At 70.3% G+C, this 112596-nt stretch carries 111 protein-coding genes and 1 tRNA gene (1 of these 112 only partly in view); 74 read left to right on the forward strand and 38 right to left on the reverse strand.

From position 1 onward, the window contains the following. Window positions 1–269 precede the first annotated feature (269 nt). The 3 genes from ABT294_RS40160 to ABT294_RS40170 all read left to right on the forward strand — a co-directional run bounded on the left by ABT294_RS40160 (window position 270) and on the right by ABT294_RS40170 (window position 3070). Window positions 270–449 (forward strand): hypothetical protein, encoded by a 180-nt coding sequence (locus tag ABT294_RS40160; RefSeq protein WP_350811693.1) that lies wholly within the window; start codon window positions 270–272, stop codon window positions 447–449. Window positions 450–732: 283 nt separating this feature from the next. Beyond that, on the forward strand, window positions 733–2199 hold the full coding sequence (locus tag ABT294_RS40165) for a hypothetical protein (RefSeq protein ID WP_350811694.1): 1467 nt from the start codon (window positions 733–735) through the stop codon (window positions 2197–2199). A gap of 4 nt (window positions 2200–2203) precedes the next feature. Continuing rightward, on the forward strand, window positions 2204–3070 hold the full coding sequence (locus ABT294_RS40170; RefSeq protein WP_350811695.1) for a DNA adenine methylase: 867 nt from the start codon (window positions 2204–2206) through the stop codon (window positions 3068–3070). A gap of 82 nt (window positions 3071–3152) precedes the next feature. Here the strand turns inward: ABT294_RS40170 and ABT294_RS40175 are convergent, their stop codons facing one another. Continuing rightward, window positions 3153–3281 (reverse strand): hypothetical protein, encoded by a 129-nt coding sequence (locus ABT294_RS40175; protein WP_350811696.1) that lies wholly within the window; start codon window positions 3279–3281, stop codon window positions 3153–3155. Between the two features lie 523 nt (window positions 3282–3804). On the opposite strand from ABT294_RS40175, the gene ABT294_RS40180 reads away from it, so the two are divergent. The 4 genes from ABT294_RS40180 to ABT294_RS40195 all read left to right on the forward strand — a co-directional run bounded on the left by ABT294_RS40180 (window position 3805) and on the right by ABT294_RS40195 (window position 7238). Continuing rightward, window positions 3805–4647 (forward strand): helix-turn-helix domain-containing protein, encoded by an 843-nt coding sequence (locus ABT294_RS40180; RefSeq protein ID WP_350811697.1) that lies wholly within the window; start codon window positions 3805–3807, stop codon window positions 4645–4647. Window positions 4648–4741: 94 nt separating this feature from the next. Further along, window positions 4742–5149 carry an ATP-binding protein gene (locus ABT294_RS40185; RefSeq protein ID WP_350811698.1) on the forward strand — a complete coding sequence of 136 codons (408 nt, stop codon included), beginning with the start codon at window positions 4742–4744 and terminating at the stop codon, window positions 5147–5149. Between the two features lie 415 nt (window positions 5150–5564). Beyond that, window positions 5565–6404: a sigma factor-like helix-turn-helix DNA-binding protein gene (locus ABT294_RS40190; protein WP_350811699.1), complete on the forward strand. Its 840-nt coding sequence runs from the start codon at window positions 5565–5567 to the stop codon at window positions 6402–6404. Window positions 6405–6407: 3 nt separating this feature from the next. After that, complete coding sequence (locus ABT294_RS40195; protein ID WP_350811700.1) at window positions 6408–7238, forward strand: protein phosphatase 2C domain-containing protein; 831 nt, start codon at window positions 6408–6410, stop codon at window positions 7236–7238. On the opposite strand, the gene ABT294_RS40200 is transcribed toward ABT294_RS40195, so the two are convergent. After that, entirely contained in the window at window positions 7218–7487 is a 270-nt protein-coding gene (locus ABT294_RS40200; RefSeq protein ID WP_350811701.1) for a hypothetical protein, read from the reverse strand. The genes ABT294_RS40195 and ABT294_RS40200 overlap by 21 nt on opposite strands. A gap of 282 nt (window positions 7488–7769) precedes the next feature. Between ABT294_RS40200 and ABT294_RS40205 the strand changes: the two genes are divergently transcribed. The 8 genes from ABT294_RS40205 (at window position 7770) to ABT294_RS40240 (ending at window position 13415) form a co-directional block, all read left to right on the forward strand. Continuing rightward, window positions 7770–8180: a plasmid replication, integration and excision activator gene (locus ABT294_RS40205; RefSeq protein ID WP_350811702.1), complete on the forward strand. Its 411-nt coding sequence runs from the start codon at window positions 7770–7772 to the stop codon at window positions 8178–8180. 26 nt (window positions 8181–8206) lie between these two features. Next, on the forward strand, window positions 8207–8443 hold the full coding sequence (locus ABT294_RS40210; RefSeq protein ID WP_350811703.1) for a hypothetical protein: 237 nt from the start codon (window positions 8207–8209) through the stop codon (window positions 8441–8443). Continuing rightward, complete coding sequence (locus ABT294_RS40215) at window positions 8440–8751, forward strand: hypothetical protein (protein ID WP_350811704.1); 312 nt, start codon at window positions 8440–8442, stop codon at window positions 8749–8751. The genes ABT294_RS40210 and ABT294_RS40215 overlap by 4 nt, the downstream gene beginning before the upstream one ends. 87 nt (window positions 8752–8838) lie before the next feature. Beyond that, window positions 8839–10260 carry an FtsK/SpoIIIE domain-containing protein gene (locus ABT294_RS40220; RefSeq protein WP_350811705.1) on the forward strand — a complete coding sequence of 474 codons (1422 nt, stop codon included), beginning with the start codon at window positions 8839–8841 and terminating at the stop codon, window positions 10258–10260. Then, complete coding sequence (locus ABT294_RS40225; RefSeq protein WP_350811706.1) at window positions 10257–10409, forward strand: hypothetical protein; 153 nt, start codon at window positions 10257–10259, stop codon at window positions 10407–10409. The genes ABT294_RS40220 and ABT294_RS40225 overlap by 4 nt, the downstream gene beginning before the upstream one ends. A 62-nt stretch (window positions 10410–10471) precedes the next feature. After that, window positions 10472–12040, forward strand: a complete 1569-nt coding sequence (locus tag ABT294_RS40230) for a replication initiator (protein WP_350811707.1) — start codon at window positions 10472–10474, stop codon at window positions 12038–12040. Further along, a complete protein-coding gene (locus ABT294_RS40235) occupies window positions 12040–12255 on the forward strand; it encodes a helix-turn-helix domain-containing protein (protein WP_350811708.1) in 216 nt (71 codons plus the stop codon). Before ABT294_RS40230 ends, ABT294_RS40235 begins: the two co-directional genes overlap by 1 nt. Next, entirely contained in the window at window positions 12255–13415 is a 1161-nt protein-coding gene (locus tag ABT294_RS40240) for a tyrosine-type recombinase/integrase (RefSeq protein WP_350811709.1), read from the forward strand. Before ABT294_RS40235 ends, ABT294_RS40240 begins: the two co-directional genes overlap by 1 nt. A gap of 56 nt (window positions 13416–13471) precedes the next feature. On the opposite strand, the gene ABT294_RS40245 is transcribed toward ABT294_RS40240, so the two are convergent. The 3 genes from ABT294_RS40245 to ABT294_RS40255 all read right to left on the reverse strand — a co-directional run bounded on the left by ABT294_RS40245 (window position 13472) and on the right by ABT294_RS40255 (window position 14504). Beyond that, window positions 13472–13547, reverse strand: a tRNA-Ala gene (locus tag ABT294_RS40245). Window positions 13548–13642: 95 nt separating this feature from the next. Next, on the reverse strand, window positions 13643–14368 hold the full coding sequence (locus tag ABT294_RS40250) for an HAD-IA family hydrolase (protein ID WP_350811710.1): 726 nt from the start codon (window positions 14366–14368) through the stop codon (window positions 13643–13645). A gap of 16 nt (window positions 14369–14384) precedes the next feature. Beyond that, a complete protein-coding gene (locus ABT294_RS40255) occupies window positions 14385–14504 on the reverse strand; it encodes a DLW-39 family protein (RefSeq protein ID WP_020542320.1) in 120 nt (39 codons plus the stop codon). Window positions 14505–14732: 228 nt separating this feature from the next. Between ABT294_RS40255 and ABT294_RS40260 the strand changes: the two genes are divergently transcribed. From ABT294_RS40260 to ABT294_RS40275, 4 genes are all read left to right on the forward strand, one after another. Next, window positions 14733–16097 carry an MFS transporter gene (locus tag ABT294_RS40260; RefSeq protein ID WP_350811711.1) on the forward strand — a complete coding sequence of 455 codons (1365 nt, stop codon included), beginning with the start codon at window positions 14733–14735 and terminating at the stop codon, window positions 16095–16097. A gap of 118 nt (window positions 16098–16215) precedes the next feature. Further along, window positions 16216–16428, forward strand: coding sequence for a heavy-metal-associated domain-containing protein (locus ABT294_RS40265; RefSeq protein ID WP_350811712.1), 213 nt, complete (start codon window positions 16216–16218; stop codon window positions 16426–16428). Then, entirely contained in the window at window positions 16425–17318 is an 894-nt protein-coding gene (locus ABT294_RS40270) for a DUF8832 domain-containing protein (RefSeq protein ID WP_350811713.1), read from the forward strand. Before ABT294_RS40265 ends, ABT294_RS40270 begins: the two co-directional genes overlap by 4 nt. A 19-nt stretch (window positions 17319–17337) precedes the next feature. After that, window positions 17338–19548: a heavy metal translocating P-type ATPase gene (locus ABT294_RS40275; protein WP_350811714.1), complete on the forward strand. Its 2211-nt coding sequence runs from the start codon at window positions 17338–17340 to the stop codon at window positions 19546–19548. Window positions 19549–19609: 61 nt separating this feature from the next. On the opposite strand, the gene ABT294_RS40280 is transcribed toward ABT294_RS40275, so the two are convergent. Next, on the reverse strand, window positions 19610–20059 hold the full coding sequence (locus ABT294_RS40280) for a carboxymuconolactone decarboxylase family protein (protein ID WP_350811715.1): 450 nt from the start codon (window positions 20057–20059) through the stop codon (window positions 19610–19612). A 68-nt stretch (window positions 20060–20127) separates the two neighbouring features. On the opposite strand from ABT294_RS40280, the gene pdxR reads away from it, so the two are divergent. Beyond that, window positions 20128–21561, forward strand: coding sequence for a MocR-like pyridoxine biosynthesis transcription factor PdxR (pdxR, locus tag ABT294_RS40285; protein ID WP_350811716.1), 1434 nt, complete (start codon window positions 20128–20130; stop codon window positions 21559–21561). On the opposite strand, the gene ABT294_RS40290 is transcribed toward pdxR, so the two are convergent. Beyond that, a complete protein-coding gene (locus tag ABT294_RS40290) occupies window positions 21517–22065 on the reverse strand; it encodes a universal stress protein (protein ID WP_350811717.1) in 549 nt (182 codons plus the stop codon). The genes pdxR and ABT294_RS40290 overlap by 45 nt on opposite strands. A gap of 148 nt (window positions 22066–22213) precedes the next feature. On the opposite strand from ABT294_RS40290, the gene ABT294_RS40295 reads away from it, so the two are divergent. The 3 genes from ABT294_RS40295 to ABT294_RS40305 all read left to right on the forward strand — a co-directional run bounded on the left by ABT294_RS40295 (window position 22214) and on the right by ABT294_RS40305 (window position 24829). After that, window positions 22214–23287, forward strand: a complete 1074-nt coding sequence (locus tag ABT294_RS40295) for a hypothetical protein (RefSeq protein ID WP_350811718.1) — start codon at window positions 22214–22216, stop codon at window positions 23285–23287. Further along, window positions 23263–23493: a response regulator transcription factor gene (locus tag ABT294_RS40300; protein ID WP_350811719.1), complete on the forward strand. Its 231-nt coding sequence runs from the start codon at window positions 23263–23265 to the stop codon at window positions 23491–23493. The genes ABT294_RS40295 and ABT294_RS40300 overlap by 25 nt, the downstream gene beginning before the upstream one ends. A gap of 94 nt (window positions 23494–23587) precedes the next feature. After that, window positions 23588–24829, forward strand: coding sequence for a serine hydrolase domain-containing protein (locus ABT294_RS40305; protein WP_350811720.1), 1242 nt, complete (start codon window positions 23588–23590; stop codon window positions 24827–24829). Here ABT294_RS40305 and ABT294_RS40310 read toward each other — a convergent pair. After that, complete coding sequence (locus ABT294_RS40310) at window positions 24826–25545, reverse strand: hypothetical protein (protein ID WP_350811721.1); 720 nt, start codon at window positions 25543–25545, stop codon at window positions 24826–24828. The two genes, ABT294_RS40305 and ABT294_RS40310, sit on opposite strands and share 4 nt — an antisense overlap. Window positions 25546–25677: 132 nt before the next feature. On the opposite strand from ABT294_RS40310, the gene ABT294_RS40315 reads away from it, so the two are divergent. Further along, window positions 25678–27591, forward strand: coding sequence for an MFS transporter (locus tag ABT294_RS40315; RefSeq protein WP_350811722.1), 1914 nt, complete (start codon window positions 25678–25680; stop codon window positions 27589–27591). A 284-nt stretch (window positions 27592–27875) separates the two neighbouring features. On the opposite strand, the gene ABT294_RS40320 is transcribed toward ABT294_RS40315, so the two are convergent. Then, window positions 27876–29279: a hypothetical protein gene (locus tag ABT294_RS40320; RefSeq protein ID WP_350811723.1), complete on the reverse strand. Its 1404-nt coding sequence runs from the start codon at window positions 29277–29279 to the stop codon at window positions 27876–27878. A gap of 195 nt (window positions 29280–29474) precedes the next feature. Here ABT294_RS40320 and ABT294_RS40325 point away from each other — a divergent pair, with 195 nt between their 5' ends. From ABT294_RS40325 to ABT294_RS40340, 4 genes are all read left to right on the forward strand, one after another. Then, window positions 29475–30143, forward strand: a complete 669-nt coding sequence (locus ABT294_RS40325; protein WP_350811724.1) for a TetR/AcrR family transcriptional regulator — start codon at window positions 29475–29477, stop codon at window positions 30141–30143. Between the two features lie 367 nt (window positions 30144–30510). Then, complete coding sequence (locus tag ABT294_RS40330) at window positions 30511–31467, forward strand: hypothetical protein (protein WP_350811725.1); 957 nt, start codon at window positions 30511–30513, stop codon at window positions 31465–31467. Window positions 31468–31603: 136 nt separating this feature from the next. Then, window positions 31604–33754, forward strand: a complete 2151-nt coding sequence (locus ABT294_RS40335; RefSeq protein ID WP_350811726.1) for a transglycosylase domain-containing protein — start codon at window positions 31604–31606, stop codon at window positions 33752–33754. 15 nt (window positions 33755–33769) lie between these two features. Then, entirely contained in the window at window positions 33770–36061 is a 2292-nt protein-coding gene (locus ABT294_RS40340; RefSeq protein WP_350811727.1) for a xanthine dehydrogenase family protein molybdopterin-binding subunit, read from the forward strand. Between the two features lie 4 nt (window positions 36062–36065). Here the strand turns inward: ABT294_RS40340 and ABT294_RS40345 are convergent, their stop codons facing one another. Both ABT294_RS40345 and ABT294_RS40350 read right to left on the reverse strand, forming a co-directional pair. Then, window positions 36066–37244, reverse strand: a complete 1179-nt coding sequence (locus ABT294_RS40345) for a glycosyltransferase family 4 protein (RefSeq protein ID WP_350811728.1) — start codon at window positions 37242–37244, stop codon at window positions 36066–36068. Further along, a complete protein-coding gene (locus tag ABT294_RS40350) occupies window positions 37241–38083 on the reverse strand; it encodes a sulfotransferase family protein (RefSeq protein WP_350811729.1) in 843 nt (280 codons plus the stop codon). Before ABT294_RS40350 ends, ABT294_RS40345 begins: the two co-directional genes overlap by 4 nt. Window positions 38084–38187: 104 nt before the next feature. Between ABT294_RS40350 and ABT294_RS40355 the strand changes: the two genes are divergently transcribed. Next, entirely contained in the window at window positions 38188–39762 is a 1575-nt protein-coding gene (locus tag ABT294_RS40355; RefSeq protein ID WP_350811730.1) for a glycosyltransferase 87 family protein, read from the forward strand. Here ABT294_RS40355 and ABT294_RS40360 read toward each other — a convergent pair. The 8 genes from ABT294_RS40360 to ABT294_RS40395 all read right to left on the reverse strand — a co-directional run bounded on the left by ABT294_RS40360 (window position 39695) and on the right by ABT294_RS40395 (window position 48710). Then, a complete protein-coding gene (locus tag ABT294_RS40360; RefSeq protein ID WP_350811731.1) occupies window positions 39695–40108 on the reverse strand; it encodes a DUF7144 family membrane protein in 414 nt (137 codons plus the stop codon). The genes ABT294_RS40355 and ABT294_RS40360 overlap by 68 nt on opposite strands. 265 nt (window positions 40109–40373) lie before the next feature. After that, the gene (locus tag ABT294_RS40365) at window positions 40374–43139 is read right to left on the reverse strand and encodes a DUF5682 family protein (RefSeq protein ID WP_350811732.1); all 2766 of its coding nucleotides are present in this window, start codon (window positions 43137–43139) and stop codon (window positions 40374–40376) included. Continuing rightward, on the reverse strand, window positions 43136–44251 hold the full coding sequence (locus tag ABT294_RS40370) for an ATP-binding protein (RefSeq protein ID WP_350811733.1): 1116 nt from the start codon (window positions 44249–44251) through the stop codon (window positions 43136–43138). The genes ABT294_RS40365 and ABT294_RS40370 overlap by 4 nt, the downstream gene beginning before the upstream one ends. 13 nt (window positions 44252–44264) lie before the next feature. After that, complete coding sequence (locus tag ABT294_RS40375; RefSeq protein WP_350811734.1) at window positions 44265–45575, reverse strand: vWA domain-containing protein; 1311 nt, start codon at window positions 45573–45575, stop codon at window positions 44265–44267. Beyond that, entirely contained in the window at window positions 45572–46960 is a 1389-nt protein-coding gene (locus tag ABT294_RS40380) for a hypothetical protein (RefSeq protein WP_350811735.1), read from the reverse strand. The genes ABT294_RS40375 and ABT294_RS40380 overlap by 4 nt, the downstream gene beginning before the upstream one ends. Further along, window positions 46960–47451, reverse strand: coding sequence for a hypothetical protein (locus ABT294_RS40385; RefSeq protein WP_350811736.1), 492 nt, complete (start codon window positions 47449–47451; stop codon window positions 46960–46962). Before ABT294_RS40385 ends, ABT294_RS40380 begins: the two co-directional genes overlap by 1 nt. 141 nt (window positions 47452–47592) lie before the next feature. Beyond that, entirely contained in the window at window positions 47593–48501 is a 909-nt protein-coding gene (locus tag ABT294_RS40390) for a DUF8832 domain-containing protein (protein WP_350811737.1), read from the reverse strand. Then, on the reverse strand, window positions 48501–48710 hold the full coding sequence (locus ABT294_RS40395) for a heavy-metal-associated domain-containing protein (RefSeq protein WP_350811738.1): 210 nt from the start codon (window positions 48708–48710) through the stop codon (window positions 48501–48503). Before ABT294_RS40395 ends, ABT294_RS40390 begins: the two co-directional genes overlap by 1 nt. 246 nt (window positions 48711–48956) lie before the next feature. Between ABT294_RS40395 and ABT294_RS40400 the strand changes: the two genes are divergently transcribed. The 6 genes from ABT294_RS40400 (at window position 48957) to ABT294_RS40425 (ending at window position 55275) form a co-directional block, all read left to right on the forward strand. Next, a complete protein-coding gene (locus ABT294_RS40400; RefSeq protein ID WP_350811739.1) occupies window positions 48957–49328 on the forward strand; it encodes a BlaI/MecI/CopY family transcriptional regulator in 372 nt (123 codons plus the stop codon). A gap of 144 nt (window positions 49329–49472) precedes the next feature. Then, window positions 49473–51179: a VanW family protein gene (locus ABT294_RS40405; protein ID WP_350811740.1), complete on the forward strand. Its 1707-nt coding sequence runs from the start codon at window positions 49473–49475 to the stop codon at window positions 51177–51179. A 25-nt stretch (window positions 51180–51204) separates the two neighbouring features. Next, complete coding sequence (locus ABT294_RS40410) at window positions 51205–52437, forward strand: bifunctional alpha/beta hydrolase/OsmC family protein (protein ID WP_350811741.1); 1233 nt, start codon at window positions 51205–51207, stop codon at window positions 52435–52437. 49 nt (window positions 52438–52486) lie between these two features. Further along, window positions 52487–52861, forward strand: a complete 375-nt coding sequence (locus tag ABT294_RS40415) for a hypothetical protein (RefSeq protein ID WP_350811742.1) — start codon at window positions 52487–52489, stop codon at window positions 52859–52861. Window positions 52862–52936: 75 nt separating this feature from the next. Continuing rightward, window positions 52937–54031, forward strand: coding sequence for a PLP-dependent cysteine synthase family protein (locus tag ABT294_RS40420; protein WP_350811743.1), 1095 nt, complete (start codon window positions 52937–52939; stop codon window positions 54029–54031). Next, window positions 54028–55275, forward strand: coding sequence for an MDR family MFS transporter (locus tag ABT294_RS40425; RefSeq protein ID WP_350811744.1), 1248 nt, complete (start codon window positions 54028–54030; stop codon window positions 55273–55275). Before ABT294_RS40420 ends, ABT294_RS40425 begins: the two co-directional genes overlap by 4 nt. 174 nt (window positions 55276–55449) lie before the next feature. Here the strand turns inward: ABT294_RS40425 and ABT294_RS40430 are convergent, their stop codons facing one another. The 3 genes from ABT294_RS40430 to ABT294_RS40440 form a co-directional block, all read right to left on the reverse strand. Further along, window positions 55450–56052, reverse strand: coding sequence for a DUF305 domain-containing protein (locus ABT294_RS40430; RefSeq protein ID WP_350811745.1), 603 nt, complete (start codon window positions 56050–56052; stop codon window positions 55450–55452). A 72-nt stretch (window positions 56053–56124) separates the two neighbouring features. Further along, on the reverse strand, window positions 56125–56493 hold the full coding sequence (locus ABT294_RS40435) for a DUF6153 family protein (protein WP_350811746.1): 369 nt from the start codon (window positions 56491–56493) through the stop codon (window positions 56125–56127). Between the two features lie 100 nt (window positions 56494–56593). Continuing rightward, a complete protein-coding gene (locus ABT294_RS40440; RefSeq protein WP_350811747.1) occupies window positions 56594–57136 on the reverse strand; it encodes a carboxymuconolactone decarboxylase family protein in 543 nt (180 codons plus the stop codon). Window positions 57137–57282: 146 nt separating this feature from the next. Here ABT294_RS40440 and ABT294_RS40445 point away from each other — a divergent pair, with 146 nt between their 5' ends. From ABT294_RS40445 to ABT294_RS40455, 3 genes are all read left to right on the forward strand, one after another. Beyond that, on the forward strand, window positions 57283–58077 hold the full coding sequence (locus ABT294_RS40445; RefSeq protein WP_350811748.1) for a cupin domain-containing protein: 795 nt from the start codon (window positions 57283–57285) through the stop codon (window positions 58075–58077). A 117-nt stretch (window positions 58078–58194) separates the two neighbouring features. Beyond that, complete coding sequence (locus tag ABT294_RS40450) at window positions 58195–58512, forward strand: STAS domain-containing protein (protein WP_350811825.1); 318 nt, start codon at window positions 58195–58197, stop codon at window positions 58510–58512. Window positions 58513–58534: 22 nt separating this feature from the next. Beyond that, window positions 58535–59641, forward strand: coding sequence for a carboxylate-amine ligase (locus ABT294_RS40455; protein ID WP_350811749.1), 1107 nt, complete (start codon window positions 58535–58537; stop codon window positions 59639–59641). A gap of 80 nt (window positions 59642–59721) precedes the next feature. Here the strand turns inward: ABT294_RS40455 and ABT294_RS40460 are convergent, their stop codons facing one another. Then, on the reverse strand, window positions 59722–60141 hold the full coding sequence (locus ABT294_RS40460) for a CBS domain-containing protein (RefSeq protein ID WP_350811750.1): 420 nt from the start codon (window positions 60139–60141) through the stop codon (window positions 59722–59724). Between the two features lie 251 nt (window positions 60142–60392). Here ABT294_RS40460 and ABT294_RS40465 point away from each other — a divergent pair, with 251 nt between their 5' ends. The 3 genes from ABT294_RS40465 to ABT294_RS40475 all read left to right on the forward strand — a co-directional run bounded on the left by ABT294_RS40465 (window position 60393) and on the right by ABT294_RS40475 (window position 64618). Next, window positions 60393–61412: an NADP-dependent oxidoreductase gene (locus ABT294_RS40465; RefSeq protein WP_350811751.1), complete on the forward strand. Its 1020-nt coding sequence runs from the start codon at window positions 60393–60395 to the stop codon at window positions 61410–61412. A 108-nt stretch (window positions 61413–61520) separates the two neighbouring features. Then, on the forward strand, window positions 61521–61769 hold the full coding sequence (locus ABT294_RS40470; RefSeq protein ID WP_350811752.1) for a cell division protein SepF: 249 nt from the start codon (window positions 61521–61523) through the stop codon (window positions 61767–61769). Between the two features lie 356 nt (window positions 61770–62125). Continuing rightward, entirely contained in the window at window positions 62126–64618 is a 2493-nt protein-coding gene (locus tag ABT294_RS40475; RefSeq protein WP_350811753.1) for a winged helix-turn-helix domain-containing protein, read from the forward strand. 13 nt (window positions 64619–64631) lie between these two features. Here the strand turns inward: ABT294_RS40475 and ABT294_RS40480 are convergent, their stop codons facing one another. Beyond that, complete coding sequence (locus tag ABT294_RS40480) at window positions 64632–64889, reverse strand: DUF8691 family protein (protein WP_350811754.1); 258 nt, start codon at window positions 64887–64889, stop codon at window positions 64632–64634. A 182-nt stretch (window positions 64890–65071) separates the two neighbouring features. Between ABT294_RS40480 and ABT294_RS40485 the strand changes: the two genes are divergently transcribed. The 3 genes from ABT294_RS40485 (at window position 65072) to ABT294_RS40495 (ending at window position 67048) form a co-directional block, all read left to right on the forward strand. Then, window positions 65072–65455 carry an SHOCT domain-containing protein gene (locus tag ABT294_RS40485; RefSeq protein WP_350811755.1) on the forward strand — a complete coding sequence of 128 codons (384 nt, stop codon included), beginning with the start codon at window positions 65072–65074 and terminating at the stop codon, window positions 65453–65455. Window positions 65456–65597: 142 nt separating this feature from the next. Then, complete coding sequence (locus tag ABT294_RS40490) at window positions 65598–66194, forward strand: hypothetical protein (protein WP_350811756.1); 597 nt, start codon at window positions 65598–65600, stop codon at window positions 66192–66194. A gap of 254 nt (window positions 66195–66448) precedes the next feature. Further along, entirely contained in the window at window positions 66449–67048 is a 600-nt protein-coding gene (locus ABT294_RS40495) for a copper resistance CopC family protein (protein ID WP_350811757.1), read from the forward strand. Window positions 67049–67503: 455 nt separating this feature from the next. Here the strand turns inward: ABT294_RS40495 and ABT294_RS40500 are convergent, their stop codons facing one another. The 4 genes from ABT294_RS40500 to ABT294_RS40515 all read right to left on the reverse strand — a co-directional run bounded on the left by ABT294_RS40500 (window position 67504) and on the right by ABT294_RS40515 (window position 71310). Further along, window positions 67504–68283: an AfsR/SARP family transcriptional regulator gene (locus tag ABT294_RS40500; protein WP_350811758.1), complete on the reverse strand. Its 780-nt coding sequence runs from the start codon at window positions 68281–68283 to the stop codon at window positions 67504–67506. A 155-nt stretch (window positions 68284–68438) separates the two neighbouring features. Beyond that, window positions 68439–69641, reverse strand: a complete 1203-nt coding sequence (locus tag ABT294_RS40505; RefSeq protein WP_350811759.1) for a ketosynthase chain-length factor — start codon at window positions 69639–69641, stop codon at window positions 68439–68441. Beyond that, window positions 69638–70900, reverse strand: coding sequence for a beta-ketoacyl-[acyl-carrier-protein] synthase family protein (locus ABT294_RS40510; RefSeq protein WP_350811760.1), 1263 nt, complete (start codon window positions 70898–70900; stop codon window positions 69638–69640). The genes ABT294_RS40505 and ABT294_RS40510 overlap by 4 nt, the downstream gene beginning before the upstream one ends. Continuing rightward, a complete protein-coding gene (locus tag ABT294_RS40515) occupies window positions 70897–71310 on the reverse strand; it encodes a cupin domain-containing protein (protein ID WP_350811761.1) in 414 nt (137 codons plus the stop codon). The genes ABT294_RS40510 and ABT294_RS40515 overlap by 4 nt, the downstream gene beginning before the upstream one ends. An 80-nt stretch (window positions 71311–71390) precedes the next feature. Here ABT294_RS40515 and ABT294_RS40520 point away from each other — a divergent pair, with 80 nt between their 5' ends. Beyond that, on the forward strand, window positions 71391–72539 hold the full coding sequence (locus ABT294_RS40520) for a sensor histidine kinase (protein ID WP_350811762.1): 1149 nt from the start codon (window positions 71391–71393) through the stop codon (window positions 72537–72539). Further along, entirely contained in the window at window positions 72536–73201 is a 666-nt protein-coding gene (locus ABT294_RS40525; RefSeq protein WP_350811763.1) for a response regulator, read from the forward strand. The genes ABT294_RS40520 and ABT294_RS40525 overlap by 4 nt, the downstream gene beginning before the upstream one ends. 3 nt (window positions 73202–73204) lie before the next feature. On the opposite strand, the gene ABT294_RS40530 is transcribed toward ABT294_RS40525, so the two are convergent. After that, entirely contained in the window at window positions 73205–74386 is a 1182-nt protein-coding gene (locus ABT294_RS40530; protein ID WP_350811764.1) for a cytochrome P450, read from the reverse strand. 147 nt (window positions 74387–74533) lie between these two features. Between ABT294_RS40530 and ABT294_RS40535 the strand changes: the two genes are divergently transcribed. The 7 genes from ABT294_RS40535 to ABT294_RS40565 all read left to right on the forward strand — a co-directional run bounded on the left by ABT294_RS40535 (window position 74534) and on the right by ABT294_RS40565 (window position 82650). Then, window positions 74534–76042, forward strand: coding sequence for a peptide MFS transporter (locus ABT294_RS40535; protein WP_350811765.1), 1509 nt, complete (start codon window positions 74534–74536; stop codon window positions 76040–76042). Further along, window positions 76039–77055, forward strand: coding sequence for a methyltransferase (locus ABT294_RS40540; RefSeq protein WP_350811766.1), 1017 nt, complete (start codon window positions 76039–76041; stop codon window positions 77053–77055). Before ABT294_RS40535 ends, ABT294_RS40540 begins: the two co-directional genes overlap by 4 nt. Beyond that, window positions 77052–78527 (forward strand): FAD-dependent monooxygenase, encoded by a 1476-nt coding sequence (locus ABT294_RS40545; RefSeq protein WP_350811767.1) that lies wholly within the window; start codon window positions 77052–77054, stop codon window positions 78525–78527. The genes ABT294_RS40540 and ABT294_RS40545 overlap by 4 nt, the downstream gene beginning before the upstream one ends. Before the next feature lie 82 nt (window positions 78528–78609). Continuing rightward, window positions 78610–80133 (forward strand): MFS transporter, encoded by a 1524-nt coding sequence (locus tag ABT294_RS40550; protein ID WP_350811768.1) that lies wholly within the window; start codon window positions 78610–78612, stop codon window positions 80131–80133. Beyond that, window positions 80078–80335, forward strand: a complete 258-nt coding sequence (locus tag ABT294_RS40555) for an acyl carrier protein (protein WP_350811769.1) — start codon at window positions 80078–80080, stop codon at window positions 80333–80335. Before ABT294_RS40550 ends, ABT294_RS40555 begins: the two co-directional genes overlap by 56 nt. Window positions 80336–80425: 90 nt before the next feature. Then, window positions 80426–81688: a cytochrome ubiquinol oxidase subunit I gene (locus ABT294_RS40560; RefSeq protein WP_350811770.1), complete on the forward strand. Its 1263-nt coding sequence runs from the start codon at window positions 80426–80428 to the stop codon at window positions 81686–81688. 11 nt (window positions 81689–81699) lie between these two features. Beyond that, window positions 81700–82650: a cytochrome d ubiquinol oxidase subunit II gene (locus ABT294_RS40565; protein WP_350811771.1), complete on the forward strand. Its 951-nt coding sequence runs from the start codon at window positions 81700–81702 to the stop codon at window positions 82648–82650. A gap of 107 nt (window positions 82651–82757) precedes the next feature. On the opposite strand, the gene mppR is transcribed toward ABT294_RS40565, so the two are convergent. Further along, window positions 82758–83534: an enduracididine biosynthesis enzyme MppR gene (gene mppR / locus ABT294_RS40570; RefSeq protein ID WP_350811772.1), complete on the reverse strand. Its 777-nt coding sequence runs from the start codon at window positions 83532–83534 to the stop codon at window positions 82758–82760. Between the two features lie 101 nt (window positions 83535–83635). Between mppR and ABT294_RS40575 the strand changes: the two genes are divergently transcribed. Beyond that, window positions 83636–84895 carry a sensor histidine kinase gene (locus ABT294_RS40575; protein ID WP_350811773.1) on the forward strand — a complete coding sequence of 420 codons (1260 nt, stop codon included), beginning with the start codon at window positions 83636–83638 and terminating at the stop codon, window positions 84893–84895. Further along, window positions 84883–85530: a response regulator transcription factor gene (locus tag ABT294_RS40580; RefSeq protein ID WP_350811774.1), complete on the forward strand. Its 648-nt coding sequence runs from the start codon at window positions 84883–84885 to the stop codon at window positions 85528–85530. The genes ABT294_RS40575 and ABT294_RS40580 overlap by 13 nt, the downstream gene beginning before the upstream one ends. Here the strand turns inward: ABT294_RS40580 and ABT294_RS40585 are convergent. Continuing rightward, complete coding sequence (locus ABT294_RS40585; RefSeq protein ID WP_350811775.1) at window positions 85527–87509, reverse strand: FtsX-like permease family protein; 1983 nt, start codon at window positions 87507–87509, stop codon at window positions 85527–85529. The two genes, ABT294_RS40580 and ABT294_RS40585, sit on opposite strands and share 4 nt — an antisense overlap. Next, window positions 87506–88255 (reverse strand): ABC transporter ATP-binding protein, encoded by a 750-nt coding sequence (locus tag ABT294_RS40590; RefSeq protein ID WP_350811776.1) that lies wholly within the window; start codon window positions 88253–88255, stop codon window positions 87506–87508. The genes ABT294_RS40585 and ABT294_RS40590 overlap by 4 nt, the downstream gene beginning before the upstream one ends. 189 nt (window positions 88256–88444) lie before the next feature. Here ABT294_RS40590 and asnB point away from each other — a divergent pair, with 189 nt between their 5' ends. From asnB to ABT294_RS40650, 12 genes are read left to right on the forward strand one after another with little or no spacing between them, the layout of a single operon-like run. After that, window positions 88445–90286 (forward strand): asparagine synthase (glutamine-hydrolyzing), encoded by a 1842-nt coding sequence (gene asnB, locus ABT294_RS40595; RefSeq protein ID WP_350811777.1) that lies wholly within the window; start codon window positions 88445–88447, stop codon window positions 90284–90286. 19 nt (window positions 90287–90305) lie between these two features. Further along, window positions 90306–91430 carry an enduracididine biosynthesis enzyme MppP gene (mppP, locus tag ABT294_RS40600; protein ID WP_350811778.1) on the forward strand — a complete coding sequence of 375 codons (1125 nt, stop codon included), beginning with the start codon at window positions 90306–90308 and terminating at the stop codon, window positions 91428–91430. After that, window positions 91427–92548: an aminotransferase class I/II-fold pyridoxal phosphate-dependent enzyme gene (locus ABT294_RS40605; RefSeq protein WP_350811779.1), complete on the forward strand. Its 1122-nt coding sequence runs from the start codon at window positions 91427–91429 to the stop codon at window positions 92546–92548. Before mppP ends, ABT294_RS40605 begins: the two co-directional genes overlap by 4 nt. Window positions 92549–92550: 2 nt before the next feature. Then, the gene (locus tag ABT294_RS40610) at window positions 92551–92868 is read left to right on the forward strand and encodes a TcmI family type II polyketide cyclase (RefSeq protein WP_350811780.1); all 318 of its coding nucleotides are present in this window, start codon (window positions 92551–92553) and stop codon (window positions 92866–92868) included. Window positions 92869–92871: 3 nt separating this feature from the next. Then, window positions 92872–93324 carry an SRPBCC family protein gene (locus ABT294_RS40615; RefSeq protein WP_350811781.1) on the forward strand — a complete coding sequence of 151 codons (453 nt, stop codon included), beginning with the start codon at window positions 92872–92874 and terminating at the stop codon, window positions 93322–93324. Window positions 93325–93328: 4 nt separating this feature from the next. Further along, window positions 93329–93787: an anthrone oxygenase family protein gene (locus tag ABT294_RS40620; protein WP_350811782.1), complete on the forward strand. Its 459-nt coding sequence runs from the start codon at window positions 93329–93331 to the stop codon at window positions 93785–93787. Beyond that, window positions 93784–94359 carry an antibiotic biosynthesis monooxygenase family protein gene (locus tag ABT294_RS40625; protein ID WP_350811783.1) on the forward strand — a complete coding sequence of 192 codons (576 nt, stop codon included), beginning with the start codon at window positions 93784–93786 and terminating at the stop codon, window positions 94357–94359. Before ABT294_RS40620 ends, ABT294_RS40625 begins: the two co-directional genes overlap by 4 nt. Window positions 94360–94409: 50 nt before the next feature. Then, on the forward strand, window positions 94410–96161 hold the full coding sequence (locus ABT294_RS40630; protein ID WP_350811784.1) for an acetyl-CoA carboxylase carboxyltransferase subunit alpha: 1752 nt from the start codon (window positions 94410–94412) through the stop codon (window positions 96159–96161). 37 nt (window positions 96162–96198) lie between these two features. Further along, window positions 96199–96705, forward strand: a complete 507-nt coding sequence (locus ABT294_RS40635) for an acetyl-CoA carboxylase biotin carboxyl carrier protein (RefSeq protein WP_350811785.1) — start codon at window positions 96199–96201, stop codon at window positions 96703–96705. Then, window positions 96705–98051, forward strand: coding sequence for an acetyl-CoA carboxylase biotin carboxylase subunit (locus ABT294_RS40640; RefSeq protein ID WP_350811786.1), 1347 nt, complete (start codon window positions 96705–96707; stop codon window positions 98049–98051). The genes ABT294_RS40635 and ABT294_RS40640 overlap by 1 nt, the downstream gene beginning before the upstream one ends. Continuing rightward, window positions 98048–98707 carry a class I SAM-dependent methyltransferase gene (locus tag ABT294_RS40645; RefSeq protein WP_350811787.1) on the forward strand — a complete coding sequence of 220 codons (660 nt, stop codon included), beginning with the start codon at window positions 98048–98050 and terminating at the stop codon, window positions 98705–98707. Before ABT294_RS40640 ends, ABT294_RS40645 begins: the two co-directional genes overlap by 4 nt. 10 nt (window positions 98708–98717) lie before the next feature. Next, window positions 98718–99737: a methyltransferase gene (locus ABT294_RS40650; RefSeq protein WP_350811788.1), complete on the forward strand. Its 1020-nt coding sequence runs from the start codon at window positions 98718–98720 to the stop codon at window positions 99735–99737. A gap of 158 nt (window positions 99738–99895) precedes the next feature. Here ABT294_RS40650 and ABT294_RS40655 read toward each other — a convergent pair whose 3' ends face one another. Genes ABT294_RS40655 through ABT294_RS40665 form a run of 3 tightly spaced genes read right to left on the reverse strand, consistent with a single transcriptional unit; the run spans window position 99896 to window position 102239 of the window. Beyond that, a complete protein-coding gene (locus tag ABT294_RS40655; RefSeq protein WP_350811789.1) occupies window positions 99896–100345 on the reverse strand; it encodes a GNAT family N-acetyltransferase in 450 nt (149 codons plus the stop codon). A gap of 35 nt (window positions 100346–100380) precedes the next feature. Further along, window positions 100381–101031: a response regulator transcription factor gene (locus tag ABT294_RS40660; protein ID WP_350811826.1), complete on the reverse strand. Its 651-nt coding sequence runs from the start codon at window positions 101029–101031 to the stop codon at window positions 100381–100383. Window positions 101032–101033: 2 nt separating this feature from the next. Continuing rightward, window positions 101034–102239, reverse strand: coding sequence for a sensor histidine kinase (locus tag ABT294_RS40665; protein WP_350811790.1), 1206 nt, complete (start codon window positions 102237–102239; stop codon window positions 101034–101036). A gap of 160 nt (window positions 102240–102399) precedes the next feature. Between ABT294_RS40665 and ABT294_RS40670 the strand changes: the two genes are divergently transcribed. The 7 genes from ABT294_RS40670 (at window position 102400) to ABT294_RS40700 (ending at window position 108217) form a co-directional block, all read left to right on the forward strand. Next, entirely contained in the window at window positions 102400–102897 is a 498-nt protein-coding gene (locus ABT294_RS40670) for a YceI family protein (RefSeq protein ID WP_350811791.1), read from the forward strand. Continuing rightward, window positions 102882–103817, forward strand: coding sequence for an ABC transporter ATP-binding protein (locus ABT294_RS40675; RefSeq protein ID WP_350811792.1), 936 nt, complete (start codon window positions 102882–102884; stop codon window positions 103815–103817). Before ABT294_RS40670 ends, ABT294_RS40675 begins: the two co-directional genes overlap by 16 nt. Then, window positions 103814–104578 carry an ABC transporter permease gene (locus ABT294_RS40680; protein ID WP_350811793.1) on the forward strand — a complete coding sequence of 255 codons (765 nt, stop codon included), beginning with the start codon at window positions 103814–103816 and terminating at the stop codon, window positions 104576–104578. Before ABT294_RS40675 ends, ABT294_RS40680 begins: the two co-directional genes overlap by 4 nt. Window positions 104579–104589: 11 nt before the next feature. Beyond that, complete coding sequence (locus ABT294_RS40685) at window positions 104590–105600, forward strand: AF_0692 family protein (RefSeq protein WP_350811794.1); 1011 nt, start codon at window positions 104590–104592, stop codon at window positions 105598–105600. Further along, a complete protein-coding gene (locus ABT294_RS40690; protein ID WP_350811795.1) occupies window positions 105597–106409 on the forward strand; it encodes an aminoglycoside 3'-phosphotransferase in 813 nt (270 codons plus the stop codon). The genes ABT294_RS40685 and ABT294_RS40690 overlap by 4 nt, the downstream gene beginning before the upstream one ends. An 87-nt stretch (window positions 106410–106496) precedes the next feature. Then, complete coding sequence (locus ABT294_RS40695) at window positions 106497–106937, forward strand: CBS domain-containing protein (protein WP_350811796.1); 441 nt, start codon at window positions 106497–106499, stop codon at window positions 106935–106937. Further along, the gene (locus ABT294_RS40700) at window positions 106934–108217 is read left to right on the forward strand and encodes an ArsB/NhaD family transporter (protein WP_350811797.1); all 1284 of its coding nucleotides are present in this window, start codon (window positions 106934–106936) and stop codon (window positions 108215–108217) included. Before ABT294_RS40695 ends, ABT294_RS40700 begins: the two co-directional genes overlap by 4 nt. A 6-nt stretch (window positions 108218–108223) precedes the next feature. Here the strand turns inward: ABT294_RS40700 and ABT294_RS40705 are convergent, their stop codons facing one another. The 3 genes from ABT294_RS40705 to ABT294_RS40715 form a co-directional block, all read right to left on the reverse strand. Beyond that, window positions 108224–109846 carry an alkaline phosphatase D family protein gene (locus ABT294_RS40705; protein ID WP_350811798.1) on the reverse strand — a complete coding sequence of 541 codons (1623 nt, stop codon included), beginning with the start codon at window positions 109844–109846 and terminating at the stop codon, window positions 108224–108226. A 208-nt stretch (window positions 109847–110054) separates the two neighbouring features. Then, complete coding sequence (locus ABT294_RS40710; protein WP_350811799.1) at window positions 110055–112343, reverse strand: ATP-binding protein; 2289 nt, start codon at window positions 112341–112343, stop codon at window positions 110055–110057. Window positions 112344–112568: 225 nt separating this feature from the next. Beyond that, on the reverse strand, window positions 112569–112596 hold the end of the coding sequence (locus ABT294_RS40715; protein WP_350811800.1) for an FtsX-like permease family protein. It continues 1286 nt past the right edge of the window; 28 of the gene's 1314 nt are visible here — the last part of the coding sequence; the start codon falls outside the window, past its right edge — the gene reads right to left on this strand; its stop codon occupies window positions 112569–112571.

The raw sequence follows: 112596 nt of genomic DNA on the forward strand, positions 1-112596 counted from the left end.
TTCGATCTGCGGGCGGGCGGAGGGCCGGGGTGCGGCGGCGCGCCGCGCCGCCGCCTTGATCTCCTACAAGAACAATTCGGCAATGCTCGTCCCCCGTTGCTGTCAGCCCTGCTGCCACCTCAGCCATAACACTTGGTGCCGGTCCCGACGAAGAAGGGACCCGACGTCGGTCACCCTAGCCGCGGTCGGCGAGCGGCAAAGCGCGCGATCGCCACGGCCCTGACCACTTCGATGCGAACTGCAGGCAGGTGCATGGTGGCATCGTTCAGGTGCAGATTGAACGGATGGCGGTAGGCGGCAAAGGTCGGCCCTATGCGGCGGCGTTGCTGTACAGCACTCCGTCCTGCGCCATCAACTGGGCGGTCACCACACTCGGTGGCTGGCTGGAGCATATGCTCGCCAGCACCGGGATCAAAGGGCTCGGAGAAGGTCGTCATCTCTCCGCATGAAGCCTACCGTTGATCGTTTGCCTTGACTTGGGGAGCTGTGGTTCTTCCCTGGGGATCGCACCTTGACACCTCGAATATATGGCGGCATATCAGCACAAACCACACAAATCACGCAAACCACCGAGCATGATGGCCAAGCAAGTCCTGCCTAGCTAACGATATGGATATATCCCGCCTTCGCGAATGGTGCGCGGCTTTACCTTACTGTGGCCTTAGGTGATAATCACTTGGCGTGCGCTGATGTTGGGCGCCCATCGAAGTCCCTCGGTCGAAGGGGAGCTTGGTGCAGTATCGGAGCCTCCGCCCATCGCAGGTCAAGCTTGACCCACAGAACCCGCGCCTGCCTGACGGAACAACCAGCGATCGCGAGGCGATCAACCGGCTATTGGATGATGGAGCAGAAGCGCTGGTTAATTTGGCCCGAGACCTCGCCAAGACGGGCGAAAGCAATCCTTCCGAGCTACCAATTGTGATTCGATCTGGATCTAAGTATCTGGTTGTCGAGGGAAACAGGCGCTTTGCTGCTCTAAAGTTGCTGAAGGATCCGGCTTTGGCCGATAGGGAGATCCACCAGAAAGCGTTCAAGCGCGCGGCTGGGCTTGGGCCGCCCCCATCGACAATTTATGTCGTTGTGGCCCCCAGTCGGGAAGTCGCAGACCGTTGGATCGTACTGCGACACACGGGAGAGAACAACGGCGTCGGAACAAAACGATGGAATGCAGAAAACACAGCGAACCATCGGCGTCGCAATAATGCGGCGATAGATTCGGGCACCTTGCGTGCGCTGGCAATTGCGGACGAGTTGCTAGACGCGTATCCAAGCGATTCGGAAATTGTCGAGCTTGTTCTTAAGGTTAGAAGAGAAAAGCTAACCAACATAGGGCGCTTCTTTGCGCTCGATGTCATGGCGTTGCTGCATCTCACCCTTGAAACTGACGAGACAAACGCCGCCCATGGACGCGCTCTTTGGGCTCAGCATGATGCAGCCCAATTGCGTGAGTTCTTCCTTTGGGCACTGACCTATATCGACATGAATTCTGTCGACGCATACAAGAATCCAGGTAAGCGCAAGGAAGCCATAAAGAGTGTGGCGCACCTTGTACCCGGACTTGCGGATGCGATGGACGAACCTCGAAGGCTGGCAGACTCTAAGCGGGAACGGGACCATGATTCTCGGGAGGTTCCCGTAGACCCAGCGACAGAACAGACGGGTGATGATGAAACCCCCCAGCCTTCACAGGGCACAGAGACTGAGGGCGGGAAAGGCGAAGCAGGCAGCAATGAACGGCAAGATATTCTCCCAAAGCCGAAGCCTTCTACAAATAGGCCAGAACAGTACCTTCTGCAAGGCTTGAAATTGCCAAATCATCCGGAACGGATCCGGCAGTTACTGAGGGAATGCCAGAATCTAGAAATAGAAAAGGCGCCCGGCATTGCATGTGTCGTGATCAGGGTTCTCGTTGAGTTGTCGGTTACTACACCTGGGGCTCTAGCCCTTACGAGTGCTGAAGAGAGAGACAGTCTCAAAGATAAGATAATGCGCGCGCTCGAACACCTGGACCCATACATCACCCGCCAAGGCAAGCGAGATCTGGAGCTAGCGGCGGCGTATTTGGAGGCGTCGGATCTAGGGTTGGAGTACCTCAACGGATTTGTGCATAATCCAAGCCTGACTCCGGACCCCCATCTAGCTAGGCGATTCAGTAAGGCGTTTAGGCCCCTGCTCGAGCGAATGGACGCGAAACTCTAGCGACATGTACTACATTTCACCGCTTAGATACCCTGGCGGCAAAGGAAAGCTGGGGCCGTATTTTGCAAGAATTTTAGCAGATCAGCCGGCAGCTATTGAAGCTTATGCGGAGCCCTACGCTGGCGGGGCCGGAGCCGGTCTTTATCTACTTTCGGAAGGCTATATAGATCGACTCTTGATCAACGATTTAAATCCCGGCATTGCTGCCTTCTGGCGATCTGTCGTTGAGCGGCCAGAAAGCCTTGTGGAGCTCATACAGTCCGAGGTCGTCAATATGGACTCCTGGCATCGACATAGAGATATATACCTCAATCCCGAGGAACGGGATGATCTCGAGCTGGGTTTCGCGACGTTCTTCTTGAACAGATGTAATCGTTCAGGCATTTTGACTGCGCGGCCTATCGGTGGCATGAATCAGACTGGAAAGTGGAAGATCGACGCCCGATTTAATCGCGCAAATCTCATCGAACGTGTCCAGTTCATTGCAAAGATGGGTTCTCGAATTAAGGTCTCTCAAAAACCTGCACTCGACTTCCTGGCGGTTGTGGGGCGCCGGAAGCTTCCCATTCTCCTTTATGTCGATCCTCCATACCTGGTTAAGGGCGAAGAGCTCTATATGAGCTCGCACTCGTGGCGCGACCACGAGGAGTTGGCCAGGATGCTCCTAAAGATCCGTCACCCCTGGATCCTTACCTACGATTACGATCAGCGGATTCGTGAGCTTTATCCGTCGAGTCGATGCTTGAGATATAGCATCTCCCATACTGCCCATGACCAAAAGGTTGGATATGAGTTCATGCTCTTTAGTGAAGATCTTAGGGTGAATGACGTCACTGTGGCTTCAAATCGAAAGGGTGCCTGGACAAGATGAGTTGTCCACATTGGTGACCTTGATTAGCCGGTAATGCGTGAATAGACGGAGCCTCTTGCCAACCAGCAAGAGGCTCCGTCTGCTAGCGGATGATGTGATCGCGAAACACCTCATAAGCGAACCTGCCGATAGAGGCAAGCGCCGCCAAGGTACCGGGCAACCACCAAAATTTGCTGCCCTTGATCTCGTGGTTCTTCCGCTTCTCTGCCATGTTCTCCTCCAGTCCGCCACCTGCGTGGCCCCCCACTCAAGGTGCGGACGGAGAACACGTTGGTCACGATACTACATCAGTCGGGTCATGTATGGGTATGTCGGCTATGCCGACCGCAATACAAACGTGGATCCTTGATCGTAAGGTGGTAGATCATCGAGCGCTCTATGGGTCCGGTTGATGTGATCGACTTGCTGGTATGCGAAACAGGGATAGTCGCAGACGGCTATGTGTGAGGCGGATCCGCCGTTAACTGATTTACGGGCGGCCGATTTGGAGATCCATCTGACGTGAGCCGTAAGAGTGATCGATCGATAGGCTGGACTGCAATCGCATCGGCCAGCGTACGGCGGCGCTGGCCGTGACCGGCCGGAGAGCCGCATCGTGGCCAGGGGCCGTCCGACGCCGTGGGGCCGCCGCAAGGGGACTGCCTCAAGCCTGTGGGGATATTTAACCTGTGGGGATATTTCTTATCCGTTGATGTAGCGTCGCGTCGACCTGCACGGATGGTAGAACCCTCGGTGTGGATGAGCGGCGAGATCGGTTGCAGGCGCTGGGTGAGCTGCTGCGGAGGCTACGCAGAGATGTGGGGCTGACTGGTAAAGATCTCGCCCGGCGAGCGCAGATAGCGCAGCCTACGATCTCTCGCATCGAAACTGGGCAATTGCTTCCCACGCCTGGCACGGTGGAGCGGTTAGTCGCTGCGCTCGGCTTGGACGGTGCTGGGCGTGCCGAGCTGGACGCTCTTCTTGTACGGCTTCGCGAGGAGGTCTCTCGGCTGAAGGGGGGACTCGCTGGTCGCGAGGCAGCGAATGCTGCACGGCTGAGGGCGGGGCATCGGGTCGTGTGCTTCCAGTCAGCCATGATTCCGCCCATTCTGCAGACGGCTGAGTACGCGCGGTTGGCGCTCGCCGTCGGACGCGACGTTGAGGCCGGCGATGTAGCGAAGGCGGCGGTTGTGCGGGTGGAGGCACAGACCGTGCTTTTCGACGGCGCTCGCGAGTTCTCGTTCCTTCTGACCGAGGGTGCCGTACGGACGTGGCCGGGGCCTCCGTCGTTGATGCTGGCGCAGCTCGATCGGTTGGGCCAGGTGGCCACGCTCTCCCACGTGAAGTTGGGCGTGGTGCCGTGGGGTGTGAAGGTGCCGGCGTTTCCATTGCATGGGTTCACGATCTACGACGACACCGTGAGCGTGGTCGAGAGCTTGACGGGTGATCTCACGTTGACCGGCCCCGATGAGTTGGCCGCTCACGTCGAGACCTTCGAGGCGTTCGCTGGTGTGGCCGTGTACGGGGACGAGTTGCGCAAACTGCTGGAATCCATCGCCGATGACTATCGCCAACTGGTCGAGCGCCTAGAGAAGTGACGTATTTATGCGTCGAATAGCTTGAGCTACTTCTAGGGTCACTCATACGCTGGCGCCATCCGATGTATAGCCCCCTAGACGACGGAGCTTGCCCATGTCGGCCTGGCGCTTCTCCCGCTACTTCCTCGGCTCCGCTCTCTCCATCACCGAGGCGCGACGCTTCGTGACCGCACTCCTGCGAGGCTGGCCCGCAGTCGACGAGGTCGAGCTCATCGTCAGCGAGCTGGCCACCAACGCGATACGCCACTCCGCCAGCGGGCGCTTCGGAGGACGATTCCTGGTGAGCATCCAGGCCCATACGGACCGCCTCTGGGTCGGCGTGCTCGATGAGGGCGGCCCTTCCTCCCCCAAGGCCTTCCGCTCGTGGACGGAGGGCGAAGGAGGGCGCGGCCTGCTGGTCGTTGCCAGCCTGGCTATCGACTGGGGCGTCTGGGGTGACGAGCACGGTCGGACGGTATGGGCCGTGCTGTACACAGGACCGCAGACGGCGTCATGCCGATGACCTCCTGCCTGTCACCGCATCTTCCTTCGCCGCAGGCGTCTTGTGTGACGCTCGACTGGTGCCCCGCTCGCACGGACGAGCGGCGTCGGGTGATTGCCTGGACGTGCGACTGCCGGAGCGTCTACTACGAACTGTGCGAGTCTGGCGGTCTGGCCTTCATCCGGCGCGTCACCAAGGGAGGCCAGCAGGTCGCCGTCGAGACTCCCCGCGTACGGGCTGGTGAGGCTCGCGCCACGTGGACTGCGCTACTTTCGGGCACGATGCGATGAGCCCGCGCGGTGTCCCCAATCGGCGGTCAGCGATTCGTGCGGTTAGCTCAAAAACCGGCGAACTGGTCAAAAACGTACTGTCAAGGGGGATAGACGGCAAACCGTCTAGGGGCCTAGACTCGCCCTTAGTGATCAGAGGGGGATCGATGCCGCCGAGCGACGTTGAGCGTATTGCCGCGATAGAAGACCCGTTCCAACTACTCCGGGTCGCTACGGAGCGTCTCAACGCTGCTCAGCAGGAGGTCGCGGAGCTATCACGGCTACGTCGGCGGGTGATCCAAGAGCTACATGCCCAAGGGCTCTCATACGCACAGATCGCCAAGGAAGCCGGCCTTACCAGGGGCCGGATTCACCAGATCCGGCACACCGGTCCAGCTCCCGAAGGGGCCTTCCTCGGCACGGGCACGATCACCCTGATCACACCGCTCAAGCGCGAAGCCACCAACGCCCGGCCGGTGGTCGCGATGGAGGATGTCACGGCAGCCAAGCGGTTGGAGGACCTTGCCCGCGGCTTCGACCTGCCGGTGGAGTTGGAGCACGTCCCGCTCGGCGGAGAGATCGACGTCAACCGGCCGAACCTCATTGTGGTCTGCGGACCCAGGCTCTCGACCGTCATGGGCGCGCTGTACGAGTCCGATCCGGTTCTGGAGTGGGTCAAGGACGACGTCTGGACCCTGCGTGACAGCCGTACCGGCACCGTTTACCGCTCCGGCTCGGACTGCGAGCCTGCTCGGGCCGTGGATTACGCCTACCTCGGACGCCTCGGGCGGCCAGACGGCAAGGGCAACCTCCTGGTGTTCACCGGCATCCACCCTCAAGGCACGCTCGGCGTGGTGCAGCTCCTCCAGACCGAGATCGCGACCCTCTGGGGCCAGGTAGGCGACAAGCGCTTCTCCACTGTCGTGGGCGTCGAGTACGACCCGGCGACCGGGGAACCGGTCAAGGCGGAGCTAGCCAGTCCGCTGTACCGGCACGAGGAGGACTGAGACGTGCGGGTCACCTTCGCCACCGAAGCGGCACCCGGCCGGCCGAACGAGGACTTCGTCGCTGCAACTCCTGAGGCGGCCGTCCTCCTCGACGGCGCGGGCACTCCGCGCGGCTCCGACTCCGGTTGCTCACACGGTGTGGCCTGGTACTCCCGCACCCTCGGCTCCACCCTCTTGGCCTCAATGACTCCGGGCGCCAGCACCCTGGCCGAACTGCTGGCCGAAGGGATCAAGACGGTCTCATCACTCCATGACGGAACATGCGACCTGGCTCACCCCGGCTCGCCCTCAGCTACGGTGATCATGCTTCGGCGTACGAACGAGGCTCTGGAATGGCTCGTCCTGGCCGACTCCGTCCTCCTCTTGGACCTCGTGGACGCTGCGGAGCCCATGGCCATCTGCGACGATCGCGAGGCCCAGGTAGGTGTGCTCTATCGGGCAGATATGGATGCACTCGACTCCGGCACTGACGAACATGTCGCGGCCCACCGACGCTACGTCGAGACCCTGCGCTCCTACCGGAACCGCGACGGCGGTTTCTGGGTTGCTGCCACCGATCCCCTTGCGGCCTACCAAGCGCTGACCGGCAGCATGCCCACCGGCCAAGTCCGCGCCGCCGCGCTCCTGAGTGACGGCGCCTCTCGCCTCGTCGACCGCTTCAACCTGGCCACCTGGCGCGAAGCTCTGGAGATACTCGGCCAACGTGGGCCGGCGGACCTCATCTCCAGAGTCCGGGCCGCGGAGCGATCCGACCCGCGCGGCGAACGCTGGCCTCGGGGCAAGACTTACGACGACGCCACCGCTGCACACGTTTCACTCGGTACGGCGGAATAAGCATGTGATGTTGTCGTACCGGTTGAAGCTATTCAACATAACGCTGGTGGCCATCTGGTCCAGGCGCCAGCCGTGCGCCTCGATCGCCTCAACGAGATTGGCGATCTCAGGCAGGCTCCTGCCGTGCGATGCCTTGTCTGTAGAAGCGCTGAGCCGGGCGACGAAGACGCGTCGCCCCTCCGCATGGGCCTGACTGGCATCTTCGATGATCTGATGCCGACCAGAACCACTGCCACCAAAAAGCACCATAAAGGACGCACCTTTCCTTCATCTCCCGCATTCAGGGAGAGTTTCCTCGCAGTAGAACATAACGGGCATAATCCCAGCACAAGCGAGGTAGACATCGAGGACATCTCGCTCATTTCGCTCCAGCAAAACGACGGGCGCTCCTGAAATTGAGCGATCAGTGTTTACCCCCCTAGACAGTTGGGGCACACTCTGGCTATCGTCCTCTGCATAGCCCCCTAGACAGATCTTCGAAGCGACGCGGTCGCAACCGTCTAGGGGGATAGACGAAGGAGGTGGTGGACGATGGCGCTTCAGGGACCGATCCCTGTGACGTTCGAGATGGTCTTCCCGCACGGCTGCTACATCGTCGGGGAAGTCGAGCCGGTCAAGGACTTCGACGCCTCGACCAACGGGCGGTTCGTGCAGGCACGAGACAAGCAGGCCCGAGAGCTGGTCTGGCAGGTCTCGGTCATGGACGCGGACCCAACGGTCAAGGCCGCTCAGAAGACAGTCGGTGTGAAGATCCTCTCCCCCGTGCAGCCGGTTCCGCCGGCGCCCATGCCGGGGCTGCCGTTCACACCGGTCGAGTTCGACCACATGACGGCTACTCCGTACGTGAACGGCAACGGCAGGCTCGCGTACTCGATCCGGGTTCGCGAGATGCGGGCTCCCCGGCCGGTCGGCAAGCCCAACTCCACAAAGGACGCGGCGTGATGGGGCGACGGAGGCAGGCTCGGCCGATGGGCGTGATCACTCTCAACACCAGTTCCGGTGCGGTCGCCGAGAACCACGCCTACCAGCTCCGTACGCCGATCCTGGCGCTGGCGTTCGGGCTGGTCCAGGTACAGGTCACCACGGCTGCGTCGGACCGGGTCACGGCGGCTGAGGTGGAGTTCGCGCGGCAGCTCGCCAAGCAGGCGCAGGACTTCGCTCGGTGCGTAGAGCGGATCCATCGGCACGGGGTGGCGGCGGCATGAGGAGTCTCGGCCCCTACACCTACGTGACGCTGACGATGACGCCGGACGCCGCGCCGCGCCTCGGTGTTTCCTTCCACACGGCTGACCTGTGCATCCGCGCCGGTGTGCTCGACAAGCCACGGCCGTACCTGGAGATCTCGTCTACCGAGGCGGACGTGGCGATCTCGACCACTGGGGCCGACCACGTCACCGAAGCCGATCTGTGCACCGCTCGTCAGCTCTTCAACGCCGCTGCTCGCTACCTGGCCGACTGCGAGCGGCTGCACTTCGAACAATCGGCCAAGGGCGCCCCCGGCACGGCGGCCTGAGACGCAAGCGGGGCCGCAGGAAGCGGCAACTTCCGGCGGCCCCTCGGTCTTCCACACACTCCACATGCTTGGAAGGACTCCAGCCTAATGTTCAAGAAGATGCCCGGCGAAGAGCCGCTTCGCATCGTCTCAACCACACCCGACACGGCGGTCGTGTTCAAACCGACCGTTCTCAAGACGCCCGCGATCATCACACTCATCATCTTCGGCTGGCGGGCCGTCGCGAGTCTGGTCCGCACCGTGTGGCGGCATCCGGTCGCCGTGCTGGTCTCGGCCGTTCCTTGCGCACTGTTCGTTCTGTACGGGTGGCGCGTCGCGCTGCTCCTCGTCACGCCCGTGCTCGTGGGGCTGGTCTCCTGGGCCATGCTCGACCGGTCCAGCTTCGCCCGATGGATGGGCTGGCGGTTGCTGGCCTGGTGGCGGCTGGTCTCGGTGTACCGGCGGCACTGGCAACCGGTGATGGTCATCTCCGGTCTCGGCAGGCACGTCCAAGGGCGCGACTACCTGCCCAAACTGGGCAAGGCCACCTGCACCTCGTGGGCCGACCTGGTCACCGTCCGCATGCTCAACGGGCAGGCGGTCAAGGACTGGGCGGACCGCACCGACAACCTCGCCCGAGCATTCGGCGCGAGTTCCTGCCGCGTCTCGGTCGTCCAGGGAGGGCGGTTGCGTCTCACCTTTCCTCGGTGCGATCCACTCGCCGTTCCACTACCTGCCATACCGGTCCCCGAGACTCCCACGGTCGGCCCCATCGAGGTCGGCAAGCAGGAGGACGGGCGGCCGTGGCTCCTCAAGATGCTCGGCACTCATGTCCTGGTCGCGGGCGCCACCGGGGCCGGCAAGGGCTCGATCATCTGGTCCACGATCCGCGGGCTCCTCCCTGCCGTTCAAGCAGGACTTGTCGAGATCTGGGCACTCGATCCGAAGTTGATGGAGCTGTCCTTCGGCCGTGCTCTCTTCGGCTCTCGCTACGCCGCCGATCCCGCTGACTGTGCCGACCTGCTGGACGACGCCGTCAAGGTCATGCAGGCTCGCGCCGCCCGCTTCGCCGGCCACCAGCGGGCCCACACGCCGACCGTCGAGGACCCCTTCGTCCTGGTTCTCGTCGACGAAGTGGCCTTCCTCACCGCCTACCAATCCGACAAGGAACTGCGGCGGCGCATCTCCGCTGCCTTGGCGACGCTCACGACCCAGGGCCGCGCGGTCGGGGTCGGCGTCATGGCGGCGCTCCAGGACCCACGCAAGGAGGTCATGAACATCCGCAACTTGTTCCCCGACAAGATCGCGCTCCGGCTCGACGAGTCCGAACAGGTGGACATGGTCCTCGGCGACGGCGCGCGAGACCGTGGAGCGCTGGCAGACCAGATCTCTCCCCGGCCGGATGTAGGCGCTGGCGTCGGTTACGTCCGGCTGGAGACCTCGCCCGACCCGATCCGCGTCCGCGCCGCCTACGTCTCCGACGACGACATCCGCGACATGGTCGCCGAGTTCACTGGTGAGGTCGCATGACGCTCATCCACTTCCTCGACGGCCTGCGCTGCGCCGACTGCGGCGTCCTCAATGTCCTGTGGCTCGATCCGGTCCGCGCCCTGGTCGAGTGCGCCGAGTGCGGAACCTCCGCGCTCGTCGTCCCCGAGATCGGAAAGGAGGTCCGTTGAACAGTCCACACCAGCCAACGGAGATCCGGATCTCTCACCGCTCCACTCCTCGGGCACTCCGCATGGCTCAACCACTCGCCCGTGAAGTCGCCGAAGAGGTCGCCAAGCTCAACGGCGTCTGCGTCCGACCGGTCGCGCTTCGGCGGCTGGACCTGGTCACAGGCAAGGAAGAGATCATCGATGTGCCGTGCGGCGCGACGCTGGAGAGCAAGTGTCCTTCCTGCGCCAAGCGCAACAGACAGCTCCGGATGGCGCAGTGCCGGGAAGGCTGGCATCTCGCCGAAGAGCCTGCCGTCAGTCCTGAGGCGGCCACCGAGGAACAGCGCTGGCTCGTGGAGTTCCGCGCGGACATGCAGGCTCGACGGGATGCGGCGGCGAGTGCCGAAGAGGACACCTCCGACTGGGACGCGGTCCTCGTCGGCCTCGACGAGGAGATCAACGCTGCGGGGATGCGGGGCCACGTGCTCGGCCGGACGGCACCCAAGCGGGTGCGCTCGACCAGGCGGCGGCAGGACGCCCCGGACCTCCCCAGGCGGAAGATGGCCAGCACGACACTCGGGCGTACCTTCGAGTCCTCGGATGGGAAGGTCTTCCGGCCGTCGCTCTTCGTGACGCTCACCCTTCCGTCGTATGGCAGGGTGCGTGACAGCGTGCCGGTCGATCCCGAGAGCTACGACTACGGGCGGGCCGCCCGCGACGCGCTGCACTTCTCCAAGCTGGTCGATCGGTTCGTGCAGAACCTTCGCCGGGTGGCCGGCTATGACGTGCAGTACTTCGCCAGCGTGGAACCTCAGAAACGGCTCGCGCCCCATCTGCACATGGCGATCAGGGGCACCTTGCCGCGTGCGGAGGTCAAGCAGATCGCGGCGGCGACCTATCACCAGGTGTGGTGGCCGTCCTGCGATCAAGTCCGCTTCGAGGGCGAGCACCTGCCCGTCTGGCAAGACGGCATCGGCTACCTCGATCCCGACACGGGTGAGGTGCTGCCCACCTGGGACCAGGCCCTCGACGAGCTGGACCAGGACGACGCGGCCGAACCGCTGCACGTGGTTCGCTTCGGCGACCAAGTGGACGTCAAAGGCGTGCTCGCCGGGACCCCGGACGCCGACCAGTGCATCCGCTACCTGTCCAAGTACCTGACCAAGAGCCTCGGCGAAAACCTCGACGGCCGTGCTCAGCGCGAGCATGCGGCCCGCTTCGTCGAGGCCCTGCGCTACGAGCCCTGCTCGCCGACCTGCCCGAACTGGCTGCGGTACGGCGTGCAACCCAAGGGTGCCAAGGCTGGCATGGCTCCCGGCCGGTGCCGCTCCAAGGCTCACAAGCCTGAACATCTCGGGTACGCGGGCCGTCGCGTCCTCGTGTCGCGGAAGTGGTCGAACAAGACGCTGGCCGAGCACAAGCAGGACCGCCGTACCTGGGTCCTGGAAGCGCTCGGGCAGGCCGACGAGCCGACCGACCCACACCGCTATGTCTGGCGGCCGGCGAAGCCTGGCGATCCGGATCTCGCTCCGATCGGCGTACGGCTGCTGCGGAGCGTCGCCGAACGTCAGCGCTGGCGAGCCCACCTGCGGGAGCTGGAAGCCAGAGCCACCGGCCAAGATCTTTCGGCAACTGGAGAGGAGGCAGCGTAGTGGACAAGCTTCTGAACGTGGAGGAGGCGGCGGAACTCCTCAACACCTCCCCTCGCTTCGTCCGGCGGCTGATCGCCGAACGACGGATCGAGTTCGTCAAGCTCGGCCGACCCGTACGCATCCGCGAGTCGGCGCTGATCGCCTACGTCGTCGAAGGAACCGTCACGCCCATGCGGACGGCCGACACCCTCCCGGCACCGAGGAGGGCTGCCTGATGGCGAACAAGGACGGCCACCGGCGTTTCGGCAACATCCGCAAGCTTCCTTCCGGAAGATTCCAGATCCGCTATCCCGGACCGGACGGCCGGATGCACACCGGCTCAACGACCTACGCGACCAGGACGGATGCTGACCGGGCGCTCACGCTCATCGAAGCTCAGATGATCTCGGGAGACTGGACCGACCCGGATCGCGGCAAGGTCGAGCTCGGCGAGTACACCCGCGCATGGATCAAAGAGCGTCCGGGTCTGCGTCCCAAGACGGTCGAGCTCTACACCTGGCTTCTTGAGCGCCACATCATCCCCACCTTGGGCGGGGTCGCGGTCGGGAAGCTCACGACGCCGCTGATCCGCTCCTGGCGCACCAGCCTCCTCGAAAAGGGCGTCTCCATCTCGACGGCCGCAAAGGCCTACCGCCTACTGCGGGCTGTGCTGATGACGGCGGTCGAAGAAGACAAGATGATCGCTCGCAACCCGTGCCGCATCAAGGGCGCCGACAACGAGCAGACTCCCGAACGCCCCGTCCTCACCGTCGCTCAGGTCTTCGAGCTGGCCGATCGGATGGCCGACAGGCGTTTCAGGGCCCTGGTGCTCCTGACGACCTTCGCGAGCCTCCGCTGGGGTGAGGTGATCGCGCTCCGCCGTACCAACATCGACCTCCAGGCGCGGACGGTCCAGGTACGCGAACAACTCCTCGAACTCGACGGCGGGGAGATGCCCCTCGGCCCGCTCAAGTCCCGTGCCGGCCGACGAACGGTCAGCATTCCCGAGGCCATCGTCCCGGCCCTGGCGGAACACCTGGTCACGTTCGTCGACCAGGCCGACGACGCCTTCGTCTTCCTCGGCAAGCGCGGGGCCTTCCTGCGGGGCGGCAACTTCCGGCGCGAGGCCAGGTGGGCGGAAGCCCTCAAGGAGATGGGTCTCCGGGGCTTCCACTTCCACGATCTACGGCACACGGGCAACACGCTTGCCGCCCAGTCAGGCGCGAGCCTCGCCGACCTGAAGGCGCGGATGGGACACGACAGCGACCGGGCCGCGCTCATCTACCAGCACGCCACCCGCGAGGCAGACCAGAAGATCGCGGACGCGCTCAACGCGCGAGTGAAGGCCGAGCAGGAGACCGGAGGTGACAACGGCGGCTCGCCCGCGAAAGGCTAATGGCACGTTAATGGCACGAACACCCCGTCACAAGATCAGTGGCGGGGTGTTTTGGCTGGTGGAGCCTAGGAGATTCGAACTCCTGACATCCTGCTTGCAAAGCAGGCGCTCTGCCAACTGAGCTAAGGCCCCGGGAGGTGATCGGTAGCTGTGCGTGCTCCGGTCGTACACGGTAGCAACAGCATAGTCGCCGCCGCCACCTGGTTGATCCGTGGCGACGGTGCGGGTCAGCGGGGTGTGGAGGCCGAGCAGGTGCCCAGGTCGTCGGTGAGGATCAGGTCGGGGAACTCGGCGATCGAGTCGAGGATGTGGGTGGCGCCGCCCTTGAGGAGGCGTTCGCGGCTGTGGACGCCGGTCATGACGCCCGCCACCAGGGACGCTCCCGCCCGCCGCCCGCAGAGCATGTCGCTTTCCGAGTCGCCTGCGACGGCTACCTGCCGGACGTCGTCGATGCCGAGGCGGAGTACCGCGTGCAAGACCATGTCGGGCCAGGGGCGGCCGCGGCCGCCTGCGTCTTCGGGGCAGATGGCCAGGTCGATGTGGTCGTCCCAGTTCAGGAAGCTCAGGATGCGGCCGAGGGTGGCGCGGCTGAAGCCGGTGATGATGGCCAGTTTCACCCCGGAGCCGTGGAGCTTGTCGAGAACCTCCTGGACTCCGGGCATGGGAACGAGGCCCGCGCGGTCGAGCGCACCCTCGTACGAGCGCTCGAAGGTCAGGTTGGCCGCCTGGGCCTGTGCTTCGTTGCCGGGGAAGATGCCCCGGAACACGTCGATCTTGGGGCAGCCCCGGGACCGGTGCACGTGGACCATGGCACGCGCGTACGCACCTGTCCCGGGGACTATGCCCTGAGTCGCGATCGCCTCGGCGAAGGCGCGTTCGACCATGGCGATGTCACCGACTGTTGTGCCGGCCAGGTCCAGGCACGCCAGCTTGATGGGGACGACGTCACTCATCGCCTCGCCAGGTCGGTTAGTTCTCGCTGCCGGTGGCCTCGGTCCAGAGATCGAGCTCGGCTCGGTCGGCCTGCACCTTGCGCCAGATCAGCAGCCCCCCAAGAGCGATCAGCGCCAGAACGAGCAGCTTCTTCACGGTGTGACCCCACTTCTTCGACGGCCTCACCTGCCGGGGTGAGGCCCAACGGTTGACTTGCAGCCTAGCAAGGGATGGCTGCGCTCCCTGTGTTGCGCACGAACCAGATGTACCGAATGCGCAAAGAACCAGCATAGCCGGACGCGATAGACATACCCCCCATGGGTATGCTACCTTCTCGCTCGCCAGATACCCCCGGTAGGTATCAGCAAGGCTGAGGAGGATGTCATGGAGACGGCCAATCCGCGCAGGTGGTGGGCGCTTGTCGTGCTCGCCGCCGCGCAGTTCATGGTGATCATGGATACGTCGATCATCGGGGTGGCACTGCCCGACATGCAGCGGGAGCTCGGGTTCTCTCAGAGCGGACTGCAGTGGGTGTTCAACGCCTACGTGGTCGCGTTCGGCGGGTTGCTGCTGCTCGGCGGGCGGCTGTCCGACCTGCTCGGAGCCAGGAAGGTGTTCACGTCCGGCTGGGTGATTCTGATCGCGGGGTCCGTCGTGGCCGCGGCGGCGGGAAGCGCCTGGGTCGAGATCGTCGGACGGGCCGTGCAGGGAGTCGGCGGAGCGCTCATCGCCCCCGCGTCGATGACGCTGCTGATGATGCTGTTCGGTGCCGATCAGAAGGAACTGGGCAAGGCCATGGCGCTGTACGGGGCCGCGGCGCCGGCCGGCGGCACAGCGGGCGTGTTCCTCGGCGGAGTGATCATTGAGTACCTGAGCTGGCCCTGGGTGTTCATCGTGTACGTGCCGATCGGGCTGGCCACACTGGCCGCCACCGGGCTGCTGCCCGCGGTGCGGGGCAGGCGGGGCTCCGTGGACGTGGTCGGGGCCGTGTCCGTGACCGCCGGCATCGCGCTGGTCGTCTACGCCATCGTGAGCGCGAACTGGATCGCGGGCGCGGGCGGGGCGGCCCTGCTGGCCCTCTTCCTGATCGTCCAGCGGACGGTCAGGGAGCCACTGATGCCGCTGTCCATCTGGCGGACGCCGGGGCTCGCCCCGTCCAACCTGGCGATGGGCCTGCTCGGCGGCGCCTGGATCCCGATGTGGTACTTCCTGAACCTGTACCTCCAGCAGGGGCTCGGCTACGGCGCGTTCGCCAGCGGGGCGGCGCTGCTGCCGATGACCGTCGCCGTCATGATCTTCATGGTCGGCATCACGGCCAGGCTGCTGCAGAGGTTCGGGGCCAAGCCGCTCATCGTGATCGGGCTGGCCGTGCTGGCGGCGGGCGTGGCGGGGCTGTCGTTCGCCAGGCCCGACGGGACGTTCACCGTGGACGTGCTGCCCGCCAGTCTGGTCGCGGCGGTCGGTATGTCGCTGGCCTACATCCCGGCGATGATGTCGGCCATGTCCGGCGCCCGTCCGGAGGAGGCGGGGCTGGCCTCGGGGATCGTCAACACGACCTACCAGGTCGGCTCGGCGCTCGGCCTGGCGGTGATGACCGCCGTCGCCACGAGCCGGGACATCGAGAGCGCTTTCATGGGAGCGGCCGTCGTGGCCGCGCTCGGCGCGGTGCTGACGGTGGCGTTGATGCGGACGCGGCGAGCCACCGCAGCCCAGGACGCACCTCAGAAGGCAGCCCAGGAAGCCGCCTGACAAGTAGCAGGAAGCGGTCCAGGAATCGGCAAGTGCGACCTGGCTCGCACAGCCCTCCGAAATACCCTAGGGGGGTACGGTGTTAGTATCGTCAGAGCGAACGAAAAGGGAGAGAGTCATGAGCACCGCCACCTTCACCGTCAAGGGCATGACCTGCGGCCACTGCGTGAGCTCGGTCAAGGAAGAGGTGAGCGAGGTCGCCGGTGTCACCTCCGTGGAGGTCGACCTGGCCAGCGGCCTGCTGACCGTCGGCAGCGAGGGCCCGGTCGACGCGGCGAGCATCAGCACCGCCGTCAAGGAGGCGGGCTACGAGCTGGTGGCCGGCTCATGAACACGGCATCGAAGCTCGGCCTCTACACGGCGGGGCTGGCGGTGGTCTTCGCCGCGGCGCTGGGAGCCGGCAGCGCCGTCGGCGAGGTCGCCCCCGTCGAGCAGGCAACCCACCACGAAGCAGCAGCACAACCAGGCAAGAGCGATACCCCCGGGGGGCTCCAAGTGTCGCAGGACGGCTACACCCTCAACCCGCTGACCACCGACGAGAACTTCCGGTTCACGGTGACAGGTCCCGACGGGAGGCCGGTCACCGAGTACGAGGTCCAGCACGACAAGAAGCTCCACTTCATCGTGGTGCCGCGCGATCTGTCCTCCTTCCAGCACGTCCACCCGGAGATGGGCCCTGACGGCGTCTGGTCGGTCAAGCTGTCCTTCCCGCAGGCGGGCGACTACCGCGCCTTCGCCGACTTCGCCCCCAAGGGCGGCAGCGGGCTGACGCTCGGCGCGGACGTCCAGGTGGCGGGCGACTTCCGGCCGAAGCCGCTGCCCCAGGTCAGCCGGACGGCCGAGGTCGACGGCTACACTGTCACCCTCGACGGCGACCTCGTCCCCGGGCGGTCGAGCAAGCTGACGCTGAAGGTGAGCAAGGACGGCAGGCCGGTCACCGACCTGCAGCCGTACCTGGGCGCGTACGGGCACCTGGTCGCGCTGCGCGCCGGCGACCTGGCGTACCTGCACGTCCACCCCGAGGCCGGCGACACGCCCGGCCCGGACATCACGTTCTACGCCGAGGCGCCCAGCGCGGGCGACTACCGCCTGTTCCTCGACTTCAAGCATGACGGCAAGGTTCGCACGGCCGCCTTCACGGCGAAGGCCACGGGCGGGTCGGCTGTCACCGCTGAACCCACCACTGAACCCACCACTGAACACAGCGACCACACGCACTGATCGCGGGAAAGGAGAGGTGATGTCTTCGCTCACTGACGACAAAGCTGTCGAACTCTCGATCGGTGGCATGACGTGCGCGTCCTGCGCCAACCGGATCGAGCGCAAACTGAACAAGCTCGAGGGCGTGACCGCGACGGTCAACTACGCGACGGAGAAGGCGAAGGTCACCTTTCCCGACGGCCTCGACCCTCAGGAGCTGATCGCCACGGTCGAGTCGGCCGGCTACACGGCCGCGCTGCCGAAGCCGCCCGAGGCTCGGGACGAGCAGGCCGCGGAGCCCGACGACGAGCTGCGCCCGCTCCGCCAGCGGTTGGTGACCTCTGTCGCGTTGAGCGTCCCGGTGGTGGCGATGGCGATGGTCCCCGCGTTGCAGTTCACGAACTGGCAGTGGCTGTCGCTGACGCTGGCCGCGCCGGTGGTGTTCTACGCGGGGTGGCCCTTCCACAAGGCGGCTTGGACGAACCTGCGGCACGGCGCGGCCACCATGGACACACTGATCTCGATCGGCACGCTGGCCGCGTTCCTCTGGTCGGTGTGGGCGCTGTTCTTCGGGTCGGCGGGCACGCCGGGCATGACGCACCCGTTCGAGTTCACGATCGAGCGGACCGACGGCTCGGGCAACATCTACCTGGAGACCGCGGCGGCCGTCACGGCGTTCATCCTGGCGGGGCGCTACTTCGAATCGCGCTCGAAGCGCCGGGCGGGCGCGGCCCTGCGGGCGCTGCTGGAGCTGGGCGCGAAGGACGTGGAGCTGGTCGACGGCCGGCGCGTCCCCGCCGACCAGCTCTCGGTGGGCGACAGGTTCGTCGTCCGGCCCGGCGAGAAGATCGCCACGGACGGCGTGATCGAGGAGGGTACCTCGGCGGTCGACGCCTCGATGCTGACGGGTGAGTCCGTGCCGGTGGAGGTGGCTCCCGGCGACCAGGTCACGGGCGCCACGGTGAACGCGGGCGGCAGGCTGATCGTCAGGGCCACCAGGGTCGGCGCCGACACGCAGCTGTCCCAGATGGCCAAGCTGGTGGAGGAGGCGCAGACCGGCAAGGCGGCCGTACAGCGGCTGGCCGACAGGATCTCGGGGGTGTTCGTCCCGATCGTGATCGCGCTGGCGCTCGGCACGCTGGGCTTCTGGCTCGGGACGGGAACCGGCACGGGGGCCGCGTTCACGGCGGCCGTGGCGGTGCTGATCATCGCCTGCCCGTGCGCGCTCGGCCTGGCCACGCCCACGGCGCTGCTGGTCGGCACCGGGCGGGGAGCCCAGCTCGGCATCCTGATCAAGGGTCCTGAGGTGCTGGAGTCGACGCGCAGGATCGACACGATCGTCCTGGACAAGACCGGCACGGTCACCGAGGGGCGGATGACGCTCACCGGCGTCCACCTGGCTGAGGGGGAGGATCGCGAGGAGGTGCTGCGGCTCGCGGGCGCGCTGGAGCACGCCTCCGAGCACCCGATCGCCCAGGCCGTCGCCAAGGCGGCCCGGTCCAGCGCCACCGTCGAGGACTTCGCCAACGTCGAGGGCCTCGGGGTCCAGGGCATCGTCGACGGGCACGCGGTGCTGGTCGGCCGTCCGAGGCTGCTGGAGGAGTGGTCGCAGCACCTGCCGGTGGAGCTGGCGCGCAAGCTGGCCGAGGAGCAGGCCGCCGGTCGCACGGCGGTGGCGGTCGGCTGGGACGGCAGGGCCCGCGCGGTGCTCGTGGTCGCCGACGTGGTCAAGCCCACCAGCCGGGAGGCCATCGAGCAGCTGCGCGCGCTCGGCCTCACCCCGGTGCTGCTGACCGGCGACAACGAGGCGGTCGCGCGGACGGTCGCCAAGGAGGTCGGCATCGACGAGGTGATCGCCGAGGTGCTGCCCGCCGACAAGGTCGACGCGGTCAAGGAACTGCAGGCCAAGGGCAGGGTCGTGGCCATGGTGGGTGACGGTGTCAACGACGCCGCCGCGCTCGCCCAGGCCGACCTGGGGCTGGCCATGGGCACCGGCACCGACGCGGCGATCGAGGCGGCCGACCTCACGCTGGTGCGGGGCGACCTGCGGGTGACGGCCGACGCCCTGCGCCTGTCACGCAGGACGCTCGGCACGATCAAGGGCAACCTGTTCTGGGCGTTCGCCTACAACGTGGCCGCCCTGCCGCTGGCCGCGCTCGGCCTGCTCAACCCGATGATCGCCGGTGCGGCGATGGCGTTCTCCAGCGTCTTCGTGGTGAGCAACAGCCTGCGGCTGCGCAGGTTCACATAGCCGGGGCCGATCCGACGGCCGGTGCCTTCGCGGCACCGGCCGTCCTGGCGTGCGGGGCATGTCAGGACTTGTACGACTCGGGCGTCATGCGGGTGGGCACGGCGATCCGGTTCCAGGCGTTGATCGTGGCGACGGCCACGATGAGCGCGGCCAGCTCCTCCTCGGTGAAGTGGCGGGACGCCTGCTCCCAGATCTCGTCCGTGACGTCGTCGGTGGAGAGCCTGGTCGCGGCCTCGGTGAAGGCCAGGGCGGCGCGTTCCTGGTCGGTGAAGAAGGGCGCCTCCTGCCAGACGGCGACCGCGTGCAGCCTGGTGTCGCTCTCGCCCGCCTGCTTGGCGTCGGAGCTGTGCATGTCCACGCAGTAGACGCAGCCGTTGATCTGGCTGGCGCGCAGCCGGACGAGTTCGAGGAGCGGCTTGGGGAGGGTGCTGCCCGACACGAAGGCGTCCAGGCCGGCCATGGCCTTGTAGGCGGGACCTGCGAGCTTCCCGACGTTCATTCTCTGGGTCATGGGGGCCAATCTAGGAGGGTCTTGTCCCAGGGATAAGCTCCAATTTCCGGCTAAACGATTGGGCCAAGATGGACGTCCACATAACCCTGCGGGGGCAGGGTGACCTGGCCGCTCAGGTGTACCGGCAGTTGCTGGACGCCGTCCTCGACGGGCGGCTCAGGTCGGGCGAGCGGCTGCCGCCGACGCGGGAGCTGGCGCGGCGGCTGGAGATCTCCAGGAACACGGTCGCCGTGGCCTACGACCGGCTGGTGGCCGACGGCTTCCTCGTCGGACGCGCAGGGGCGGGGACGTTCGTGGCCGCCCAGCCGGTGCGCGGGCGGGCCGCGCCGAAGGGCGTGGTGCAGCCGAGGGCGGTGTGGCGGTCGATCCCGGCGCCGTCGTGGACGGGGCCCGCGGGGTTCAGGTCGACCACCGGTCCCGCCGCGTACGACTTCCGCGTGGGGGTGCCGGATCCGCGGCTCTTTCCGATCGAGGCCTGGCGCAGGCTGGTGGCCCGCGAGCTGCGGGTCGGCTCGGCCGGATACGGCGACCCGTCCGGGCATTCCGGGCTCAGGGAGGCCATCTCCCGGCACATCGGCATCAGCCGCTCGGTGCGCGCGGGCGCCGACGACGTCCTGATCACCCACGGAGCCCAGCAGGCGCTGGACCTCATCGGCCGCGTGCTGATCGAGCCGGGGACGTGCGTGGCGGTCGAGGAGCCCGGCTACCCGCCCGCCCGGCTGCTGTTCCGCTCGCTGGGCGCGCGCGTCGTCGGGGTCCCCGTGGACGAGGAGGGCCTCGACGTGTCGGCCATCCCCGACTCGGCCCGGCTGGTGTACGTCACCCCCTCGCACCAGTTCCCGCTGGGCACGCCGATGTCACCGGCCCGCAGGAACGCCCTGCTCTGGTGGGCGGAGCGCCGCCACGCGGTCGTCATCGAGGACGACTACGACAGCGAGTTCCGCTTCGGCGACCGGCCGCTGGAGCCGCTGCAGAGCCTCGACCGCGCGGGCCGGGTCGTCTACGTCGGCTCGTTCTCCAAGACGCTGCTGCCGATGCTCCGCCTCGGCTTCCTGGTGGCCCCGGCCTCGCTCGGCCCGGCGCTGCGCACCGCCAAGCAGCTCACCGACTGGCACGGCGAACTTCCCACTCAGGCCGCGCTGGCCCGCTTCATCGACGAGGGCCTGCTGTCGAGGCACATCAGGAAGGCGACCCGCGAGTACGCCGCCAGGCACGCGATGATCGCCGAGGCGCTGGCAGGCGACGACCGCCTGGAGCCCGTCCCGTCGGCGGCGGGACTGCACCTGTGCGCCCGGCTCGCGCCGGGCGTGACGCTGCGGCCCGTGCCGGGCCTGGCGCTGGAGAGCCTGGAGCAGTACTTCGGCAGCGCGCCCGCGCAGCCCGGCCTGGTGCTCGGCTACGGCGCGATCACCCGCGACGCCATCCCCGAGGGCCTGCGCCTGCTCGACACCGCGCTGTCAGGGGTGCCTGCGGGACCAGAACCGGCGGGCCCGCACGCCTGACAGCTCCGGCTCGTCGGGCGGCGACGGCTGCTGCACGATGACGACCGTCGCCCTCGCGTGCCGCGCGCAGTACATGCTGGTGGACGGCAGCAGGAACCGGCTGATCATGCCCCTCCTGCTCCGGCCGAGCACGAGCAGGTCGCCCTCCCTGGCCAGGTCCACCAGGTGGTAGCCGGGGTCGCCGACCTTGCCGACCACGGCCATGGTCAGGTCTTCGGGGACGCCTCCCGCGACGTCCTCGAACACGCCCGCCACCACCTCGGCGCAGCGTGCCTCCTCCCCCGCCCTGACCGTGTGCTGCACGGGCAGCGCCTCGGGGAAGGGATGGACAGGCGCCCGGCTCACGTGCACCGCGAGCAGCGCCATGCGATGCAGCCTGGCCGCACCGATGGCCCAGGCGAGTGCCCACCGTGAGGCGGGAGATTCATCCAGCCCCACGATCAGTCTCGCTCCGACGGGCAGTTCATGGTCCACGGCGCCCTCCTCGACGAGGTACTCGACCATAGTGCTCCACTCGCCCGGTTACCGGGAGGTGGCACTTTCCGAACTATGGAGTCATCCGTGAACCCGGGGAGTGGAACGCGGGTGGGTGCAGCCACGTCCCGCTCTCGACCGGCGGCTCGACGGTGCTCTTACACACAGGCTCACTACTTTGGTGGCCGCCACGGGGTACGGCAAGTCCATCGCGCTCGCGGGCTGGTGCGAGGCCGTCGGCGGCGTGCTCCACCGGCTCGGTCCCGCCGACCGCGACCTGCCGACGCTCGCCGGGGCGCTGGTCGGCGCGCTCTCCGCTGCCGTCCCCGGCCTGCGACTGGGCCTGGCACCGGCTCGGGGAGGCGGGGACGTCGGTGGCGGCCGGGCCGACCCGGCCTGGCGGCAGGAGGTGCACGTCTACCGGGGCGTGGCCGACTTCTTCGCGGGACGGCTGACGGACGCGTCCGGGTCGCTGGCGCGAGCGCTGTGGTGCGGGCCGATGACGGTCAGGGCCGCGGCGCACGCGCTGCCCACGCTCCTGGACGCCCGGTGCGCCGCCCATGCCTTCGCCGGCGAGCTGAACGCGGCCGAACGTACCGCAGCGGAGGGCATGGCGTTGCCCGCGGCCGAGCTGTCGGTGTCGGGTTTCGCTGCCCACCGCGCGCTGGCGAGCAGGTTACGGGGCGACGCGGTGGCCGCGACGCGCTGGTGCGAGGAGGACGCGTCCCGGCTGCCCGCACGCTCGCCGTACCAGGGCCGCTGCCTGGCGGAGCTGGCACACGCGTCGGCGCTGCTCGGCAGGACGGCCCAGGCCCGCGCGGCGCTCGCCGAGGCCGAGGCCGCCGCCTCCAGGTGGGCGTTCACCCGGCAGCACGTCCTCCAGGCGGCGGTCTGGGTGGCGGCGGCGAGCGGCGACCTGGACGAGGCGGTGCGGGCCTGCCTGACGGCGGCGGAGCTGGCGGAGAGACAGGAGCACCTGGGGTTCCTCATGTTCGCGCTGCACGACCTGGTGCGGCTCGGCGTGCCCGCGCGGGCCGCGACCCGGCCGAGCTGCGGGCCGTCGCGGGCGGGTTCGAGCAGCTCGGCCTGGTGCTGTACGCCGCCGAGGCGAGCGCCCAGGACTCGGCCGCGTACCGGTCGGCGGGCAGGGGGAGCCTCGCCAGGGGCGCGCAGACCAGGGCGTGGGCGCTGGCCGGCCGCTGCCCGGGGGTGTCCACGCCCGCCCTGGTGGAGCTGGCGACGCCGGAGCTGACGCCGCGCCAGCGGGAGATCGTCCAGCTCGCGGCGGCCGGGCTGACCAACCGGCAGATCGCCGCCCGGCTCACCGTCTCCACCCGCACGGCCGCCAACCATCTGCAGGCGGTCTACGACAAGCTCGGCGTCAACGACCACGTGGAGGTGGGGCGGCTGCTCAGGTCGCTCCCGTCCGCCGAGCCGCTGACACGGGCGCGCGGCTAGCCAGAAACAGCCCCAAGCGAGTGTGTTGCGCCAAATGTCCGTAAGATACGGCCCCAGCTTTGCTACGGACGTTATCTGGGAGTCAGAAGTGACGATGGTTAGTCGTAGGAGCCTGCTCAAGGCGGGTGCCGTGGCGGTGCCCGCCGCAACCTTGACCGCGCGGCCCGCGCTGGCCGCGCCCGTCCCTGTGGTGCAGACGTCCGGCGTCGCCCCGGCGTCGCTGGCCGGGTTCGACAACGTCATCAAGACGTACGTCAAGGAGCGGAAGATCTCCTGCGCCCAGCTCGCCGTCATGAAGAGCGGCAAGATCGTGCTCGCCCGCGGCTACCGCTACTCCGACGGCTCGCACGCCGTGCCCACGGTCAGCCCGACGTCGCTGTTCCGCATCGCCAGCCTGAGCAAGAACATCACCTCGGCGGCGATCATGCGCCTGGTGCAGGACGGCAAGCTGAGCCTGTCGGCCAAGGTCACCACGTTGCTCGGCCTCAACCCGGCCGACGCCCGGATGAACCAGGTGACCGTGCTCCGGCTGATGCAGCACCTCGGCGGCTGGGACAGGGACGCCAGCAAGCAGGACCAGCTCTGGCTGGACCACACGATCTCCGCCGCGCTCGACGTGCCGCTCCCGATCGGGCACGCCGAGATCATCAAGTACGCGACGGGCAGGCAGCTCGACTTCGCGCCCGGCTCGAAGATGGCCTACAGCAACTACGGCTACATGCTGCTCGGCCGGATCATCGCGAAGGTGTCGGGCATGCCGTACGAGACGTACGTGCAGACCAAGCTGCTCAGGCCGCTCGGCATCACCCGGATGCGGCTCGGCAGGAGCCTGCGGACCGAGGCCTTCCCCGGCGAGGTCGTCTACGAGTCGCAGTACACCAACAAGAGCGTCGTCGACGACTCGGGCACCACCGTGCCCTACCCGTACGGCGGGTTCAACATGCCCAACCAGGACGCCAACGGCGGCTGGCTGGCCTCGGCCGTGGACCTGGTGCGCTGGACGCTCGCCTTCGACAAGCCCGGCCTCGTGCTCAGCTCATCGTCGATCGCGAAGCTGTTCGCCAAGCCGGAGATCGGGGTCAACTCGTCCGGCGCGTGGTACGGCGGCGGCTGGTGGGTCCGGCAGGTGCCCGGGCACCTCAACACCTGGCACAACGGCTCGATGCCCGGCACGTTCACCTACCTCGCCCGGCTGCAGAACGGCTGGAGCTACGCGGCGACGTTCAACCACCGCGAGGAGGCCGGGACCCCCGACTACGACGTGATCGACGGCCAGATGAACAACACGCGCGTGACGTCCTGGCCGACGACCGACCTCACCTCGAAGTACTTCTAGACCAGCGCGAGCAGGCCGTCGTGCAGCGCCTCCCTGTCGTCCGCTGAGAGGGCCAGGTACGGCCGGGAGGCGCGGCGGTTGGTGTCCGCCTCGACGGCCTCGCGCAGGAGACCGTCCCTCAGCGCGACGATCTCCCGGCTCGACAGGCCCGCGGCCCGCCAGGCGGCGGCGTGGGCGTCGGCCCGGTGGTAGCGGAGCGCGGCGAGGCGGTTGAACAGCAGGAGCCCCGCCGGGGAGCCGTCGGGCTCGTACGGCGGGGCCATCACCTCCAGCGCGCCGCCCGGCTCGCGTGCGGCCTGGTCCAGGACCCTTCCCACCAGGTCCGCCAGGGTGGTGAGATCGCGGCCGTTCCAGATGCGGCCGATGGCCTCGGCGTGCAGGGCGTAGAGGGCGTCGAGGAACGCCAGCGTACGGGGGGTCGCGCGGAGCACGCCGTCCGCGTCCTCCTCCAGGGTGCCCTGCGCCAGGTGGGCCTGGATCTCCGGCTCCAGGCCGGACGGGTCGGCGTAGCGGTAGAGCGTGGCCAGGCCGTGGCGGGTGATCGGGCGCAGCGGGAGCGTGAAGCGCAGGTCGATCAGGACTCCTGGCTCCAGGCCGGAGGCCGTGGCGAGGTCGGCGCCCGCCCGGCGGGCCGAGGCGTGCACGTTGACGTGTACCGCGTCGATGACCGGGGCGATCGAGGCCGCAAATAGCGACGCGTCCTGAAATTTCGGCATTGCGGGGCATTATGCCCGCGTCCGTAGGCGATCCGCAGCGAATCGTAAGCGTCCGGTTTCAGGGTGGGCTCAACCGTTTCCTCCCCTCCGGTGTTCTCTCACCGAACCACCCCCTCGCCCAGGAGCCCTCTCATGCCCGTCACTGCCTCGCACCGCTGGTGGGCGCTGCCTGTGGTGCTGGTCGCGGTCTTCATGACCACCCTCGACTTCTTCATCGTGCACGTGGCCGTCCCGTCGATCCGCGCCGACCTGCGCGCCGGGGGCGCGGCCGTCCAGCTCACGATCGCCGGGTACGGGCTCGCCTACGCCGCCGGGCTGATCGTCTCGGGCAGGCTCGGCGACCTGTACGGGCCGCGCCGCGTCTTCGCGTCCGGGCTGGCGCTGTTCACCGTGGCGTCCGCCGCCTGCGGCGTGGCCCCGTCCGTCGAGGCGCTGGTGCCCGCCAGGGTGGCGCAGGGGGTCGCGGCGGCGCTGCTCGCGCCGCAGGTCCTCACCCTGCTCGGCGTCCTCTACCAGGGCGAGGACCGCGCCCGGGCGTTCCGCTGGTACGGCACCGCGGTCGGCCTGGCGGGGACGAGCGGCCAGGTGCTCGGCGGCCTGCTCGTCAGCGCGGCCCCGGTGGAGCTGGGCTGGCGGGCCTGCTTCCTGATCAACGTCCCCATCGGCGCGGTGGCGCTCTGCCTGACCACCCGCCTCCTCCCCGCACCAGGCGGCGACACGACCCATCCGACGTACGGCCGGGACAGGGGGCGCCCCAGCCCGTCAACACACGGCCGGAACGCGGGACGCCTCGACCCTGCGGCGCGCGGTCGGGGGGTGGGGCGCTTCGGCTGGGCCGAGCGTGGGCGGGGGTTGGATGTGGTGGGAGCGGTGCTGGTGGCTGCCGGGCTGGTGGCTGTGGTGCTGCCCCTGGCGCAGGGGCGCGAGGCGGGGTGGCCCTGGTGGGCGTGGGCATCTCTGGCGGCGTCCACGCCGATCCTGGCAGGGTTCGCGCGACGCCAGCGGCGCCTCGCCGCCAGCGGGCGGGAGCCGCTGCTCGACCTGCGGCTGTTGCGGGAGCCGCGGTTCGCGGCGGGGCTGGTGGCGGTGGCGTTGCTGTTCGGCTGCTCGGCGGGGCTGTCGTTCGTGCTCGCGCTCTACCTGCAGGACGGGCTGGGGCTGGCGCCGCTCGCCGCCGGAAGCCTGTGCACGGCGCTGAACGCGGGGTTCTTCGTGGCCTCCCTGCGTGCGGGGAGGCGGCCGCCGGTGGTGGGCGCGGTGACGCTGGTGATCGGGCTCGCGCTGCTCTACCTCGCCTTCACCGCGTCGCCGTACTGGCTGGTCGTGGGATTGCTGGTGGCCGGGGCGGGGATGGGGCTGGTCATGTCGCCGCTGGTGTCGGGCGCGCTGGCCGGGGTGCGTCCCGAGCTGGCCGGGGCGGCGGCGGGCGTGCTGGGCACGGTGCAGGAGGCCGGCGGGGTGCTCGGCGCGACCGTGACCGGGGCGGTCTTCTTCGCGGCGCTCGACGGCGGCTGGCAGACGGCGGCGCAGGCCGGGACGGCGGTGACGCTCGCATGCGCCCTGGGCGTGGCCGCGCTGACCCGCGCCGGCTCGCCCAGGCGAGCACTGAACAGGACAGCGACCACCCGCGCCCACAGGCAGACACCGAACGGAACCGCGACCACCCGCGCCCGTAGGCAAACACCGAACGGGACCGCTATGGCCCGCGTCGGCTCGCTCGGTCGCGGCCTGGGCGTGAGCGCGACGGCCCGCGCCCGCAGGCTGGCGCTGGACGTGGCCGCGACGACGCGCTTCGGCCTCTGGTGGGTGCTGGGAGTGGTCGGGATGATCCGTGGCGGTTCGCCAGGACGCGCCCGATCCTTGGGGGATGGACCTGTCCGAGCATCTTCGCCACGACGGCGTCGGGCTGCGCGCACTGATCGGCTCGGGGGAGGTCTCCGCCTCGGAGGTCGAGAGTGTGGCCAGGCGGGCGCTCGCAGCGGCCGACGAGAAGGTCAATGGGCTGACGCTGCCGTTGTTCACCCCCGCGTTGGCACATGCCGATGACGGGCCGCTCGCCGGGGTGCCGTTCCTGATCAAGGACCTCGGGCCGGTGGCCGAGTGGGCGGTGATCGAGTGCCTGCTGACCGAGGCGGTCGCGGTGGCGTCGACCTTGCTGCTGGCGCCGCGCCAGCCGGCCCCGGACGCGCTGGAAGCCGTCAGCAGGCAGGCCCTGAACGCGGCGCGGCAGGCCACCGCCCTCGACCTGATCACCGGCTGCCGGCTGGTGGCAGCTCTTCGGGCTGCCCACCTCCGTGGTCACTCGTCGATACTCGGGGCGAACAACCGCTTCATCGGCGGACAGTCGCCTGCTCGTCGAGTAGCAGTTGTTCAAGGCGCACGTTCTCGATGTGGAGCGCGTCCAGCATCTGGCGGTCAAAGTCGGCACGCGCGTCTGGGTCGGACGGTGGCAGGCCGATCTTGGCGTTCAACCGTGCTTTCGACAGCCATTCCAGCAGGCCGGGTTCCGTGGCCCAGCGCGCTAGCTGGGCGTTGGTCTCCAACAGCGAGCGCAGCAGATCGCGATCCGTGTTGGGATGGGTAACGGCGTGGCACAGACCGTTCTTGACCGTGTCGTCGGCGTATGTCGCCTCGACGTGCGCGATGAGGGCCGCGCTGAACACCTGCTGACACACGCGTACCGACTGCAGCGTGATCAGCGAGCCGTCGAAGACCGGGATGGCCGGGCGTTGTTCCAGGCCGTCGGCCGTACAGTCGATGTGCAGGGTCTCGGTATTGGTGGGGATGGTCCCGTGGTCGAGTTCGATGGTGTCGGCACCGATTCGCTGGACTCGCCCCAAACGTATGATGTTGTCGATCCGGCGTAGTTGGGCGAGTTCGGTTCTCGTCACCGTCGCACACCGATACATGGTCGGGCGCACGCTGTCCGATATCCGCAGCAGGGCGCCGCAGGTCTCCAGTCGGTCGAACAGGTCGTCAACAGATTCCGCCGTGTTGATCGCCTCGTGCCGGGCGGCGTGGTTCGCGATGACGGCGTTGGCGAACAGCGGGCCCGGTTGCACATTCTGCCTGTCAAGCAACCAGGAGTCGCGCGGCATGATCCAGGTGAGCTGCCTCGGGTCGACTCCCTGACGGAGCAGCCACAAGCAGGCGTCGATGCCGGTCTTGCCTGCACCGACCACCGTATAGTGGCCGGCCCGGTCTCGCACAGCCGGCAGTTCGTTCGGTGTGACGCAGCGTACGCCTGCCTCGACCGCATACTTCGGCGGCCGCATGGATGGCACGGTGACACGCATGTAGGTCGAGTCGACGACACGTCGGCGGATCTTCACCTCGAACTCGTCACCGGAGACGGTCGAGTGAAAACGTCCGTCACCGTCGTACTCCGACATGGGGAAATACTCAACCCGCCCGGACGGCAACAACTGCTGCCGCATCACCTGGTCGAAGTAGGCGCAGACTTCGGCGGCCGAGGCCAGTTCGTGCAAACCTTCATTCCAGCCGCCGCGGTCGATCGAGTCACCGCCGAGCGGTCGTGAGTTCACTCCGTAGTACGCCGATGGCTGGTGCAGCCGGACATAGGGATAGGCGACGGTCCAGTGGCCGCCCGGCTGATGGTATCTGTCGACGACGACCACGGTCGCGTCGGTTTCTGTGACCAAGGTGTCGACGAAGGCCATTCCCATGGCTCCTGCACCGACGACCAGGTAGTCGGCTTCGATTGCGGTTGTCACCGTGTGACACGCATTCCCTTCTTGGACGGTGGCGATGTCGGTACACACTGCTTCTGGCGCGATCCGGCTCCTCGCGATGCCGTCGCGTGGATCGAACCGGAGGACGTAACCGAAGGGTTTTCCTCCAGTTAGTGCTTGAGGGTAAGCTAACACAACTGGAGGTTGATCCTCCAGATGATTGGAGGAAGTGAGCACGTGGCCACCAACTCACGGCCGTTGCGGGCAGACGCTCACCGCAACCGTGAGCAGATCATCGCCGCAGCCCGGCAGGTCTTCACCGAGCAGGGAGCCGAGGCGCCGCTGGAGGTGATCGCGCGACGTGCCGGTGTCGGCATCGCCACCCTCTACCGGCGATTCCCCGACCGGGGCGCACTGGCTCGGGCGGTTGCCCAGGACAACATGGCGGTGATCATTCAAGAGCTCGACAGCGCCGAGGCCGCCGAGCCCGACGCTTGGAGCGTGCTCGTACGCCTCCTGCGCGCCCTCGTACGGCGGCGCATCGGTGCCCTGGTACCGCTTCTGGGCCCGCTCGTGCTGCCGGACCTACGCCAGGACCCGCGCAGCCTCCAGGAGATTCGCTCGACACGGGAGCAGATCGTCAACCGGCTGCAGCCATTGATATGGGCCGCACAGCGGGAGGGGAGGTTGCGCGGCGACATCGAAATCACCGACTTGACGCTCGGACTGATCAGGCTGTCCCGTCCGATTCCCCTGATCGACGCCGAAGTGAACGACGCGGCGACCGAGCGCCAGCTCGAACTGTTCATCGACGGGTTGAAGGCTGTCGCGGCCGAAGACACCGGATTGCGCAGAGAAGCGGTGACGGCAGCCGAGCTCGACCGCTGCCTCGGGCTGCCGCCGTGATATCAGCGCCTTCGGCGGGCGGCGGTGCTCCCACCGCGTCGCAGGACCGGGAGGCGGCCTCTCGTACGGGCCGTTCGGCGCGCTGTTCAACGTCACGGGCGAGCCGGCGGTCAGCCTGCCGCTCGGGCAGAGCGCGGGCGGGCTGCCGATCGGGGTGCAGTTCGTGGCACCCTTCGGGCGCGAGGACGTGCTGTTCAGGGTCGCGCAGGCGCTGGAGGGGGCGCTGCCGTGGCGGGTCGGCGTCCTTCCTCGATATTTAGAGGATTTTTCAACCAAGCATCGGAACCTCGGCCACCGATTACCGTCATTTCCCACCTTTTCCGTTTTTGCCGACGCCGAGTGCGTCCTGCGCATCGAAACATTGGTTATGACTAGTCAACATTTCTCACCAGGTCACCCCTTACCTAACGACTGGGCACCGCAGCCGCAGGCTGCGCATCAGGAGAGTGCTACCCCCGCCGAAGAGGAGGGGGAGAGCAAGAGCGGCGTCCTCGACGTCCTCGAGAAGGTCGGCTCGGTGGTGGTGCCGGCCGGTGTCACCCTCTACGCGCTGCTGTACATGGGTTTCAAGGAGATGTACGGCGTCTTCGGCATCACTCCCGAGCAGGCGGGCATCGACCAGGCCGTGCTGTTCGGACGGCTCCTCGGCACCCTGCTTCCCCTCCTGCTGACCGCCGCGCTGGGCATCGGCCTCCTCGTCGGGCTCGGCTGGCTGGTCAACCTGGTCACCCGCGGCTGGGCCGGCCGGGCCTTCCAGTACCTCAGGGAACGGCCGTGGATCGTCGCGATCGTCGCCGGGGTCTGGGCCGGCCTGTCGTACCTGGGCTTCCTCTATTACCTGTACACCGCGGCGGGCGAGACGGTGGAGGGCGAGGACGTCGTCATCGTGATCCTGCTCGGCATGCTGGCCTACGTGGTGCCCTTCCGGCTGCTGCGCCGCAGGTCGATGGGCCGCGCGGGGATGAAGGTGCTGATCGGCGCGCTCACCGGCGTCGGGCTCGGCTATCTCCTCATCATCCAGATGGTCTACGGCGCGGTGCAGGTGCAGGAGACCGGCCAGGCGAACGTGCTCCTCGGCAGCCTCGGCTTCCAGGACCAGTGGGCCAAGCTCCAGGACAGCAGCGGCAAGCCGCTCTACGGCAGCCGCTGGATGATGCTGCTGGGCGAGTTCGAGGGCGGCTACGCCTTCTACGACTGCGACAAGATGCAGACCTTCCGCAAGTTCTCCGAGAGCACGATCCTGACGGAGATCCAGCTCGACCCCGAGCGGGAAGAGGGGTTCACCTGTGGTGACCTCGCCGAGAAGGAGAAGCAGGGCGGGTAGCCGGCGGCGACATGCCCCCTATCTGCGGCAATATCGGTTTTGATATCAATCATGGCTTCATATTGTCTTGGACATAATTGGGGGGTTGTGGTCTGCTCTCTTCCGTATGTGTGACTGATTCCCGGGGGGGGACACATTGGCGCGGGAACGCGGTATCAGCCCGAATCTGGCACGGCTCGCAGCGGCCGCGGTGGCGGCGGGGGTGCTCGCCGCAGCAGTCGCACTGCCGGCCGTGGGCGGCACGGGGGCCGCGATCGTCTCCGCCACGGAAGTCCTCGACCTCAAACCGGAGGACCTCCCCGAGCCGCCGCTCGCGGCGGAGACCGTCATCCAGGACGCCGACGGTAAGAAGATCGCCCAGTTCTACGAGCAGTACCGCAAGGTCGTCCCGCTCGACAAGGTCGCGCCCGTGATGAAGGACGCGATCATCTCGATCGAGGACGACCGCTTCTACCAGCACGGCGCGATCGACATCGAGGGCACGGCGCGGGCTCTCGTCAAGAACCTGACCTCGGGCGGGGTGGCCCAGGGCGGTTCCAGCATCACCCAGCAGTACGTCAAGCAGGTGCTGTTCAACACGGCCGCGACCGACGCCGACAAGAACAAGGCGCTGGAGGCCAGTTACGCGCGCAAGCTCAAGGAGCTGCGCTACGCGATGGCGGTGGAGGAGAAGTACTCCAAGGACCAGATCCTGGAGAAGTACCTGAACATCGCCTACTTCGGGGCGTCCGCCAACGGCGTCGAGGCGGCGTCCCAGCGGTTCTTCGGCCGGTCGGCCGAGAAGCTCACGCTGTGGCAGGCCGCCACCCTCGCCGCGGCCGTGCAGTCGCCGAACAACACCGACCCGTCGGTGGGGCCGGCGCAGCGCAAGCGGCTCCTGGACCGGCGCAACCTGGTGCTGAAGCGGATGGTCGAGCTGGGCAAGATCACGCCCGCCCAGGCGGCCGAGGCCCAGGCCAAGAAGCTCGGCTACAAGAACACCCCGCTGCCTCCCGGCGGATGCGAAGCCAGCAAATATCCGTACTTCTGCCTGTATGTGCGCTTCGAGATCCTGAACAACCCCGCCTTCGGCAAGAACAGGGCGACCCGCGCCCAACTCCTCAGCCGCGGCGGACTGACCATCAGAACGACGCTCGACCTCGACATGCAGAAGGCCGCGGAGGAGGCGATCAAGAAGCGGGTGTTCGCGTCCGACAACCCGGCGGCGGCGCAGGCGCTGGTCCAGCCCGGCACCGGGATGATCAAGGCGATGGCGGCGAGCCGTACGTACGGCGGCAACGCCAAGAAGAAGCAGATCTCCTACAACCTGGTGGCCGACAGCGCCCACGGCGGCGGCATCGGCTTCCAGGCAGGCTCCACGTTCAAGACCTTCACCCTGCTCACCGCGCTCAAGTCGGGCATGAAGGTCAGCGACGGGCTGACCGTGGGCTCCTCCTACCGCGCCGCCGGCTACGGCTCGTTCAAGGACTGCAAGGGCGGCCGGGTCGGCTCCCCCGAGCACACCGTCACCAACGACGAGGGCGGGGGCGGCTTCAAGTCGCTGCAGACGGGCACCTGGGGCTCGGTCAACACCTTCTTCGTCGCCCTGGAGGAGCGGGTCGGCCTGTGTGAGACCGTGAAGACCGCCAAGTCCCTGGGGATCAAGCGGGGCGACGGCAAGCCGCTACAGGAGGTCGAGACGTTCACGCTCGGGGTCAACGAGATGGACCCCGTCACCGTGGCCAACGCCTACGCGGCGATCGCGGCGCGCGGGAAGTACTGCCGGCCGATGGCCATCACGCAGATCACCGACCCCACCGGCAAGGTGAAGAAGTTCGAGCCCAAGTGCAACCAGGCGCTGGACGCGGAGGTGGCCGACGCCGCGGCGGACGTCCTGTCGGGCGTGTTCACCAAGGGCACCATGAGCGGCGTCGGCGGCATCGGACGGGACGCCGCCGGCAAGACCGGCACGACGGACCAGTACGCCACCGCCTGGTTCGCCGGTTTCACCCCCGACCTGGCCAGCGCCGTCAGCCTCGGCGACCCCCGCGGCTCGGTGAATTACAAGCTCACCAATGTCTCCATCGGCGGCCAGTCCTACGGTCGCGTCCACGGAGCCGACATCTCCGGCCGGATCTGGAAGGACACCATGATCGCGGCGCTGAAGGACGTCCCGCCCACGACCTTCCACCCGATCAACTCCGCCCGCTTCGGCGGCTGCGGCCAGAGCTGCCAGCCCCAGCAGCCGACCCGCGACGAGAACAGGGAGCCGGACGTGCTGTTCGAACTGGATCCGCAGACCCGCTGAGCACACAATGAGCCCATGAGCGACGCGAGGCACGTGGGCTCCAGGACACCCCGCCGCGAGGACGCCCGGCTGCTGGCCGGGCAGGGCCGATACGTCGGCAACATCCGGCTCCCCGGCATGGCGCACGCGGTCGTGGTCCGCAGCCCCGTCGCCCATGGGCGGCTCACGGGCTGCGACACCAAGGCCGCCCGGGCAGCCGAGGGCGTGCTCGACGTCATCACGGTGAGCGACGCGGCCGCGATCCGGCTGCCCTGCGTCATGCTGGCGCCGGGGCAGCAGGAGACGTCCTATCCGGTGCTGGAGGAGACGGTCAGGTACGTCGGCCAGCCGGTGGCCGTCGTGGTCGCCACCACCCCGGAAGCCGCCAGGGACGCGGCCGACCTGCTCGACCTGGAGTTCGACGAGCTCCCCGCCGTCATCGGGGTGGAACAGGCGCTCGACGGCCACGTGCTGCACCCCGACTGGGGCACCAACCTGGTCACCGACTTCGTCCTCGGCGACGCCGACTGCGACCGGGTGATCGCCGAGGCGGCCCAGGTCGTCGAGCTGACGTCCAGCTTCGGCAGGGCCTCGCCGTACCCGATCGAACCGCGCGGCGTCGTCGCGTCCTGGTTCGACGGCGAGCTGACGGTCCGGATCTCCACGCAGGCGCCGCACCACGTCCGCGACCACGCCGCCGACGCGCTCGGACTGCCTCACGACCGGGTGCGGGTCATCGGGGGCGACGCGGGCGGCGGGTTCGGCGGCAAGGAGCACCTGTACCCGGACGAGCTGCTCGCCTGCCTGGCCGCGATCCGCCTGGGCCGCCCGGTGAGCTGGACGGAGTCGCCAGGCGATCGCCTGGTCGCCACGCTGCCCGCGCGGGCCGCCGTGCACCGTGCCAGGCTCGCGCTCGACGCCGACGGGCGCTTCCTGGCGTTACACGCCGACATCCTGGCCGACCTCGGCGCGCGCCCGTCCAACGTGGGCATGTCGCCGTTCATCGTGACCGCCATGATGCTGCCGGGCCCGTACCGGTTCGACCGGGCAGGGGCACGGCTGCGCGGGGTCGTCACCACGACCACGCCGACCGGCTCCTACCGCGGCTTCGGGCAGCCGGAGGCCGCCTGGACGAGAGAGCGGCTGATCGACGAGGCGGCCCGGCGGCTCGGGCTCGACCCGGTCGAGCTGCGGCTGCGCAACATGTACGGCCCCGACGAGCTGCCCTGTTCGACGCGGACCTGGCAGCCGTACGACTCCGGCGACTACCCGCGCGCCCTGCGGACCCTGCGCGACCTGGTCGCGCCCCCCGCAGCCGACGGCGACGGCCGCAGGCGCGGGGTCGGGTTCTCCTGCCACGTGGAGGCCACCGGGATGGGCGCGTCGATGGAGATGAAGGCGGCCGGGATCCAGGCGGGCGGCTTCGAGACCGCGGTGCTGCGGATGGAGCCCGACGCCTCGCTCGTGGTGTCGTCCGGAGTGGCCGTCATGGGGCAGGGCATCGAGACGGCCCTCGCGCAGATCGCCGCGGACCGGGTGGGGGTGCCGCTCGACCAGGTACGGGTGGTGCTGGGCGACACGGCCGTCGCGCCGTACTCGTCGATCGGGTCCATCGCCAGCCGCTCGCTCGCGGTCGGCGGCGGGGCGCTCACCCAGGCCGCGGCGCGGCTGCGCGACAGGATCGTGGCCATCGCCGCCCACCAGCTGGAGGCCGCGCCGGACGACCTGGAGATCGTCGGCTCGGCCGTCCGCGTGAAGGGCGACCCGCAGTCGGCCAGGACGCTGCGCGACCTCGCCACGTCGGCGTGGCGCGGCTGGGACCTGCCCGAGGGGGTCTCGCCGGGGCTGGAGGAACGCGTCTCCTACGACCCGACCGCCTACACCTACTCCTACGGCGCGCACGCCGCGGCCGTCGCCGTCGATCCGGAGACCGGGGCCGTCGAGGTCGAGGGGTACTGGGTCGTCAGCGACTCGGGGGTGCTGGTGAACCCCGCGATCGTGGAGGGCCAGCTCCGCGGCGCGATCGCGCAGGGGATCGGGATGGCGCTGACCGAGGAGATCGTCTACACCGGCGACGGGCAGCCGATCGTCGAGTACCTGCTGCCGACGACCCGCGAGGTGCCCGACATCCAGGTGGTGCTGATGGAGACGCCGTCGCCGATCACGCCGGGAGGCATGAAGGGCGCGGGCGAGGCCGGGACGATCGGGCCGCCCGCCGCCATCGGCAACGCCGTCGCCGCCGCCCTGCCGGAGATCGCCGACCGGGTCGTCAGCACCCCGCTGACGCCGTCCCTCCTGTGGAACTGCCTTCGCGACCGCCCAGCCTGAAAGCTCAGCGGGCCGTCCAGTAGCTGTCGGAGACGCTCTCCCCGCTCAGCAGGTCGGCGAACAGGTCTTCCCAGAGCGGCATCACGATCTCGGGGGCGTAGTCGTGCGCCGTCTCCGCGGCCGCGGCGCCCATCCGGAGCCGCAACCGGCGGTCGCCCATGAGCCGGTCCAGGGCGGCGGCCAGGCCGTCGACGTCCCTCGGCGGGACCAGCAGGCCGTCGGTGCCGGAGGTGAGGACGTCCGCGGGGCCCGTCGGGCAGTCGAAGGCGACGACCGGCAGCGCGTAGCTCATCGCCTCGATCATCGCCATCGGCAGCCCCTCGAAGCGGGAGCTGAGGGCGTAGACCGACGCCTCGGCCAGCTCCTTGTCGATCTGGTCGGTGCGTCCCGGCAGGTGGACGCGCCCGCCGAGGCCGTGCTGGGCCACCAGCCCGCGCAGCCGGTCGCCCGCCGGGCCCGAGCCGAGGATGCGCAGGGTCCACTCGGGATGCCCGCGCACGGCCTGCGCGAAGGCGGGGATGAGCAGGTCGAACCCCTTCTGCGGGACCAGCCTGCCCACCGCGACGACGACCGGGTTCTCCTGGAGGGACGGCTGCCGGTTCGGCACGCGGATCGCGTTCGGGATCCGCACGACCGGTGTGTGCGGCACGAGCTGCCGGTACTCGGCCCGGTTCGTCTCTGTCAGCACCACGACGGCGTCGAAGCGTCCGTAGTGCCGGGCGATCTCGTTCTTGATGGTGTCGGGGTAGGCCGCCAGGTTCATGTGCTCCTGCGCCACCCGGACGACGCCCTGGCCGGCGCGGCGCGCGGAGATCAGGTTCAGCGCAGGGCGGGTCGTGACCAGGACGCCGTCCCGCAGCGAGGACACGTAGCCCATCACGGCCCGCTCCACCCGTTCCGTGAAGTACCCGGCGGCGAACTCCCCGTACGGGACGATCTTGCCTCGGGCCCTGCGCCACACCTTGCGGACCAGCGAGTCGGCCGGGACGCCGTCGCGCTGGTCCACCAGCGTGCTCAGGCGCACCCGGGGGTCGATGCCGAACTGCGGGTCGTCCCGCCGCCGGACCACGCTGACGATCTCCACCTGGTGACCGGCCCCCCCCATCGCGTTGGCCTGGTTGACGACCGTGCGGATGGTGCCGCCCATGCCGTACGCGTGCAGCAGCAGATAGCGGATGATCATTCCAGGTACCCCCACGCCCGGCACATCGGTTTCAGCGTCTCGGGGACCAGGTCCGGGTCTGGAAGCTCGCGTCCCGGTTGCACGCGTCCCGAGCGGATCTTCTCCGTCCAGTCGCCGAGGCCCTTGCGCACCACGTCCGGCTCGCCGTACGTCAGCATGTCCGGCGCCCAGGGCACGCCGACGAACGCGCAGAGCTCGCGCGTGACCCGCTCGGGGTCGGCGGTGAGGTCCTCGTAGCGGACGGTCAGTCCGGGCAGCGCCTTTCTCGCGCGCTGCACGGCCTTCATGTAGCGCAGCGCGTCGACCGCGGCGTCCTCCGGAGTGCGCCTGTCGGGGCTGGCCTCGGCCCACGACGCGGCGATCGAGGCCGGGTGGCGCAGCAGGAAGACGAAACGGGCGTCCGGCCAGCAGGCGGCGATCCGCTCGTGGGCGAACGCGTTGGCCGGGGTCTTGTCCACCACGAACCGCTTGCCGCTACGGACCAGCTCGCGGTGGAGCACCCGGTCCCACAGCAGGTGCTCCAGGTCGGACCTGGTGTGGCCCAGCTCCGCCATCGCCTTCTCGGCCAGCGAGGTCCCGAATCCCACGGTCAGCCGGCGGACGTGCAGCTCATGCGGGGCGTGCAGGTCGGGATGCGCGTTCAGCATCGCCCGCAGCAGGGTGGACCCCGACCGCACCGGCGACATCAGGAACACCGGCGCCGTCAGCAGCCGGTCGATCGCCGGCTCGACGGGCGGCCGGAACGGAACCTCTTCCGTCGCCTCTGCTTTTCCTAGCTGTTTGACCTGGTACTTCGTGTACCTGGCCAGCGCTCTGTTGAGGGTGCGCTGCCATGTCATGCTCCGGCAGAGTACCCAGCGTTCCTGGGCATTCCCTGGCAGCACTTCTTACGGGGTGCGAACGGCACCGGGGCATCCGGCCTGTCCGGTGCCACGCTGGACAGGTGAATCGCACCACCGCCCGCGCCCCCACCGCCGTCGCCGACCCGCCACCCTCGCGCGTCGCCCGGGTTGCGGCACCGGTGGTCGCGCTCGTGCTCGCCGCACAGGCGGGCGCGCTGGCGATCGCCGTGGTCACCGGCGGACGCTGGTGGTACGCCGCCGCGTGGGTGCTGTTCGCGGCGGCCGTCGTGATGCTGCGCCGGGTGGCCGCGCGGCACGTGGCGGGGCTGGTCGTCGCCGGTGGCATCGCGGTGGTCGCCACGGGGTTGCTCGCTCCGCCGAGCACCAGCACCGACTCCTACCGTTACGCCTGGGACGGACGGGTGCAAGCCGCCGGCTTCTCCCCCTACGACCACGCCCCCTCGGACCCCGCCCTGGCCCCGCTGCGCGACGGCTGGCTCTTCCCCGGCTGCGCGCAGGGCCGCCTCTACCCGCTGCCCGGCGGCGGCTGCACGAGGATCAACCGGCCGACCGTGCACACCATCTACCCGCCACTGGCGGAGGTGTACTTCCTCGCGGTCCACCACCTCTCGCCTGACGGCGCGCGGCACCAACCGCTCCAGGTGGGGGGCGCGCTGCTGGCGCTGGCGACCACCGGCGCGCTGCTGTTCGCGCTGCGCGGCAACGCCTGGCAGGCCGCGTACTGGGCCTGGTGCCCAGCCGTGCCGATGGAGGCCGTGAACAACGCCCACGTGGACGTCCTCGGCGCGCTCTTCGTGGTGCTCGCGCTCGGCACCACCCGCTACCGGGGCGCGCTGCTGGGCGCGGCGATCGCCACCAAGCTGCTGCCGGCCGTCGCCCTGCCGGGACTGCTGTCGGGCACGCTCGCCCGCCCAGGACACGCGGTGCCCTCGCGGTCGGGAGCGTTGACGCAGTCGCGTTCGCCCGCCCAGCCAGAGGCGCCCGCGCGGCCGGATGCGCCCGCCCAGCCGGATGCGCCCGCGCGGCCGGGGGCGCTTGCGCGGCAGGAGGCGCTTGCGCGGCCGTGGCGGCGGGGGTTCGCTGTGGCGGCGTCGGCTGGGCTGCTCGTGGCCGTGGCCTACCTGCCGTACGTCCTCGCTTCGCACGCGTCCGTGCTGGGGTACCTGTCGGGGTACGTGGCGGAGGAGGGGTACGACGACGCGGGCGGCAACAGCCGTTACGCGCTGCTGCGTCTGCTGCTGCCCGACTCGTGGGCGCTGCCGGCCGCCCTCACCGTCCTGGCGGCGGCGCTGTTCCACGTCCTGCGGCACGGGGACGCGGACCGGCCGTGGCGCGGCGCCCTGCTGCTCACCGGCCTGGCGTTCCTGCTGCTCACCCCCGGCTACTCGTGGTACGCGCTGCTGCTCGTCGCCCTCGTCGCGCTCGACGGCCGGTGGGAATGGCTGGGCGTCGCCGCGGCGGGCGCGGCCTCGTACCTGAGCGGCGCGGGCACGCTCGCCTACGCGGGCGCGGCAGCAGCGGTGATCATCGGAGCGTGGCTGCGCCACCGGGCCGGGCGCCCCGACGCGTACCGGCCCGGATCGGCCGCTACAGCGCCGCAGCCTCTCGCCCGTGGACGATCAGGGCGTACAGGACGAGTACGTCCACCGCGATGACCGCCAGCGACCACCACGGGTTGACGTCGATCCACAGGAGCTGGGTCATGGCGTTGATCGCGGCCAGCACGATCGCCACGATGCGCGCCCAGAGCTGCCCGGCGGTCAGCGCCACACCCGCGATCACGAGCAGGATGCCGAAGATCAGGTGCACCCAGCCCCACCCGGTGAGGTTGAGGATCATCAGCTCCCCGGCTCCGGTGACGTACATGTGGTTGTTGAAGATGGCGTAGAGGCCGGTGATGGCGTTGAAGACACCACTCATGATCATCATGAGCCCGGCGAACCACACCCAACCGACCCAGCCCGTTACGTGGCGGGCTCCGTGGGACGCGTCATAGGTCATCGCTAGCCTCCCCTAGTGGCTTGCAGGGAGTCTGAGGCGAATCCAAGGTGGACAAACGCCACATTGCGCAATCATTCACACGCTTTGGGACGTACTGATACAGCCGATATGCAGTTAATACTCAGATTTAACGCCATTGTCCTCTGATGTCGGGTCGCCGACGAGCCGCCAGAGACGCGCCGGCGACACCTACAGCGCGGCGCGTGGAGCGCGTCGAGGACCGTGCCGTTCCCCGGGCGGCACGGTCCTCGCTGAGCCGCGTGTTCTAGGCCCCGGACAGCAGCAGGGTCGCGACCGCGTCGGCGGTGTCCGGGTGGCGGGTCAGGAGGTCCGCCGCCGGGCCGCCGCCGGGTGGCGACGAGGGTTGCCGCCATTCGCCCTCGCAGCCCAGCAGCGCCGCCACGGCGTCCAGGGTCGCCGGGTGGCCTGCCAGGAGTTCCGCCACCGGGCCCGACGGGGCGAGAGCCGGCGCGGACGGCTGCGCGGCCTGGCCCGACCACGGCGGCACCCACGCGTCCACCGCCGCCAGGCCGGCCGGGAAGGTGCGGCCGGCCTCGCGGACGAGCACCGGCACCAGCTCCGCCGCATCCTTCCGCAGCATCGTGATCAGCTTGGGCAGCCACGGGAGCAGCACGTTGTCGGGCAGCCGGGCGAACGCCTTCGACAGCACCTCCACCACGAAGGGCGTCAGCGACGGAACCGACTCGAGCGACTGCACGAACCCCGTGATGTAGAGGGGGAACGACGGGACGACGAGCGGGTTGTCCAGCAGTTCCTCGCACCGCGCCCGCAGGTCCGCCTTCGACACGAGCCCGAGTTGCGACTGCGCGCCCCACAGCAGCGCGACCTTGGCGGGTGTCTCCGGGTGCGACTGCTGCACGGCGATCTCGAGCTGGGCGCGGTCGCAGCCGAGCGACAGCGCCAGGCTCTCCAGGCTGAACAGGAACCCGAGCATCGCGCCCACCTGGCGGACGCCCGCCTCCTCGTCCAGGAAGGCGGTCGGCAGCATGGTGCAGTAGTGCGCGTACCCCTGCTTGACGAACGCTTCGCACCACGCGGGCAGCACCGGCTCGGTGGCGCGGTAGTGGGCCAGCAGCCGGCGGATGCGGCGCAGCACCTCGGGCGCGTCGTCCACGGTGCGCTCGGCGGCCAGCAGGTCCACGGCCCGCGCGCCGAGCTCGTCGGTGAAGCGGCGGCTGCCCAGGTAGAGGATGGCGTTCTCGACCGCGTCGAGCGCGACGGACGCGGTGGCCTTGGGGTCCCACACGATCTTGCGCAGGCGCTGCTCCAGCACCTGTTCGACGGTGACGCCCTCGTAGCCGAGCTCGATGAGCGCCCGCTGGTCGCGGCCGAGCCACAGGTCCCAGCTCTCCTGGATGGCCCGCTCCCCCAGGCTGCGCGAGCCCATGATGGGTCGGACGGTGCCGTCCGGCAGCAGGAAGCGCAGCATCCACAGCAGCTGCGAGCAGGGCACCAGGTCCGGGTTGGCCTGGAGGTCGATCAGGGCCCGCTGGAGGGTCCGCTTCTGCAGGTCGAGCCCCAGCGGCTCCAGCCGGTCGTAGACGTCGCGGGCCAGCGGCGGCATGGCATCGTAGCCGACCTGGCCGATCCGGTCGCCGCCGAGGAGGATCTCGCACAGGCGGCGCACGTCACGGCGTCCCGGGACGGCGTCCTTCTCGATGCAGGTGACGGCGGCGTCCTGGAAGTCGTACGGCGTCGGACGGGCCCGGCCGCGCATCCCCGCGAGCAGGATGGACGTCTCGAACACGGCGATGGCGTCGGCCGTGGAGGACAGGTAGCCGTTCTTGCGGGCCAGCCTGACGATGTCGACGCACCAGCCGAGCAGCTCGGCCTCGTCCAGGCCGTCCAGCGTGGGCGGTTTCGACAGGAAGCCGGTCAGCTTGTCGGTGACCTCGGCCTGCGGGACGGGCGCGGGCAGCCGCGCGGGCTTGGCCGACTTCTTCTGGCCGGCGAGCTCGAAGGGCTTGACGCGGCTGCGCGATAGCGCCTTCGTCCAGGTGGCCGCGGCGATCGACACCGAGCCGGACGCCAGCCCGAACTGGGCCTCGATCGCCGACTGGCTGGACGGGATGAGCCCGTACAGCCAGCGCGTACCCGTCCGGGGGGTGATCTCGAAGGGGGCCTCCGAGGCCAGCCCGAACTGCTCGACGCGGCTGGCCGCGTGGAACGCGCCGCACACGTACAGGCACTGCGACGGGTCCGCACCGGACGCGGCGAGGTGCTCGCGCATCCGGGCCCACATGTAGCGCTCGCGGTCCTCGTCCCTGTCGAGCTGGGCGCCGTCGGGACGCAGCCGCCTGAACAGGCTGCCGATCAGCACCATGACCTGCCGGTACGTCTCGTAGTCCGCACCGGCGAGCGGCTGCTCCACGTACTGGTCCCACCATTCGGACCAGTGCCTGACCTTGCCGTGGTGCAGCAGGTGCTCTTCCAGCTCGGCGAAGCGGGGCCGCAGGTCGCCGATCTCGACGCCCACGGAGTCGCCGTGCAGGGCGGCGTCCTCGCGCTGCTCCTCCTCGGACTCCCCCTGCTCGGACGCCCCCTGCGGCAGCCACTGGAAGACGTGGTCGGCCGAGCGGTCCACCAGCACCAGCTCGACGTCCGGCCGGTCGAGGGCGTAGGCGATGGCCTGGTACTCGGCCGACGCCTCGGTGATCGGCGCCACCACGCTGAGCGGCCCGGACTCCGGCGGGAAGCCGTCGAGGTCGGTCGCGAACGCCTGCAACGCCACGGGCAGACGGCAGTTGCGCAGCTCGGTCAGCAGAGGTTGCAGGTCCTCGCACAGCTCCAGGTAGATGACCTTGGGCTGCTTCTCCCGCAGCCTGCGCACCATGGCCAGCGCGGACGCCGGCGAATGGTGGCAGACCGGGAAGATCTCCATGTCCTCGCGCAGTGCCCGGTCGACGTCGTCCACCAGGCCCGACAGGATGCCGGACAGCGCGTCGGGACCGTCGGCGAAGGCGGCTGCGGCGTCGAGGAGCTGCTCGCGGAGGGCGCCGAACGGGCTCATGAGAGCGTGGCGATCGCCTGGCGGCCACCCTCGAGGAAGTCCTGCCACGGGCCGCCGTCCTTCTTGCTGCGCGGCTCGACCACACCGTGCCAGTACTTGTTCAGGATGGCCAGGTCCTCAGGGGTGCGGCGGGCGAGCGAGCCGACGAGCGAGCTGCCGAGCGTCTCGGCGCGCAGGGTCCGGTCGCCGAAGAACTGGCTGTGCAGGATGGCGTCCTCCAGGACGCCGATCTGCTCCGCCGTGGACAGCGCAGACTCCAGCTTGTCGTCGTCGCTGGTGGCCGACGCGGCGGCGGCGCGCAGGTCGGCGAAGCTCTGCAGCAGGATGTCCAGCAGCGTGGGCGGCAGGTCCAGCTCGACCTGGTGCCTGCGCAGCAGCTCCGTGGTACGGAACCGGACGATCTCCGCCTCGCTCTTCTTGTTCGTCACCACCGGGATGCGGACGAAGTTGAACCGCCGCTTCAGCGCCGAGGAGAGGTCGTTCACACCGCGGTCACGGCTGTTGGCCGTGGCGATGATCGAGAACCCGGGCTGGGCGAAGACGATGTTGTCGTCGTCCAGTTCGGGGATGGACACGTACTTCTCGGACAGGATGGAGATCAGCGCGTCCTGCACGTCGCTGGTCGAGCGGGTCAGCTCCTCGAAGCGGCCGATCACGCCCTTCTCCATCGCCGTCATGATCGGCGAGGGGATCATCGACTCGCGCGACTGCCCCTTGGCGATCACCATGGAGACGTTCCACGAGTACTTGATGTGGTCCTCGGTGGTGCCCGCAGTGCCCTGGACGACCAGGGTCGAGTTGCGGCAGATGGCGGCGGCGAGCAGCTCGGCGAGCCAGCTCTTGCCCGTGCCCGGGTCGCCGATCAGCAGCAGGCCCCGGTCCGAGGCCAGGGTGACGATGGCGCGCTCGACGAAGCTGCGGTCACCGAACCACTTCTGCGGGATCTCGCGGTCGAGCCCGTCGGAACGCTCGGAGCCGAGGATGAAGAGCCGCACCATCCGAGGGCTGAGCCGCCACGCGAACGGCTTGGGGCCCTCGTCGATCGACTCCAGCCAGTCGAGCTCTTCGGCGTACTTGACCTCGGCGGGCGCACGCAGCATCTCGTCGGACATTCTCGGGGTTCTCCTAGGTGAGGAAGTTCTTGAGCTCGAACACGAGTTTGCGGATGTGGCCCGACAGCACGGGGGTGCCCAGGTCCTTGAGCTTCTGACGGAACCACGGGTCCACGCTCTGCTGCCCGGAGCTGTTCACCGAGCCGACCGGGATGAACTTCACCCCGGACTTGTGCAGCGACTCGAAGTCGGTGATCAGCGACCGGTCGTCGTAGAAGTCGGAGATCCACACCATGACGGTGTTGCGTGGTTCGGCGATCTTGGGCCGGGCCATGGCCATCGCGACGGGGCCGTGGGTGCCGCCGCCGAGCGTCGTGCGCAGCAGCACCTCGAACGGGTCGTGCACCCAGGGCGTCAGGTCGAGCGCGCGGGTGTCGTACGCGACCAGGTGGACGTCCACCTTGGGCAGGCCCGCGAAGATCGACGCCAGGATGGTGCAGTTCACCATCGCGTCCACCATCGAGCCCGACTGGTCGACCACCACGATGAGCCGCTGTGGCGTGGTCTTGCGCGCGGTCTGCTTGTAGAACAGCTTGTCCACGTAGAGCCGCTGGTCTTCGGGGCTCCAGTTGGTGAGGTTCTTCCAGATCGTGCGGTCGAGGTCGAGGTTGCGGTACACCCGCTTCGGCGGCACCGACCTGTCGATGGCGCCCACCGTGGTCTTCTCGACCTGGGTGCGCAGGACCTCCGCGACCTGGTCCACGTACTTGCGGATCAGCGCCTTGGCGTTGGCCAGCGCGACGCCCGAGAGGTTGGACTTGTCGCGCAGCAGCTGCTCGATGAGCGACATGCTCGGCGTGAGCTGCCTGGCCAGCGCCGGGTCGGCGAGCACCTCGCGCAGGCGCATGCGCTTGACGAGGTCGCCCTCCAGGCCCGACAGGACGCCCGCCACCTCGCCCATGCCCGGCTCGGACCCGATCTGGCCGGGCTGGCAGCCGAGCGCCTGCTCGAACCAGCCCGCGTCCTGCTTCCAGCGCGCCAGGTCGGTGGCGGTGACGTTGCCCGTCCCGGTCGAGAAGACGTTGAGCAGCAGCTTCGACACCAGGGCCGCCCGGCGGACCCGCTCGCGCGGGTCCTCGTCCTCGTCGTCCTTGGGGACCATCAGGTCGCGCAGCTCGGGGCCCAGGTCGGGGAAGCGCTGGACCAGGTTGTCCACCGACACCGACGGGTCGAGCAGCGCGGGCGGCAGCCCGAGGTCGTCGACGATGGCCACGCTGGACGCCTCCAGCGAAGGCTGCTCGTCGCCCTCGAACAGCCGCGACAGCAGGCGCCAGTAGAGCACCTGGCGCCGGTTCTCGTCGGCGCCGATCGGGGAGTCGCTCATTTCCGCAGCAGCCGTCCCGCTCGCTCGCGCAGCACGGCCACCGGGTCGCCGACCCGCGCGCCCGCCTTGAGCACCTTCTGGTCGGTGGGGCCGAGCGCCCAGTCGCCGGTGTGCGCCACGACCGGCTTCTTCTTGACCGTGGCCTGCACCGCGAGCGGCCGTACCGACCACCGGCCGGCGTCCCAGCGCATCAGCCCGAGGCAGGCCGTGGACGCGGCCACCAGTTCCGGCGTGAGCGGGCCGCAGGACGGGAGGCGGTCCACCTCGACGGCGAGCGCGTTCCCGTCGAGCACGAACGCGTCGCCGGTCACCGTGTAGCCCTCCAGCAGGACGGGTTCCGCGATGCGTACCGGATGACGATCCAGGGGCGGCACCGCGGGAGCCGACGCCCCGGCGAGCTGGACCCTGGCCGTCGCGAACGGGTCGGCCGGCTCGCCCAACCTGGCCCGATCGTCGTGCCACACCAGGTCGCCGCTGCCGAGCAGCGGCATGTCGGTGATGTCCAGGCTGAGGTGCTCCGCGAGCGCCTTCCGTAGGCCGCGGACCCCGCTCAGCAGCTGCCACAGGAACGGGCCCGAAATCGTGTCGACCTTGGTGGCCGCGACGCTCGTCCGCACCAGCCGGGACGGCTCGCCGCCCGCGGGTTCCAGGACGGCGTGGACCTGCGCCTGCATCGCGGTGGGGTGCTCGTGGACGTCCACGCCGAGGATCAGCAGCCGCCCCGACACCGTACGGGTGGCCTCGCCGGGCCAGCTGCCCGCCTGCGACAGCAGCAGGGCGCGCGCCCACAGGTCCGCCCAGCGGCGGGCGGGCAGCCGGTCCACGGTCGCGACCGGCGCCGACGCCCGCAGCTCGGCCGCCAGGCCGTCGAGCAGCACCGCCAGCCGGCGCAGGCCCGGCTCGGCCAGCAGCGCCTCCACCGTCTGGCTGGACGCGGAGACCAGGTCGTGGTCGACGCCGCGCCATCCGGCGATGGCCAGCTCGGTCAGCCAGGACCTGCTGCCGACGAGCAGGTTCTCCGGCACGGTCGCCAGGGAACCCGGCTCCTCCCAGGCGGCCCTGGAACGTCCGAGCGCGGCGTCGAGGCGGGCGAGCAGGGCGTCGTGCACCGCGCCGAACAGGGCGGTACGCGCTCCGGCCAGCGCCGTCAGGTGCTCGTCGGCGATCGAGCCGGCGGCGACCTTGCCTGCCGCCTCGGCCACCCGCGCGGCGAGCGGCGTGGCCCCCACCGAGCCGGCCAGCGCCGCCACCGCGGCGGCCCGCTCCTCGCTGAGCCGGGCGAGCCCGTTCGCGAGGGCGTCGTCGAAGCCCGTCACCAGGTCAAGCGCGTCCTCGACTCCCGGAGGGGCGCCGTCGAGCAGTTCCGCGAGCTGTACGCCGAGCATCAACGGACCGCCCCCATGGCCGGGAACCAGTGCATCTCCGCCAGGGGCGCGGCCGTGTCGGGCAGCTCCAGATAGGCCAGGTGGCGCAGGAACCGGCTGAACACGACGGCCGCCGGGGCGGGCTCGTGCTGCCCGTCCAGGTTGTACAGCAGGTCACTGCCCTCCTCCACCTCGACGCGCAGGTAGCGGGCCACGCGCTCCAGGCCGTACTGGACGACGGCCTCGTCCACGAGCGCCCGCAGGTGCTTGCAGGGCGAGCCGTACAGCCCGCCGCACGGCCTGTTGTTGTTCGTGCTGCAGTTGAAGCCGTGGGTTCCGGCGGTGATCGACGAGACGTAGACGCGACTGATGTCCGACCCGCTCGACACGACGCCCTGCAACCGCCCGTCAGCAAGCTCGACGAAGGGAACCTTCGCCAGCTTGCGCGGCTGCACGGGGGAGACCACCCGTACCACGCTGCTCTGCTCCCACGCGGCTGTGTCCGCGTTCACGCCTTTCGACCTCCAGCCCCACGGCTCGCGGACGCCGGTGGCATCAACGCGAACGGCCGATACATGATCCGGCAATGTACCCCATGTGATCCCGAATCGTGGCCTTTTCAAGATCAGGGCTACACCTGCATCTCCACCGCCTCAGTGGCCGTGGTCGACCTCGGCCGGAGCCTCGCCCGAGGGCGCCTGAACGGTGCGCGCGGTGAACGCGGCGGTCCGGACGGTTCCGCCGTGCTGGAAGTCCAGGAAGAGCCGGTAGTCGCCGCCGCTCGGCACCTCGGCGTAGAAGGTGATCTCCGGGCCGGAGGGGGTCTTGCCGTCGCCGGGCTCGCCGTCGGGGTGGACGTGCAGGTAGGCCAGGTCGCCGTTCCTGAGCGCGACCAGGTGCCCGTACGCCGCCAGGTAGGGCTGCAGGTCGGTGACCGGCCTGCCGTCCTTGCTCACCTTCAGCGTCAGCTTGCTCGTCCGCCCTGGAACCAGGTCGCCGTCGAGGGTGACGGTGTAGCCGTCGACCTCGGCCGTGCGGCTGACCGCCGGGAGCGGCTTGGGCCGGAAGCCGCCTCCGGCGTACACGTCGGCGCCGAGCGTCAGCCCGGTGCCGCCTTCGGGACGGAAGTCCGCGAAGACCCGGTACGCGCCCGCCTCCGGCAGCGTGAGCGGGATCGACCAGAGGCCGTCAGAGCCCATCTGCGGGTGGAGGTGCTGGAAGGACGTCAGATCGCGCGAGACCACGATGAAGTGCAGCTTCTTCTCGTGCTCGACCTGGTACGCGGTGACCGGCCTGCCGTCGGGGCCCGTCACCGAGAACCGGAAGTCCGTCTGCTTGCCCGGCTCGACCGCGGTGGTCACGGGGACGAGCGTGTACCCGTCGTCCGAGACCTGGAGCCCTGCGGGCACCACCTGCGCGGCCGGGGCGCTCTCGTGGGTGGCGTGCCCGCCCGGCGACGGCGGCGAGCCCACCACCCCCACCGCCTTGCCGGCCCCGAAGGTGGCGCCGAAGAGCACGGCGAGCCCGAGGACGTACGATCCGAGTTTCGCCGGGGTGTTCATCAGGCAGTCACGACCTCGTAGCCCGCCTCCTCGACGGCCGCCGCGATCGCGGCGTCGTCCAGGACGCCCTCGCCGGTCACCGTGACCAGGCCGGTCGCGAGGTCGACCTCGACGCCGGCGACGCCGGGAACCTGGCCGACCTCCTCGGTGACCGAGCTGACGCAGTGGCCGCAGGTCATGCCCTTGACGGTGTAGGTGCTGGTGGTCATATCGGATTCTCCTTGTACATACGAGCCTGGACGACCCCCTTGGGAGCGGGCCACCTCGAAACACTATACCCCCCCACCGTATTTGCGCGTGCCGGTATCCCGTGGAGACACGCCGGCGGGCCGCCACGCAACGCGGCCCCATAGTCGGCGACGACCCCCTCCTCGCTCGGACGTCCCGCGTCTTGGCCCGGCACCTACGAGCGCGAGTAGCATGAAGGCAGGTCACAGGAGGGAGGCACGCGGACGATGCGCACGTTGGGCGACCTGGAATCGGCGATCATGGACAGGATGTGGTCCTACCACCAGCCGGCCTCCGTCAGGGACGTGCTGGAAGATCTGCGCAAGGAGCGCCAGATCGCCTACACCACCGTGATGACCGTGATGGACAAGCTCTACAAGAAGGGCCTGCTGAAGCGGCAACCGGCCGGCAAGGCCTACGTGTACGAGTCGGTGGGGAGCAGGGAGTCCTACACCGCCCAGCTGATGCGCGAGACGCTCGCGAGCGGCGGCAACCAGGCGGCCACGCTGGTGCACTTCCTGGAGCGGCTGACACCCGACGAGGCCGCCGCGCTCGAATCCGCCCTCCGGGTGTACCCGCCGGGCAGCCGCAGGTCATGACGGTCGCCCTCGTCCTCGCCGGCCTGGCGTGACCTCCTATCGCGCATAGTTGACGGCCAGTTCCGTTCGCCGCACACAGGCGGGCGGATACTCTCTACCCGTACGACAGCCACTCAGATAACCGCTGATCAGGGGCAGAGCTGGATGCCGCACACACAGGAACAACCGACCGCCGGCTCCCGGCGCCCCCCACGCTCCCGGCGGGCCCGGGTGGCCGTCCTCCTCTCCGCCGTCCTCGTCGTCGCCGGGGCGGCGTACGCCGTGCCCGCCGTCGCCCTCGCCGGCGACGTTCCCCCGGGCACCCGCGTCGACGGGTCCGACATCGGCGGCCTGGCACCGTCCGAGGCCCGGTCGCGGCTGGAACGCGACCTCGGCAAGCGGGCGGCCACCCCGCTCGCGCTCGTCGCGGCGGGCCGGACGGTCCGGCTGAAACCCGCCGAGCTGGGGCTGGCCTTCGACGCGAAGGCGACCGTCGACGCCGCACTCGACGGCGCCACGACCCCGGCCGGGATCGTCCGCTCGTTCTTCGGCAGCCGCGACCTCCAGCCGAAGGTCACCGTGGACGAGCAGCGCCTCACCGCCAGGCTCGCCGACCTGGCCCGCGACATCGACACCAAGCCGCGCGAGGGCGGCGTCCGCTTCCGCGGGCTCGAACCGCAGGCGGTGCAGCCCAGGCCGGGCCGTACCCTCGACCGCGACGGCGCGGCCAGAGCCGTGCGCGACGCCTTCGCGGGAAAGCGCGGGAAAGTCGCCCTGACAGTGCGCCCGCTGCCACCCACGGTCTCCGCCGCCGAGGTCCGGCGGGTGGCCACGACGGCCCGGGCGGCGGTCGCCTCGCCGCTGACCCTGACCAGCGGCGGCAGGAAGACCGTGCTGTCCAGAGACCAGCTCGCCGCCGGGCTCCGCTTCACCGCCGACGGCCAGGGCGGGCTGCGGCCGTCCTACGACGCCTCGCAGGTCGCGTCCACCCTGGAGAAGGCGCTGGTCGACGCCGGTCAGCGTCCGAAGGACGCGTCCTTCAAGATCGTCAACGGCAGGCCGCGGGTCGTCGCCGCCCGAGCGGGGCGCGGGATCGACGTCAAGGCCCTCGGCGAGGCGATCGCCGCCGCCGTCGCGGCGGGAACCCGCAGCGTGGACGCGCCGACGACCCGGACCCAGCCCCGCGTGACCACCCAGGCGGCCACCAAGCTCGGCGTCAAGGAGAAGGTCAGCTCGTTCACCACCCGCTACCCCTGCTGCGCCCCCAGGGTGACCAACATCCACACCATCGCCGACCTCGTCGACGGCTACGTGGTCAGGCCCGGCGAGACGTTCTCGCTCAACGGCGTCGTGGGCAAACGCGACAAGGCGCGCGGCTTCGTCGAGGCGCCGATGATCCTGAACAACCGGTTCGTCGACGACGTCGGCGGAGGCGTCTCGCAGTTCACCACCACCCTGTTCAACGCGGTGTTCTTCGGCGGCTTCCAGGACGTGCAGCACACGCCGCACCAGTACTACATCTCCCGGTACCCGGCCGGGCGGGAGTCGACGGTGTCCTACCCGCAGCCGGACTTCCGCTGGCGCAACGACTCCCCCTACGGCGTGCTGATCAAGACCTCGTACACGGACACCTCGGTCACCGTCGACTTCTGGAGCACCAAGCGCTACGACGTCGAGTCGCAGAGCTCGCCCCGCTACCAGGTCAAACCCATCGAGACCATCACCGAGACCGGCAAGGAGTGCATCCCGATGGCCGGCGCCGAAGGGTTCACCATCGACGTCTGGCGCATCTTCAAACAGGACGGCAAGGTTCTGCGCAAGCAGCAGTTCCACACCGTCTACGCCCCCGAACCCCGCCTCACCTGCACATGACGTCGGCGACGTAGGCTCTTCCGTCGTGAACGACAGTCAGCGAGTGACGTTCCCCGGTTCCACAGGCGCTCCCCTGGCGGGCAGGCTGGAGCTGCCCGACGGGCCGCCCAGGGCGGTCGCGCTCTTCGCGCACTGCTTCTCGTGCGGCAAGGACGTCCAAGCCGCCTCCCACATCGCCCGCGAGCTGGCCAGACTCGGCATCGCCGTGCTCCGCTTCGACTTCACCGGGCTCGGCCAGTCCGGCGGCGACTTCGGCAACACCGACTTCACGTCCAACGTCGAGGACCTGGTGCACGCGGCCGGCTACCTGCGCGACACCCTCGCCGCGCCGACGCTGCTCGTGGGGCACTCGTTCGGTGGCGCCGCCGTCCTGGCCGCCGCCCAGCGGATCCCCGAGTCGCGGGCAGTCGTCACCATCGGCGCCCCCGCCGACCCCTCGCACGTGGCCGGGCTGCTGGCGAGCGCGCGCGAGGAGATCGAGACGGCGGGAGAGGCGGAGGTGACCCTCGCGGGCCGGACGTTCCGGGTCGCCCGCGCCTTCCTCGCCGACATCGCCTTCCAGCCGCAGCAGGAACGCATCGCCGCCCTCGGGCGGGCGCTGCTCGTCATGCACGCCCCGGCCGACGCCGTCGTCGGCATCGACAACGCCAGGAGCATCTTCGACGCGGCCCGCCATCCGAAGTCGTTCGTCGCCTTGGACGGCGCCGACCACCTGCTCACCGACGACGGGCAGTCGGTGTACGCCGCCGGGGTGATCGCGGCCTGGGCGAGCCGCTACCTCGACACGCCACCCCTCCCTGTCACGGAGGACGGAAGCGTCGAGGTGCGCGAGACCGGCCGTTACACCCAGCGGATCACCGCCGGCAGGCACGGGCTGACCGCGGACGAACCGGCCGACGTCGGCGGCGCCGACAAGGGCCCCACCCCGTACGATCTCCTCCTCTCGGCCCTAGGCGCCTGCACCTCGATGACCATCCGCATGTACGCCGACCGCAAGCAGTGGCCGCTGCGGAACGTGTCCGTCAGGCTGCGTCACAGCAGGATCCACGCCCGCGACTGCGCCGACTGCGAGACCAAGGTCGGGCTGCTCGACCGCATCACCCGGGAGGTCCACCTCGACGGCCCGCTGACGGACGACCAGCGCCGGCGTCTCATGGAGATCGCCGACAAGTGCCCCGTGCACCGCACCCTCACCTCGGAGGTCGTCATCGAGACCACGGAGGCGGCGGGTCAGCCACACGACCATTCGATCGTCTGATTACCCACCGCTGACATGAGATGCACGGACAGTGAGGTAACGTGCTGTCGTGCTCGCTCGCCCGTCCCGCTCTCCGCGTCGTGTGCGGGGGCGGTTGTGGCTGGGCGTGCTCACGATCGTCGCAGCGTTCCACCTGCTGCTGTGCGGTTTCGGGCCGCACGCTCACGACTCCGTCCCGTCCGTGCCGCACGCGCACTCCGCCGCGCAGGGCCCCGCTGATCACGGGACGCACGGCCACCAGCACTCGACGTCGTGCGAGAAGCCCTTCACCCAGCCCCCGTCGCAGCCGCTCCAGGATCTGCCCGGCAGCGGCCGGCGAGCCGCGGCGGCTCCGGGAGGCGCCGAGGGCGGCGCGCCGCCTTCGCGAACCGGTTCTCTCCCGGGCGGGCCCCTGCTCGCCGTGCTCTGCGTGTCACGGGTGTAGTCGCGCCCGGCGTGTGCCGATCCGGCCGCGCCTGCCGCTCATCCATGCGCAGTCGACCGTGCGAGGACCACCATCATGAACACCAGCCATCGGCGCCGGCCTGCCCGGGTTTGGGCCGCGACCCACCGCACCGGCCTTGCCGGACTTGTCGGCAACACGCCCGTGCTGCGAATCCCGGAGCTGTGGGGCGACAGCGAGCGCGGCTTCTGGGCCAAACTCGAGGGCCGCAACCCCGGAGGCATCAAGGACCGGCCCGGCCTCTACATGATCCGCCAGGCCCGGTGCCGCGGCGAGCTGCGTCCGGGTGAGCCGATCATCGAATCCACCAGCGGCACGCTCGGCCTCGGGATCGCCCTGGCCGGGATCGTCTACCGGCATCCGGTCATCCTGGTCAGCGATCCGGGCATGGAGCCGCTGATGCACCGCCTGCTCAGCGCGTACGGGGCCCGCGTGGAAACCGTGACGCGGCCGCACCCGGACGGGGGCTGGCAGGAGGCGCGGCGGGAGCGGGTCCGCCGGCTCAGGCAGGAGCATCCGAACGCGTACTGCCCCGACCAGTACCACAACCCCGACAACGTCAGCGCCTACGACCCGCTGGCCCGAGAGCTGGCCGGGCAGCTCGGCCACGTCGACGTCCTGGTCTGCAGCGTGGGCACCGGCGGGCACAGCGCGGGCGTCTACCGGACGCTCAGGCGGCTCTGCCCGGGAGTGCGCCTGGTGGGGGTGGACACGATCGGGTCCACGATCTTCGGTCAGCCCGCCCGGTCGCGCCTGATGCGCGGGCTGGGCAGCAGCATCTACCCGGGCAACGTCGCCTACGACAGCTTCAGCGAGGTCCACTGGGTGGCCCCGGCCGAGGCGGTGTGGGCCTGCCGCCGCCTCGCCGCGCGACGGTACGCGACCGGCGGGTGGAGCGTGGGGGCCGTCGCGCTCGTCGCCTCCTGGCTGGCCAGGACGGAGCCCGCGGGCACCGGCATCGCGGCGATCTTCCCCGACGGGCCGCAGCGATACTTCGACACGGTCTTCAGCGACGTCTACTGCGCCGAGCGTGACCTGCTCGGCCGCGAACCGGAGCCGGAACCCGACGTCATCGGCCATCCGGCAGAGGCCGAGGCGCTGCGCTGGACCCGCTGCGCCAAGGTCGCCGCCCCGGCGGGAGCGGGACGGTGAAGGGCACGGCCGCGCAGATGCGGTCGTTCAACCGGCCGGTACGGCTGCTCCTGGTCAACCAGCTCACCATCAACGTCGGCTTCTACATGCTGATGCCGTACCTGGCCACGTACCTGACCGGGGACCTCGGTCTGGCGACGTGGCTGGCGGGGCTGGTCCTCGGCGTGCGGAACCTCAGCCAGCAGGGCATGTTCCTGCTCGGTGGCAGTCTGGCCGACAGGATCGGCTACAAGCCGATGATCCTGGCCGGGCTGCTCCTGCGGACGGTGGGGTTCGCCCTGCTCGGGCTGGTCCAGGCGGTGCCCGCGCTGATCGTCGCGTCCGTGCTGACCGGGCTGGCCGGGGCGCTGTTCAACCCGGCGGCCCGCGCCTACCTCGCTCGGGAGGCCGGGGAGCGCAAGATCGAGGCGTTCGCCGTCTTCAACGTCTTCTACCAGAGCGGCATCCTCGTCGGCCCGCTCATCGGCCTGCTGTTGCAGGCCGCGGCATTCCAGATCACCTGTCTCGTCGCGGCCGGGCTGTTCGCCGTGCTGGCGCTCGCCCAGGCCCGGGCGCTGCCCGCGCGCCCCGGCGGACGAGCGGGCGCGCCGGGCGGCATCCTCCGCGACTGGCGGCAGGTGCTGGCCGACCGCCCTTTCCTGCTGTTCTCCCTGGCAATGATCGGCTCCTACGTCCTCAACTTCCAGGTCTACCTCGGCCTGCCGATCGAGGTGCGCCGGGCGAGCGGCGGAGAGCTCGGCGTCGCGCTGCTGTTCGCGCTGTCAGGGTCCATGGCGGCCTTCGGCCAGGTGCGCGTCACCGCGTGGGTGAAGGAACGCTGGAGCCCCGGGCAGGCCATGGTGCGCGGACTGGCGCTGATGGGGGCCGCCTTCCTGCCTCTGGCCGTCCCGCTCTCGCCGGCGGGCGCGCTGGCCGCCGTGCTGGTCACCACCGCCCTGCTGACCCTGGGCACGATGATCGTCTACCCGTTCGAGATGGCCACGATCGCCCGCTTCAGCGGCGACGAGCTCGTCGGCACCTACTACGGCTTCTACAACACCGTGTCGGGGATCGGCATCGCGGCGGGGAACCTCGCCACCGGCGCCGCTCTCGACGCCGGTCGCTCGCTCGGGCTGCCCGGCCTGCCGTGGTGGATCCTGGCGGGCCTGGGCTGGGTGTGCGCGGCGGCGGTCCGCGCGCTGAACCGCACCCGGCCCGCTCCTACCGGGTGTGGGAGTCGAGGTGGTGGCCGAGCCGGCGGGTGACCGGCGCCCGGGCTGTGCGCCCGGGCACCGGCTGGCGTCAGGAGCCGCTCGCCGCTGCTCGCCGCGCGGTGCGGCGGAGGGGGGCTACGCCCGCGCACCGCTCGCCGCTGCTCGGCGCGCGGTGCGGCGGAGGGGGGCTACGCCCGCAGAGGCGGCCGACTCCTGTGAGGCGTGTCAGAGGCGCTTGAGCAGGTCCTGCATCTGCTGGACCTCGGCTTGCTGGCCCGTCTCGATGGCCTTGGCCAGGTCCTTGGCCTCGGCGTTGGAGCCCTGCGCCTGCTCGGTCCTGGCCATGTCGATCGCGCCGTTGTGGTGGGCGATCATCAGCTGGGCGAACTGCTTGTCGAACGCGGCGCCCTTGGCCGCTTCGAGCTTCTTCATCTCCTCCTCTGACATGATCCCGGGCATGCTGTGGCCCATCCCGCCGGACGGCTCCTCCTTGCCCCAGGACTTCAGCCAGCCTCGCATGGTCTGGATCTCCGGGTCCTGCGCCGCCTTGATCTTCGCGGCGAGGTCCTTGATCTCCTTGTCGGACGCCCGTGTCGCGGCCAGGTCGGCCATCTCGACCGCCTGCTGGTGATGCGGGATCATCATCTGCGCGAACACCACGTCCGCGTCGTTGAACGTGGCGCTGCTCGGCTGGGAGCTGCTCGACTTGGTGGTGGACATGTCGTGCCCGCTGGTGGAGTCGGCGCTGCCACCGCAGGCCGTCAGGAGTGCCAGCGCGCCCGTGGCGAGGCCGGCGAGCGCGAGCTTGCGGAGTCGGGTCGTACCCATCGTGGTCGGTCTCTCTTTCGATGCTGCGTTTCAGGTCACCGTCCGCGGACGCGTGGTCCGCGAGGTGGCGGCCTATATGCGCAGCAGCGACAGGCGGGCCAGCCGTACGGAGGTCGGCGGCGGCCTGGCGACCCTGCCCAGGCCCGCGATCGTGGCGGACGCCCCCGACGACGCCCTCCGCACGAGTGCCGCGCTCGCGATCAGCGCGAGGATCAGCAGCGGCACGAGCACGGCGAGGCAGACCGAGGTCGGGTCGAACCCGGGCATCTCATCGTTGAAGGCGTGCGCGCCGGCTTGCTGCGGGGATGCGACGTGGGTGCGAGGCCCGGGTGGGGGCGCGTGGGCCGTGTTCGAGGGTGGCTCGTGCATCGCCGCGGAGGCCGAGTGGGCCGAGGAGACATGCCCGAGGGTGTGCATGCCGCACACGCCGAGTACGAGCATGACGAGTAGGACGAGGCGCCCGGCACTCAGCTCACGAGTGCGACTGGACCTGCCCATTCTCTCCAGAACCCCGACGATGTGTGCCCGTACCGGAAGTATCTTACGAGGAAGCATCGTAGGCCGTTGAGTCGGCCGCTCGCAGCCCGGCCAGCAGGTTGAAGGCGCCGGTCAGCAGGTTGAGCGTGACGAGGCCGACGAGTTCGGCGATGACCCGGTCGCTCCAGCCGTGCGCCCGGAGGCCCGCGACGTCCTCATCGGTGATCGAGGACGGCTCGGCGAGCACGCGCACGGCCACGGCGATGAGCGCCGCTTCCCGCGCGTCGGCGGAGGTTCCCTGCCGGGCGAGGGCGATGTCGGTCTCGCTGAGCCCTGCCGCGCGCCCCGCTTCGGTGTGTGCCTGGAGGCAGCGACCGCAACCGATCCACTCCTGCGCGGCGAGCGAGATCTTCTCGCTGAGCGCGCGGGGGAGCTTGATCCGTTTCATGGCCCGCGAGAGGTCGAGGTAGCCCTGGAGCAGCGCGGGCGAGTGGGCCATGGTGGAGACCATCTCGCCCACGCCGCCGCTCCTGCCGATGATGTCGTTCAGCAGTTCGCGGGACTTCTCGGGCGCGTCAGCGGGGTCGAGTGCGGTCAGGCGCGGCATGTGTCCTCCCTTGATTCCCCGCATACCCTACCCCCCTACAGCATGAAGCGGGTTCGGGCCAGGTGGGCGTGGAGGAAGTCGTCGGGTCCGACGACGCGCCCCTGTGCGAGATGATGTCGCCACCTCTCATCGTTAGGGGAAGCACGATGCGCGAACTGAACGAGGTCCCGGCCTTCCCAGGAGGCACTTCCGTCACCCGGCTGTCCGTCTACGCGGGCGCGTGCTCCGACGGGCTGGAGGGCGGCACGCCGCACATGCACACCGCCTCCACCGAGGCGTACGTCGTCATCGGCGGCCGGGGGGCGCTCCAGACCCTCGACCTGAACGGCCTGCGCGAGACGGAGCTGGCCGCCGGATCGACGGTCTGGTTCACCCCCGGCACCATCCATCGCGCGATCAACCGCGGCGGGCTGGAGGTGGTCGTGGTGATGCAGAACGCCGGGCTGCCCGAGGCCGGCGACGCGGTCATGACGTTCCCTCCGGAGGTCGTCGGCGACGCCGCGCGCTACCGCGAGGCCGCGCTCCTGCCGTCGGGCGGGTCCGACGAGGTGCTGGACGCGGCGGCCCGCCGGCGGCGTGACCTGGCAGTCGAGGGGTTCCTTGAACTCGCCGGTAGCGCTGGCGAGGGCGATCTCGGCCCGCTCCAGCGCTTCTACGACAGCGCGGTCTCGCTGGTGCGTCCCGCCGTCGCGGGCTGGCGTCAGACGTGGGAGAGGACGGTCGCCCAGGAGACCCACCACACCGCCGCCGTGCTCGACGCGCTGGAGCGCGGCGACGGGCAGCACCTGCGGCGTAGCGCGCTCCTGGAGTCGCCGCAGAGCGCCGAGGCCCGCTGGGGCATGTGCGGCCGCCTGCGGACGCACGACGTCGCCCATCCCGTGGTGCACTCGTCGCTCGACGTGAGGGAATCGACACCAGATGTTGGTATTCGCCCCACATAATCACGCTTATGGCAATTGACTGGAAATTGACGATTTTTGTGTCGATCCTTCCTTGCCGCTAGCTCAGACCGCGGTACATGCTGAAGCGAACCTTGTGCTGCGATCGGAGTGACGCCAGTGGACTTTGGTTTGCACACAAAAACGGTGAGCCACGATGTCACGATCGCTGTTCGCGGCGAGGTCGACATCGCCAGCGAGCCGGAGCTGTGCGCCTGTTTGACGTCGGTCCTGGCCAGGCCAGGCACGTCGCTCGTCCTCGACCTCGGCGGGGTCACCTTCATGGACGCTCGCGGCCTGTCTGCGCTGGTCAGCGCCCGCTCCCTGGCCGAGCGGTCGTCCGGAACGGTGTGCCTGGCGAACGTCCCGCCCGCCGTTATCCGATTGCTGAAGATGACCGACCTCGACTCGGCCTTCACCATGATTGTGCAGCGATGAATTCTCGGGATTAAGTGACCCGATGTCCGCTTCGCCGTCCGCCGAGGCGTCGGCTCGCTCCCACGGTGAACTGCTCACCCTGGGGGTAGAAGAGGAGTTTCTCCTGCTGGACGCGGCCACCGGCGAAGTAGCCCCCGTAGCCCCCCAAGTGCTGACCCTCCTCGGCGGCGAACCCGGCATCAAGCTTGAGTTCATGCGCTACCAGCTGGAGACCACCACCGGCATCTGCACCACCCTGGACGAGGTCTACCGCGACATCACCCGGCTGCGCGAGATCACCGCGGACGCCACGGCGCAGCTCGGCTACCTCCTGGTGGCGTCCGGGGTCGTCCCGCTGAGCGTGCCCGGCCTGTCGGCGCTCACCGACGACCCGCGCTACGGCGAGCTGGCCCGGCGCTACCCGCTCCAGGCGGCGGGCTGCGGCACGTGCGCGTGCCACGTGCACATCGGCATCCCCTCGCGTGAACTCGGCGTGCAGGTGCTGGCCCGGCTCCGGCCCTGGCTGGCCACCCTGCTGGCGCTCACCGCCAACTCCCCCATCGCGGACGGCCGCGACACCTCATGGTCGAGCTGGCGCTACCGGCGCTGGTGCCAATGGCCGTCGGCGATTCCGCCGCGCGCCTGGCGCGACGTCCGCGCCTACGACGCCGCCGTGCACAATCTCATCCGCGGCGGCCGGGCCCTGGACGAACGCGGTATCTACTTCCACGCCCGCCTGTCTCCCCGCTACCCCACGGTGGAGGTGCGGATCATGGACGCCTGCCTCACCTCAGAGGACACGCTGCTGGCCGTCGCCCTCGTCCGGGGGCTCGTCGCCGCCGCGCTGGACGAGGCGCGCAGGGGCCTGCCCGTCGAGCACTGCGGCCGGATCGCGGCCGGGCTCGCGTCCGCCGCCCGCCACGGCCTCGACGGCCAGGTCACGGACCCGCACACCGGATGCGCGCTGCGCCAGCGCGACCTGACGAACGCCCTGCTGAACCGCATCACCGACGCCGAGCCGGTGGCCCAGCTACTGGACCGGCTGCACACGCACGGCACCGGAGCCGCGCGGCAGCGCGCCATGTGGTCCAAGGCGGCGGAGTTGCGGGAGTTCACCCGGCTACTGGCCGAGGCCACCCGAGCACACTGACTCCCCCCACCCGAGCACGTCGGCTGCGGCCGACGCCCTCGAGCAGGTTGGCGCGGCTCCCCCCGCTCGGGTTCGACGGATCACGGGCTGGCGCAGATCATCTCCACGAAGTGGCCCACCGTCGCCTCGGGCAGATGCCTGGCCAGGTCGGCCTCGCTGATCAGGCCGACGAGCCGGTGGTTCTCTATGACCGGCAGGCGGCGGATCTTGTGCTCCTCCATCGCGACGAGCACCTGCTGGATGTCCGCGTTCCCGTCGACGGTGACCGGCTTGCCCTGGGCCAGGTCGGCCGCGGTCATCAACGCGGGATCGCCTCCGGCGGCGACGCACTTGAGCACGATGTCCCGATCGGTGATGATGCCGTGCAGCCGGTCGTCGTCGCCGCAGATCGGCAGCGCGCCCACGTCCAGCTCGCGCATGCGCTGAGCGGCGAACATGAGGCTCTGGTGCTCACTGATGCACTCGACTCCCGGGTGCATGATTTCCCGTGCCGTGGTCACGATGATCTCCCCCTTCGAGCGAACTCGTCCCCCTTCCACGCTGCCCCGGGGCGCGACGGCGAGCTAGGGCCGAAGGTCCTCACCCTCACCAGCCGCCAGACACGACCACCCCTGTCAGAGACACCCCACCTCCCAGGCCCCGGCAGGCATGCCAGTTCCCGCACCCTTCCACAACTTGACCGGGCGGTCCGGTTTGCTGCTAAGGTCTCGCAACATGACCAGTCGGTCCGTTTTTTAGCGAGGGAGCGACGATGAGCATGACGATGCGAGCGGTCGTGGCCGAGGACTACGGCCCGCCCGAGAACCTGACCGTCCAGAGGATTCCCGTGCCCGTGCCGGGTCGCGGCCAGATCCAGGTGCGGGTGCGGGCGGCGGCGCTCAACCCCGCCGACCTCCGCCTGCTCACCGGGACGATGCGCGAGCAGGCTCCCCTGACGTTCCCGTACGTGCTGGGCAGCGACTTCGCCGGCACGGTGACCGAGGTCGGCGACGGCGTGTCCCGGTTCGCCGTCGGCGACGAGGTGTTCGGGCTGGGCCTGCCCAGGGCCGCGTCCGCGATGGCGGCGATCGTCTCCGACCCGCCCTCGCTGACGACCGGCACGATGGCCGAGTACGCCGTCTTCGACGCGGACACCCCGGCCATCGCACGGCGTCCGGCGGACCTCGCCGCCGAGCACGCCGCGAGCCTGCCGATGGTCGCCCTGACCGCGCTGCCGCTGCTGCGCGCGAGCCGCTTCCAACCGGCAGACCCCGTGCTGGTCATCGGCGCGACCGGTGGCGTCGGCAGCGCGACGGTCCCCCTCCTGGCCGCGGCGAAGGCGTACGTGATCGCCACCGCGACCGAGGCCGACCAGCCGTACGTCCGCAACCTGGGCGCCGCCGACGTGATCGACCACCACACCCACGACGTGGCCGCCGAGACGCTCCGGCGGCACTCCGACGGCGTCGCGGCCGTGATCAACCTGGCCCTGCCGGGCGAGCGCCTGGTCGAGTTCGGACGGCTGGTCCGCCCAGGGGGACAGGTGCTGAACGTCGCCTTCCCCAAACCGGATCCGGCTGCGTTCGGTCGCGACGACCTGACCGTCGAGACCGTGTACGCCTCGGCCCGTCCCGGTGATGTGGCCGACGTCGCGGCCCGAGCCGTGGACGGGTCGCTGCCCGCCGCGATCGGCCGCCGCTACCGGCTCGACGACGCCGCCCGCGCCTACCGCGAACTGATCGCGGAACACACCCGCGGCAAGCTGGTCGTCGTCATGGACGACCAGCCTTGACCGGGCCGAGCGACCCCTGATCCGGGCGGTCCTGTCCGACCTGCCAAGGAGAGTGACGGCCTGCGGATAACGGCTTGACGTTCATCGGGAGCTGTGGAGACTGATGCCATGATCAAGACCCTGTGCCCCGAGAACTACAACGAGGCGATCTACGTGGGGCACTTCTTCCGTACGGGCACCCCTGTGGTCATGGACCTCACCAAGCTGCCCGACAGTGAGGCCAAGCAGTTCGTGGACTTCGCCGCGGGCCTGGTGTTCGGCAGGCGCGGGAACATGGACCGCCTGTCGCCGAAGGTGTTCTTGCTGATGCCGTCCGGGATGTCCGCCCCGTCACCGGACGCCGACGAGGTGCGGTAGGAGACGGCGCTCAGCCGCGACCCGTCGTTCGTGCCAGATGTCCGATTAGGGCCGTTCTCCTGCGGGCATGGGGAGGGGACACGGGCTGTCGGACAGCACGTTAGGGGGGAGCAGGGCCGTGGACGGTTCCGGCGGCGACGCGCCGGATCGGCCGCCCGTCACCGGACACTGGTCCGCGCGGGAGGCCGCTCGGCCTTGCGGAACGCGTGTTCGGTCATGGAGTCGCCCAACCGGGTGAGCCGTTCCGGCGCGGCTCCGCGCCGAACGGCACGGTTCCGCCTCTGCCGGACTGGGCCATCCTGCGCCCGCGGCTGCTCGGACGTCTCCGCGAGGGCGCCCGTGGCCCCCTTACGGTGGTGACCGGCCCCCCTGGCTCGGGGAAGACCGTTACGGTCAACGCGTGGGCGGTCACCGAGACGCGCCCGTGCGTCCCCATCGTCTGGATGTCCGGCGACCGGACGCCGAGCACGTCGGACGGGCTGTGCGCCGGCCTGGCGGAGTGCCTGCCGCGTGCCGGCGTCGAGACCGGCACGGCGGAGCCGCGACCGGCGGACCTCGCCTCGCTCCTGTCCGCGCTCGACACCCCCGTGGTCCTGGTGCTGGACGACTTCCGCCCGGAACCGGCCGCCGCGCTCGGCGACTTCGTCACCTACCTGCTGAAGCACGCCGGGCCCGGGCTCCGCATCGTCATCACCGGCCGCAGCGACCCCCCGATACCGCTGCGCCGTTACGCGCTGGCCGGTCAGCTCACCGAGGTCCGGGCCGGTGACCTGGCGTTCAGCGAGCACGAGATCGCCGCGGTGCTGGCCCAGCACGGCGTCCGGCTCGGCTCGGCGTCGCTGCGGGCCCTCAGCGAGCGGACCGAAGGGTGGGCGGCCGGGGTGCGCCTCGCCGCGATGTCGATGGAGTCCCATCCCGACCCCGACGCGTTCGTCGAGCAGTTCGCCGGCGACGACCACGCGGTCGTCGGCTACCTCGTGGAGGAGGTGCTCGACGCCCAGCCGGCCGGGGTCCGGCGCCTTCTGCTGTCGACCAGCGTCGCCGACCGCGTCAACGCCGAGCTGGCCGCGGAGCTGGCCGGCGACGAGGCCGGCCGTCACTTCACCGCGCTGGTCAGGCAGAACGCCTTCGTCGTGCCGCTGGGGCACGGCTGGTACCGCTACCACACGATGATCCGCGAGGCGTTCCGGCTCGTCCTCCGTCACGAGTCGCCCGCGGAGGCGTCCGAGCTGAACCGGCGGGCCGCGGCCTGGTTCGCCCGCGCGGGTCACCTGGTCGAGGCGGTGCGGCAGGCCGCGGGCGGCGGGGACTGGCGGTACGCGTCCCGGCTGGTCGTCGACCGGCTCGCGATCGGACGGGTGCTCGGCCTGCGACCCGCGGACCCACTGGCCGACCTGTTCCGCGACCTGCCGTCCGACCTGGTGTTCGGCACGCGCGAGCCGGACCCGGCCATCGTCGCCGCCGCCGCGAGCCTGGCCAGAGGCGACGACCGGGCAGCCGCGACCGCGCTCCAGCACGCCGAGAGGGTCCTTGAGCACACCCCGGGCGAGCAGGCGCACGCGCGGCTGTGCGTCGCGCTCGTCCGCCTGGCCCGGCGCCGGTCCGCGGACTGCGCCGGGAACGGCGACCGGGCGGTGCCCGCGCTCCTGCTCGGCTTCCCGGAGCGGCTGCTGCACGACCGTCCGGAGCTGCACGCGCTGCTGCTGTCGTCGCGGGCCGCCGCCACCCTGCGCGATGGACGGCTGCGGGAGGCCGCGCGGCTCTTCGACGCGGCCCTCGCCGCGGCCACGGAGGCGGGCGGCGACTTCCAGCGCAGGTCCTGCCTGGGCCATCTGGCGCTCGTCGAGGCGTTGCTCGGCAGGTTCGCGCCGGCCGCCGAGCTCACCGGCCGCGCCGCGCAGCTCCCCGAGGTGTCGACGTCCCCCGCCGGGAGACGGGTCGCGGCGGCCCATCTGGCGGACGCCTGGGTGCGGCTCGAACGCTACGAGCTCAAGGCGGCCCGCGGCGAGCTGGACAGGGCCGCACAGGCGCTGCGGGAGTGCCCTGACACGTTGATGTCCATGGCGTACCAGCTGGTCGGCGCACGCGTGGAGATCGCGCGGGGCCGTCCGGGGCGGGCCCTGGAACTGCTCGACATGACCGGTGCCGCCGTGCCGCGGGTGCCGTGGCTCGAACGCAGGTTGAGGCTCGTGGTCGCGGAAGCCCACCTGGCCCGGGGCGCCGCGGACGCCGCACGGATCGCCGCCGAACGCGCCGGAGGAGCCGGGACGCCCGGCTCGGCGGTGGCGCTGGCACGCGCCGAACTGTGCCGCGGCCGAACCGCCACCGCCGCGGGCATGGTGCGCCACGCCCTGGCCGAGTCGGTGGACGCGCCGGTCGACGTGCGCGTCGAAGCCTGGCTGTTCAACGCCTTCCTGTCCTATTCCGGTGCCGAGGAGAGCACGTCGAACGGCCGCCGGTCCCTCGGACGGGCGCTGCGCCTCGCCGAGCGCGAGCAGATCCGGCTGCCGTTCGCGCTGTCCGGGGAGTGGCTGCGCGCGGTGCTGCGGCACGACCCGGAGCTGGCACGTCCGTACCACAGGCTCCTCGACCCGCTGCACCTCGGCGACGGACCGGCAGGCGCCGACAGGACGGAGACGGCCGCCGCCGTCGAGAGGCTCAGCTCGCGGGAGCTGGACGTGCTGCGGCTGCTCGCCCGGACGATGAGCACCGAGGAGATCGCCGACGACCTGTGCCTGTCGGTCAACACGATCAAGACCCACCTCAGGAGCATCTACCAGAAGCTGGGAGTGACCCGCAGGTCCGAGGCCGTGCGGCGGGCCCGGCACCTGTCGCTCCTCGGAGACTGAGGCCCACTCCCGGTCAACGCGGCAGGTTGCGCGGGAACCGGCGCACCTCGACGAGCTCCAGGCCGAGGGCCTGAATCCGCTCGAGGACGCTGTACAGGGCCGCCTGGTCGAGATCCGCGCCCCAGACGACCGTCTCGACCGGGTTCACGGTGATGGCGAGCCCCCCGAATGCGTCGCGGAACGACTCGCTGACGCGGCCCCGGATTCTGATCTCGTAGCCGTGGCACTGCGGGGGGTGGGTCGTCGACCTGCGCCCTGGCGCTGAGGTCATCTGTCCTCCCTGGATCGAGTCACCGGCTCCCTCACCGGCGACAGTACGGGGATCCGGGCGGGGAAAACTCGCCCGCCGCGGGTGATCCCCCGCTGCTCGCGCGGCCGGACGATGAAGCTCCAGAACGCGGGGTCGCGGCCGTGCCGACCGGCACGACCCGACACACGACGACAGGAGCGACCATGGACTATCCGCTGCTGAACGTCCTCCTGACCATGATGTGGTTCTTCCTCTGGGTGGTCTGGTTCATGCTGCTCTTCCGCGTCATCGCCGACATCTTCCACGACGACTCGATGGGCGGCTGGGCCAAGGCCGGCTGGACGATCTTCGCCATCATCCTGCCGTTCCTCGGCGTCCTCATATACCTGATCGTGCGAGGCAAGCAGATGGGCGAGCGGGAGATCGCCTGGGCGCGCGGGAGCGAGGCCCGCTACTACGCCGCCGCGGGTGGGGTCACCCAGCCCACCGATCAGGCCGACCAGCTCACCCGGCTCGCCGAGCTCAAGAACCACGGCGACCTCACCCAGGAGGAGTACGAGCGCGCCAAGGCCAAGGTCCTCGTCTAGCCGGACGGAGCACCCCTCGGCACCGGCACGCCGCCGCTGCTCGCAGGCGCGCGTGCCGTGCAGGGCACGTCGCCGGAGCTGCTCGCAGGCTCGTGTGTGCCGTCTTCGTGAGGGCGGTGGCGGGCTCTGGCACGATGGAGGGGTGCACGTTGGCCGGCCTGCCGTACGCGCGCTGCGCGCCGCAGCGTTCACGGCCATCTGCGTCCTGGCCTCGGCGACGCTGCACGTGCTGGTCGGCGGCACCGCGATCCGGCCTGGCACGCTGGCTGCGGCGGTGGCGGCGACCTGGGCCGGCGCGTACTGCCTGGGTGGTCGCCAGCGCGGCTGGCCGGAGCTGCTGGCCCTGTGCGGGCTGTCACAGTACGGCCTGCACCAGCTGTTCGGTGCCCAGGAGTATCCCGCTGCCGCCCTGATGATCCCCGTGTCGAGCGAGCCGGTCGGTCACCAGCACGGCATCGGGCCGGGCATGGTGCTGATCCATCTGGTGGTGGCGCTCTGTTCGAGCTGGTGGCTGGCGCGCGGCGAGGTGGCGCTGGCGGCGCTGCTGCACCTGAGCGCCGCGCGGGTGGCCGGCGTCCGGGCCCTGCTGTCGGCCATGCTGGCCGTGCCGGCCGCCCTGTCCGCCGTCGAGCGTCCCCGCCTGCCGCTGGTCCGGACGGGGACCGCGCGCCGCGTCCCCACCCTCCTGACTCCGGTCATCTCACGCCGAGGGCCGCCCCCACGCCTCGCCCGCGGCTGAGACAGTGCGCGGGCCCCGCAAGGCCTCTTACTCCTGCGCCTGCTCCCACCACGTGAACGCGCCCCCGATCGCCGCACCAACCGGCAGCCCGCGGCGGGGCCGCGCTGACCACAGCCGCCCGCCTCAGTGCCGGGCGCGAACAACGTCAAGAGCGGCCCTGCGCTGACGACGCACCGCGCGGCCGACGGCGTGGCGGACAGGCATCTCCTCATCACCCGGCATGCCGCCGGGCCCGACAATCTTCGGAGTCCCCATTGACTCGCTTGCCCACCTTCATCCGCCGAGCCGCCGCGTCGGCCGTCGGCGCCGCCCTCGTGGTGCTGATGACCGCCCCCGCCGCGCTGGCGCACGACCGTCTCAAGGACAGCTCGCCCGCCAACAACGCCAAACTGGCGCATCTGGAGACGATCGAGCTCGAGTTCACGTCCCGCATGACCCTGCCCACCGTCGTCCTCGACGGTCCGAACGGTAAGCAGGTCCCGCTCGACAAGCCGCGCAGCGAGGGCAGCAAGGTGTTCGCCAGGCCGTCCGAGGCCCTGGGGCCGGGCCGTTACCGGATCGCCTGGCGGGTGGTCTCGTCCGACGGTCATCCCATCGACGGCGAGATCTCCTTCACCATCACCGCCCCGGCCCCCTCACCGTCCACCAGCCCCAGCACGACGGCCACGGCACCGGCCACCGCCGCCAGCACCGCTGACGCGGAACCCGCGTCGCAACCCGCCTCATCGGCCGCGGCCACCCGGAGCACCGACAGTTCCGGCGTGCCCGGATGGCTGTGGATCGCCCTGGCGGTGCTTGTCGCCGCCGGAGCAGCCGTGCTGCTGGCAGCCCGCCGCAAGCGCGACTCCAGCTGAAAGACCGCGCCGCAGCGCACAACCCGGCCGGACGGGCTGCTGAGGCGCGAGTCCGAACGCCGGCCAGGCCGGACGGTCCCGCAGCGCACAGCCCCGCCGGACGGGCTGCCGAGGCGCGAGTCCGGCCGACCGGCCGGGCCGGAGCGGATCATCGCCTGGAATCCCGCCTCGACGAGCCGCTCCCGGCGCTCCTTCGACCAGGTCGCCGCATGGCTCGCGAGCACGGGGAGCCATCGCCGTCCTGCAAACCACCGCGTCGCTCAGGCCGCCCGAGGATGACATGGATTCCTGGTAGAGGGCGGCTGACGTGGTCTTGGACCCGCCTCGCTGGTGGAAACTGAGGCGGTTTCGCAGCCTGTACGAGACGGGCGCGACAAGCCTGCGGGAGATCGCGGTCGAGATCGGGCCGAACCGGCGAACAGTCACCAAGTACCTGATAGGCCGCCGGTGTCGAGTTAGGCTTTCAGACGGGGGACACGGACCGGCTGGTTCGACAGGACTTCGTGTTGAAGGCGCTGCAGCTGGGTCGAGGGTTCCAGGCCGAGTTCCGTGTGGAGGGTGGATCGGATTTCCTGGTAGGCCAGCAAGGCGTCACTTCGGCGACCGGCGTGATTCAATGCGGAAATCAGCTGCTCGTGCAGCCATTCATTGAATGGGTACTCCGCTATCAGTTCGCGCAGCTCGCCGATGAGTTCCACGTGCCGGCCCAATTGGCCGTCCGCTTGGATGTGGAGTTCGATGGCGCGTAGCCGTTGTTCCATCAGACTTTGCGCGTGCGTCGCCAGAATGGCGCCTTGTGGGACATTCGCCAGTGGTAAGTCGGTCCACAAATTCAGCGCTTGGTTCAATATTGGCGCCGCCTCTGCGGGGCGGCCTTGCCCCAGGTGGGTGCGGCCCTGGGTGACGAGGGCGTCGAACTTGTCGGCGTCCAGGGCGCCGGGCGGGAGGCGCAGCATGTAGCCGGGCCACTTGGTGACGAGGACCTCCTCGTCGGCGCCGGAGCGGTCGCGGTCGATCAGCTTGCGTACCTGGTAGATGTAGGTCTGGGTGGTGGTGACCGCCGTTCTGGCGGGGTTGTCGCCCCACAGCTCCTCTACCAGGGTCTCGATCGGGACGACGCGGTTGGCGCGCAGCAGGAGCAGCGCCAGCACGCGCAGGACTTTGGGCGGCGTGGGTGTGCACACGCGGCCGTTATCAAGGACTTCCAGTGCCCCCAGCACTTTGAACTCCAGCATTTTTTACCTACCCCGTTGAATTTTACCTACCCCGTTGAGTGCGGATCGAAGCGCATGGTGATGGACGAGGGCAAGCCACCGCCCATCTTCGATTTGGTATGGGAGTTTGACTCAGAATAAACAGACTCGGCAAGAAATGGCAACGGGTCCCAGAATCACTCGACGAGGACCAGTGCGGCGTTGAAGCCGCCGAATCCGCGAGCCACCACCAGAGCTGTGCGCACGGGCCGTTCGCGTGGTTGGCCGAGGACGAGGTCGAGACCGAGAGAGCGCACGGGGTCCGTCGTCCCCACTGTCGGCGGAATCACACCGTCCCGCATGCTCAGCAACGCGGTGGCGACGTCCAAGGCGGCGCCTCCCGCATAAAGGCGGCCGGTCATGGTTTTGGGCGCTGTTACCGGCACTTTGTGGTGACCGAAAATGGACACCAAAGCCTCCGCCTCCATGCGGTCGGCTGACGGCAGGCCCATGGCGTCGGCGAAGACGACGTCGATCTCGTCAGGTCGCGCCCCCGCGTCCGCGAGGGCGAGGGTGATGGCGCGGGCGAGCGTGGGTGGGCGGTTGCGCTCCACCGGCGGGTCGAAGGTGGCGGCGTATCCCGCAATGTGGCCATAAGTCGGGCGGGATGGGGCCGGGTCCTTCTCAACGACGAACATCGCGCCGCCTTCCCCCGGCACGTAGCCACACGCCTCCGTGTCGAACGGGACGTAGGCGCGGGCCGGGTCGTGACGCTTGCTCAGGCCCCTGCTCGACAGCTGAGCCACCAGGCCGTACGGGCACAGCGACGCGTCGGTGCCACCGACCAGTGCCAGGCGCGCCCCTGAGCGCATCATCCGGCGGGCCTGGCCGACGGCGTCCAGTCCGCCCGCCTGCTCGGTCGCGATGGCCGCGCACGGACCCCGCATGCCGTTGCGGATGGAGATCTGGCCCGTCGAGGCCGCGTAGAACCAGGCGATCGACTGGTAGGCGCCCACGTGGTCCGAGCCCTTGCCCCAGAGGCCCGTCATCTCCTTCTGGCCGAACTCGGTCCCGCCGGACGAGCTGGCGGTGACGACCGTCATCTCGTACTCGGGGAGCGAAGCCGGCGAGACTCCGGCATCCACAAGCGCGTTGTCAGCGGCCACCAGCCCCATGTGCGTCCAGTGGTCGGTCTGGGTGGTGATCCTGCTGGGCAGGTGGTCGCGCGCGGTGAAGCCGCGCACCTCACCGGCCAGCCGCACCGGGTAGGAAGCGGGGTCGAACCTGGTGATCGGGCCGATACCGCTGCGGCCGGAAAGCGTGGCCGCCCAGTACTCCTCCGTAGTGGCGCCGTTCGGCGCGACCACGCCGAGGCCCGTGACGCCGAACCGATCCCTCACGAATCTCCCTTCTCGTGCTTGGCGAGCACCATGGCGGTCTGGAACCCCCCGAACCCGCTGCCGACGCTCAGCACCACGTCGGTCTTGTGGTCGCGCGCGGTCAGCGGCACGTAGTCCAGGTCGCACTCGGGATCGGGGTGGTGCAGGTTCGCCGTGGGCGGGACGATCTGGTGCTCGATCGCGAGGGCGGAGGCGGCGACCTCGATGGCGCCGATCGCGCCGAGCGAGTGTCCGACCATCGACTTGATCGAGCTGACCGGTACGTCGTAGGCGTGCGGCCCGAGGCTGCGCTTGAAGGCGGCGGTCTCGTGCCGGTCGTTCTGCTTGGTTCCCGAGCCGTGGGCGTTGATGTAGTCCACGTCGGTCGGGTCGAGTCCGGCCTCGTCCAGGGCGACGGTGATGGCCTCGGCCATCTCCCTGCCGTCGGGCTTGAGGCCGGTCATGTGGAAGGCGTTGCTGCGCGCCGCATATCCCGAAATTTCGGCGTAAATGTGTGCGCCGCGCGCCCGTGCCGCCTCCAACTCCTCCAACACGAGTACGGCGGCGCCCTCCCCCAGCACGAACCCGGACCGCGTCCGGTCAAAAGGCCGGGACGCGGCAGACGGATCACTCGTGTCAGCCGTCGTTGCCTTGATGGCGTCGAAACAGGCGACGGTGATCGGCGAGACCGGCGCGTCGGTAGCCCCGGCGACCGCCACATCCACCGTCCCCTCGGCCACCAGCTGTGCCCCGTACCCGACGGCGTCCAGCCCAGACGTGCACCCGTTGGACACGAGCTGCACCGGCCCCTCGGCCCCACTCTCCCAGGCGACCTCGACGGCCAGCGTGCTGGGGACCATGTGCCCGTACAGGTGCGGCACGCCGTACTCATGATCGAGCAGCCACCGCTTGCCGGCGTCGCTGAGCACGACGTACTCCTCCTCCAGGCTGACCGTGCACCCTACGGCGCTGCCGAGGCTGACCCCGATCCGGCTGGGGTCGACCCCGTCGATACCGCTGTCGGCGAGCGCCTCGCGGGCACTGACGACGGCGAATTGCGCGGCACGGTCCATTCTGCGCACCTGGCGGGCGGTGAGCCCGGCGGCGGCGGGGTCGAAGTCGACCTCGGCGGCCAGCGGCGAGCGAAAAGCGCCGGCGTCGAACGCCTGGATGAGCCGGGTGGCCGAGCGCCCGGCGGTGAGCATCTCCCACGTGGCCTTGGTACCCACGCCGCCCGGCGTGACCATGCCGATCCCGGTGATGACGACGCGGCGTCTCACAGCCGCGCTCCGCCGACCTGAGGCGAGGACTCGTGCGCGTGCGGCAGCTCCTCGGTGTCGACGTGGCCGAGTTCGGGCCGGGGCGCGAGCGGGCTGAGGTGGAAGACCGCCTCGCCCTCCTCGGTATCGGTGTTGACCAGGCGGTGCCGGGCGCCGATCGGCACCATGAGCGCGTCGCCGGGGCCGAGCTCCACGTGTTCGTCCTCGACATGCATGGTCAGCGTGCCGCGTACGACGTAGAGGAATTCCTCCGAGTGCGGATGGTAGTGCTCGGCGACGTACTCGCCGGGCTTGAGCGTGAGCACACCCATGAAGCCCGAGGTGCTCTGCACGGTTTTCGGGCTGAGCAGGACCCGGATGTCGCCGCCTCTACGCCGGTTGGGGACGACCTCGCTAGCGGTGATCTTCATGTCCGCAACCCTGCCAAAGGGTGTTGGTGCGGGCTTCCAGGCTCCGTCGAGAGGCGCTGAAGGGGACTTACAGTGTCGGTATGATCCGCCGAATCCCGAAGGACGCCATGCTGGTGGCGGGGGTCATCGCGATCACCCTGGGCGGCACCGTCCTCATCTCCAGCGAGTCGCCGCCCGGTCCGCTGCCGCTGTGGCTGGGCTTCGTCCTGCTCGCCGTGACGTCGTTGCCCCTGCTGGTCCGGCAGACCAGGCCGGTGGCGACGGTCGTGGCCGTGGTCACAGGTGCACTGCTCTACCAGGCTCTCGACTTCCCGGGTGGCGCTTCGACGATTCCACCGGCGATCGCGTTGTTCACCGCGTTGACCGTTGGCTACCGCGTCCTGGCGGTCTCCGCGACGCTGGTGTGGGTGGCGGGGACGCTGGCGCTGGGCTGGGTCGGCACGCGACCGCCGGGCGTGCAGGGCACGATCTGGTTCGTGACCAGCCTGGTGGCGATCATCATCTTGGGTGAGATGTCCCGCCACCGCCGCGAGCAGCTGATCGCCGAGCGCGAGCGGGTGACGCAGGCCGAGCACGCCCGCGAAGAGGAGGCCAAGCGCCGGGTCACCGAGGAGCGGCTGCGCATCGCCCGCGAGTTGCACGACCTGCTGGCCCACAGCATCTCGGTGATCAACTTGCAGGCGGGCGTCTCGGAGCACCTCATCGACCGCGACCCCGAGCAGGCGCGCCGGGCGCTCGGCGACATCCGCCGGGTGAGCAAGGAGGTCCTGGTCGAGCTGCGCGGCGCGCTCGGGGTCCTGCGCGACGCGGGCGAGGGCGAGGAGCCGCTCGCGCCCACCCCGGGCATGGACCGCCTTCCCGAGCTGGTACGGCGGGCGAAGACGGGCGGCATCGAAGTGGTGCTCGACCTGCCGGAGGACGGCCAGGAGCTACCCAAGAGCGTCGATCTCGCCGTTTACCGTATCGTGCAAGAGGCGTTGACCAATATCATCAAGCACGCCCGAGCCGCCCGCGCCGAGGTGTCGATCCGCAGGGAGGCGGGCGACTTGCTGATCGAGGTGCGCGACGACGGCGTCGGCTGGGCAGAGGGGGCGTCGGAGGAGGGGAACGGCCTGGTGGGCATGCGCGAGCGGGCGATGTCGCTGAACGGCTCCTTCGCTGCGGGCTTGGCCCCCGAGGGCGGCTTCCGAGTGGAGGCCAGGCTGCCCGTAAGGGGGCTGGCGGCGTGATCAAGGTGGTGCTGGCCGACGACCAGCCGCTGATCAGGGCGGGCCTGCGCGCGCTGCTCCACTTCGAGCCGGACATCGAGGTGGTGGGCGAGGCCGACAACGGCCGCCACGCCGTGGAGCTGGCCACAACCCTCAAACCGGACATCGTCCTGATGGACGTGCGCATGCCGGACATGGACGGCATCGAGGCCACCCGCCGTATCGCCGAGACCCCCCGCCTGGACGGCGTGCGCGTGGTCATCCTGACCACGTTCGAGCTGGACGAGTACGTCTTCAAGAGCCTGCGCGCCGGCGCCAGCGGCTTCCTCGTCAAGGACACCGAGCCGGCGATGCTGCTGCAGGCGATCCGAGTGGTGGTCGAGGGCGACGCGCTGCTGACCCCCGGCGTGACCAGGCGCCTCATCGACGAGTACGCCGCCAAGTCCACCGACGACCGCCCGACCCCCGAGCTGGACGTGCTGACCGACCGCGAGCGGGAGGTGGTGGCGCTGGTCGCGGCGGGCCTGTCCAACAAGGAGATCGCCGAGCGCATGGTGGTCAGCCCGGCGACCGCGAAGACGCACGTCAGCCGGGCCATGGTCAAGCTCGGGGCGCGCGACCGGGCCCAGCTCGTGGTGATCGCTTTCGAGTCCGGCTTGGTCACGCCCCGCAAACGGCGCTGAGCCTCACCACGTCACGGGCAGCTCGGGCAAGCCGCGGATGAGATGCCCGCCCTGCGCACGCAGCTCCTCCACGGGTACGGCCGGCCGTACGGAAGGCAGCCCCCTCAGCAGCCCGGCCACGGCCAGCTCCAGCTCCATCCGGGCCAGGCGCGCCCCCAGGCAGTAGTGCATCCCGTGCCCGAAGGTCAGGTGCGGATTGTCCGCGCGTCCGATGTCGAAGACGTCGGGGTCGTGGAAGACGCTCGGGTCCCGGTTGGCCGCCGAGATGGCCGGGAGCAACGCCTCACCCGCCGTGATGGTGACATTTCCGAGTTTGACGTCTTCGGTGGCTACCCGGAGCAACCCGCCACCCGTGGTCAGCGCGTTGTACCGCAGCAGCTCGTCCACCGCGGACGGCAGCAACCCGGGATCGGCGCGCAACCGCTCCAGCTCGGCCGGATGCCGGAAGAGGACCAGGAACGACAGCGCGATCTCGCTGGCCGTGCTGAGGAACCCGCCGGTCAGCACCGTGGCGCCCAGCATGACCAGCTCCTCCTCGCTGAGCCGGTCGCCCGAGTCGCGCATCTCGATGAGCTCGCTGACGAGGTCGTCACGCGGCTCCGAACGCCGTGAAGCGATCAGCCCGGACAGGTACTCCTTCAGCTCCGCCCGCGTGGCCGCCACCTTCTCCGGCGGGTACTGCGTGAGGCTGAGCAGGATGTCCACGAACCCGGCGATCGTGTCCCGGTCGCTCGCGGGCACCCCGAGCAGCTCGCAGATGACCGTGATCGGCAGCCGCCTGGCGAACGTCGAGACCAGGTCGGCGGGCGGCCCCGCCTCCTTCAGCGCGGCCACGAGCAGGTCCACCTCACGCTCGATGACCGGCCGCAACGCCGCGGTCCTGCGGTTGTTGAAGGCCGGTGACACCAGCCGCCGCAGCCGCGTGTGCTCGGGCGGATCCATGCTGAACATCGAGTTCGGATCCGGCGGGATGGGCTGCAGGCGGGGCGCGCCGGGCAGCGTCGTGGCCGCGCGGCTGAAGCGCTGGTCGCCCATCACCGTCTTGTTGTCGTCGTAGGTGGTGACCAGCCAGGCGGTGTCGCCGGTCGGGAAGGTCACCTTGCTGACCGGCTCCTCCCGCCTGAGCTGGTCGAACTCGGGCGCCGGCTCGCCGGGCACCCGGGGGACGAAGGGGAATCTGCGCATGCCCCAGCCATACCGGGCCGCCGTCGAGCGCGTGTTGAGCGGCGCTGGAGACGACTCGGGCACCAAGACGCCACAAACCCGGCACAAGATCCGGGTGCCAGCATCGCTGCCGACGGACCGGCCTCCGAGCGACGGGAGTAGATGCCCATGGCGCCTTCGCTGCTTCCCTGGCGGCAGCCGCGCTGGTTCAGCACGCTGTTCATGACCGACCTGTGGGAGCGATTCAGCTTCTTCGGGATGATGGCCATCCTCTTCCTCTACGCCACCAGCCCCGGCGGGCTCGCCATGCCGCCGGGCAGCGCGGGCGCGCTGGTCGGCCTGTACATCTCGCTCACGTTCGTGGCGTCGGTGCCGGGCGGCTGGCTGGGCGACCGGGTCTTCGGGCCGCAGCGCGCGGTCCTGACCGGCGCGGTGCTCATCGCCTGCGGCCACCTGACGCTGGTGATCCCGGTTGAGCCGACGTTCTACCTCGGCATCGCGCTGATCGCCGCGGGCACCGGCCTGCTCAAGCCCAACCTGTCGGCTCTGATCGGTGCGTTCTGCCCACCCGGGCAGGCGGCCGAGCGGGAGGCGGCCTTCTCCGTGTTCTTCGTCAGCATCCAGCTCGGCGCGCTGCTCGCGCCCCTGGTCACCGGCTTCGTCGGGGAGAGCGTGGACTGGCACCTCGGCTTCGGCACCGCAGCGGTCGGCATGGGCGTCGGCATCGCCGTCTTCGCCCGGGGGCGCAAGCACCTGGGGGAGATCGGCCGCACGCCCAGCCATCCCGCGGACCCGGCCACGCTCCGGCGCCTGCGGCTCTGGGGTTCGGTCGTGAGCGCCGTCGTGGCGGCGGGGTTGATCGCCGCCGCCCTCAACGGCGTGCTGCGGGTCGAGCTGCTCGTGGCCGTGGTGGGTCTGCTGGTGCTCGTCGCGCCGCTGCCGTACTCACGGGTGATCAGCAAGGGGGCGTCGGCGGAGGAGAGGGTACGGCTGCGTGCCTACGCCTGGGTCTTCTTCACCACGATCGTGCTGTTCCTGCTCGTCAGCCAGAGCAACTCGGTGCTCAACCACTTCGCCGCGGTCTCGACCGACCGGCAGGTGGGCTCCTTCCTGATCCCGGCCAGCTGGTTCAACTCGTTGCACCCGTTGTTCGTGCTGCTGGTCGCGCCGGTGCTGGCCCGGGTGTGGAGCGGGCCGGCGGGGCGACTGGCCGTACCGGTGAAGCTGGCGGCGGGGCTGGTGATCGCGGCCGTCAGCTTCCTGCTCATGGTCTTCGCCGTGCAGAGCCCGGCGGCCTCGCCGCTGTGGCTGGTAGCGGTCTACCTGACGCTGTCGACCGGCGAGCTGATCATCGGCACGGTCGGGCTCGGGGTGACCGCCCAGGTCGCGCCGCCCGGAGCCACCAGCCAGCTCATGGGCCTGTGGTGGCTGGCCGGCGCGGTGGGCGCCGTCATCGGCGGCCAGCTCGCCCGCCTCGCCATGCCGGGCGCGGGCCCAGGCGCCGGCGGCGAGCAAGGCCCTGCCACGGCCGAGCCCCTGTACTTCCTCGCGCTCACGATCCTGCCCCTTCTGGTCGCGGCCGTGCTCGTGCTGGCCCGCGCCCGCATCGCCGCCCGGCTGCGTCCGGGCCCCAAGAACCCGTCCTTCCAGCTCACCACCGATGGAGGTCCCCAATGACCAGCGAGATGACCGCGCCTGCCGTCAGCGCAGAGCCGCTGTGGCGGCTGGGCACGGCCTACTTCAGCCGCAAGACGGTGCTGACCGCGGCCGAGTTCGGCGTCTTCACCACCCTGTCCGGCGCGCCCGCCTCGGCCGACGAGCTGGCCGAGCGGCTGGAGCTGCACCCGCGCGGCGCCCGCGACTTCTTCGACACGCTCGTCGCGCTCGGCATGCTGACCCGCGTGGGCGGGGTCTACCACAACACGCCGCTGGCCGAGCACTACCTCAACGCCGAGCGCGCCTCCTACGTGGGCGCCTTCCTCAGCACCGCCGACGCCCGCTGGGACAAGCTCGTCGACGCGCTGAAGACCGGCGATCCGCAGAACCGGTGGGGCGCGGGCGCGCAGATGTTCACCGAGCAGTACCGCACCACCGCGGCCTGGCGGAACTTCACCGCCGGCATGGACTACCTCAACGGCATGATCGGCCCGGTGCTCGCCGAGGCGTTCGACTGGTCCACGGTGCGCTCGTTCGTGGACGTCGGCGGCGCGCGCGGCAACCTGGCCGCCGCCATCCTGCGGGCGCACCCGGACATCGAGGCGGGCGTTCTCGATCTACCGGACGTCGCGCCGGTCTTCGAGGAGCACATGGCCGAGCTCGGCCTCACCGGGAAGATCACCTTCCACCCGGGCAACTTCTTCGAGGACCCGATGCCGGACGCGCAGGCGCTGGTGATGAGCCACGTCCTGCACGACTGGGGAGTGGAGGAACGCGAGCAGCTCGTGGCCGCCGCCTACCGGGCGCTGCCCTCCGGCGGCGTCCTGCTCATCGTCGACCCGATGATCGACGACGACCGTCAGGGCCCGGCCGGGGCGCTGCTGACCAGCCTCAACATGCTCATGGTCACCCCGCACGGCTCGGAGTACACGCGGGCCGACTGCCGCTCGTGGCTGGAGAAGGCCGGGTTCACCGGCTTGACCGAGACCGACCTCGGCACCCACAACACCCTCATCACCGCCCGCAAGTCATGACCGAGACCGAGGTTCTGATCGTCGGCGGCGGCGTCGTCGGCCTGTCGGCCGCCGCCTTCCTGTCCTGGCACGGCGTCTCCTGCCGGCTGGTCGAGCGCCGCGCCGACCTGTCCATCCATCCCCGGGCCCGCGGCTTCAACCCACGCGCGGTCGAGCTGCTGCGGCAGATCGGCCTGGAGCCCGAGGTGCTGAAGGCCAGCGAAGGCTTCGCCGGGCACACGATGCGCGCCCGCGTAGAGAGCCTGACCGGCAAGGAGCTCTTCCGCGCCGACCTACCCACCGCCACCGACCTCGACCGGCTCAGCCCCTCGCCGTGGGCGCTGTGCAGCCAGGACCGGCTGGAGCCGCTGCTGCGCGCGCACGCCGCCAAGCTGGGCGCGGACCTGGCCTTCGGCGTCGAGCTGACCGCCTTCGAGCAGGACGCCGACGGCGTCACCGCCACCGTGCGCAGCCGCGCCGACGGCTCGACCGAGCGCATCAGGGCCACGTACCTGATCGGCGCCGACGGCGTGCGCAGCCGGGTCAGGCAGCGGCTGGGCATCGCGCTCAAGGGCACGCCCGCGCTGCTGCGCCAGCTCAGCATCGTCTTCAAGGCCGACCTGCGCGAGCACCTCGGCGATCGTCGCTTCGCCATCTGCCAGGTGGTCAACGACACCGTCGAGGGGTTGCTCGTCCACGACGACACGCTCACGCAGGGCACGCTCTACATCCAGTACGACCCGGCCAAGGGGCAGAACGCGGCCGACTACCCGTGGCCGCGCTGCGAGCAACTGGTCAGGGCGGCTGTCGGCGCGCCCGACCTGCCGGTGCGGATCCTCGACACCCAGTCGTGGGAGCTGTCCGCGCTGACCGCCACCGGGTACGGCGAGGGCCGCGTGTTCCTCGCCGGGGACGCGGTGCACGTGATGCCGCCGGTCGGCGGCTTCGGGGCCAGCACCGGGATCCAGGACGCGCACAACCTGGCCTGGAAGCTGGCGTACGTGCTGCGCGGGAAGGCCGGGGTGGAACTGCTGGACAGCTACGAGGCCGAGCGGGCGCCGGTGGCGGAGTTCACCGTGGAGCAGTGTCTGAAGCGGGTGACCTCGGGGACCGGGTTCGGCCGCCCGCCGGCGGACGCCGGGCTGGTGGACGATCTGACGCTCACGCTGGGGTTCCGCTACACGGCGGGGGATCCGTCCACGCCGTCGGGAGAGCCGGGGACCAGGGCGCCGCATGTGCCGCTGGCCGACGGCAGATCGACGCTGGACCTGTTCGGGCGGGAGATGTGCCTGCTGGCGGGTGCAGGGTGGCGCGCAGCCGTACCGGATGTGGAGACGCACGTCATGACCGAGCCCGAGTGGGCGGCGCGTTACGGCGTGAGCGATCACGGCGCGGTGCTGGTCAGGCCCGACGGAATCGTGGCCTGGCGTGGAAACGCCCCCGCGGAGCTGCCAGGCGTGCTCGCGCGGACCCTGTGCCGGGACACGGGGTGAATGGCGTGATCATGCGCTTCTTGGAGGAGATCGCCAGATCCGGCGTCTTCTGGATCTGGACACCGGTGCCGGAGGACGAGGAATGAGCCGCCAGAGCGTGGCGCTGCCGCTGGTCGCGGTCGCGCTGGCGCAGTTCCTGGCGATGGTGGACCTCAACATCACCGCCACCGCCCTGCCCGCCATCGTCGGCGAGTTCGGCCGGCTCGACCTGTTCGCCTGGGTCACCACCGGCGCCGTGCTCGCCTCCACCGTCACCACCCCGCTCTACGGCAAGCTCAGCGACGTCCTCGGCCGCAAGCAGGTGTTCATCCTGGCGCTGGGCCTGCTGACCGCCGGGTCCGTGCTGTGCGCCCTGGCCCAGTCGATGCCCCAGCTCGTGCTCTTCCGCATCGTGCAAGGCGTCGGCGCGGGCGGCCTGATGGTCTCGGCGATGGCCATCTACGCCGAGCTGCTCACCCCCGAGCAGCGCATGCGCTCGCAGATCTGGTTCGCCACCACGCTGAACGCCTCGGCGGCGATCAGTCCCTTCCTGGGCGGCGTCATCACCGACTGGATCGGCTGGCGCTGGACGTTCTGGCTGAGCGTGCCGGTCGCGCTGCTCGCGGTCGCGCTGCTCGCCGGGACCAAGCTGCTGCCGCGGCCCGGCGCGCCGGCCCGCATCGACTACCTGGGCGCGGCGCTGCTTGGCGGCGTCTGCACCTGCCTGGTGCTGGTCAGCAGCTGGGCTGGGGTGACCCACGCGTGGGGCTCGCCGGTCATCGTCGGCCTCGGCGCGGCGGCCGCGGTGCTGGTGATCGCCTGGCTGCGGGTGGAGCGCCGTGCCGAGCAGCCGATCATCCCGCTGCGGTTGTTCCGCGACCCGGTGCTCGTCGTGGCCAACGCGCAGGGCTTCATCACCGGCCTGACGATGTTCGCCGCGGTCACGTTCCTGCCGCTGCTCATGGTGGCGCGCGGCGAGACGGCCACCGGCGCCGGGCTGGCGCTGATCCCGCTGACGGCGGGCTCGCTGATCGTCTCGCTGGGCGGCAGCCCGCTCATGGCGCGCGCCGGACGGCCGCAGGTGTTCGCCGTGCTCGGCGGCCTCCTGCTGGTCGGCGGGCTGGCCGGGCTGGCGGTGACGAGCGGGCAGGCCATGACGGTCTGCGCGATCGTCTTCGGCATCGGGCTGGCGTTGATCTTCCAGGTCTACTCGGTGGCGGTCATGAACCACGCGCCCCGCCGCGACCTGGGCTCGGCGATCGGGCTGCAGTCGCTCAGCCGCCAGCTCGGCGGCACGCTCGGGCTGGCCGCGCTCAGCAGCGTCTTCCGCTCGCGGCTGGCCGAGGAGCTGACCGCCCGCGTGCCCGAGCACCTGCGAGCCCAGGCCACCGCCGCCGCGGGCGACCCGGAGACGGTCAGCGCCCTGCCCGAGACGCTGCGCGCGGCGGTCACCGGCGGCTACGGCGCGGCACTCACGCTCACCCTGCTCATCGCCGCCGCCTGCGCGGCCGCCGGGCTGCTCGCAGCCCTCCTGCTGCGACTTCCATCACCACCGTTGAAAGGGAGCGACCATGATCGTGTTCACACTGGACGACCTGCGGCGCATCATGAGGGAGGCAGCCGGTGAAGGAGAGTCCGTCGACCTGGACGGCGACATCCTCGACACGCCTTTCGCCGACCTGGACTACGACTCGCTGGCCGTACTGGAGATGACCGTGCGCGTCGAGCGCGAGTTCGGCGTCAAGCTGGGCGACGACGAGGTCGGTGGCGTCAAGCTGCCGCGCGAGTTCATCGAACTCGTCAACGACCGCCTACAGCCGGGGGAGTAGACCAACCGCCCGACTGCGTCCGCCGGCGTAGGCGGGCAACCTCCCGCCGGCGGACGCCCCTTCCGACCCGGACTGACAGGCTGGTGAATCATGGACAACCTGCTGTTGTCGAGGCTGCAGTTCGCGACGACCACCTCGATCCACTTCCTCTTCGTCACGCTGACGCTGGGGCTGGTGTTGTTCGTCGCGGGCATGCAGACCGCGTACACGATCACCGGGAACCCGGTCTATCGCCGCATGACGAAGTTCTGGGGCAAGATCTACGTGGTCAACTACGCGGTCGGCATCGTCACGGGCCTCGTGATGGAGTTCCAGTTCGGGCTGAACTGGAGCGGGCTGTCGAAGGTGACGGGCAACGTCTTCGGCGTGCCGCTGGCCCTGGAGACGCTCATCGCCTTCTTCGCCGAGGCCACCTTCCTCGGCATGTGGATCTTCGGCTGGGACCGCATCCGCAGGAGCGTCCATCTGGCGCTGATCTGGCTGGTGGCGCTCACCGCCTACGCCTCGACGTTCTGGATCATGGTGGCCAACTCGTTCCTGCACCATCCTGTGGGCTTCGAGATGCGCGGCGACCAGGCCTATCTCACCGACTTCTCCGCGCTGCTGACCAACAGCAGCCTCATCAACACGCTTCTGCACGTGATCTCCGCCGCCGTGCTGGCCGGTGGACTGTTCGTGGCGGGCGTGAGCGCGTGGCACTTCATCAAGCGCACGCAGGAGGCGGACCTCTTCCGCCGCTCGATGCGCTGGGGGCTGATCGTCGCCCCGATCGGCGCGTTCTCGATCATCCACTGGGGCTTCCTGCAGGAGGTGGTGATCGAGCAGACGCAGCCGGCCAAGCTGGCGCAGATGTATCAGGAGCCGGACCGGATCGCCGCCGCGCAGCAGGCCATGGCCCAGCAGTTCGGGCCCGGTGACTGGGCGCCGCCGTCGTGGATCGCGGTGCCGTACCAGATCATGATGAACGGCGCGTTCGTGATGGCGCTCATCCTGCTCATCTGCCTGATCCTGCTGATCCGCAACTGGGTGGTGCGGCTGCGCGTGCCGCTGTATGTGCTGGTGGTCATGGTGCCACTGCCGTTCGTGGCGGTGATCGCCGGCTGGCTGGTGCGCGAGGTCGGCCGCCAGCCGTGGACCGTCTACGGCTTGCTCACCACCGAGAACGCCGTCTCCGATCTCCCGGCCGCCGTCGTGCTGCTGTCCTTCGTCGGGTTCACGCTGGTGCTCGGCACGCTGGCGGTCGTGGACTACATGCTGATCGCGCGTTTCATCCGCAAAGGCCCGGACGATGAGCTGTTCGGCTCCACCCTCGAGCGCGCTGCCGCTGAGCGACCGGCCGCCCACAGCTTCTGAAGGAGAAGATCATGGACCTCCTCTGGCCGATCCTGCTGGGCCTGCTGTTCGCCGGATACTTCGTGGTGGACGGCTTCGACATCGGCTCGGGCCTGCTGCTGCGCCGCCTGGGCCGCTCCGAATACGAACGGCGCGCGGTGCTGACCTCCATCGGCCCGTTCTTCCTCGGCAACGAGGTGTGGCTGGTCGCCGTCGGCGGCGTGCTGGCCGGAGCCTTCCCGCTGATGAAGGATCACCTGCTGGGCGGGCTCTACCTGCTGATCGTGGCCGGGCTGCTCATCTGGGTGGTGCGTGACGCGGCCATCTGGTTCCGCAGCCGCCGCCCGTCGCCGCGCTGGCGCTCCGGCTGGGACGCGGTGCTCGGGGGCTCCAGCGGGGTGTTCGCGGTCTTCTGGGGGCTCCTGGTCGGCGCGCTGCTGACCGGCCCGCCGCCGCTGACCGACCGCTGGCTCACGGCCGGGATCAACGCGGCCGTGTGGGCGGTGGCGATGGTGCTGGTCTTCACCACCCACGGCGCCGTCTTCCTGGCCGTCCGCCTGCCCGCCGACCTCGCCGTCCTTGCCGCCGCCACGGCCACGCGGTTGTCGCGGCCCGCCGCCGGACTGCTCGCGCTCGCCGCGCTCGCCCAGGTGCTCCTGTCCGGCGCGAGCCTGACCGCCGGGGCGCCCATGGTCGCGCTTGGCCTGCTCGCCGCGCTCGCCCTCGTCGCCGCACCCAGCGCCCTCGCCAAGTCGCGGTACGGCGCGGCCGTCGCGCTGACCGCCTTCGCGGCGGCGGCCCCGGCGCTGATGACCGGGCTGCGCCTGGCCGAAAGCGTGTCGGACGTCACCGCGGACGTGGCCACGCTCAACGTGCTGGGCGGTTTCCTGGCCGTGCTGGTGCCGGTGCTGGCGCTGATGCAGGGCTGGATGTGGTGGACGTTCCGCCGCCGCGTGGACTCGGGGACGGTGGTGTTCTTCTGACCCGCCCTCAATACCTGTCCGGGCGGCGGCTTCCGCCCCGTTCCCGCCGCCCGGACACGCCACTGCCCCGGGACGCGCGCATGGCGTCCCGGGGCAGTCGGGCGCCCTCACCCCAGCCGGCGCCCGCCGACCAGCGTCTCGGCGTAGGTGAAGGCGTAGCCCGCGCCCACCTCGACCGGAGCCAGCGAGGCCAGGTCCGGGTCAGCGCTGGGGAAGAACCGGAACTCGCCCGCCCCGCGCCACACCGGCCCGAACTCCACATCCGACACCTCGGAGGAGACGAGCTGGTGCAGCGGCTTCTCACCCGGCACCCAGGCCGGGAAGTAGCGGCTGTGCACCAGCGGCACCGCGTGCAGGTGCGGCGGCTCGCCCTGCTCGGCCAGCGTGACCGAGACCTCGGCCACCCGCCGGTCGCGCACCGCGAGGCCGGCGGCGAAGCGCCCGCCCGCGGCCATGCGCGGCCCCGCCCGCCCCACCTGGACCGGCCGGGTCATGTGCACCGAGCCGAACTGCTTCGGCATGCCCTGCACCCAGCCGCGCATCAGCGGCACCGCCTGGTCCACCCACGCGTAGGGGGCGCGGGCCATCGGCTCGCCGCCGAACGTGCAGCCCAGCAGGATCAGGAACTCCGAGAACCGGCAGCCCGCCGGGTCGTCGAGCTCCGCGCCGTTCGCCGAGCACCACTGCCACTCCGCGAACACCGCTGCCGCGGCACCCGGGTCAGGCCCGAGCTCCAGCTCGGGCGGCAGGAAGCGGGCGGCGGCGGCGGGGTCGACGCGGTAGTCGACCATGACCACCTCGCCGGAGAAGAACCACGGCGGACAGGTGAGGGAGGAGGAGGCTCCGGACGGGGACAGCGGCAGGGAATACCCGGTCAACGTCATGCCGAGCAGCCTAAGAAGCGCCTCGGAGATGGGCAATGAGCCTCCAGCCCGCCTGGCGCGCGCCTCTAACCAGGCTCAATTCCCTCATTAGGATGAGGATCATGGGCATCGAGGGCGGGCCGTGGGAGGGGCTGGTCAAGGCACCGCTGCGGGTTCCGCTCTCCTCCCGGCCCTGGCGTTCGGCCGCCTATCTGCTGAGCGGCTTCGTCGTCGCCGTCGTCTGGCTCGCCGGGACGCTCGTGTTGCTCGCCGTCGGCGTCGTGACCGTGCCCATCGTGGTGGGCGTGCCGCTGCTGCGGCTGCTGCCGCGCTGGGCCGAGGCGCTCGGCCGGGTGGAGCGCGCCCGGCTGCGCCTGGTGGACCGGCGGCCCGCACCCTCGCCCCACCAGGGCCGGCCGCTGCTACGGGAGGCGGCCACCTGGCGCGAGGCCGGCTACGGCCTGCTGCTGTGCCTGCTCGGCCCGCTCAGCGCCGTCGCGCTGCTGGTGCTCACGCTCCTGGTCGGCGGCCCGCTGCTGGCCCCGTTCTGGCGCTATCTGCCCGGCTCGCCGTCGGCCAACCCGTCCTGGCAGAAGGTCACCGCCGACCCCGCGCTCGCGTGGGGCGCGTCGGTGGCCGGGCTGGCACTGCTCGTCACGGCCGCCTACCTGGTGACCGCCGCCGCCGCGGCCGAGGCCGGGCTCGCCCGCACGTTGCTCACCGCGCCGCCGGAGCAGGAGCTGGAGCTGCGCCTCATCGAGGTGGACCGCTCGCGCGCCAGGCTCGCCGACGCCTTCGACAGCGAGCGCCGCCGCCTCGAACGCGACCTGCACGACGGCACCCAGCAGCGGCTCACCGGCCTGATCATGACGCTGGGGCTGGTCAAGATGGAGCTGCCCGGGGTCGACCCCGAGGCCAGGAAGCTGGTCGAGCGGGCCCACCGGGAGGCGAGGGAGACTCTGGAGGAGCTCCAGGCGCTCGTGCGCGGCATCCATCCGGCCATCCTCACCGACCGGGGGCTCGAAGGGGCGCTGGCCGAGGCGGCCGACCGGTGTCCGGTGCCGGTGACCGTACGCATGGAGACCTCGCACCAGCGCCCGCCCGAGTCGGTGGAGTCGGCGCTGTACTTCGCCGGCTGCGAGGCGCTCACCAACCTGGCCAAGCACAGCGGCGCGAGCCGCGCGGAGCTGCTGCTGCGCGACGCGCCCGGCCGTATCGTGCTCCAGGTCAGCGACGACGGCGCCGGCGGCGCCGACACCGGGGGCGGCACCGGCTTGATCGGGCTGGCCGACCGGGTGGCCGCGGTCGGCGGCACCGTCAGTCTGTCCAGTCCGATAGGCGGGGGAACGACCCTGCGCGTGGAGGTCGCATGGACGTCGTGATCGCGGACGACGCGGTGCTGCTGCGGGAGGGCCTGCGCCACATCCTGGAGCGCTTCGGCCACCGGGTGGTGGCCTCGGTCGGCGACGCTCCCACCCTGCTGGCCGCCGTGGACCGGCACCTGCCGGACGTCGCCGTCGTGGACGTGCGCATGCCGCCCGGCTTCCGCGACGAGGGCCTGCGTGCCGCGCTGCGCATCCGCACCGAGCACCCGAAGGTGGCGGTGCTGGTGTTGTCGCAGTACGTCGAGCGCTCCTACGCGCTGGAGCTGCTGGAGTCCGGCTCCGGGCGCGGCGTCGGCTACCTGCTGAAGAACCGGGTCGGCGAGATTGAGGACTTCATCGACGCGGTGACCAGGGTGGCCGCGGGCGGCACCGCCATCGACCCGGAGGTGGTGGTGCGCCTGCTGGAGAGCCGCCGCGACCACGACGGCCTGGAGCAGCTCACGCCGCGTGAGCGGGAGGTGCTGGCGCTGATGGCCGAGGGCAAGTCCAACAGTGCGATCGCCCGCGCGCTCGTGGTCACCGAGGCCGCGGTGCTCAAGCACGTGGGCAACATCTTCGCCAAGCTCCTGCTGGAGCCGAGCGACGCGGAGCACCGCCGTGTCGCGGCGGTGCTCCACTACCTCAAGGGCTAGGCCGCCGCTTCCGCGATGGACGTACGGCGCCCCAACACCGACACGGTGGGCACCAGCGCGGACACCAGCACCACCAGCACGCAGGCCAGCGCCACCAGCCCGGCCTCCGTCCACGGGAAGACGGTCGGCACCTGGAGCCCGAGCCCGGCCAGCACCCCGCGCAGCCCGAGCACCGCCACGACCGTGACGCCCGCGCCGAGCAGCACGCCGGTGGCGGCCACGCACAGCGCCTCCCACAGCGCCATCCGCAGCACCTGCGCCCGCCGCGCCCCCAGGAACATCAGCCGGGCGAACTCCCCGCGCCGCGCCCCGAACGACAGTGCCGAAGTGTTGGCCACCGCGATCAGCGTGTAGGCGACGGCGAAGGCGGCCAGCGCGATGGCGCCGATCCGCATGCCTTCCTGCCGCGCGCCGCTGACCAAGGCCATGATCTGCACGGTGTCGAACACCTTCAGCCGCGGCCAGCGCTTCTCCAGCTCGCCCCGGACCGCGCCGGGGTTGTCGGCGGCGACGTGCACCGCGCTCCACCCCACACGCGCGCCCGCGCCCTCGGCCTTCCCCTTTTCCACCAGCATCGACGTGGGGACGAGCAGGCCGCCGCCGAGCGGGGAGCCGTCGTAGACGGCTGCCAGCTCCGGCCGGGCCTTGGCGCCGCCGGGCAGCCCCAGCTCCAACCGCTCGCCGAGCTTCCAGCCCAGCGCGGCGGCCTGCCGCCGATCGGCCGCCACCGCACCGCCGCCACGCAGGGCCTCCAGGTCGCCCTCCACGTGGGACAGGTTCATGACCTGCCGCACTCCGGTCGGATCCACCCCTTGGGCGGGCACGGTCCGGACGGTCCGGTTGGCGAACACCTCCACCTCGCCGGAGGTCACCGGCACGGCCGCGTGCACGCCTGCGTGCCCGTTCAGCCACCGGACCACCTCCGCCTCGCCGGTCCCGGAGACGACCAGGTCCGAGCGCCACACCTGGCGGGCGTCGGCGGCCATCGCCTCGCCGAGCAGCGTGGTGCCGCCGAGCAACGAACCGGCCAGGCCCACCGTGATGAGCACGGGCGCGGCCGTGGCGGCGGTGCGCCGGGCGGCCATCCGCACGTTCTCCCTGGCCAGCTCGCCGGTCGCGGACGTCCAGCGGGCCAGCGGCGCGGCCACGAACGCGCTGGTCCAGGCGGCGAAGGCCGGGGACAGCAGTGCGAAGCCGATCACCAGCGGCATCGAGACGAACATGGTCAGCGGCATCCGCCCGTCCGGCGGCGCGACCGGCACCAGCGCCAGCATGCCGCCGCCGCAGGCCAGCGCGAGCAGCCCGCCCAGCCAGCGGCCCCTGCCGATAGGCCGGTCGGCGAGGGATGCGGCGCGCAGCGCCTCGACGGGACGGACGGCGGCGGCGCGGCGGGCGGCAGCGACGGTCGCGACCAGGCCGACCAGGACTCCGGCGGCGAAGCAGCCCGCCAGCGCCCCGGGCGACAGGCTCGGCGTGAAACCGGCGGGAAGCAGCTCCTGCGAGCGCAGCAACGCCGCCATCGCGGCCATGAGCGGGCCCGCGAGCAGCACGCCCACCAGCGAGGCCAGGACCGCGGCGAACGCGGACTCGGCCAGCACCATCCCCCGCACCTGGCCGGGCGCCGCGCCGACGGTCCGCAGCACGGCCAGCTCCTTGCGCCGCTGGGCGACGATGAAGGCGAACGTGCCGGCCACCACGAAGACGGTGACAAAGGCGCCGATCACCGACAGCATGACGAGCAGGGCGCCGGACTCCGACACGGCCCGCCGTACCGCTTCGGGGGCTTCAGGCGGGAGGGCGGAACCCGAGGCCAGCATCGAGGTGGCGGCGCCGGCGAAGGCGACGCCCAGGGCGAGCGCGATCACCGCGCCCGCGAAGCCCGAGACCCGCGAGCGCAGCGTCTGGGCGGCGACCGACAGCAGCGTGCGCAGGCGTACGCCGCGCCGCGCGGGCAGGGACGTGATCGTGGTGGTGGTCACGCCGCCCCCAGCTCGGACAGGCGGGCGGCGACCGCGCGGGAGGTGGGCTCGCGCAGCTCGTCCACCAGGCGGCCGTCGGACAGGAAGAGCACGCGGTCGGCGTGCGAGGCGGCGAACGGGTCGTGGGTGACCATGACGACGGTGTCGCCGCGCTCGTCCACCAGGCGGCGCAGCAGCGCCAGCACCTCGCGGCCCGACTTGCTGTCGAGCGCGCCGGTCGGCTCGTCGGCGAAGATCACCTCGGGCTGGGCGGCGATGGCGCGGGCGATGGCCACGCGCTGCTGCTGGCCGCCGGACAGCTCGGCCGGGCGGTGGCCCATGCGCTCGCCCAGGCCGACCAGCGTGAGCACCTCGCGGATCCACTCCTTCGGCGGGCGGCGGCCGGACAGGCGGATCGGGAGAGCCACGTTCTGGGCGGCGGTCAGCGAGGCGATGAGGTTGAAGGACTGGAAGACGAAGCCCAGCCGGTCGCGGCGCAGCTCAGTGCGCCGCCGCTCGGTGAGCTCGCCCAGGTCGACGTCGCCGATCAGCACCTTCCCGCCGGTCGGCTGGTCGAGTCCGGCGGTGCACTGCAGCAGCGTGGACTTGCCGGAACCTGACGGACCCATGATCGCGGTGAAGGAGCGGGAGGGGAAGGTGGTGCTGACCCCGCGCAACGCGGCGACCTCGTTGGGCGCCGTGCCATAGGTGCGACTCAGGTCGATCAGACGCACGGCGTCCGTGGTCACGGTTGCGGTGTGAGTCATGCCTCCAGTCAAGCGGCGGCGCGGTTCAAACACCCGGGCGGCGACGCTAGACCTGATGGTGGTGCCAGCACTACCACGCGCCTCCCAAGCGGACTGGCTCCCGTCTGGATCACGGCTACAGGCCGCGCCGAACAGGGGTTGCCACCATACCGGGGCAAGCGTCCCCGAATCGCGCGGAGGAACTGGCGGATGGCCGGCATCGCAGGGTGGGTGGACTTCCACCGTGATCTCGCATTGGACCGCAATATCGTGCTGGCGCAGCTCGGCACGCTCGCGTGGCGCGGCTCGGACGGCGAAGGCCTGTGGGCCTCCTCGCGCGCCGTGCTCGGCCACCGGCGCAGAGCCGCGCTCGACCTCGACGGCGGCGCCCAGCCCATGGTGCGCGGCGGCGCCGTCCTCGCCTTCGACGGCGAGATCTACAACCACGGCGGGCTGCGGGCCGAGCTGAAGAGCCTCGGCCACGAGTTCGCCACCCGCAGCGACACCGAGGTGCTGCTCCACGCCTACCTGGAATGGGGCGAGCAGTGCCCCGAGCACCTGGACGGCATGTTCGCCTTCGCGATCTGGGACGAGGGCCGCGAGCGGCTCCTGCTCGCCCGCGACCGCATGGGCGTCAAGCCGATGTTCTACTACCCGACCGTCTCCGGCGCCGTCTTCGCCTCCGAGCCGAAGGGGGTGCTCGCCCACCCGCTCGTCGAGCCGGTCACCGACCTCGACGGGCTGCGCGAGCTGCTCGCCTTCACCAGCAGCGTCGGCCGCACCCCGGTCAAGGGCATGCGGAGGGTACGGCCCGGCGAGATCGTCACCATCACCCGCTCAGGTGTACACGAGCGCACCTACTGGAAGCTGACCGCCCGGCAGCACACCGACGACCTGGAGACCACGGTCGCCCGCGTCCGCGAGCTGCTCGAACAGTCGGTGGCGCAGCAGCTCGACGCCGACGTCCCGGTCGGCGTGCTGCTGTCCGGCGGCCTCGACTCCAGCTCGGTGGCCGCCATCGCCGCCAAGACGCTGGCCGAGCGGGGCGGCGGGCCGGTGCGCACCTTCACCGTCGGCTACCCCGGCGGTGCGGCTGGCGGGCCCGGCCCGATGCGGGCCGGCGAGGACGCCCCCTACGCCAAGGAGGTGGCCGCGCACATCGGCGCCGAGCACGAGTTCGTCGAACTCGACGGCGTCGCCGTCACCGACCCGGTGCTGCGCCGCACCGCCGTCGCCGCCCAGCAGGACCTGCCGGTCGCCGCGCCGCAGTTCCCCGCCTCGCTGCGGGCGCTGTCGCGGCGCATCAGCGAGAAGGTCAGCGTGGTGCTCGCCGGCGAGCAGGCCGACACCGTCTTCGCCTCCTTCATGGGCATGGACCGGCCCGAAGTCGTCGCCGCCCAGACCTACCCGTGGGTGGCCGCCACCGCCCATCATCTGCCGCCCGACGGGCTCGGCACCGGACTGTTCGCGCCCGACCTGCTCAAGGAGCTGGACGTGCCCGGCTACTGCGCCGCCCGGTACCGGGAGGACCTGGCCGGCATGCCGTACGTGGAGGGCGAGGACGCCACCGAGCGGCGCATGCGCGAGATCTACTACCTGCACCTGCAGGGGTGGCAGGAGTTCGGCTGCGCGCTCGACGACGGCGTCAGCCTGGCCGGCGGGCTGGAGCTGCGCTGGCCGTTCTGCGACCACCGGCTCGTCGAATACCTCTACAACGTGCCATGGGCGCTCAAGACCTTCGACGGCAAGCCCAAGAGCCTGCTCAGGGCCGCCGTCGCCGACCTGCTTCCCGCTTCCGTCCTGGAGCGGGAGCCCAGCCAGTTCCCCACCGGCCGCGACCCCGGCTACGCGCCGCTGCTGAAGTCGGAGCTCGGCCGGCTCCTCGACGACCCCGGTGCGCCCGTCCTGCCGCTCATCGACGCGGCCAAGGCCAAGGCGCTGCTGGAGTCGCCGATCGAGCCCGCGCGCGCATGGCGCGACCTCACCGACATGGAGTCGGTCCTGCAGCTCAACCAGTGGCTTGACCAGCACAGCATCCGGGTCTCCCGGTAGAAAACGACGGGGCTTAGAGATGATCTCCAGCAATGTCAACCTCACCGAACTCGAAATCCTGGCGCTCGACAGCGACCTGAACGTGGCCGACGGCCACGCCCGCCAGGAGCTCAGCGCCGGTCAGCAGCGCATCATCGACGAGCTGTCCACGCTCTTCCAGAAGGCCGCCCTCCAGCCCATCGCCGACCTGGAGCGCACCGCGCACCGGACGTTCTTCGCGCTGCTCGGCCAGCACCGCTACCCGGTCGGGGCCAACCCGGTGCTCAGCTGCTACGCCTCCTCGGTGGCCATGGAGATCCTGGCCAGGTCACTGGCCACCAAGACCGACGCGGTCGCGCTGGTCCACCCGACCTTCGACAACATCCCCGACATCCTGCGCGGCGTGGGGCTGCGGCTGGTGCCGGTCGAGGAGGACCCGCTGCACCTGGGGCCGGCGGCGGAAGCCGTACCGGAAGGAGTGGGGTGCGTCTTCGTCACCACGCCCAACAACCCGACCGGGCGGGTGCTGTCGGCCGAGCGGCTGGCCGAGATCGCCGAGGTGTGCCGTGAGCGCGACGTCGTGCTCACCCTCGACACCTCCTTCCGCGGCTTCGACACCCGCGCCCACTACGACCACTACGCCGTGCTGGAGGCCAGCGGCTGCCGGTGGGCCGTCATCGAGGACACCGGCAAACTCTGGGCCACGCTCGACCTCAAGGTCGGCCTGCTGGCCTACAGCGGGAACATCGGCCTGCCCATCCCCAAGATCTACTCCGACATCCTGCTCGGCGTCTCGCCGTTCATCCTCACGCTCGTCGAGCGCTTCGCCGAGGACGCGGCCAACGGCGGGCTGGAAGACCTGCACGCCTTCATCGCCGAGGGCCGCAGGATCGTCCGCGAGACGCTGGCCGACGTGCCCGGCGTCAGCTTCCCCGACCCCGACAGCCGGGTCAGCGTCGAGCGCGTCGACCTCGGCGCCCTCCGCTGCGACGACATCTGGGACGAACTGCACAAGCGCCAGGTCTACGCGCTGCCGTGCACCCAGTTCCACTGGGCCGAGCCGTCGCGTGGCGACCGCTCGCTGCGTATCGCGCTGGCCCGCCCGCACGCCTCCGTCCGCGCCGCCGCGCAGGAACTGCGCGCCGTCCTGCTGGCCGCGGGGTGAGCGGCGCCTACTGGCGCCCCGGCATCGTGCAGGACGTCGCCCAGCCCGGGATCACCGACCTGGCCCCCGGCTACCTCGACCCGGCGTTGCTCCCCGTGGACCTGCTCGCCGCGGCCTACGGAAGCGCCCTCGCCCGGTACGGCCCCGCCGCCCTGTCCTACGGCGACAACCAGGGCGTCGAGCCGCTGCGCGAGGCCCTGGCGGCAAGGGCGGGCTGCGGCCCGGACAACGTCCTGATCACCGCGGGCACCTCGCACGCCCTGCACCTGCTGGCCACCACGCTGGCCGAGCCCGGTGACGTGGTGCTGTGCGAGCCGACCGCCTACGACTACGGCAAGCAGATCTTCACCGACCGGCGGCTGCTGCTGGCACCGTTCGCCGCCGACGAGGAAGGGCCGGAGCCGGACGCGCTGGCCGCCGCCATCCGCAGGCACCGCGCCGTCGGCCGCCGGATCGCCTTCGCCTACCTGATCCCCACCTTCCACAACCCGACCGGGCGGCTGGTGGGCGAGCAGCGGCGGCTGGAGCTGCTGGACGTGGCGCGCTCGCACGACGTGCTCGTCGTGGAGGACGACGCTTACGCCGAGCTCTGCCTGGACGAGCTGCCCATGCCGCGCTCCTTGGCCGCGCTGGCCTCGTACGAGGGTGTGGTCCGGCTGTGCTCGTTCGCCAAGACGCTCGGTCCCGGGCTGCGGCTCGGCTGGATGCTGGCTTCTTCGTCCTTCGTAGCCTCGCTGGCCGCGAGCGGGCTGCTGTCCAGTGGCGGCGGCCTCAACCACCTGGCCTCGCTCGCCGTCACCACGATCATCGAGGATGGCCGCTACGACCGGCGGCTGGCCACCCTGCGCAGGGAGCTCGCGCTTCGCCGCGATGCCCTGGTCAAAGGGCTCGGCGTGTGCTGCGCCGTCCGGCCGCCGCGCGGTGGCTTCTTCCTCTGGGTGCGCGGCGGCAGCGAGGAGCACATGCTCGCCGCCGCCGCCCGCGCCGGGGTCCGGGTGGCCGCGGGCTCCCGTTTCGGCCGGCCACCTACGCCCGCCGTACGCCTGAGCTACAGCTTCAACCCCCCGGACGCCCTCTTCCAGGCCGGTCACCGGCTCACCCGACACCAGAAGGGATGACCATGCAGCGAACACTGATCGTGGCGCGGATGGACGCGGCGAACGCCGACGGCGTAGCCGCCCTCTTCGCCAAGTCCGACGCCTCCGAGCTGCCGCACCTGATCGGCGCCAGCCGGAGGACCCTGTTCCGCTTCCACGACCTGTACTTCCACCTGGTCGAGGCCGAGCAGGACATCACCGACGGGCTGTACGAGGCCAGGAGCACCGAGCTGTACAAGGAGCTCAACACCGGCCTCAGTGCGTTCATCTCGCCCTACGACCCCAACTGGCGCGAGCCCAAGGACGCCATGGCCACGCCGTTCTACCACTGGGAGGCCTGAGCCATGGCCGGGCACACCGACAACGCCATCGACATCGCCGCCCCGCTCGACCTGGTCTGGAAGATGACCAACGACGTCGAGTCGTGGCCCGAGCTGTTCAGCGAGTACGCCGCCACCGAGATCCTCGCCCGTGACAGGCACACGATCACGTTCCGGCTCACCATGCACCCCGACCCGCAGGGCAACAAATGGAGCTGGGTCTCCGAGCGCACCTCTGACCCTGCCACCAGGACCGTGCGCGCCCACCGGGTCGAGACCGGCTGGTTCAAGTACATGAACATCTTCTGGGAGTACACCGAGACCGCGCCCGGCCAGGTGCGCATGCGCTGGGTCCAGGACTTCGAGATGAAGCCCGACTCGCCGGTGGACGACGGCGCCATGCGCGAGCGGCTCAACACCAACACCGCGGTCCAGATGAAGCGCATCAAGGGCCTCGTCGAGCAGGCGGCGGGCTAGACCGATGGGCATCCTGGTCTCGCAGATCTCCATCGCGCTCAGCGGCCTGGTCGCGGGCATGCTCCTGTGGTCGGCGATCGGCGGCGTGCCGTGGATGCGCCGCCTGCCCGCCGGCGAGTACGTGCGGCTGCACCAGTACTGGTCGCCCCGCTTCGACCCGCTCGGACCGATCATGATCCTCGGCGTGCTGGCGTGCGACGTCTACCTGCTGGTCGTGGCGCCCACCACGGGCTCGCGCTACCTGCTGTCCACACTCATCGTCGCGCTCGTCGCGGTCATCGTGATCTCCGCGACCCGCAACGCCGTGCTCAAGCGCCGCGTGATGCGCCTCGACCCCGAAGACCTGCCCGCCGACTGGTCTGACCCGCGGCCCTCCTTCGGGAGGTGGAATCTGGCCAGAACCGTCATCACGGTGCTGGTCTTCTTCGGCAACGTCGAGGCGATGGCGGTGTACACGCTGTGACCTTCCGCGTTCTGCTCGACATCAAGGTACGGCCCGGCCAGGAGGACGCCTTCGAGCGCACGTGGCGCGAGGTCGCCGCGGGCATCGCCGCCCACCCCGACAACCGGGGGCAGAGCCTGCTGCGCGGCGAGGACACCTACTACGTGATCACCGACTGGACCGACGAGTCCGCCTTCCGAACCTTCGAACTCAGCCCCGCGCACGTGGACAACCGTGCGCGGCTGGCTCCCTACCGAACAGGAGGCTCCATGAGCACCATGCCCACCGCCCACGAGCGGGTCAGGGTGATCCTCTGGTACCGGGTGCCCAAAGAGGAGGTGCAGCCGCTGTCGGAGACGTACCGGCAGGTCAGCGAGCAACTCGTCGGCACCCCCGGGATGCTCGGCAACGAACTCCTTCACTCCCAGGTGGAGGAGACCACCATGGCCGTCACCAGCTACTGGGAGAGCTACCAGCACCTACAGGACTGGGTGCACAGCAGCAGCCACCGGCACACCAGCCCGCTGCGGCCCTACCTCGACACCAGCCGCGAGCAGCCCTACGAGACCTTCACCGTGGTCTCCGCGTTCTAGGAGGAACCGTCGTGGAGGAGAGGTGGATCCGCTGCCGGGGGTGCCAGGCGATGATCCATCACCGCCGGTTCGGCAAGGCGCTGGGCGTCTGCCCCGAGTGCGGGCGTCATCATCCGGTTTCAGCCGCGCAGCGGGTGGAACAGCTGCTCGATCCCGGGTCGTTTCGGGCGTTCGCCTCGCCTGAGGTGGTTTCCGATCCGCTGGGGTTCGTGGACGCGGTGCCGTACCCGTCGCGTCTCGCGGCGGCGCGGGAGGCCACCGGGCTGGAGGACGCGGCGGTCGGCGGGCTCGGGACCATCGACGGGCGGGCCGTGGTGCTCGTCGTCATGGACTTTCGCTTCCTCGGCGGGAGCCTTGGGGTTGCGGTGGGGGAGTTGGTGACCGTCGCGGCTGAGACCGCTGCGGCCTCTCGCGCGCCGTTGGTCACCGTCTGCGCTTCCGGTGGGGCTCGTATGCAGGAGGGCGTGGTCGCGCTCATGCAGATGGCCAAGACGGCCGGGGCCTTCGCCGCTCTCGATGAGGCCGGGGTGTTGTCTGTCTCGGTTGTCACCGATCCGACCTTCGGTGGGGTGGCCGCCTCCTTCGCGACGTTGGCGGACGTCATTCTGATCGAGCCTGGGGCGCGGATGGGGTTCGCCGGGCCTCGGGTGATTCAACAGACGATTCGCCAGGAGTTGCCTCGGGGGTTTCAGACGGCGGAGTTCCTGCTTGCGCATGGGATGGTGGACGCCGTCGTACCTCGGGCGGGGTTGCGGGGAGCGCTTGGTCGGCTGGTGAGTCTTTGCGGCGGCGGCGCTTCCTCGGCGGGGACGCTGGCAGGTGCGACGGCGGACGCGGGCGTTTCGGCGGGTGCTGGCGCGGCGGCGGACGCGGGCGTGGGTGCGGCTGCTGGCGTGGGTGCGGCGGGCGATATTTCGCCTTATGTAGGTTATGAGCCGCCGGAGCGGGAGCCGTGGGACGTCGTACGGCTCGCGCGCGAGACCGGCCGCCCCACCACCGCCGACTACGCCGGCCTGATCCTCGACGACTTCCTGCGCCTGCACGGCGACCGGACCTTCGGCGACTCCCCGTCGATCGTCGCCGGGATCGGCCGCCTCGACGGCGTCCCGCTCATGCTCATCGGCCACCAGAAGGGCCACACCACCCGCGACCGCGTCGCCGCCAACTTCGGCATGCCCGAACCCGAGGGCTACCGCATGGCCGCCCGGCTGATGCGTCTGGCCGACAAGCTCGGCCTGCCCGTGCTCACCCTCGTCGACACGCCCGGCGCCTACCCCGGGCTCACCGCCGAGGAACGCGGGCAGGCCCTGGCCATCGCCGAGTCGCAGCGCTTGATGGCCCAGCTCCGGGTCCCCGTCGTCACCGTCGTCACCGGCGAGGGCGGCAGCGGCGGCGCCCTCGCCCTCGCCGTCGCCAACCGGGTCCTCATCAGTGCCAACGCCTGGTACTCGGTGATCACCCCGGAAGGCTGCGCGGCCATCCTGTGGAAGAGCGCCGCCGAAGCCGCCAGAGCCGCCGCTGCCCTCAAAGTCGAGGCGAGAGAACTCCTGAACCTCGGCATCGTCGACGCCATCGTCGAAGAACCGCCCGATGGCGCCCATACCGACCCGGCCAAGGCCGCCGCCCTGCTCGGCACCGCCGTACGCGCCGCCCTGGCCGACCTGCTCCCCCTGTCCGCCCCCGACCTGATACGGCAACGCCGCACCCGCTTCCGCCGCTTCGGCCTCCCCATCCCCGTCACCCCATCCCCTCCCGAAAGGGACGACCGGGTAGTCGACGTGGGCAATCGCCAGGCCGGGTGAATCCCCTTCCCGGCCGACACCCACCAGGAGGTGACCCATGACCGAGATCCGCACCGACCTTGACGCGGGCAGCGACTTCGACACGCTCTGCGAGGCGGCGACGCGGCTGATCGCCCTGCTGCCGCACCCGCCGACCACGCTCAAGATCTCGCACGGCCTGGCCAGCGCCGAGCTGACCTGGAGCGACGGCTTCCCCGCCGTGGTGACCACGTCCACCCTGTCCGTGGCGGACGACTCCCCGAGCACCGCCGACGAGGGCCTGATCCAGGTCCGGGCGCCGCTGGTCGGCACCTTCTACCACGCGCCAGAGCCCGGCGCCGCGCCGTTCGTGTCCGTCGGTGACACCGTCGAGGCCGGTCAGCAGGTCGGCATCGTCGAGTCGATGAAGCTCATGAACCCGATCGTCGCCGAGACTGCGGGCCGCGTCGTGGAGATCCCCGTCCCCGACGCCACCCCCGTCGAGTACGACCAGCCGCTCGTGGTCATCGCCCCCGGCGCCTCCTCGGCCTGCGACACTCTGTTCCCCGGACCGGGCGGGCGCTGATGTTCGGCACCGTGCTGATCGCCAACCGGGGCGAGATCGCGCTCCGGGTGGCGCGGACCTGCCGTGAGCTCGGCATCAGGAGCGTCGCCGTCCATTCGGCGGCCGACGAGCCCCTGCCCCTGGCCGACCGCAACGTCAAGATCGGCCCCGCGCCCGCCAAGCGCAGCTACCTCAACGCCGCCGCGCTCATCGAGGTCGCCCTCCAGACCGGCGCCGACGCCGTTCACCCTGGCTACGGCTTCCTGTCGGAGGATGCTGAGTTCGCCCGGATCTGCGAAGAGTACGGGCTGACGTTCATCGGCCCGCCCGCCGACGTCATCGAGGTGATGGGCGACAAGGCCGCCGCCCGCGCCGCCATGACCGCCGCCGGGGTGCCGGTCCTGCCTGGCAGCCTCCACGCCGTGGCGGAACCGGAGGCTCTTTCGCTGGCCGAAGAGGTCGGCTACCCGGTGGTCCTCAAGGCCGTGGCAGGCGGTGGCGGCCGGGGGATGGCGGTCGTCTCGTCGGCGGCCGACCTGCCCGCCGCCTACCGCCGCGTCCGCGCCGAGGCGCAGCTGCTGTTCGGCGATGACCGGGTCTGCCTGGAGCGTTACCTGCGCGCCGCCCACCACGTCGAGATCCAGGTCCTCTGCGACGCGCACGGCAACGCCGTACACCTCGGCGAACGCGACTGCTCCACCCAGCGGCGGCGCCAGAAGCTCCTGGAGGAGACCCCGTCCCCCGCGATCTCCCCCGAGCTCGCCGAGCGGATGGCGCAGGCCGCGCTCACCGGCGCCCGCGCCATCGGCTACCGCAGCCTCGGCACCTTCGAGTTCCTCGTCGACGACGACACCGGCGAATACTTCTTCATCGAGACCAACTGCCGCATCCAGGTCGAACACCCCGTCACCGAGCTCGTCACCGGCCTCGACCTGGTCGCCGAGCAGCTCGCCGTCGCCGCCGGACGCCCCCTGCCGTTCCGGCAGGAAGACCTGGAACGGCGGGGCGCCGCACTCGAGTGCCGCATCAACGCCGAGGACCCCGCGCGCGACTTCGCCCCCGCCCCCGGCCTCGTCGAGGAGTTCACGCAGCCCGGCGGCCCCTTCGTCCGCGTCGACACCCATGTGCGCGCCGGCAGCCGCATCCCGCCCGACTACGACCCCTTGATCGCCAAGATCGTCACCTGGGGCGCCGACCGCGACCATGCCATCGACCGCATGGACCGCGCCCTGGCCGAGCTGAGCGTGTCCGGACCCGGCATCCGTACCAACGCCGCATTCCTCCGCGAACTGCTCGCCACGCCCGTCTTCCGCAAAGGCGCCCACACCACCGGCTTCATCGACAACCTCACCAAGGGAGAGACATGACCGCGCTTCCGGATACCGACATCAACCTCGTCCGCGACGAGAAAGGGGAGGTGACCCTCTACATCGGCGACGTACAGGCCATGCAGGGCTGGGAGCGGTCCCTCATGTGGCGCTCGGCCGACCTGCTGTGCGAGCGCGGCGGCGAGTTCCTGGAGGTCGGCCTCGGCCTCGGCTACTCCGCCCTGCGCATCGCCGGCCGCGCCGACACCTACCGGCACACCGTCGTGGAGAAGCATCCCAAGGTCATCGAGCTCTTCCACCAGAACAACCCCGACGTGCCCGCCACCCTCGAGATCGTCGAAGCCGACTTCTTCGACTACGTCGAGACCCTCAAGCCCGACAGCTTCGACGGCGTCTTCTTCGACCCCGAACTCCCCAAGGCCATCTTCGAGAACCGCGACCTGCTCAACGTCTTCATGCCCAAGGTGGTCCGTGCCCTGCGCCCCGGCGGCACGTTCGTCCCCATGTTCTCCCTGGACGGCGACGTCCCCGACGCCGCCACCTGCACCGCATCCGCGGCCACCATCCTCGAACGCTACCTGCGCTTCTTCGACCGGGTCGTGATCGAGCGGCAGCCGTACCAGGCCTATGCCAGCACCGCCTACACGCCGAGCAACCGCGGCGACGCCTTCATCCTCTGCTTCACCAAGGACTAGGAGACAGCACATGACCGTGACAGCAGCTTCCCTGATCAAGACCGCGACCGGCTTCTACGAGGCGCAAGCGCTGTTCGCCGCCGTAGAGCTCGGCGTCTTCGCCCGCGTGTCCTCCGGCCCCGTCCCTCTCTCCACCCTCCAGGACGACCTGGGCCTCCACGCCAACGTAGCCGCCGACTTCGTCGACGCCCTGGTCGCCATGCGCCTGCTCACCCGCACCGACGCCGGCTACGCCGCCACCCCGGCCGCCCGCGCCTACCTCACCCCCGGCGCCCCCGAGTACATCGGCGGCTTCCTCACCCTCAACCAGCGCCGCCTCTACCCCGCCTGGGGCGACCTCACCTCCTTCCTCAAGAACGCCGAGAACCTCGCCCACGGCGCCAAGGTCGACGACCCCATGCCCGCCCTCTACGCCACCCCCCAGCGCACCCGCTCCTTCGCCGAAGGCATGGACGGCTACGCCACCCTCCTCGGCCGCCCCCTGTCGGAGAAGTTCGACTGGGCCTCCGTCAAGTCGTTCGCCGACCTGGGCGGCTGCCGCGGCATGCTCACCACCCGCGTCGCCGCCGCCCACCCCCACCTCCAGGGCGTCACCTTCGACCTGGCGCCGCTCAACCCCCTCTTCGACGAGCTCGTGGCGTCCGTGACCGGCACCACAGACCTCGCCTCCCGCGTCCGCTTCCAGGCCGGCAGCTTCTTCACCGACCCGCTGCCCGAAACGGAGGTGTACATCATCGGCCACGTCCTGCACGACTGGGTCGAATCCAAGCGCCGCGAGATCATCCAGCGGGCCTACGACCACCTGCCCGCCGGCGGGACGCTGCTGATCTACGACAGCATGATCGACGACCAGCGGGAGGAGTCGGCGTTCGGGTTGTTGATGAGCTTGAACATGGCTCTGCTGTCGGGGGCGTCCGAATACACGATGGCGCAGGGGCAGGGGTGGTTGAGGGAGGCCGGATTCCAGGTGGAGAGCCCTGTAGCCCTCAACGAACTCACCACCCTGCTCATCGGCCGCAAACCCCTCTAACCCGCCTATGCCTGTCCCCGGGGTCGGCCCTTCACCCCAGGAGCCGGCCATCGCCACCGTGCAGTCGGCAGTCCGGGAACCCTAGGCCCTCTTTTCCAAGTCACCCGAGGGCTCGGCCTCGCGCCGAGCCTTCGGGTGGCGCGCCTCCGCCACGCGGGTCAGAGGGGGCGTTCGAAGACGATGAGGTCGTGGCCGGGGCCGTTGTAGTCGGGTACCGGGCCGCGCACGGCGAAGCCCATCCGCCGGTGGAAGGCGATGGACGCCTGGTTGACCGGTGACGTGATGGCGCCGACGACCCGGCGGTCGTGGCCGCGGGCGATCTCGAAGAACCGCTCGTACAGGGTGCGGGCCAGGCCGTCGCGCCTGGCCTGGGGGCTGACGCCGACGAAGTGGATGTACGCCTGGTCCAGCTCGGCCGGCGACACGATCCCCACCAGGAAGCCGCTCAGCCGCCCGGCGGACTCGGCGACGAGGCTGGTGCTGTGGAAGTGGTCGAAGAACAGCCTGGGCAGGGAGGCCAGGATGGGCCGCCCCCACCAGTCGTCGACGACGGCGGCGATGGGGTCGTAGTCGGCGGGACATGCGGGGCGTAGGGTCGCATCTGTCATCCGTCGATTGTGCCCACCGATCCGATCCGGCGTGCCTACGACCCCACGAGCCCCGCGTCGTGGGCGATCAGGCCGGCCTGGGTGCGGTTGGCGCATCCCAGCTTGTCCAGCATGCGCGACACGTACCCCTTGATCGTGGCCTCGGACAGGTACAGCCGCGCCGCGATCTGCGCGTTCGACAGGCCCTCGCCGAGGCAGGCCAGCACCTCGACCTCCCGCTCGCTCAGCGCCCCGACGAGTTCGCGCGCCCGGTCTCGGGCCGACAGGCTGTCGGTCGAGGCCGCGACCAGCCGGCGGGCGGCCGCGGCCGACAGCACGGTGTGCCCCTCGGCCGCCACCCGCACGAGCCCGATCAGATCCTCCGGCGGCGTGGACTTCACCAGGAACCCGGCCGCGCCGGCCCGGAGGGCGCGCAGCACGTACTGGTCGGCGTCGAAGGTCGTCAGCACCACGACGGCCGGCGGGTCGGCGAGCCCGCTGATGCGCTCGATCGCGGTGAGCCCGTCGACGCCGGGCATGCGCAGGTCCATGAGGACGACGTCCGGCCGGGTGCGCATGACCGCGTCCACGCCGGCCGCGCCGTCGTGCGCCTCGTCGACCACCTCGATGTCGGGGGCGGAGCCGAGGATCGTGCGCAGGAACCGGCACACCATCGGCTCGTCGTCCACGACGACCACCCGGACCATGCTCACACCGCCAGTTCCGCGGTCGGCACGTACGCGGGCAGCGTGGCCTCGACGCGGAACCCGCCGTCGGGCGCGGGCCCGGCGCGCAACGTGCCGTGCACGAGTTCCACGCGCTGCCGGAGGTTGGCGATGCCCAGGCCCGACCCGGTGCCGGCCAAGGCGCTGCCGGCCGCGCTGGTCGGCCGCGTGTTGTGGACGGCGAGCCGCACCTGCGCCTCCCCGTACTCGACCCGCACGGTCACGCGCGCGCCGGGCGCGTGCTTGCGCACGTTGGTCAGCGCCTCCCGGACGATGCGGTACGCCGTGCGCCCGACCACCGGCGAGGCGAGAGCCCGGTCCCCCTCCTCGACCAGCTCGACCGGTGTCCCCACCGCTGCCGACTCCGCGACCAGCGCGGCGAGGCCCGCCACCGACGGCGTCTCGTCCCCTTCGGGGGCGGTGCGCAGGATGCCGACCAGGTCCCGCAGCTCGTCGAGCGCCTGGCAGCCCGCCGCCCGCAGTTCCTCGGCCGCCTGCCGGGTCACCTCGTCGGTCGCGGTCATCCGCAGCGCTCCCGCCTGCAGCACCATCAGGCTCACCCGGTGGGTCACGACGTCGTGCATCTCGCCGGCCAGCCGCGCGCGTTCCTCGGTGCGGGCCTGCTCGGCGAGCAGGTGGCGCTCCCGCTCGGCCCGCTCGGCGCGTTCGGTCAGCGCCTGCACCAGCCGCCTGCGGGCGTCGAAGTACAGCGCCAGCAGGGGGCCGACGGCGGTGCGAAGCACCCCGATCGTGATGATCTCGGGCGACGGCTGCCACACGCCCGCGACGATGAGCGTGAAGACGGCCAGCGCGATGAGCGCCGTCCGCCGGCTCCGCTGGTCGCGGCGGTAGAACAGCGGCCCGTACGCCGCCAGCACGGTCGCGTAGGGCGCCCACACGTTCCAGTCGTGCGCCGGCGTCAGCGCGCCCAGGGGCGAGATCAGCAGCGTCAGCACGAGCGAGTACGCGCCCAGGACGGCGACGACCGCCAGGGGCGCGCGGCGGCGGGCGACCAGCGAGAAGCAGGCGAGCGCCTGTAGGCCGAGCATGACCCAGGCGAGCGTGCCGGGCCGCGCCGGCCACCACGACGCACCCACCAGCGTCGCCCCGGTGTCGAGCAGCACGAAGAAGACCGCGATCGCCACGTTTATGGCGAGACAGTGGCGGCGGCGCCACGGCCCGTCACTCATGCGGTTCACGGTATGCCATCCCCGCTCGCGCGGCTCTCCCAGCAGAACGTTCGGCGGGAGCGAAACCTACGAAAGTTGCATGCCGAGCCTGCCCTTCGTCGTCTCATGAACCGACTGTTCACCCTGCCGCGCGGCCCCCTGCCCGCCGTGCAATGGGTTCGTGGACAAACGAGACCCCCAGCTGGGCCGCTATGAGATCGACACCAAGCACTCGACCATCACCTTCAGGAGCAGGCATCTGTTCGGGCTCCTGCCGGTGCGTGGCACCTTCGCGATCCGGGCCGGAACGGTCGACGTCGCCGAGCCGCTCGCCGAATCGGGCATCCGCGTGGAGATCGACGCCGCGAGCTTCCACACGGGCAGCAGGCAGCGGGACGAGGACGTGCTGTCGGCGCGCTTCCTCGACGTCGGCCGTCACCCCGTCATGACGTTCGTCGCCGATCGCGTGGCCCGCACCGCCATCACTGGCACGCTCACTGCGCACGGTGTCACCCGCCCGGTCAGCCTGTCGATCGAGCAGGCGGACGTGTCGCCGGGAACGATCATCGCCCGCGCCACGACGCGCGTCGACAGGACCGAGTTCGGGCTGACCGCGGCCCGCGGGCTGGCCGGGCGCTACCTCGACGTGTCGCTGGAGGTCACGTGCGTCCGCCAGTGACGGCGAACGCCGCGGTCGTGGTGGCGGACCTGCGCAAGAGCTACGGCGCGGTGGAGGCCGTGCGCGGCGCGAGCTTCACCGTCGAGCACGGGGAGATCTTCGCGCTGCTCGGGCCGAACGGCGCCGGCAAGTCCACCACGCTGGAGATCCTGGAGGGGTTCCGCGCCCGTGACGCCGGACGCGTCGAGGTGCTCGGCATCGATCCCGGCGACCGGCGCCGGGGGCGGGAGCTGCGCGAGCGGATCGGGCTGGTGCTGCAGGACATCGCGGTCGAACCGTACCTGACGGTCCGCGAGACGATCGCCCGCAACGCGGGCTACTACCGCTCGCCGCGCGACGTCGACGAGGTGATCGGCCTGGTCGACCTCGCAGGTCAGGAGCGACGCAAGGTCAAGACGCTGTCCGGCGGGCAGAAACGGCGGCTGGACCTGGCACTCGGCCTGATCGGCAACCCGAGCCTGCTCTTCCTCGACGAGCCGACGACCGGGTTCGACCCGAACGCGCGCCGGAGCGCGTGGCAGCTGGTGCGCGGCCTGCGCGACGCGGGGACCACCGTCCTGCTCACCACCCACTACATGGAGGAGGCGCAGGAGCTGGCCGACCGGGTGGCGGTGATCTCCGGCGGCCGGATCGTGTCGGAAGGAACCCCGTCGACTCTCGGCGGACGCGACACCGCCCGCGCCAGGATCCGCTTCGCCCTGCCGGAGGGGTGCACGGCCGCCGACCTGCCGGTAGCCGCCGCGCTCCACGACGGCCTGGTCACCGTGGAGACCGCGGAGCCGACGGAGGCGCTGCACCGCCTGACCGGCTGGGCGCTGCGCCGCGGCACGCCGCTCGACCGGCTCACGGTCGACCGTCCCAACCTGGAGGACGTCTATCTCCGCCTGACCGGCCGTCCGATGGAGGTGAGCGCGCGATGAGCGGCGGGCTCGCCCTGGTGCGGCACCAGATCCGCTACGAGCAGCTGTCGTTCTGGCGCAACCCGCAGAGCGCCTTCTTCACCTTCGTCTTCCCGGTCGTGGTCATCGCGATCTTCGGCGCGCTGTTCGGCGGCGGCCCCGCGGACCCGTACTTCTACGGCCTGTCGCCCCTGCAGTACTACGTGGCCACGATCGCCGCGGTGTCGGTGCTGGGGTCCTGTTACAGCCAGCTGGCCATCGTGCTCGCGACGCGCCGCCAGGACGGGATCCTCAAGCGGGTGCGGGCGACGCCGCTGCCGGTCGGGGTGTACTTCGCCGGCCTGTTGGCGCACTGCGTCATGGTCAGCGTCGTGGACGTCGTGCTCATCTTCGGCGTCGGCCGCCTGTACGGCGTGCCGTTGCCCGGCCCGTCCCGGTGGCCCGCCATCGCTCTGGTGCTCGTGCTCGGCGCGGCCGCCTTCTGCGCGCTGGGCGTCGCGGTGGCGTCCCTGATCCGCAACGCCGAGGCCGCGCCCGCGGTGGTGCAGCTCATCCTGTTCCCGCTCGTCTTCCTCTCCGGCACGTACCTGCCGATCCACTCCGGGGTGGTGAACGGCGTCTCCGGCTTCCTACCGGTGCGGCCGTTCAACGAGGCCCTGCTCGGCGCGTTCGCCGGGCGCGACGGCTTCGCCTGGAGCAGCCTCGGCGTGCTGCTCGTGTGGGGCGCTGTCGGGGCGGCCGTCGCCATCCGCCGCTTCCGCTGGGACCCCCGGCCCGAGTGAAGGAGTTGACAGTGGTTGATCGTTCGGCGAAGGGGCGGCGGTGGGCCGCCTGCACGCTGGTCCTGCTCGCGCCGGTGTGCGCGGAGTTGACGCTCGGCGCCATGCCGCTGCACCTGGCGTGGCTGATGCTGCCGCTGCTGGTGCCCATGTACGGGGCCGGCGTGCTGCTGGTCAGGGAGCTCGTGCGCCGTGCCGGCGGCGGCTGGCCGAGCCTGCTGCTGCTCGGCGTGGCCTACGAGATCGCCGAGGACGGGATCGGGCTGCAGGCGCTGTCCAGCCCGAACCTGTACGACGCCGCCCTGTGGGGCCCGCGGGTGTTCGGCCTCAACACCACGTACTGGGAGTCGCAGATCGGCTACCACCTGGCCTTCAGCGTGGTGATCCCGGTCATGCTGACCGAGCTGCTCTTTCCGGCCCACCGCGACCGCCCCTACCTGCGGCGGGGCGGGCTGGTGGTGGCGGGCGTCGTCGCGGTCCTCGGGGTGGCGATCGTGCGCGTGACCATCCCGCCCGTGGCGGATCCCGGCTACCAGGCGCCGGTGCCGGTCCTCGTGGGCTCGGTGCTGGCCATCGCGGTGCTGGCCGTGCTCGCCCTGCGGGTCCTGCCCCGCCGCACAGCGCCGCCGTCCCCAGGGTGGACGCCTCCGCACCCGGCGGTCGGCGGCGTCCTGACCGCCCTCGCGACCGTCGCCTTCCTGGGCCTGCTGATGCCGGTGGGACAGCCTCCCGCCGGTGGCCACGGCGTGGGGCGGCTGGTGCCGATGGCCCTGGCGGCCGTAGTCGCCGTCGGGATGGGCTGGCTGATTCATCGCTGGTCGGCCGGCTTGACCACCTGGCATCGGATCTGGCTCGCCGGGGGCGCGCTGGTGAGTCACACCCTGATCGGCGCGGCCTTCATCGCGTCCACCGGGTTCGACCGCGTCGGCCTGCTCGTCCTGGCCTTCCTCACCGTGGTGCTGCTGGCCTGGGCAGGGGTGGCACGGTCGAAGCCCGGGGCCCATGGGAGGATCATGTCCCTATGAGCCGTCCCGACATCGCCGAGGTCCCGACCGGTCCCGTGCCCGTCCCCGAGGTCGTCCTGGCGCTCGCCGGCGACGACACCGTCACTCCGGTGTGGCGCAACCAGCTCGGCGGCCTGACGTTCCGCCTCGAGAACGGACGCGACGGCACCAGGTACGTCAAGTGGGTCGCCACCGACACCCCCGAGATCGACCTCCCCGGCGAGGCGGAGCGCCTGGCCTGGGCGCAGCGGTGGGCGAGCGTTCCGCGGGTCATCGAGCACGGCACGGACGCCGACGGTGCGTGGCTGGTCACGGCGGCGATCCCCGGCCTCACGGCGGTGGCCCCCCGGTGGATGGCCGACCCGGCGACCGCGGCGGCCGGGATCGGCCGGGGGCTGCGCGAGCTCCACGATGCCTTGCCCGTGGACCAGTGCCCGTTCGACTGGAGCATCGACCGGCGCCTCGCCCGCGCCGACGAGCGCATCGCCGACGGCGAGGGGCCCGACTCCTGGTTCGCCGAGCACCAGCACCTCGACCTCGCCAAGGCGCGGGCCCTCATCGGCGAGCCGCCCGCGATCGACCGCCTCGTCGTCTGCCACGGCGACGCGTGCGTCCCCAACACCCTGCTGCACGACGACGGCGGGTTCGCCGCGCACGTCGACCTCGGTTCGCTCGGGGTCGCCGACCGGTGGGCCGACCTCGCGGTCGCGGCGTGGAGCACGGAGTGGAACTACGGCCCGGGGTACGACGGCGTCCTGTACGACGCGTACGGCATCGCCCCCGACCCGGAGCGCATCGCCTACTACCGCCTGCTCTGGGACATGGCGTGACCGAAGCCTTACGGCTCTTGATACGTTGTTGACGGGTGTGCCGGGAAGTCTGGTCGGCGGTTCTGTCGCCGATCCTGGAGGTCACCCGTGCGCGCCCGCGATCTCGTCTCCGGTTTCCCCACCGTCACCGCCGACACGCCGGTCATCGACGCCGCCCGCCTGCTGGCGGAGCAGGACCTGCCCGGCCTGATCGTCGTCGACGACGGGCGTCCGTCGAGCATCCTGCCCGGCACCCAGGTGCTGCGGCTGGCCGTGCCGGGTTACTGCATCGACGATCCGGCGCTGGCCCGGGTGGTGGACGAGGCGCACGCCGACGTGTTCCTCCAGTCGCTGGCCGGGCGCACCGTGCGGGAGGCGCTGCCGGCGAACCCGCGTGAGCTGCCCGTCGCCGATCCGGACGCGACCGTGCTGGAGCTGGCCGCGCTGATGGCGCGCACCCACAGCCCACTGGTGGCGATCGTCGAGGACGACCGGCTGCTCGGGGCCGTGACGCTGCAGGCGCTGCTGGACCGGCTGATGGCTCCGTGACGGTCGCCGCATGGCTGGCGCTGGTGGTCTTCCTCGGCGCCTACACGCTGATCGCCACCGAGAAGGTGCACCGCGTCGCGGCGGCGCTCGGCGGGGCCGGGGTCATGCTGCTGATCCACGCCACCGGCGCGGAGGCGGCCTTCTTCTCCCCGTCGACCGGGATCGACTGGAACGTCATCTTCCTGCTGCTCGGCATGATGGTCATCGTCGGCGTGCTCAAACAGACCGGCGTCTTCGAGTACCTGGCCATCTGGGCGGCCAAGCGCGCCAGGGGGCGGCCGTTCCGGTTGATGGTGCTGCTGGTGGTCATCACCGCGCTCGCGTCGGCGCTGCTGGACAACGTGACGACCGTCCTGCTGGTCGCGCCGGTGACCTTCCTGGTGTGCGAGCGGCTGGCGTCGCCGGTCGCGCCGTTCCTCATCGCGGAGGCGATGGCGTCCAACATCGGCGGCACCGCCACGCTCGTGGGCGACCCGCCCAACATCATCATCGCCAGCCGCGGCGGGCTGACCTTCAACGACTTCCTGATTCACCTGGCCCCGCTGATCGTCGTGCTGCTGGCGGTGTTCATCGGGTTGTGCCGGGTGATGTTCAGGAAGACGTTCCGTTACGACCCCGACCGGGCCGCCGAGATCATGGCGCTGAACGAGCGGGAGGCGATCGCCGACCGGCGGCTGCTCTGGCAGAGCCTGGTGGTGCTCGCCGTGGTGCTGGCGGCGTTCGTGCTGCACCCGGTGCTGCACTACGAGCCCTCGGTGGTGGCGATCCTGGGCGCGGGCACCCTGGTGGCCGTCACCAAAGTCACCGCCGAGGACGCGATCCGCGAGGTGGAGTGGCCCACGCTGGTCTTCTTCGCCGGGCTGTTCGTCATGGTCGGCGCGCTGGTCGAGACCGGCGTGATCGCCCAGGTCTCCCGGGCCGCCGTCGAGGCCACGCAGGGCAGGCTCGAACTGGCCACGATCGGCCTGCTCTGGGTCTCGGGCGTCCTGTCGGCGGTCGTCGACAACATCCCGTACGTGGCCACGATGAGCCCGATCGTCGCCGACCTCGTCCACGCCAACGGCGGCGACAAGGTGCTGTGGTGGGCGCTCGCGCTCGGCGCCGACCTGGGCGGCAACGCCACCGCCGTGGGCGCGGCGGCCAACGTGGTCGTCCTCGGCATCGCGGCCCGCAACCGGGTTCCGATCAGCTTCTGGCAGTTCACGAAGTACGGGCTGGTCGTCACGTCCGTCACCATCGCGCTGTGTGTTCCGTACCTCTGGCTGCGCTACCTCGTGTAGGAGCGGCTAGTCAGGGAGGACCTCGCCTTCGAGGAGCTCCCGCTCCCCTCTGACGCGCGCGGCCGACGCCGAGTCGACGGGACGCAGGTAGACCTGGCGCAGACCGGGCACGCCGTCGTCGATCGCGAAGACGGCCCTGGTGCGGACGGCCGCGCCGGGCCTGCTCACGTACGGCACCACCTGGAAGCGCGCGGTCACCGCGGCACGGTCGACGCGCGCCATGACGTAGCCTCGCTGGTCGTTGTAGAAGCGCAGATGCGGGTTGCTGACCAGGAGCGGCACGGCCCTGGGGTCGACGTCGAGGCCGTCGCCGCGGCTGGTGATGGACGAGGTCACCAGCTCGGCTCCGACGGCCGGCGAGTTCGGGTCGAGGTAGTCGAGCTTCAGGTCGGCGGCCCAGTGGGCGTGGGCCGATCCGGTCAGCATCACCGCGTTGCGGACGCCCGCGTCGATCCAGCCGCGGGTGACCCGCTGGCGGCTGGCGAGGTATCCGTCCCAGGTGTTCTGGTTGGTCAGGTGGGCGGGGCCCGCGGTGATGGTCCGGGACGCGAAGAAGACCTGCTGCCCGATGAGGTCCCACTGGGCGCGTGCGCGCTGGAACCCGTCGATCAGCCACCTCTCCTGCTCCTGGCCGAGGATGGTGCGGGCCGGGTCCGCGGCCTCCGGGCAGTCCTTGAGACCGTTTCCACAGGCCATGGCGTTCCGGTACTGGCGGGTGTCGAGCACGTGGAAGGTGGCCAGCGTGCCCCAGCGGATCCGCCGGTAGATCTGGATGCCGGTGCCGTCGGGCAGCGCGCCCCGCCGCAGCGGCATGTTCTCGTAGTAGGCCCGGGCGGCGGCCGCCCGCCTGGCGAGGCGCTTCTTGCTCTGGTTCGCGCCTTCTCCTCCGGCCCAGTTGTTGTCGACCTCGTGGTCGTCCCAGGCCACCACCCACGGCGCGGCGGCGTGCGCGGCCTGCAGGTCGGGGTCCGTTCTGTACTGCGCGTAGCGCTGCCGGTATCCGGCCAGGGTGACGGTTTCGGGCCCGGCGTGGTCGCGGACGTTGCCGCTCCCCGCCACATAGGTCCCTTTCGGATACTCGTAGATGTAGTCGCCCAGGTGCAGGACCAGGTCGGGACGCTCGCCCGCGAGCGCGCGGTAGGCCGTGAAGTAGCCGTGCTCGAACTGGGCGCAGGAGGTGACCGCCACGGAGAGCACGTCACCGGCCCCCTGCGCGGACGGCGAGGTACGTCCCCGTCCGACAGGGGAGACGTGCGTTCCCTCCCTGAAGCGGTACCAGTAGTCCCGGTTCGAGGCCAGCCCGTCGAGTTCCACGTGCACGCTGTGCGCCCAGTCCGGGTCCGCCATGGCCACGCCCTCCCGCACGACGGTGGCGAAGCGCTCGTCCTCGGCGACCTGCCAGCTCACGGGCACGACCACGGAGGGCATGCCGCCCCGGCCGTCTTCCGCCAGCGGGGTCGGCGCGAGCCTGGTCCAGATCACGAACCCGTCCTCGGCCGGGTCACCGGAAGCCACCCCGAGCGTGAACGGGAAGGCGGTGCGACGCCTCCGGGACGCCTCGGCCGCGCCGCCCGCGATCCACGAGCCCACGACCGCGCCGCCGCTGACGACGAGGGACCTTCTGCTCACCGAGGACACGAACCTGGACTCTCCTTGTGATCGGGGTGTTCGCGCGTCGATCGGGCGCGGTCGCGCCCTGCGGGCGGTTGGACAGTCTCGCGGTCCCGCGTACCCCATGCAAGCACCGTGATCACGTGGCGGCGATCACCCGATCCTGCGCCGGAGGTTGGTGGCCGGGCCTGGGCAGCAGCGATGATCGACGCCACCAGGTGCCCCGCTAAGCGCGGTGCTCCGGGTTTTCGGCGAACCAGACGGCGATCTGGGTGCGCGAGCTGTAACCGAGCTTCGCCAAGATGTGCTCGACGTGACCTTCGGCGGTGCGCTGAGAGATCAGCAGCCTGGCCGCGATCTCCTTGTTGCTGAGCCCTTGGCTGATGAGCTCGGCGATCTCCTGCTCCCTGGGAGTGAGTTTCGACGTGTCCGCCTCAGCGGCCGAAGGCGCGCCCTCAGGTTCCTCCTCGCTCAACGCGTAGGCGATGGCGTCATCGACGCTGAGCTCCCGGCCCTCGCGGAGAAGGCTTTGGTAGACGTCGTCATTCAGTTCACGTCTTACTCGTTGTTCGAACGGGTCGCGGAATCGCTTGATGTATCCGAACTCGACGAGTGTGGAACCCACCTTCTCCCAGATCGTGTGGGCCGCACCGTACAAGCGGACAGCGCGCCTCGTGTCATCCGCGGCCCAGGCCAGCAGTTCGATGCAGTACGCCTCACCGGCCAGGTCGTCGGCGACGGCCTTGAGCCGCAACGCTTCACGAACCCGTGCCGCCGACGCTGCCACGTCACCGCGTCGCCACTTCCCCAAGCCGATCACCCACAGGGCCCACGACCGGGAAAGGTCCGCCCCGTGGGCTTCGCACACCGCGAGGCATTCTTCCTCGAAGGACTCGGCGCGCGGATCCCCGAGGGCGGTGGCGGCCATCGAAAGGTGACGCAGCGCGAAATAGATGCCGAAGGGGTCGTCCAGGCTTCGGTGCCCGGCCAGTGCCGCCTCCTGCAGGGGAATGGCACCCGAGAAATCTCCGCGATACATCACGGCCGCGCCGGTCCACAGGTTGGCATAAGCGCATGCTGAGGCGTCGCCCAGTTGCTCCCCCAGCGCGCGAGTTTCCTTCAGCATCGGCATCGCGGCGTCGATCTCCCCCAGCACGATCAGCAAATAGGCGCACCCGTACAGGGCATGGGCACGGGCCCTTGTGGGCTCGCCGTTGAGATCGAGGGCCCGCCGCAACCACTGGCATCCCTCACGCAGCCGACCGGCGGCCACCCAGAAGATATGCAGAGCGGCTGCGGACTCAAGCCCAGCCAGCGCCTCACCTGGGTGGGTAAGGCTGTATTCGAGCGCGGCACGCAGGTTGGGCTGGTCCACACGCAGCCGGACGAACCATTCCATCTGGCGAGGGGCGAAGAAATCCAGATCGGCCCTGCGGATGAGGTCGCGATAGTACTGCCAGTGCCGTGCGTGTACCACCGCCGCCTCAGCCGGATCCAGCAGTTCGACACCGAACTCCCGGATCGTCTCGAGCAGTCGATATCGCGACTGATCCCCGCCGGGCTGGAGAAATATTATGGATTTGTCCACCAGCCCGGCCACCAGGTCGAAGATATCCCCGGCTGCGATCGCGCCACCGGAGCACACATATTCAATGGCCTCCAGATCGCACGCGCCGACGAACACCGACATCCGTCGCCACAAGAGCTTCTCGTCGGCGGAGCACAGTTCATAACTCCACTCGATCGCGGCTCGCAGAGTCTGATGCCGAGGCAGCGTCTCCCGCCGCCCCTTGCCCAGGAGCTCGAAGCGGTAATCGAGCCGCTCAAGAATTCCGGCCATCGGCAGGGATCGCATCTGGACGGCCGCGAGCTCGATCGCCAACGGGATTCCGTCCAGCCGTCGGCAGATTCTCGCCACCATCTCGCTGTTCTCCGACGTGATGGCGAAGTCGGGCGAAACCGCCGCCACGCGTTCGACAAGGAGCTGCACGGCGTCGTCTCGCCGTGACACGTCCGCCGCGATCGGCGTACCTGGTTCCGGCACCGGCAGGGGAGGGACCGTGAAGACCGTTTCCCCCGGGACGCCCAGGGCCTGCCGGCTCGTCGCCAGGATCCGCATCCCGGGAGCGGCCTTCATCAGCTTCGCCACCAGCTGCCCGCAACTCTCGATCAGGTGCTCACAGTTGTCCAGCACCAGCAGCAGCCGTTTGTCCGCCAGATAGTCGAGCAGCTGGCTGGTCGGCAAGCGCGTCGCCTGCTCGTGCAGCCCGAGAGCGTCAGCGACCGTGGACGGGAGCAACTCCCCATCCCGCAGCGAAGCCAGCTCCACCAGCCAGACCCCGTCGGGGAACGCCCTCGACAGCTCCTCGGCCAAACGCAGGACCAGACGTGTCTTTCCGACCCCGCCCGCGCCCGTCAACGTCAGCAACCGGGTGTCCGAGAGCAGCGATTTGGCCTGCGAACGCTCCCGCTTGCGGCCGACAAAGCTCGTTACCTCGGCCGGCGCATGCTCCACTTGCTGGTGATGTCTCCCCGCAGACATGACGGAATCAGCCTAGGTTTCCGGCTGTCACCTGGTCAACCGACCTGAATCAGGGCCTTTTCTTTGGTTACTTCGGTTTCATCAACAACAACCGTCGCACGCGACAGGCTTTCGTTTCCCCGGATGGCGCTCGCACTGCGGCGACGTTGTTCCCGTCGGTGCGACCGTGCCGTGACGTACCCCGGCGAGCCCATGAGCCTAATCCGCGAGCAGCGGTCCGCGGCGT

Source organism: Nonomuraea sp. NPDC000554, assembly GCF_040300065.1.
Classification (GTDB): domain Bacteria; phylum Actinomycetota; class Actinomycetes; order Streptosporangiales; family Streptosporangiaceae; genus Nonomuraea.

Coding starts and splice junctions, on each gene's coding strand:
- ABT294_RS40340 (WP_350811727.1), top strand. CDS start 33,770: ATGAGCGACGCGAGGCACGTGGGCTCCAGGACACCCCGCCGCGAGGAC.
- ABT294_RS40480 (WP_350811754.1), bottom strand. CDS start 64,889: ATGACCTCAGCGCCAGGGCGCAGGTCGACGACCCACCCCCCGCAGTGC.
- ABT294_RS40635 (WP_350811785.1), top strand. CDS start 96,199: ATGACCGAGATCCGCACCGACCTTGACGCGGGCAGCGACTTCGACACG.
- ABT294_RS40220 (WP_350811705.1), top strand. CDS start 8,839: ATGTTCAAGAAGATGCCCGGCGAAGAGCCGCTTCGCATCGTCTCAACC.
- ABT294_RS40530 (WP_350811764.1), bottom strand. CDS start 74,386: ATGCGCAGATTCCCCTTCGTCCCCCGGGTGCCCGGCGAGCCGGCGCCC.
- ABT294_RS40230 (WP_350811707.1), top strand. CDS start 10,472: ATGGCTCAACCACTCGCCCGTGAAGTCGCCGAAGAGGTCGCCAAGCTC.
- ABT294_RS40330 (WP_350811725.1), top strand. CDS start 30,511: ATGACTAGTCAACATTTCTCACCAGGTCACCCCTTACCTAACGACTGG.
- ABT294_RS40470 (WP_350811752.1), top strand. CDS start 61,521: ATGATCAAGACCCTGTGCCCCGAGAACTACAACGAGGCGATCTACGTG.
- ABT294_RS40310 (WP_350811721.1), bottom strand. CDS start 25,545: ATGCCGAAATTTCAGGACGCGTCGCTATTTGCGGCCTCGATCGCCCCG.
- ABT294_RS40620 (WP_350811782.1), top strand. CDS start 93,329: ATGGGCATCCTGGTCTCGCAGATCTCCATCGCGCTCAGCGGCCTGGTC.
- ABT294_RS40305 (WP_350811720.1), top strand. CDS start 23,588: ATGGTTAGTCGTAGGAGCCTGCTCAAGGCGGGTGCCGTGGCGGTGCCC.
- ABT294_RS40465 (WP_350811751.1), top strand. CDS start 60,393: ATGAGCATGACGATGCGAGCGGTCGTGGCCGAGGACTACGGCCCGCCC.
- ABT294_RS40575 (WP_350811773.1), top strand. CDS start 83,636: ATGGGCATCGAGGGCGGGCCGTGGGAGGGGCTGGTCAAGGCACCGCTG.
- ABT294_RS40400 (WP_350811739.1), top strand. CDS start 48,957: ATGCGCACGTTGGGCGACCTGGAATCGGCGATCATGGACAGGATGTGG.
- ABT294_RS40430 (WP_350811745.1), bottom strand. CDS start 56,052: ATGGGTACGACCCGACTCCGCAAGCTCGCGCTCGCCGGCCTCGCCACG.
- ABT294_RS40200 (WP_350811701.1), bottom strand. CDS start 7,487: ATGGTGCTTTTTGGTGGCAGTGGTTCTGGTCGGCATCAGATCATCGAA.
- ABT294_RS40445 (WP_350811748.1), top strand. CDS start 57,283: ATGCGCGAACTGAACGAGGTCCCGGCCTTCCCAGGAGGCACTTCCGTC.
- ABT294_RS40205 (WP_350811702.1), top strand. CDS start 7,770: ATGGCGCTTCAGGGACCGATCCCTGTGACGTTCGAGATGGTCTTCCCG.
- ABT294_RS40215 (WP_350811704.1), top strand. CDS start 8,440: ATGAGGAGTCTCGGCCCCTACACCTACGTGACGCTGACGATGACGCCG.
- ABT294_RS40210 (WP_350811703.1), top strand. CDS start 8,207: ATGGGCGTGATCACTCTCAACACCAGTTCCGGTGCGGTCGCCGAGAAC.
- ABT294_RS40500 (WP_350811758.1), bottom strand. CDS start 68,283: ATGCTGGAGTTCAAAGTGCTGGGGGCACTGGAAGTCCTTGATAACGGC.
- ABT294_RS40545 (WP_350811767.1), top strand. CDS start 77,052: ATGACCGAGACCGAGGTTCTGATCGTCGGCGGCGGCGTCGTCGGCCTG.
- ABT294_RS40440 (WP_350811747.1), bottom strand. CDS start 57,136: ATGCCGCGCCTGACCGCACTCGACCCCGCTGACGCGCCCGAGAAGTCC.
- ABT294_RS40560 (WP_350811770.1), top strand. CDS start 80,426: ATGGACAACCTGCTGTTGTCGAGGCTGCAGTTCGCGACGACCACCTCG.
- ABT294_RS40175 (WP_350811696.1), bottom strand. CDS start 3,281: ATGGCAGAGAAGCGGAAGAACCACGAGATCAAGGGCAGCAAATTTTGG.
- ABT294_RS40680 (WP_350811793.1), top strand. CDS start 103,814: ATGAGCGGCGGGCTCGCCCTGGTGCGGCACCAGATCCGCTACGAGCAG.
- ABT294_RS40655 (WP_350811789.1), bottom strand. CDS start 100,345: ATGACAGATGCGACCCTACGCCCCGCATGTCCCGCCGACTACGACCCC.
- ABT294_RS40225 (WP_350811706.1), top strand. CDS start 10,257: ATGACGCTCATCCACTTCCTCGACGGCCTGCGCTGCGCCGACTGCGGC.
- mppP (WP_350811778.1), top strand. CDS start 90,306: ATGATCTCCAGCAATGTCAACCTCACCGAACTCGAAATCCTGGCGCTC.
- ABT294_RS40640 (WP_350811786.1), top strand. CDS start 96,705: ATGTTCGGCACCGTGCTGATCGCCAACCGGGGCGAGATCGCGCTCCGG.
- ABT294_RS40370 (WP_350811733.1), bottom strand. CDS start 44,251: ATGTCCGACGAGATGCTGCGTGCGCCCGCCGAGGTCAAGTACGCCGAA.
- ABT294_RS40660 (WP_350811826.1), bottom strand. CDS start 101,031: ATGGTCCGGGTGGTCGTCGTGGACGACGAGCCGATGGTGTGCCGGTTC.
- ABT294_RS40405 (WP_350811740.1), top strand. CDS start 49,473: ATGCCGCACACACAGGAACAACCGACCGCCGGCTCCCGGCGCCCCCCA.
- ABT294_RS40270 (WP_350811713.1), top strand. CDS start 16,425: ATGAACACGGCATCGAAGCTCGGCCTCTACACGGCGGGGCTGGCGGTG.
- ABT294_RS40250 (WP_350811710.1), bottom strand. CDS start 14,368: ATGAGTGACGTCGTCCCCATCAAGCTGGCGTGCCTGGACCTGGCCGGC.
- ABT294_RS40390 (WP_350811737.1), bottom strand. CDS start 48,501: ATGAACACCCCGGCGAAACTCGGATCGTACGTCCTCGGGCTCGCCGTG.
- ABT294_RS40630 (WP_350811784.1), top strand. CDS start 94,410: ATGATCCATCACCGCCGGTTCGGCAAGGCGCTGGGCGTCTGCCCCGAG.
- ABT294_RS40345 (WP_350811728.1), bottom strand. CDS start 37,244: ATGATCATCCGCTATCTGCTGCTGCACGCGTACGGCATGGGCGGCACC.
- ABT294_RS40435 (WP_350811746.1), bottom strand. CDS start 56,493: ATGCTCGTACTCGGCGTGTGCGGCATGCACACCCTCGGGCATGTCTCC.
- ABT294_RS40350 (WP_350811729.1), bottom strand. CDS start 38,083: ATGACATGGCAGCGCACCCTCAACAGAGCGCTGGCCAGGTACACGAAG.
- ABT294_RS40540 (WP_350811766.1), top strand. CDS start 76,039: ATGACCAGCGAGATGACCGCGCCTGCCGTCAGCGCAGAGCCGCTGTGG.
- pdxR (WP_350811716.1), top strand. CDS start 20,128: ATGGACGTCCACATAACCCTGCGGGGGCAGGGTGACCTGGCCGCTCAG.
- ABT294_RS40690 (WP_350811795.1), top strand. CDS start 105,597: ATGAGCCGTCCCGACATCGCCGAGGTCCCGACCGGTCCCGTGCCCGTC.
- ABT294_RS40375 (WP_350811734.1), bottom strand. CDS start 45,575: ATGAGCGACTCCCCGATCGGCGCCGACGAGAACCGGCGCCAGGTGCTC.
- ABT294_RS40485 (WP_350811755.1), top strand. CDS start 65,072: ATGGACTATCCGCTGCTGAACGTCCTCCTGACCATGATGTGGTTCTTC.
- ABT294_RS40260 (WP_350811711.1), top strand. CDS start 14,733: ATGGAGACGGCCAATCCGCGCAGGTGGTGGGCGCTTGTCGTGCTCGCC.
- ABT294_RS40240 (WP_350811709.1), top strand. CDS start 12,255: ATGGCGAACAAGGACGGCCACCGGCGTTTCGGCAACATCCGCAAGCTT.
- ABT294_RS40535 (WP_350811765.1), top strand. CDS start 74,534: ATGGCGCCTTCGCTGCTTCCCTGGCGGCAGCCGCGCTGGTTCAGCACG.
- ABT294_RS40610 (WP_350811780.1), top strand. CDS start 92,551: ATGCAGCGAACACTGATCGTGGCGCGGATGGACGCGGCGAACGCCGAC.
- ABT294_RS40315 (WP_350811722.1), top strand. CDS start 25,678: ATGCCCGTCACTGCCTCGCACCGCTGGTGGGCGCTGCCTGTGGTGCTG.
- ABT294_RS40170 (WP_350811695.1), top strand. CDS start 2,204: ATGTACTACATTTCACCGCTTAGATACCCTGGCGGCAAAGGAAAGCTG.
- ABT294_RS40650 (WP_350811788.1), top strand. CDS start 98,718: ATGACCGTGACAGCAGCTTCCCTGATCAAGACCGCGACCGGCTTCTAC.
- ABT294_RS40565 (WP_350811771.1), top strand. CDS start 81,700: ATGGACCTCCTCTGGCCGATCCTGCTGGGCCTGCTGTTCGCCGGATAC.
- ABT294_RS40395 (WP_350811738.1), bottom strand. CDS start 48,710: ATGACCACCAGCACCTACACCGTCAAGGGCATGACCTGCGGCCACTGC.
- asnB (WP_350811777.1), top strand. CDS start 88,445: ATGGCCGGCATCGCAGGGTGGGTGGACTTCCACCGTGATCTCGCATTG.
- ABT294_RS40665 (WP_350811790.1), bottom strand. CDS start 102,239: ATGAGTGACGGGCCGTGGCGCCGCCGCCACTGTCTCGCCATAAACGTG.
- ABT294_RS40455 (WP_350811749.1), top strand. CDS start 58,535: ATGTCCGCTTCGCCGTCCGCCGAGGCGTCGGCTCGCTCCCACGGTGAA.
- ABT294_RS40365 (WP_350811732.1), bottom strand. CDS start 43,139: ATGAGCCCGTTCGGCGCCCTCCGCGAGCAGCTCCTCGACGCCGCAGCC.
- ABT294_RS40265 (WP_350811712.1), top strand. CDS start 16,216: ATGAGCACCGCCACCTTCACCGTCAAGGGCATGACCTGCGGCCACTGC.
- ABT294_RS40520 (WP_350811762.1), top strand. CDS start 71,391: ATGATCCGCCGAATCCCGAAGGACGCCATGCTGGTGGCGGGGGTCATC.
- ABT294_RS40190 (WP_350811699.1), top strand. CDS start 5,565: ATGCCGCCGAGCGACGTTGAGCGTATTGCCGCGATAGAAGACCCGTTC.
- ABT294_RS40580 (WP_350811774.1), top strand. CDS start 84,883: ATGGACGTCGTGATCGCGGACGACGCGGTGCTGCTGCGGGAGGGCCTG.
- ABT294_RS40280 (WP_350811715.1), bottom strand. CDS start 20,059: ATGACCCAGAGAATGAACGTCGGGAAGCTCGCAGGTCCCGCCTACAAG.
- ABT294_RS40615 (WP_350811781.1), top strand. CDS start 92,872: ATGGCCGGGCACACCGACAACGCCATCGACATCGCCGCCCCGCTCGAC.
- ABT294_RS40420 (WP_350811743.1), top strand. CDS start 52,937: ATGAACACCAGCCATCGGCGCCGGCCTGCCCGGGTTTGGGCCGCGACC.
- ABT294_RS40290 (WP_350811717.1), bottom strand. CDS start 22,065: ATGGTCGAGTACCTCGTCGAGGAGGGCGCCGTGGACCATGAACTGCCC.
- ABT294_RS40360 (WP_350811731.1), bottom strand. CDS start 40,108: ATGACCTATGACGCGTCCCACGGAGCCCGCCACGTAACGGGCTGGGTC.
- ABT294_RS40515 (WP_350811761.1), bottom strand. CDS start 71,310: ATGAAGATCACCGCTAGCGAGGTCGTCCCCAACCGGCGTAGAGGCGGC.
- ABT294_RS40185 (WP_350811698.1), top strand. CDS start 4,742: ATGTCGGCCTGGCGCTTCTCCCGCTACTTCCTCGGCTCCGCTCTCTCC.
- ABT294_RS40380 (WP_350811735.1), bottom strand. CDS start 46,960: ATGCTCGGCGTACAGCTCGCGGAACTGCTCGACGGCGCCCCTCCGGGA.
- ABT294_RS40590 (WP_350811776.1), bottom strand. CDS start 88,255: ATGACTCACACCGCAACCGTGACCACGGACGCCGTGCGTCTGATCGAC.
- ABT294_RS40550 (WP_350811768.1), top strand. CDS start 78,610: ATGAGCCGCCAGAGCGTGGCGCTGCCGCTGGTCGCGGTCGCGCTGGCG.
- mppR (WP_350811772.1), bottom strand. CDS start 83,534: ATGACGTTGACCGGGTATTCCCTGCCGCTGTCCCCGTCCGGAGCCTCC.
- ABT294_RS40555 (WP_350811769.1), top strand. CDS start 80,078: ATGATCGTGTTCACACTGGACGACCTGCGGCGCATCATGAGGGAGGCA.
- ABT294_RS40645 (WP_350811787.1), top strand. CDS start 98,048: ATGACCGCGCTTCCGGATACCGACATCAACCTCGTCCGCGACGAGAAA.
- ABT294_RS40275 (WP_350811714.1), top strand. CDS start 17,338: ATGTCTTCGCTCACTGACGACAAAGCTGTCGAACTCTCGATCGGTGGC.